This window comes from Blastococcus sp. LR1 (genome assembly GCF_020166105.1).
Taxonomy (GTDB): Bacteria; Actinomycetota; Actinomycetes; order Mycobacteriales; family Geodermatophilaceae; genus Blastococcus.
On record NZ_JAIUJY010000006.1, the window covers coordinates 1 to 113,159 of the forward strand.

The 113,159-nt window shown below is 72.1% G+C and carries 108 protein-coding genes and 1 rRNA gene (1 of these 109 running past the window's edge); 62 read left to right on the forward strand and 47 right to left on the reverse strand.

Annotated elements, in window-relative coordinates:
- Positions 1–108 (forward strand): 5S ribosomal RNA (rrf, locus tag LBW97_RS16870); the annotation flags it as partial.
- 149 nt (positions 109–257) lie between these two features.
- Here rrf and LBW97_RS16875 read toward each other — a convergent pair.
- Both LBW97_RS16875 and LBW97_RS16880 read right to left on the reverse strand, forming a co-directional pair.
- The gene (locus LBW97_RS16875; protein ID WP_224500520.1) at positions 258–920 is read right to left on the reverse strand and encodes a DUF2461 domain-containing protein; all 663 of its coding nucleotides are present in this window, start codon (positions 918–920) and stop codon (positions 258–260) included.
- Positions 917–1,486, reverse strand: a complete 570-nt coding sequence (locus tag LBW97_RS16880) for a GNAT family N-acetyltransferase (RefSeq protein WP_224500521.1) — start codon at positions 1,484–1,486, stop codon at positions 917–919. Before LBW97_RS16880 ends, LBW97_RS16875 begins: the two co-directional genes overlap by 4 nt.
- Before the next feature lie 65 nt (positions 1,487–1,551).
- On the opposite strand from LBW97_RS16880, the gene LBW97_RS16885 reads away from it, so the two are divergent.
- Complete coding sequence (locus LBW97_RS16885; protein ID WP_224500522.1) at positions 1,552–2,775, forward strand: winged helix-turn-helix domain-containing protein; 1,224 nt, start codon at positions 1,552–1,554, stop codon at positions 2,773–2,775.
- Here LBW97_RS16885 and LBW97_RS16890 read toward each other — a convergent pair.
- Positions 2,738–3,163, reverse strand: coding sequence for a YkvA family protein (locus LBW97_RS16890; RefSeq protein ID WP_224500523.1), 426 nt, complete (start codon positions 3,161–3,163; stop codon positions 2,738–2,740). The two genes, LBW97_RS16885 and LBW97_RS16890, sit on opposite strands and share 38 nt — an antisense overlap.
- Before the next feature lie 40 nt (positions 3,164–3,203).
- On the opposite strand from LBW97_RS16890, the gene thyX reads away from it, so the two are divergent.
- From thyX to LBW97_RS16915, 5 genes are all read left to right on the forward strand, one after another.
- Positions 3,204–3,956 (forward strand): FAD-dependent thymidylate synthase, encoded by a 753-nt coding sequence (gene thyX / locus LBW97_RS16895; protein ID WP_224500524.1) that lies wholly within the window; start codon positions 3,204–3,206, stop codon positions 3,954–3,956.
- A 76-nt stretch (positions 3,957–4,032) separates the two neighbouring features.
- Positions 4,033–4,839 carry a thymidylate synthase gene (locus LBW97_RS16900; protein ID WP_308010500.1) on the forward strand — a complete coding sequence of 269 codons (807 nt, stop codon included), beginning with the start codon at positions 4,033–4,035 and terminating at the stop codon, positions 4,837–4,839.
- A gap of 41 nt (positions 4,840–4,880) precedes the next feature.
- Positions 4,881–5,378 carry a dihydrofolate reductase gene (locus tag LBW97_RS16905; RefSeq protein ID WP_224500525.1) on the forward strand — a complete coding sequence of 166 codons (498 nt, stop codon included), beginning with the start codon at positions 4,881–4,883 and terminating at the stop codon, positions 5,376–5,378.
- A gap of 9 nt (positions 5,379–5,387) precedes the next feature.
- Positions 5,388–6,284, forward strand: a complete 897-nt coding sequence (gene dapA, locus LBW97_RS16910) for a 4-hydroxy-tetrahydrodipicolinate synthase (RefSeq protein ID WP_224500526.1) — start codon at positions 5,388–5,390, stop codon at positions 6,282–6,284.
- A complete protein-coding gene (locus tag LBW97_RS16915; protein WP_308010501.1) occupies positions 6,281–7,981 on the forward strand; it encodes a ribonuclease J in 1,701 nt (566 codons plus the stop codon). The genes dapA and LBW97_RS16915 overlap by 4 nt, the downstream gene beginning before the upstream one ends.
- A 192-nt stretch (positions 7,982–8,173) precedes the next feature.
- Here LBW97_RS16915 and LBW97_RS16920 read toward each other — a convergent pair whose 3' ends face one another.
- Positions 8,174–10,114 (reverse strand): prolyl oligopeptidase family serine peptidase, encoded by a 1,941-nt coding sequence (locus tag LBW97_RS16920; protein WP_224500527.1) that lies wholly within the window; start codon positions 10,112–10,114, stop codon positions 8,174–8,176.
- Positions 10,115–10,193: 79 nt separating this feature from the next.
- On the opposite strand from LBW97_RS16920, the gene LBW97_RS16925 reads away from it, so the two are divergent.
- The 6 genes from LBW97_RS16925 (at position 10,194) to LBW97_RS16950 (ending at position 16,475) form a co-directional block, all read left to right on the forward strand.
- Positions 10,194–12,701, forward strand: a complete 2,508-nt coding sequence (locus LBW97_RS16925) for a DNA translocase FtsK (RefSeq protein ID WP_224500528.1) — start codon at positions 10,194–10,196, stop codon at positions 12,699–12,701.
- Positions 12,702–12,837: 136 nt separating this feature from the next.
- Complete coding sequence (gene rimO, locus LBW97_RS16930; protein WP_224500529.1) at positions 12,838–14,235, forward strand: 30S ribosomal protein S12 methylthiotransferase RimO; 1,398 nt, start codon at positions 12,838–12,840, stop codon at positions 14,233–14,235.
- A gap of 5 nt (positions 14,236–14,240) precedes the next feature.
- A complete protein-coding gene (gene pgsA / locus LBW97_RS16935; protein ID WP_224500530.1) occupies positions 14,241–14,906 on the forward strand; it encodes a CDP-diacylglycerol--glycerol-3-phosphate 3-phosphatidyltransferase in 666 nt (221 codons plus the stop codon).
- Positions 14,906–15,373: a CinA family protein gene (locus LBW97_RS16940; protein WP_224500531.1), complete on the forward strand. Its 468-nt coding sequence runs from the start codon at positions 14,906–14,908 to the stop codon at positions 15,371–15,373. Before pgsA ends, LBW97_RS16940 begins: the two co-directional genes overlap by 1 nt.
- A gap of 153 nt (positions 15,374–15,526) precedes the next feature.
- Positions 15,527–15,931 (forward strand): helix-turn-helix domain-containing protein, encoded by a 405-nt coding sequence (locus LBW97_RS16945; RefSeq protein ID WP_224500532.1) that lies wholly within the window; start codon positions 15,527–15,529, stop codon positions 15,929–15,931.
- Positions 15,932–15,959: 28 nt separating this feature from the next.
- Positions 15,960–16,475 carry a TetR/AcrR family transcriptional regulator gene (locus LBW97_RS16950; protein ID WP_224500533.1) on the forward strand — a complete coding sequence of 172 codons (516 nt, stop codon included), beginning with the start codon at positions 15,960–15,962 and terminating at the stop codon, positions 16,473–16,475.
- On the opposite strand, the gene LBW97_RS16955 is transcribed toward LBW97_RS16950, so the two are convergent.
- Positions 16,450–16,935, reverse strand: coding sequence for a GNAT family N-acetyltransferase (locus tag LBW97_RS16955; protein ID WP_224500534.1), 486 nt, complete (start codon positions 16,933–16,935; stop codon positions 16,450–16,452). The two genes, LBW97_RS16950 and LBW97_RS16955, sit on opposite strands and share 26 nt — an antisense overlap.
- On the reverse strand, positions 16,932–17,936 hold the full coding sequence (locus tag LBW97_RS16960) for a PfkB family carbohydrate kinase (RefSeq protein ID WP_224500535.1): 1,005 nt from the start codon (positions 17,934–17,936) through the stop codon (positions 16,932–16,934). The genes LBW97_RS16955 and LBW97_RS16960 overlap by 4 nt, the downstream gene beginning before the upstream one ends.
- 125 nt (positions 17,937–18,061) lie before the next feature.
- Between LBW97_RS16960 and LBW97_RS16965 the strand changes: the two genes are divergently transcribed.
- Entirely contained in the window at positions 18,062–18,898 is an 837-nt protein-coding gene (locus tag LBW97_RS16965) for a PspA/IM30 family protein (protein WP_224500536.1), read from the forward strand.
- Positions 18,899–18,983: 85 nt separating this feature from the next.
- On the opposite strand, the gene LBW97_RS16970 is transcribed toward LBW97_RS16965, so the two are convergent.
- Positions 18,984–19,841 (reverse strand): DNA-formamidopyrimidine glycosylase family protein, encoded by an 858-nt coding sequence (locus LBW97_RS16970; protein ID WP_224500537.1) that lies wholly within the window; start codon positions 19,839–19,841, stop codon positions 18,984–18,986.
- A gap of 219 nt (positions 19,842–20,060) precedes the next feature.
- Between LBW97_RS16970 and LBW97_RS16975 the strand changes: the two genes are divergently transcribed.
- Positions 20,061–20,555, forward strand: coding sequence for a MarR family winged helix-turn-helix transcriptional regulator (locus LBW97_RS16975; protein WP_224500538.1), 495 nt, complete (start codon positions 20,061–20,063; stop codon positions 20,553–20,555).
- A gap of 10 nt (positions 20,556–20,565) precedes the next feature.
- On the opposite strand, the gene LBW97_RS16980 is transcribed toward LBW97_RS16975, so the two are convergent.
- A complete protein-coding gene (locus LBW97_RS16980; RefSeq protein WP_224500539.1) occupies positions 20,566–25,161 on the reverse strand; it encodes an ATP-dependent helicase in 4,596 nt (1,531 codons plus the stop codon).
- Between LBW97_RS16980 and LBW97_RS16985 the strand changes: the two genes are divergently transcribed.
- From LBW97_RS16985 to LBW97_RS17000, 4 genes are all read left to right on the forward strand, one after another.
- Complete coding sequence (locus LBW97_RS16985; RefSeq protein ID WP_224500540.1) at positions 25,162–26,523, forward strand: MFS transporter; 1,362 nt, start codon at positions 25,162–25,164, stop codon at positions 26,521–26,523.
- 142 nt (positions 26,524–26,665) lie between these two features.
- Complete coding sequence (locus LBW97_RS16990; protein WP_224500541.1) at positions 26,666–26,860, forward strand: DUF3046 domain-containing protein; 195 nt, start codon at positions 26,666–26,668, stop codon at positions 26,858–26,860.
- A 197-nt stretch (positions 26,861–27,057) separates the two neighbouring features.
- Complete coding sequence (gene recA, locus LBW97_RS16995) at positions 27,058–28,095, forward strand: recombinase RecA (RefSeq protein ID WP_224500542.1); 1,038 nt, start codon at positions 27,058–27,060, stop codon at positions 28,093–28,095.
- 139 nt (positions 28,096–28,234) lie between these two features.
- A complete protein-coding gene (locus LBW97_RS17000; RefSeq protein WP_224500543.1) occupies positions 28,235–28,789 on the forward strand; it encodes a regulatory protein RecX in 555 nt (184 codons plus the stop codon).
- Between the two features lie 54 nt (positions 28,790–28,843).
- On the opposite strand, the gene LBW97_RS17005 is transcribed toward LBW97_RS17000, so the two are convergent.
- The 5 genes from LBW97_RS17005 to LBW97_RS17025 all read right to left on the reverse strand — a co-directional run bounded on the left by LBW97_RS17005 (position 28,844) and on the right by LBW97_RS17025 (position 32,730).
- Entirely contained in the window at positions 28,844–29,335 is a 492-nt protein-coding gene (locus LBW97_RS17005; RefSeq protein WP_224500544.1) for a hypothetical protein, read from the reverse strand.
- A 107-nt stretch (positions 29,336–29,442) separates the two neighbouring features.
- Positions 29,443–30,339, reverse strand: coding sequence for an amino acid ABC transporter permease (locus tag LBW97_RS17010; protein WP_224500545.1), 897 nt, complete (start codon positions 30,337–30,339; stop codon positions 29,443–29,445).
- Entirely contained in the window at positions 30,336–30,989 is a 654-nt protein-coding gene (locus LBW97_RS17015; protein WP_224500546.1) for an amino acid ABC transporter permease, read from the reverse strand. Before LBW97_RS17015 ends, LBW97_RS17010 begins: the two co-directional genes overlap by 4 nt.
- A 101-nt stretch (positions 30,990–31,090) precedes the next feature.
- Positions 31,091–31,978, reverse strand: a complete 888-nt coding sequence (locus LBW97_RS17020) for a glutamate ABC transporter substrate-binding protein (protein ID WP_224500547.1) — start codon at positions 31,976–31,978, stop codon at positions 31,091–31,093.
- Positions 31,979–32,010: 32 nt separating this feature from the next.
- Positions 32,011–32,730 (reverse strand): amino acid ABC transporter ATP-binding protein, encoded by a 720-nt coding sequence (locus tag LBW97_RS17025; RefSeq protein WP_224500844.1) that lies wholly within the window; start codon positions 32,728–32,730, stop codon positions 32,011–32,013.
- A gap of 159 nt (positions 32,731–32,889) precedes the next feature.
- On the opposite strand from LBW97_RS17025, the gene miaB reads away from it, so the two are divergent.
- Positions 32,890–34,365, forward strand: a complete 1,476-nt coding sequence (gene miaB / locus LBW97_RS17030; protein WP_224500548.1) for a tRNA (N6-isopentenyl adenosine(37)-C2)-methylthiotransferase MiaB — start codon at positions 32,890–32,892, stop codon at positions 34,363–34,365.
- A gap of 52 nt (positions 34,366–34,417) precedes the next feature.
- Here miaB and LBW97_RS20270 read toward each other — a convergent pair whose 3' ends face one another.
- A complete protein-coding gene (locus tag LBW97_RS20270; RefSeq protein ID WP_224500549.1) occupies positions 34,418–35,959 on the reverse strand; it encodes a DUF349 domain-containing protein in 1,542 nt (513 codons plus the stop codon).
- 40 nt (positions 35,960–35,999) lie between these two features.
- Here LBW97_RS20270 and LBW97_RS17040 point away from each other — a divergent pair, with 40 nt between their 5' ends.
- The 3 genes from LBW97_RS17040 to dapF are packed head-to-tail and all read left to right on the forward strand — an operon-like array spanning position 36,000 to position 38,526.
- Entirely contained in the window at positions 36,000–36,725 is a 726-nt protein-coding gene (locus LBW97_RS17040) for a hypothetical protein (protein WP_224500550.1), read from the forward strand.
- Positions 36,722–37,657 carry a tRNA (adenosine(37)-N6)-dimethylallyltransferase MiaA gene (gene miaA, locus LBW97_RS17045; protein WP_224500551.1) on the forward strand — a complete coding sequence of 312 codons (936 nt, stop codon included), beginning with the start codon at positions 36,722–36,724 and terminating at the stop codon, positions 37,655–37,657. Before LBW97_RS17040 ends, miaA begins: the two co-directional genes overlap by 4 nt.
- A complete protein-coding gene (gene dapF, locus LBW97_RS17050) occupies positions 37,654–38,526 on the forward strand; it encodes a diaminopimelate epimerase (RefSeq protein ID WP_224500552.1) in 873 nt (290 codons plus the stop codon). The genes miaA and dapF overlap by 4 nt, the downstream gene beginning before the upstream one ends.
- A gap of 18 nt (positions 38,527–38,544) precedes the next feature.
- Here dapF and LBW97_RS17055 read toward each other — a convergent pair whose 3' ends face one another.
- Entirely contained in the window at positions 38,545–39,807 is a 1,263-nt protein-coding gene (locus LBW97_RS17055) for an MFS transporter (protein WP_224500553.1), read from the reverse strand.
- A gap of 164 nt (positions 39,808–39,971) precedes the next feature.
- Between LBW97_RS17055 and hflX the strand changes: the two genes are divergently transcribed.
- Genes hflX through LBW97_RS17070 form a run of 3 tightly spaced genes read left to right on the forward strand, consistent with a single transcriptional unit; the run spans position 39,972 to position 43,237 of the window.
- Positions 39,972–41,444 carry a GTPase HflX gene (gene hflX / locus LBW97_RS17060; RefSeq protein ID WP_304505469.1) on the forward strand — a complete coding sequence of 491 codons (1,473 nt, stop codon included), beginning with the start codon at positions 39,972–39,974 and terminating at the stop codon, positions 41,442–41,444.
- 58 nt (positions 41,445–41,502) lie between these two features.
- Positions 41,503–42,225, forward strand: coding sequence for a phosphatase PAP2 family protein (locus LBW97_RS17065; protein ID WP_224500554.1), 723 nt, complete (start codon positions 41,503–41,505; stop codon positions 42,223–42,225).
- Positions 42,197–43,237 carry a hypothetical protein gene (locus LBW97_RS17070; RefSeq protein ID WP_224500555.1) on the forward strand — a complete coding sequence of 347 codons (1,041 nt, stop codon included), beginning with the start codon at positions 42,197–42,199 and terminating at the stop codon, positions 43,235–43,237. The genes LBW97_RS17065 and LBW97_RS17070 overlap by 29 nt, the downstream gene beginning before the upstream one ends.
- A 24-nt stretch (positions 43,238–43,261) precedes the next feature.
- Here LBW97_RS17070 and lexA read toward each other — a convergent pair whose 3' ends face one another.
- Positions 43,262–44,008 (reverse strand): transcriptional repressor LexA, encoded by a 747-nt coding sequence (gene lexA / locus LBW97_RS17075; protein WP_224500556.1) that lies wholly within the window; start codon positions 44,006–44,008, stop codon positions 43,262–43,264.
- A 197-nt stretch (positions 44,009–44,205) separates the two neighbouring features.
- Between lexA and LBW97_RS20505 the strand changes: the two genes are divergently transcribed.
- From LBW97_RS20505 to LBW97_RS17100, 5 genes are all read left to right on the forward strand, one after another.
- Positions 44,206–44,727 (forward strand): LysM peptidoglycan-binding domain-containing protein, encoded by a 522-nt coding sequence (locus tag LBW97_RS20505; protein WP_224500557.1) that lies wholly within the window; start codon positions 44,206–44,208, stop codon positions 44,725–44,727.
- 142 nt (positions 44,728–44,869) lie between these two features.
- The gene (locus LBW97_RS17085; protein WP_224500558.1) at positions 44,870–45,595 is read left to right on the forward strand and encodes a hypothetical protein; all 726 of its coding nucleotides are present in this window, start codon (positions 44,870–44,872) and stop codon (positions 45,593–45,595) included.
- A gap of 401 nt (positions 45,596–45,996) precedes the next feature.
- Positions 45,997–46,497, forward strand: a complete 501-nt coding sequence (gene nrdR, locus LBW97_RS17090; protein WP_224500559.1) for a transcriptional regulator NrdR — start codon at positions 45,997–45,999, stop codon at positions 46,495–46,497.
- Between the two features lie 144 nt (positions 46,498–46,641).
- Positions 46,642–49,521: a vitamin B12-dependent ribonucleotide reductase gene (locus tag LBW97_RS17095; protein WP_224500560.1), complete on the forward strand. Its 2,880-nt coding sequence runs from the start codon at positions 46,642–46,644 to the stop codon at positions 49,519–49,521.
- 208 nt (positions 49,522–49,729) lie between these two features.
- Positions 49,730–51,688 carry a hypothetical protein gene (locus LBW97_RS17100; RefSeq protein WP_224500561.1) on the forward strand — a complete coding sequence of 653 codons (1,959 nt, stop codon included), beginning with the start codon at positions 49,730–49,732 and terminating at the stop codon, positions 51,686–51,688.
- Positions 51,689–51,820: 132 nt separating this feature from the next.
- Here the strand turns inward: LBW97_RS17100 and LBW97_RS17105 are convergent, their stop codons facing one another.
- From LBW97_RS17105 to LBW97_RS17115, 3 genes are read right to left on the reverse strand one after another with little or no spacing between them, the layout of a single operon-like run.
- Positions 51,821–52,504 (reverse strand): hypothetical protein, encoded by a 684-nt coding sequence (locus LBW97_RS17105; RefSeq protein WP_224500562.1) that lies wholly within the window; start codon positions 52,502–52,504, stop codon positions 51,821–51,823.
- Positions 52,501–53,733, reverse strand: coding sequence for a hypothetical protein (locus LBW97_RS17110; protein WP_224500563.1), 1,233 nt, complete (start codon positions 53,731–53,733; stop codon positions 52,501–52,503). The genes LBW97_RS17105 and LBW97_RS17110 overlap by 4 nt, the downstream gene beginning before the upstream one ends.
- Positions 53,734–53,769: 36 nt before the next feature.
- Positions 53,770–54,216 carry an ATP-binding protein gene (locus tag LBW97_RS17115; protein ID WP_224500564.1) on the reverse strand — a complete coding sequence of 149 codons (447 nt, stop codon included), beginning with the start codon at positions 54,214–54,216 and terminating at the stop codon, positions 53,770–53,772.
- On the opposite strand from LBW97_RS17115, the gene LBW97_RS17120 reads away from it, so the two are divergent.
- A complete protein-coding gene (locus LBW97_RS17120) occupies positions 54,215–55,096 on the forward strand; it encodes an AAA family ATPase (RefSeq protein WP_224500565.1) in 882 nt (293 codons plus the stop codon). The genes LBW97_RS17115 and LBW97_RS17120 overlap by 2 nt on opposite strands.
- Positions 55,097–55,948: an HNH endonuclease gene (locus tag LBW97_RS17125; protein WP_224500566.1), complete on the forward strand. Its 852-nt coding sequence runs from the start codon at positions 55,097–55,099 to the stop codon at positions 55,946–55,948.
- Positions 55,949–56,416: 468 nt separating this feature from the next.
- Here LBW97_RS17125 and LBW97_RS17130 read toward each other — a convergent pair whose 3' ends face one another.
- Positions 56,417–57,397 carry a hypothetical protein gene (locus tag LBW97_RS17130; RefSeq protein ID WP_224500567.1) on the reverse strand — a complete coding sequence of 327 codons (981 nt, stop codon included), beginning with the start codon at positions 57,395–57,397 and terminating at the stop codon, positions 56,417–56,419.
- A 525-nt stretch (positions 57,398–57,922) separates the two neighbouring features.
- A complete protein-coding gene (locus LBW97_RS17135) occupies positions 57,923–58,621 on the reverse strand; it encodes a potassium channel family protein (protein WP_224500568.1) in 699 nt (232 codons plus the stop codon).
- A gap of 589 nt (positions 58,622–59,210) precedes the next feature.
- On the opposite strand from LBW97_RS17135, the gene LBW97_RS17140 reads away from it, so the two are divergent.
- Positions 59,211–60,620: a hypothetical protein gene (locus tag LBW97_RS17140; RefSeq protein ID WP_224500569.1), complete on the forward strand. Its 1,410-nt coding sequence runs from the start codon at positions 59,211–59,213 to the stop codon at positions 60,618–60,620.
- A gap of 64 nt (positions 60,621–60,684) precedes the next feature.
- Here the strand turns inward: LBW97_RS17140 and LBW97_RS17145 are convergent, their stop codons facing one another.
- Entirely contained in the window at positions 60,685–61,527 is an 843-nt protein-coding gene (locus tag LBW97_RS17145; RefSeq protein ID WP_224500570.1) for a hypothetical protein, read from the reverse strand.
- A 137-nt stretch (positions 61,528–61,664) separates the two neighbouring features.
- Entirely contained in the window at positions 61,665–62,762 is a 1,098-nt protein-coding gene (locus tag LBW97_RS17150) for a hypothetical protein (RefSeq protein ID WP_224500571.1), read from the reverse strand.
- Positions 62,763–63,032: 270 nt separating this feature from the next.
- On the opposite strand from LBW97_RS17150, the gene LBW97_RS17155 reads away from it, so the two are divergent.
- The 5 genes from LBW97_RS17155 to LBW97_RS17175 all read left to right on the forward strand — a co-directional run bounded on the left by LBW97_RS17155 (position 63,033) and on the right by LBW97_RS17175 (position 69,201).
- On the forward strand, positions 63,033–63,755 hold the full coding sequence (locus LBW97_RS17155; RefSeq protein WP_224500572.1) for a hypothetical protein: 723 nt from the start codon (positions 63,033–63,035) through the stop codon (positions 63,753–63,755).
- A gap of 845 nt (positions 63,756–64,600) precedes the next feature.
- On the forward strand, positions 64,601–65,182 hold the full coding sequence (locus LBW97_RS17160; RefSeq protein WP_224500573.1) for a hypothetical protein: 582 nt from the start codon (positions 64,601–64,603) through the stop codon (positions 65,180–65,182).
- A gap of 65 nt (positions 65,183–65,247) precedes the next feature.
- On the forward strand, positions 65,248–66,081 hold the full coding sequence (locus LBW97_RS17165) for a DUF817 domain-containing protein (RefSeq protein ID WP_224500574.1): 834 nt from the start codon (positions 65,248–65,250) through the stop codon (positions 66,079–66,081).
- A gap of 57 nt (positions 66,082–66,138) precedes the next feature.
- Positions 66,139–67,233, forward strand: coding sequence for an aromatic acid exporter family protein (locus tag LBW97_RS17170; protein ID WP_224500575.1), 1,095 nt, complete (start codon positions 66,139–66,141; stop codon positions 67,231–67,233).
- A gap of 177 nt (positions 67,234–67,410) precedes the next feature.
- The gene (locus LBW97_RS17175) at positions 67,411–69,201 is read left to right on the forward strand and encodes a BCCT family transporter (protein WP_224500576.1); all 1,791 of its coding nucleotides are present in this window, start codon (positions 67,411–67,413) and stop codon (positions 69,199–69,201) included.
- Between the two features lie 51 nt (positions 69,202–69,252).
- Here LBW97_RS17175 and LBW97_RS17180 read toward each other — a convergent pair whose 3' ends face one another.
- The gene (locus tag LBW97_RS17180) at positions 69,253–69,717 is read right to left on the reverse strand and encodes a YdeI/OmpD-associated family protein (protein ID WP_224500577.1); all 465 of its coding nucleotides are present in this window, start codon (positions 69,715–69,717) and stop codon (positions 69,253–69,255) included.
- A gap of 222 nt (positions 69,718–69,939) precedes the next feature.
- Between LBW97_RS17180 and LBW97_RS17185 the strand changes: the two genes are divergently transcribed.
- The 4 genes from LBW97_RS17185 (at position 69,940) to LBW97_RS17200 (ending at position 72,469) form a co-directional block, all read left to right on the forward strand.
- On the forward strand, positions 69,940–70,623 hold the full coding sequence (locus tag LBW97_RS17185) for a SemiSWEET transporter (RefSeq protein WP_224500578.1): 684 nt from the start codon (positions 69,940–69,942) through the stop codon (positions 70,621–70,623).
- Positions 70,624–70,811: 188 nt separating this feature from the next.
- Positions 70,812–71,363 carry a hypothetical protein gene (locus LBW97_RS17190; RefSeq protein WP_224500579.1) on the forward strand — a complete coding sequence of 184 codons (552 nt, stop codon included), beginning with the start codon at positions 70,812–70,814 and terminating at the stop codon, positions 71,361–71,363.
- 66 nt (positions 71,364–71,429) lie between these two features.
- Positions 71,430–72,308, forward strand: coding sequence for an alpha/beta fold hydrolase (locus LBW97_RS17195; protein ID WP_224500580.1), 879 nt, complete (start codon positions 71,430–71,432; stop codon positions 72,306–72,308).
- Entirely contained in the window at positions 72,305–72,469 is a 165-nt protein-coding gene (locus LBW97_RS17200; RefSeq protein WP_224500581.1) for a hypothetical protein, read from the forward strand. Before LBW97_RS17195 ends, LBW97_RS17200 begins: the two co-directional genes overlap by 4 nt.
- Here the strand turns inward: LBW97_RS17200 and LBW97_RS17205 are convergent.
- The 3 genes from LBW97_RS17205 to LBW97_RS17215 are packed head-to-tail and all read right to left on the reverse strand — an operon-like array spanning position 72,430 to position 75,609.
- Positions 72,430–73,890 (reverse strand): serine hydrolase, encoded by a 1,461-nt coding sequence (locus LBW97_RS17205; protein WP_224500582.1) that lies wholly within the window; start codon positions 73,888–73,890, stop codon positions 72,430–72,432. The genes LBW97_RS17200 and LBW97_RS17205 overlap by 40 nt on opposite strands.
- Positions 73,887–74,057, reverse strand: coding sequence for a hypothetical protein (locus LBW97_RS17210; RefSeq protein ID WP_224500583.1), 171 nt, complete (start codon positions 74,055–74,057; stop codon positions 73,887–73,889). Before LBW97_RS17210 ends, LBW97_RS17205 begins: the two co-directional genes overlap by 4 nt.
- Positions 74,058–74,079: 22 nt before the next feature.
- Positions 74,080–75,609, reverse strand: coding sequence for a hypothetical protein (locus tag LBW97_RS17215; RefSeq protein ID WP_224500584.1), 1,530 nt, complete (start codon positions 75,607–75,609; stop codon positions 74,080–74,082).
- A 115-nt stretch (positions 75,610–75,724) separates the two neighbouring features.
- Here LBW97_RS17215 and mgrA point away from each other — a divergent pair, with 115 nt between their 5' ends.
- The 4 genes from mgrA to LBW97_RS17235 all read left to right on the forward strand — a co-directional run bounded on the left by mgrA (position 75,725) and on the right by LBW97_RS17235 (position 78,593).
- Positions 75,725–76,756: an L-glyceraldehyde 3-phosphate reductase gene (gene mgrA / locus LBW97_RS17220; RefSeq protein WP_224500585.1), complete on the forward strand. Its 1,032-nt coding sequence runs from the start codon at positions 75,725–75,727 to the stop codon at positions 76,754–76,756.
- A gap of 189 nt (positions 76,757–76,945) precedes the next feature.
- Complete coding sequence (locus LBW97_RS17225; protein ID WP_224500586.1) at positions 76,946–77,821, forward strand: lysophospholipid acyltransferase family protein; 876 nt, start codon at positions 76,946–76,948, stop codon at positions 77,819–77,821.
- A 14-nt stretch (positions 77,822–77,835) separates the two neighbouring features.
- Positions 77,836–78,045, forward strand: a complete 210-nt coding sequence (locus LBW97_RS17230) for a DUF4177 domain-containing protein (RefSeq protein ID WP_224500587.1) — start codon at positions 77,836–77,838, stop codon at positions 78,043–78,045.
- A complete protein-coding gene (locus tag LBW97_RS17235) occupies positions 78,042–78,593 on the forward strand; it encodes a DUF4334 domain-containing protein (protein WP_224500588.1) in 552 nt (183 codons plus the stop codon). The genes LBW97_RS17230 and LBW97_RS17235 overlap by 4 nt, the downstream gene beginning before the upstream one ends.
- Here LBW97_RS17235 and LBW97_RS17240 read toward each other — a convergent pair.
- From LBW97_RS17240 to LBW97_RS17255, 4 genes are read right to left on the reverse strand one after another with little or no spacing between them, the layout of a single operon-like run.
- Complete coding sequence (locus tag LBW97_RS17240; protein ID WP_224500589.1) at positions 78,577–78,990, reverse strand: arsenate reductase ArsC; 414 nt, start codon at positions 78,988–78,990, stop codon at positions 78,577–78,579. The genes LBW97_RS17235 and LBW97_RS17240 overlap by 17 nt on opposite strands.
- 20 nt (positions 78,991–79,010) lie before the next feature.
- On the reverse strand, positions 79,011–79,661 hold the full coding sequence (locus LBW97_RS17245; protein WP_224500590.1) for a three-helix bundle dimerization domain-containing protein: 651 nt from the start codon (positions 79,659–79,661) through the stop codon (positions 79,011–79,013).
- Positions 79,658–80,782 carry an ACR3 family arsenite efflux transporter gene (gene arsB / locus LBW97_RS17250; RefSeq protein ID WP_304505470.1) on the reverse strand — a complete coding sequence of 375 codons (1,125 nt, stop codon included), beginning with the start codon at positions 80,780–80,782 and terminating at the stop codon, positions 79,658–79,660. The genes LBW97_RS17245 and arsB overlap by 4 nt, the downstream gene beginning before the upstream one ends.
- Positions 80,779–81,117: a metalloregulator ArsR/SmtB family transcription factor gene (locus tag LBW97_RS17255; protein WP_224500591.1), complete on the reverse strand. Its 339-nt coding sequence runs from the start codon at positions 81,115–81,117 to the stop codon at positions 80,779–80,781. The genes arsB and LBW97_RS17255 overlap by 4 nt, the downstream gene beginning before the upstream one ends.
- A 133-nt stretch (positions 81,118–81,250) precedes the next feature.
- On the opposite strand from LBW97_RS17255, the gene LBW97_RS17260 reads away from it, so the two are divergent.
- The gene (locus LBW97_RS17260; RefSeq protein ID WP_224500592.1) at positions 81,251–81,670 is read left to right on the forward strand and encodes an ArsI/CadI family heavy metal resistance metalloenzyme; all 420 of its coding nucleotides are present in this window, start codon (positions 81,251–81,253) and stop codon (positions 81,668–81,670) included.
- Positions 81,671–81,683: 13 nt separating this feature from the next.
- Here LBW97_RS17260 and LBW97_RS17265 read toward each other — a convergent pair whose 3' ends face one another.
- Positions 81,684–84,182 carry a DUF4132 domain-containing protein gene (locus LBW97_RS17265; RefSeq protein ID WP_224500593.1) on the reverse strand — a complete coding sequence of 833 codons (2,499 nt, stop codon included), beginning with the start codon at positions 84,180–84,182 and terminating at the stop codon, positions 81,684–81,686.
- A gap of 49 nt (positions 84,183–84,231) precedes the next feature.
- Positions 84,232–84,624, reverse strand: a complete 393-nt coding sequence (locus tag LBW97_RS17270) for a hypothetical protein (protein WP_224500594.1) — start codon at positions 84,622–84,624, stop codon at positions 84,232–84,234.
- Positions 84,625–84,691: 67 nt separating this feature from the next.
- On the opposite strand from LBW97_RS17270, the gene LBW97_RS17275 reads away from it, so the two are divergent.
- Complete coding sequence (locus LBW97_RS17275; RefSeq protein ID WP_224500595.1) at positions 84,692–85,654, forward strand: hypothetical protein; 963 nt, start codon at positions 84,692–84,694, stop codon at positions 85,652–85,654.
- Positions 85,655–85,715: 61 nt separating this feature from the next.
- On the opposite strand, the gene LBW97_RS17280 is transcribed toward LBW97_RS17275, so the two are convergent.
- A complete protein-coding gene (locus LBW97_RS17280) occupies positions 85,716–86,681 on the reverse strand; it encodes a GGDEF domain-containing protein (protein WP_224500596.1) in 966 nt (321 codons plus the stop codon).
- Positions 86,682–86,829: 148 nt separating this feature from the next.
- Between LBW97_RS17280 and LBW97_RS17285 the strand changes: the two genes are divergently transcribed.
- Positions 86,830–87,960 (forward strand): glutamate--cysteine ligase, encoded by a 1,131-nt coding sequence (locus LBW97_RS17285; protein ID WP_224500597.1) that lies wholly within the window; start codon positions 86,830–86,832, stop codon positions 87,958–87,960.
- A 48-nt stretch (positions 87,961–88,008) separates the two neighbouring features.
- Here the strand turns inward: LBW97_RS17285 and LBW97_RS17290 are convergent, their stop codons facing one another.
- A complete protein-coding gene (locus tag LBW97_RS17290) occupies positions 88,009–89,439 on the reverse strand; it encodes an NAD(P)/FAD-dependent oxidoreductase (RefSeq protein WP_224500598.1) in 1,431 nt (476 codons plus the stop codon).
- Positions 89,440–89,554: 115 nt separating this feature from the next.
- Between LBW97_RS17290 and LBW97_RS17295 the strand changes: the two genes are divergently transcribed.
- Positions 89,555–90,217 (forward strand): alpha/beta fold hydrolase, encoded by a 663-nt coding sequence (locus LBW97_RS17295; protein WP_224500599.1) that lies wholly within the window; start codon positions 89,555–89,557, stop codon positions 90,215–90,217.
- On the opposite strand, the gene LBW97_RS17300 is transcribed toward LBW97_RS17295, so the two are convergent.
- The gene (locus LBW97_RS17300) at positions 90,181–91,599 is read right to left on the reverse strand and encodes a xylulokinase (protein ID WP_224500600.1); all 1,419 of its coding nucleotides are present in this window, start codon (positions 91,597–91,599) and stop codon (positions 90,181–90,183) included. The genes LBW97_RS17295 and LBW97_RS17300 overlap by 37 nt on opposite strands.
- A 156-nt stretch (positions 91,600–91,755) precedes the next feature.
- Between LBW97_RS17300 and LBW97_RS17305 the strand changes: the two genes are divergently transcribed.
- Entirely contained in the window at positions 91,756–93,054 is a 1,299-nt protein-coding gene (locus LBW97_RS17305; RefSeq protein ID WP_224500601.1) for an ROK family transcriptional regulator, read from the forward strand.
- Positions 93,051–94,214 carry a xylose isomerase gene (gene xylA, locus LBW97_RS17310; RefSeq protein ID WP_224500602.1) on the forward strand — a complete coding sequence of 388 codons (1,164 nt, stop codon included), beginning with the start codon at positions 93,051–93,053 and terminating at the stop codon, positions 94,212–94,214. Before LBW97_RS17305 ends, xylA begins: the two co-directional genes overlap by 4 nt.
- A 45-nt stretch (positions 94,215–94,259) precedes the next feature.
- Here xylA and LBW97_RS17315 read toward each other — a convergent pair whose 3' ends face one another.
- The 5 genes from LBW97_RS17315 to LBW97_RS17335 all read right to left on the reverse strand — a co-directional run bounded on the left by LBW97_RS17315 (position 94,260) and on the right by LBW97_RS17335 (position 96,602).
- Positions 94,260–94,640 carry a hypothetical protein gene (locus LBW97_RS17315; protein ID WP_224500603.1) on the reverse strand — a complete coding sequence of 127 codons (381 nt, stop codon included), beginning with the start codon at positions 94,638–94,640 and terminating at the stop codon, positions 94,260–94,262.
- Positions 94,640–95,113 carry a plastocyanin/azurin family copper-binding protein gene (locus LBW97_RS17320; RefSeq protein ID WP_224500604.1) on the reverse strand — a complete coding sequence of 158 codons (474 nt, stop codon included), beginning with the start codon at positions 95,111–95,113 and terminating at the stop codon, positions 94,640–94,642. Before LBW97_RS17320 ends, LBW97_RS17315 begins: the two co-directional genes overlap by 1 nt.
- Before the next feature lie 219 nt (positions 95,114–95,332).
- A complete protein-coding gene (locus LBW97_RS17325) occupies positions 95,333–95,716 on the reverse strand; it encodes a hypothetical protein (protein WP_224500605.1) in 384 nt (127 codons plus the stop codon).
- Positions 95,717–95,722: 6 nt separating this feature from the next.
- Positions 95,723–96,064, reverse strand: a complete 342-nt coding sequence (locus LBW97_RS17330; RefSeq protein ID WP_224500606.1) for a hypothetical protein — start codon at positions 96,062–96,064, stop codon at positions 95,723–95,725.
- Positions 96,065–96,101: 37 nt separating this feature from the next.
- Complete coding sequence (locus tag LBW97_RS17335) at positions 96,102–96,602, reverse strand: hypothetical protein (RefSeq protein ID WP_224500607.1); 501 nt, start codon at positions 96,600–96,602, stop codon at positions 96,102–96,104.
- A gap of 151 nt (positions 96,603–96,753) precedes the next feature.
- Here LBW97_RS17335 and LBW97_RS17340 point away from each other — a divergent pair, with 151 nt between their 5' ends.
- The 6 genes from LBW97_RS17340 (at position 96,754) to LBW97_RS17365 (ending at position 104,369) form a co-directional block, all read left to right on the forward strand.
- Positions 96,754–97,917, forward strand: coding sequence for an ROK family protein (locus tag LBW97_RS17340; RefSeq protein WP_224500608.1), 1,164 nt, complete (start codon positions 96,754–96,756; stop codon positions 97,915–97,917).
- A gap of 245 nt (positions 97,918–98,162) precedes the next feature.
- Positions 98,163–99,719: a sugar ABC transporter ATP-binding protein gene (locus LBW97_RS17345; RefSeq protein ID WP_224500609.1), complete on the forward strand. Its 1,557-nt coding sequence runs from the start codon at positions 98,163–98,165 to the stop codon at positions 99,717–99,719.
- A complete protein-coding gene (locus LBW97_RS17350; protein WP_224500610.1) occupies positions 99,716–100,858 on the forward strand; it encodes an ABC transporter permease in 1,143 nt (380 codons plus the stop codon). The genes LBW97_RS17345 and LBW97_RS17350 overlap by 4 nt, the downstream gene beginning before the upstream one ends.
- A 112-nt stretch (positions 100,859–100,970) precedes the next feature.
- A complete protein-coding gene (locus LBW97_RS17355; RefSeq protein WP_224500611.1) occupies positions 100,971–102,023 on the forward strand; it encodes a substrate-binding domain-containing protein in 1,053 nt (350 codons plus the stop codon).
- Positions 102,024–102,090: 67 nt separating this feature from the next.
- Positions 102,091–103,284, forward strand: a complete 1,194-nt coding sequence (locus tag LBW97_RS17360) for a Gfo/Idh/MocA family protein (protein ID WP_224500612.1) — start codon at positions 102,091–102,093, stop codon at positions 103,282–103,284.
- A complete protein-coding gene (locus LBW97_RS17365; RefSeq protein WP_224500613.1) occupies positions 103,284–104,369 on the forward strand; it encodes a sugar phosphate isomerase/epimerase in 1,086 nt (361 codons plus the stop codon). The genes LBW97_RS17360 and LBW97_RS17365 overlap by 1 nt, the downstream gene beginning before the upstream one ends.
- Before the next feature lie 10 nt (positions 104,370–104,379).
- Here LBW97_RS17365 and LBW97_RS17370 read toward each other — a convergent pair whose 3' ends face one another.
- Positions 104,380–105,993 (reverse strand): DEAD/DEAH box helicase, encoded by a 1,614-nt coding sequence (locus tag LBW97_RS17370; protein ID WP_224500614.1) that lies wholly within the window; start codon positions 105,991–105,993, stop codon positions 104,380–104,382.
- A 325-nt stretch (positions 105,994–106,318) separates the two neighbouring features.
- Here LBW97_RS17370 and LBW97_RS17375 point away from each other — a divergent pair, with 325 nt between their 5' ends.
- Positions 106,319–107,653 carry an MFS transporter gene (locus tag LBW97_RS17375; RefSeq protein WP_224500615.1) on the forward strand — a complete coding sequence of 445 codons (1,335 nt, stop codon included), beginning with the start codon at positions 106,319–106,321 and terminating at the stop codon, positions 107,651–107,653.
- Between the two features lie 20 nt (positions 107,654–107,673).
- On the opposite strand, the gene LBW97_RS17380 is transcribed toward LBW97_RS17375, so the two are convergent.
- The 5 genes from LBW97_RS17380 to LBW97_RS17400 form a co-directional block, all read right to left on the reverse strand.
- On the reverse strand, positions 107,674–109,308 hold the full coding sequence (locus LBW97_RS17380; protein WP_224500616.1) for a GMC family oxidoreductase: 1,635 nt from the start codon (positions 109,306–109,308) through the stop codon (positions 107,674–107,676).
- Entirely contained in the window at positions 109,305–110,858 is a 1,554-nt protein-coding gene (locus LBW97_RS17385) for an aldehyde dehydrogenase family protein (RefSeq protein ID WP_224500617.1), read from the reverse strand. The genes LBW97_RS17380 and LBW97_RS17385 overlap by 4 nt, the downstream gene beginning before the upstream one ends.
- A 57-nt stretch (positions 110,859–110,915) precedes the next feature.
- Complete coding sequence (locus LBW97_RS17390) at positions 110,916–111,356, reverse strand: ATP-binding protein (protein ID WP_224500618.1); 441 nt, start codon at positions 111,354–111,356, stop codon at positions 110,916–110,918.
- Between the two features lie 126 nt (positions 111,357–111,482).
- Positions 111,483–111,854 carry a hypothetical protein gene (locus LBW97_RS17395; RefSeq protein WP_224500619.1) on the reverse strand — a complete coding sequence of 124 codons (372 nt, stop codon included), beginning with the start codon at positions 111,852–111,854 and terminating at the stop codon, positions 111,483–111,485.
- 212 nt (positions 111,855–112,066) lie between these two features.
- A complete protein-coding gene (locus LBW97_RS17400) occupies positions 112,067–112,390 on the reverse strand; it encodes a hypothetical protein (protein ID WP_224500620.1) in 324 nt (107 codons plus the stop codon).
- A gap of 260 nt (positions 112,391–112,650) precedes the next feature.
- Here LBW97_RS17400 and LBW97_RS17405 point away from each other — a divergent pair, with 260 nt between their 5' ends.
- Positions 112,651–113,019 (forward strand): STAS domain-containing protein, encoded by a 369-nt coding sequence (locus LBW97_RS17405; protein WP_224500621.1) that lies wholly within the window; start codon positions 112,651–112,653, stop codon positions 113,017–113,019.
- A gap of 133 nt (positions 113,020–113,152) precedes the next feature.
- Positions 113,153–113,159, forward strand: the start of a protein-coding gene (locus tag LBW97_RS17410; protein ID WP_224500622.1) for an acetyl-CoA C-acetyltransferase. Its footprint extends 1,211 nt past the window's final position; only the first 7 of its 1,218 coding nucleotides appear in the window; its start codon is at positions 113,153–113,155; its stop codon lies off the right edge, out of view.

Below are 113,159 nucleotides of genomic sequence, written 5' to 3' on the forward strand. Positions count from 1 at the left end.
CATGGCGAGAGGGAAACGCCCGGCAACATTCCGAACCCGGAAGCTAAGCCTCTCAGCGCCGATGGTACTGCCCTGGAGACGGGGTGGGAGAGTAGGACGCCGCCGGACAACTATTCACGAAAGGCCCCCAGCCGCCAGGCTGGGGGCCTTTCGTCGTTTCCGGAACATTCGACCTTTGCCGCTACCGGCCGCCCCAGCGCGACGGCCATGATGGCCGTGAAGGCCCCCGGTATCCGAGCGGGACAGTCGGTCATGCGTCAGCGGCGGCGGACCTCTTTGGTGGTCGCGCCGACGTTGTCGGCGAACCAGGTGTTCAGCTGCACCAATTCTCGCCAGCCGTCGCGAACGCGGTCGAGCGCCGCGGCCGTGTGCAGCCACTCCTCGGGCGTCCAGTGCCTGGTGGCGTAGAGCGACCTGTGCTTCAGCAGATCGATGCGGGCGTCGTCCGCCGAGAAGCCGGCCGGCACCCGCACGAGCCGGTCGCCCTCGATCTCCCAGCCGGCTGCGCGCAGGCGCGCCACTTCGGCCTCGAGGCGGGGTCCCTGCACGTCGTCGGCCACTGCCCGGCGGTACCGCGCGACCTGGTCGGACTCCAGCCGCCAGCACCCGCCCGAGACGGTCAGGCCGTCGGCGGAGAGCTGCACGTACCAGGAACCGGTGCCGAGGCCGGCCTTCGTGACGACGGCGCCCTGGTGCGTCTTGTACGGCGTCTTGTCGTGACTGAAGCGCACGTCCCGGTACGGGCGGAAGACCTTGGCGTCGCCGAACTCCGGCGCCACCGCTTCGACCAGAGCTGTCATGGGGGCCCGCACGTGTGCGTCGTAGTCGGCCTTGTTCGCGGCCCAGTACGTCTTGCTGTTGTCGGCCTCGAGGCCCTCGTAGAACACGAGCCCCTGATCGGGGAAACCGTCGAAGCTCATCGGGGGGAGTCCTCCTGGTCCAGTTCGGCGTGCCAGCGCAGCTCTCGGATCGGCTCGCCCCCCGTCTCCAGGGTGCGGGCCCAGCCGTCGGCTGCCCAGCCGGCTGATTCGAAGAAGCCCGCCGAGGCCTCGTCCGATTCCAGCAGCCAGGTGCGCATGCGGGTGATCCCGTCGGTGGCCGCGAGGTCGGTGGCCGCAGCCAGCAGGCGGCTGCCGTGCCCCCGTCGTCCCCACCGGGGTTCCACCAGCAGCGGACCGAGTTCCGCCGCGTCCCGATCGTCGTCCGTGGGGGCCACCGCAGCGAACCCGACGACGTCGTTGCGCTCCAGGGCCACCAGCACCCGATGAGCCGGCGACGGGGGCGTGGCCACGGCCGCCTCCCACGACGCGGTCACCGCGGCGTCGTCCCATTCGTCGAGCACGGCGGCCGGCAGGACGGCGCGGTAGGCGGTCCGCCAGGTGACCGCCTGGACCCGGGCGATGGCGGCGGCGTCGCCGGGTCGGGCCGGGCGGACGGAGACGTCCGCCGACCCCGTGAGGCGGGGAAAGGGCGGGGTCGGGTTCACCCGGGCAGCGTATGTCTGCAGGTCTCCGGCGCGGAGGTCGTACCCGGCGGGCAGGATCGGGCGGCGTGACGACTGTCGAACGGCTGCCCGCCGCGCTGGCCCGCCGCATCGCGCTCGGAGCCCAGGGCTTCGCCGAGCCGAGGCCGGCGGTCCCGGTCGGCACGCGACAGCTCCGTCGGCTCACCGACCGGCTCGGGATCCTGCAGATCGACTCGGTGAACGTGCTCTCGCGCTCGCACTACCTGCCTGCCTTCAGCCGCCTGGGTCCGTATCCGCGGGAGGCGCTGGACGCCCTGTCGAACCAGCGGCACACGCTCTTCGAGTACTGGGCGCACGAGGCGTCTTTCCTGCCCGTCCGCCTGCACCCGTTCCTGCGCTGGCGCATGGCCGCTGTGCAGCAGGAGGCCTGGGGCAGCATGACCCGCGTCCAGCGCGAACGTCCCGAGTACGTCGCGGCGCTGCTCGAGCGGGTGCGGTCCGAGGGTCCGCTCAGGGCCAGTCAGCTCCAGGAGGAGCGGCCGAACCGGCCGGGCAGCATGTGGAACTGGCACGCGGGCAAGGCGGCTCTGGAGTACCTCTTCTTCACCGGCGAGCTCACCGCGTCCCGGCGCACTGCCGGCTTCGAACGCGTCTACGACCTGCCCGAGCGGGTGCTGCCGGCGGAGATCCTCGACGCGCCCACGCCGGGCCGGCCGGAGGCGGTGCGCGAGCTGGTCCGCACCGCCTCCCGTGCCCTGGGTGTGGCTACCGAGACCGATCTGCGCGACTACTTCCGGCTCGCTCCGGCCGATGCCCGCACCGCGATCGCCGAGCTGGCGGACGCCGGCGAGCTGCAGCCGGTCGAGGTGGCCGGCTGGGGACGCCCCGCGTGGCTGGACCCCGCGGCCCGCCGTCCCCGGTGGATCCGGACGCGGACGCTGCTGAGCCCGTTCGACTCCCTCGTCTGGGAGCGCCCGCGGGTGGAGCGCATCTTCTCGTTCCGCTACCGGCTGGAGATCTACACGCCGGCGGAGAAGCGGGTGCACGGCTACTACGTGCTGCCGTTCCTGCTCGACGACCGGCTCGTGGGTCGGGTGGACCTCAAGGCCGACCGCAAGGCCGGCGTGCTCCGGGTGCAGGCGGCGCACGCGGAGGAGGGCGTGGACCGGCCGGTGGTCGCCGCCGCGCTCGCCGACGAGCTCCGGCTGATGGCAGGGTGGATGGGGCTGCCGGACGTCGCCGTCGTCGAGCGGGGCGACCTGTGGCCCGAGCTCAGCCGCGCCGTGGGGGTTCCGCCGGACCCGGCGTGAGCCCGGCCAGCCGGCGCACGACGTCCAGGCCCGCGGTCTCGCCCGGCCAGTGCCGCACGAGCGCATCGTCGCCGGCGATCCGCACGACCGAGCGCAGCGTCCACGCGACGACCACGACGTCGTCGGCGTACCCGAGCACCGGGACGACGTCGGGCACCAGGTCGATCGGGGAGAGCAGATAGACCAGCAGCAGCCAGAGGCGCACGCGGAGGCCGCGGGGGAGCGTGCCGTCGGCGGCCAGCCGGCGCACCAGCCGGACGACGTCGGGCAGCAACCGCAGTGCCTCGCGGGCAGCCAGCCCGCGCGAGCGCCACAGCAGCGCGAGCATGAGCAGCCACAGCACGACGAGGCCGCCCGCGCCGGCGAGCAACGGCTGCCACCACTCCACGGTCCCAGTCTGCCGCGCCGGTCGCCGTAGGCTCGCGGCCGTGCCAGAGATCGCGCCGCTCCGGGTCCAGGTGATCGCGCAGACGCAGTTCATCCCGCCGCCCGACGTCCCGTGGGAGACCGACGCCGACGGTGGTCAGGCGCTCGCCGAGTTCGCCGGCCGGGCCTGCTACGAGACGTGGGACAAGCCGATCCCGGCGACCGCCACCAACGCCGGCTACCTGCGGCACATCCTCGAGGTGGGCCACCTCGCCGTCCTCGAGCACGGGTCGGTGACCATGTACCTGACCGGGATCTCCCGGTCACTGGCCCACGAGCTGGTGCGGCACCGGCACTTCTCCTTCAGCGAGCTCTCCCAGCGCTACGTGCCCGAGCCGCACGCCGCCGTCGTCGAGCCGGCGGTCATCGCCGAGGACCCGGAGCTGCACGAGAGGTTCCTGGCGGCGTCCGACGCTGCCTCCGCGGCCTACGCGCAGCTGCTGGACGCACTGGAGCAGCGCTTCGCCGACGTCCCGAACGCGACGCTGCGGCACAAGCAGGCCCGGCAGGCCGCGCGGGCGGTGCTCCCGAACGCCACGGAGACCCGCGTCGTCGTCACCGGCAACTACCGGGCGTGGCGGCACTTCGTCGCGATGCGGGCCAGCGAGCACGCCGACGTCGAGATCCGCGAGCTGGCCATCGCCTGCCTGCGCGAGCTCCAGCGGGTCGCCGGGAACGTGTTCGGGGACTTCCGGATCAGCACGCTGGCCGACGGGACGCAGGTGGCCGCCAGCCCCCTGGTCACCGAGGGCTGAGCGCCTCCGTCGCCCCTCTGGCCACGACAGCCGCGCGCCTCACGGAACGTCGGTGGGCGGTCGTAGGCTCGGGCCCGTGGCAGCCCCGATCGACACCCAGTACGAGGACCTCCTGCGGCGCATCCTGGAGCAGGGCTCGCCCAAGGAGGACCGGACCGGCACGGGCACGGTCAGCCTGTTCGGGGAGAAGCTCCGGTACGACCTCTCCGAGACCTTCCCGCTGGTGACGACGAAGAAGGTGCACTTCAAGTCGATCGCCGTGGAGCTGCTGTGGTTCCTCCGCGGGGACAGCAACGTGGCGTGGCTGCGGGAGAACGGCGTCACCATCTGGGACGAGTGGGCCGCCGACGACGGCGAGCTGGGTCCGGTCTACGGCGTGCAGTGGCGGTCGTGGCCCACGCCGGACGGCCAGCAGATCGACCAGATCGCCCAGCTGCTGGACACCCTGCGGTCGGACCCGAACTCCCGCCGGATGATCGTCTCGGCCTGGAACGTCGCCGCGCTGCCGGACATGGCGCTGGCGCCCTGCCACGCGTTCTTCCAGTTCTACGTCGCCGACGGCAAGCTCTCCTGCCAGCTCTACCAGCGCAGCGCGGACATGTTCCTCGGTGTGCCGTTCAACATCGCCAGCTACGCGTTGCTGACCAAGATGATCGCCGCGCAGGTCGGTCTGGAGCCCGGCGACTTCGTCTGGGTCGGCGGGGACTGCCACATCTACAGCAACCACGTCGCCCAGGTGACCGAGCAGCTCTCCCGGGAGGCGCGGCCGTTCCCGGCGCTGGAGCTGGCCCCCGCACCCTCGCTGTTCGACTACACCTACGAGCACTTCACCGTGCGCGACTACGACCCCCACCCGGCGATCCGGGCGGCCGTGGCGGTGTGAGTGCCCCGGGAAGCTCGCGAGCCGGGCGGAAAGGCGTCGCGATGATCTGGGCGCAGGCCCGGGGCGGGGTGATCGGCGCGGGCGGCGGGCTGCCGTGGCACCTGCCCGAGGACCTGAAGCTCTTCCGCACGAGAACGACCGGCTCGACCGTCGTCATGGGCCGTCGCACCTGGGAGTCGCTGCCCGAGCGGTTCCGCCCGCTGCCGGGACGGCTCAACGTGGTGCTCACCTCCGACCCGGAGTGGTCGGCCGAGGGTGCCCTGCGCGCCGCCTCGGTGGAGCAGGTGCTGGCCGAGCACGACTCGTTCTGGGTGATCGGCGGGGGAGCGGTCTACCGGGCCTTCCTGCCGCATGCGGACCGGCTGGTGGTCACCGACGTCGACGTCGACGTCGAGGGGGACACCTGGGCGCCGGACCTGGGCGCCGGGTGGGTGCGGACCTCGCGGGAGCCGGCCGAGGAGTGGTCGGTGTCGTCCTCGGAGGGGCTGCGCTTCGCCGTGTCGGAGTACGCGCGGGGATCCGTCCCCGCCGCTGGGTAGATTCACCTCATGACCACCGACCCCGCCCGTCCGTTCGGGCGCGTCCTGACGGCGATGGTCACCCCCTTCGCCGAGGACGGCTCGATCGACCTCGCCGGGGCGCAGCAGCTCGCTGCCCACCTCGTCGACCGGTGCGCCAACGACGGGCTGGTCGTCTTCGGCACGACGGGGGAGTCGCCGACGGTCAGCGACGCCGAGCAGCACGCGGTGCTCGAGGCCGTGCTGGACGCCGTCGGCGACCGGGCGACCGTCGTCGCGGGCGTCGGCACGAACGACACCGCGCACTCCGCGGACCTGGCCCGCTCCGCCGAGCGCCTCGGCGTGCACGGCCTGCTGGTCGTCACGCCGTACTACAACCGGCCGCCGCAGGCGGGGCTGCTCCGGCACTTCACGACCATCGCCGACAGCACCGGCCTGCCGGTGATGCTCTACGACATCCCGATCCGCACCGGCATGCCGATCGAGGTGGAGACCCTCGTCCGGGCTGCCGAGCACCCGCAAATCGTGGCCGTCAAGGACGCCAAAGGCGACCTCGGCGCCATCGCCTGGACCCTGGCCCGCACCGACCTCGCCTACTACAGCGGCGAGGACATGCTGAACCTGCCGATCCTGGCGCTGGGCGGCGTCGGCGTGGTCAGCGTCGTCAGCCACCTCGTCGGCCCGCGCATCGCGGAGCTGGTCGCGGCCGTCGAGGCCGGCGACCTCACCGCCGCCCGCTCGGTCAACGAGAGCCTGCTGCCGGTCTACACCGGCGTGTTCCGCACCCAGGGCGTCATCACGGTGAAGGCCGCGCTGAACGCGCTCGGCCTGCCGGCCGGACCGGTCCGGCCCCCGCTGGTGGACGCCACCCCCGAACAGCTCGCGCAGCTGCGCGACGACCTCGCCGCTGGAGGCGTAACCCTGTGAGTGGCAAGGTCACCCAACCGCACCTCGATCTCAAGGCGCCCCCGCCGCTGCCCGAGGGTGGCCTCCGGGTCATGGCCCTCGGCGGTCTCGGCGAGATCGGCCGCAACATGGCCGTCCTGGAGTTCGACGGCAAGCTGCTGATCATCGACTGCGGCGTCCTCTTCCCGGAGGCGGAACAGCCCGGCGTCGACCTGATCCTCCCCGACTTCGGGGTCATCGAGCACCGCCTCGACGACGTCGTCGCCGTCGTCCTCACCCACGGGCACGAGGACCACATCGGGGCGCTGCCCTACCTGCTGCGGTTGCGTGCCGACATCCCGCTGGTCGGCTCCCGGTTCACCCTGGCGCTGGTCTCGGCCAAGCTGCGCGAGCACCGGATCGTGCCGGAACTGGTCGAGGTCGCCGCCGGCGACGACCACCTCGCCGGCCCGTTCCACTGCGAGTTCATCGCGGTGAACCACTCGATCCCCGACGCGCTCGCCGTCGCCGTGCAGACGCCCGCCGGCGTCCTCGTGCACACCGGTGACTTCAAGATGGACCAGCTGCCGCTCGACGGCGTCCTCACCGACCTGGGCGCCTTCGCGCGGCTCGGCGTCGAGGGCATCGACCTGCTGCTGGCCGACTCGACCAACGCCGAGGTCCCCGGGTTCGTCACCCCGGAGCGGTCCATCGGTCCGGTGCTCGAGGACGTCTTCGCCCGCGCCACCCAGCGGCTGATCGTCTCCAGCTTCGCCAGCCATGTGCACCGCATCCAGCAGGTGCTGAACGCCGCCGACAAGCACGGCCGCAAGGTCGCCTTCGTGGGCCGGTCGATGGTGCGGAACATGGGCGTGGCCCGCGACCTGGGCCTGCTGCACGTGGCGCCGGGCCTCATGGTCTCCCTCGACGACGCGGCGAAGATGCCGCCGGAGCAGGTCGTGCTGGTGAGCACCGGCTCGCAGGGCGAGCCGCTGTCGGCGCTGGGTCGCATGGCCCGCGGCGACCACCACCAGGTGACCATCGAGGCCGGCGACACCGTCGTCCTCGCCTCGTCGCTGGTGCCGGGGAACGAGACGGCCGTCTACAAGGTCATCAACGGGCTGGCCCGTCGCGGTGCGACCGTGGTGCACAAGGAGACGGCGAAGGTGCACGTCTCCGGCCACGCCCCGGCCGGCGAGCTCCGCACGCTGCTGAACGTCGCCAAGCCGAAGTACCTCATGCCGGTGCACGGGGAGTGGCGGCACCTGCGGGCGCACGCCAAGCTCGCCGAGGAGACCGGCATGTCCCGCGACCGGATCCTGCTCGCCGAGGACGGCGTGGTCGTGGACCTGGTCGACGGCAAGGCCAGGATCGTCGGTTCCGTCCCGGTGGGCGACGTCTACGTCGACGGGCTCAACGTCGGAGACGTGGGCGAGGAGTCGCTGCAGGCCCGCCGCATCCTCGGCGACGAGGGCTTCGTGGCGTTGACAGTGGTGATCGAGCCCTCGACGAAGACCATCGTGCGGCCGGTGCACCTGTCGACCCGCGGCTTCTCGGACGACCCGTCGGCGTTCGACGAGGTGCTCGCGCTGGTCGAGGACAACCTCAAGCGCGCGCTCACCGACGACGACGCGGACGCCCACCGGCTCTCCCAGATCATCCGCCGCACGGTGGGCAAGTGGGTGTCGGACAAGCACCGCCGTCGCCCGATGATCATCCCGACGGTTCTCGAGGTCTGAACCGCGGGCGGCCCCTCCGGCCACATCGCTGCCGTCGCATCGGGGCGGCGGGTCAGGGCAGCCGCTCGGCGGTCACGACCAGGTTGTCGGTGTAGCTGCGGGCGTCGCCGTGCCATGGGCCCCCTCGCGCACGCGTCCTGCACTGCGTACGGCGCCCGGACCCCGACGGTTTCCGGCCGGGACATCCTTCGGCTACCCGCGGACCACCGGGATCGGCTCGATGCCCTCGGCGGCGGGGAGGTCGAAGCCCCAGACCTGGGCGTAGAAGGACAGCTCGCCGTCGAGAGCCGCCCGGATGTTCGCCGCCTGGCGGAAGCCGTGCTGCTCACCGGGGAACAGCAGGTAGGCGTGCGGCACGCCCTTCGCGCGGAGCGCGGAGACGATCGCCTCCGCCTGAGAGGGCGGGACGACGGCGTCCTCCCCGCCTTGGAACACCGCCAGCGGGGTGTCCAGGGTGTCGACGTGGTTGATGGGGGAGCGCTCGGCGTAGACGGGGTTGCCCGAGGGCCCTGCATCCGGGTCGTAGGGCGCGATCAGCCCGTCGAGGTACCGCGACTCGAACTTGTGCGTCTCCGCGGCCAGCGCGGCCAGGTCGGCGACGCCGTAGTGGCTGGCGCCGGCGGTGAAGACCCCCGGGCGCATCGAGAGCGCGGCCAGGACGGTGTAGCCGCCCGCCGAGCCGCCGCGGATCGCCATGCGGGCGGGGTCGACCCGACCCGCGTCGGCGAGGTGCTGCGCGCAGGCGACGACGTCGTCCAGGTCGACGACGCCCCACCGGCCCTGCAGCGCGTCGCGGTAGCGGCGGCCGTAGTCGGTCGAGCCGCGGTAGTCGACGTGGGCGACGCAGAACCCGCGCGAGGTGAAGTACTGGATCTCCAGGCTGAGCACGCGATCGTGGCTGGAGGTCGGCCCGCCGTGCACCATCACGACCAGCGGCGGCAGTCCGTCCGTCGCGGTCACGTCCGGATTGGTCGGCGGGTAGACGACCGCGTGCGCGACCTCGATGCCCGTGCCGTCGTCCGGGGCCGGGAAGGTGAGGAACTCCGGGGGCGAGAACCAGGCCGGGTCCAGCCCGAGGTCGCGGGCCGGACGGAGCACCTCCGCGTCGCCGCTGTCGACGTCGACCGCCAGCACCACCCGCTCCGCCGCGGGGCCACCGGCCGCGCAGACGATCCGGCCGCCCTGCGCGCGGAGGGAGGTGAAGGAGGCGTAGGGCAGGTCGAACTCGCGCAGGTCGCCGCCCGGGGAGAGGACGGCGAGCCGGTCGGCGCCGTCGCGCCCGTACGCCAGTGCGATGCGGCCGTCGTCGAGCAGCGCGAACCGGCTGGCTCCGAACTGCCACTGCGGGCGGGCGATGTCGCTGCCCACGTCGAGGACCAGCTCCGTGTCGCCGCCGGGCGCCTTTCGGTACAGCGACCAGACGTCGGTGCGGTCGCAGAGGAACCACAGCGTGCCGTCGGGTGCCCAGGTGGGCTGCACGACGGACTCGCCCGGGCCGCCGGCGACCACCGTCTCGATGCCGTCCGGGGTCCGGACGACGAGCTGCGCGGCATCCCAGGGCATGTGCGGGTGGTTCCACTGCAGCCAGGCGAGCGTGGCGCCGTCGGGTGCCAGCGCCGGGTCGGAGACGAAGTCGGGGCCGCTCACGATCGCCACCTCCTCGCCGTCCGTGCCGATCCACACCAGCTCGTTCACCACGTCGGCGGCGGCGCCGGAGGCCGGATGCGTCTCCCGCACGGCCAGCAGCCCGTCCGCGGTTCCCCGCAGGTCGGCGTGCCGCACGCCGGACGGCACCGCAGGCTCGCCCGTCACAGCGGCCGGACCTGCGCCTTGGTCGATCCGGTACAGCGACTGGTCCGAGAAATTCGTGAACCAGACCGCGCCCTCGGCAACGGTCCAGGCGCCGCCGCCGTACTCGTGCACCCGGGTGCGGGCGTTCCACGGCGCGGGCAGGACGTCGGTGACGGTGCCGTCGGGGGAGCGGCGCACCAGTACCGAGCGGCCGCCCTCGTCCGGCCGCGACTCCGACCACCAGACGTCGGCGCCGTCGACCACGACCTCCTCGAGCCGTGCGGCGGTGCGGATGACGAGCTCGGAGGTGATCGGGGTGGGCCAGCTGCCGGGGCTGCTCATGGGTGTGACGTTATGGGAGAGAGGGGACACGAGGCCCGGCCTGCCCGATCCCGGCCCCCAGCGGGCTTACCGTCGACACATGCCTGCCCGCACCACGTCGACGCGTCGGCCGGCCGCCACTCGCAGCCGGTCCGGATCGACGGCGGCGAGCAAGAAGCGGCCTGCCGCCAAGCGCGCGCCCAACCGCCGTCCGGCGGCCAAGAAGAACCAGCAGTCGGGTCCCGGCTTCTGGCGGATCGCCAGCGGCGGGTGGAACCTGCTCGCCCGTGGCGCCGGGGGCCTCGCCCGGTCGGTCGCCCGGCCGGAGGAGGCCGAGCCGCTCGCACCCGAGCACCGCCGCGACGGCGTCGGGCTCGCGGTGCTGGGCCTGGCGATCGTGCTGGGCGCCGCCGCGTGGAGCAACGGCATCGGCCCGGTCGGCGCCGCGCTGACCGATGCGGTGCGCTGGGTCATCGGCTCGCTGGTCATGGTGCTGCCGGTCGTCCTCTTCTTCGCCGCGCTCCGGCTGCTGCGCCGCGGCCCCCGGCCCGAGGCCCGCGGCCGGCTGGCGATCGGCTGGCTCTGCATGCTGGCCTCGGTCCTCGGCATCGCGCAGGTGCTGGGCACCCCCGCCGACCCGCAGGGTGGCCGGCACGGCTCCGGCGGGCTCATCGGCTGGGCCGTGGGCACCCCGCTGGTGGCCGGGCTGGGGCCCATCGTCAGCGTCGCCCTGCTGTTCCTCCTCGCCTTCTTCGGGCTGCTCGTCATCACCGCGACGCCGGTGCACCAGATCCCCGAGCGGCTGCGCGAGGCCACCGACCGGCTGCTGGGCCGCGAGGACTACGACGAGGACTACGACGAGTACGACGACGACGAGGAGGAGGAGCCGGCGCCCAAGGGTCGCCGTCGCCGCTCGTTGTCGGAGGACCTGCTCACCACCGGCCCGATCGACCACGGCGCCTACGCCGAGGCGCCGGAGGCCACCCGCACCACCGACCCCGAGCACACGGTCCTCGCGGCCCCGCCGCCGGTTCCGGCAGCCCGCCCGCCGATCGTGGACCGCACCTCCCCGCCCGAGGAACTGCCGCCGATCACCGAGCCGGAGCAGCTCTCCATCCAGCCGGTCGAGGGCGACTACGTCCTTCCTGCGCTGTCGATGCTGCGGCCCGGTGACCCGCCGCGCGCCCGGTCGAAGGCCAACGACGTCGCCATCGAGGCGATCAGCGGCGTCCTCGACCAGTTCAACATCGACGCCGCCGTCACCGGCTTCACCCGTGGGCCGACGGTCACCCGCTACGAGGTCGAGCTCGGCCAGGGCGTGAAGGTCGAGAAGATCACCGCGCTCACCCGCAACATGGCCTACGCGGTGGCCAACGACAACATCCGCATCCTGGCCCCGATCCCCGGCAAGTCCGCGGTCGGCATCGAGGTGCCCAACACCGACCGCGAGAAGGTCAGCCTGGGCGACGTCCTGCGCTCGCAGGCCGCGAAGCAGGATCCGCACCCGATGCTGGTCGGCCTCGGCAAGGACATCGAAGGCGGCTTCGTCTGCGCCAACCTGGCGAAGATGCCGCACCTCCTGGTCGCCGGTGCCACCGGTGCCGGTAAGTCCAGCTGCGTCAACTCGATCCTGACCTCGCTGCTGCTGCGGGCGACGCCGGATCAGCTGCGGATGATCCTGGTCGACCCGAAGATGGTCGAGCTCACGCCCTACGACGGCATCCCGCACCTGATCACGCCGATCATCACCGACCCCAAGAAGGCCGCCACCGCGCTGGCCTGGCTGGTCGAGGAGATGGAGCAGCGCTACCAGGACATGAAGTCCACCGGGGTGCGGCACATCGACGACTTCAACCGCAAGGTGGACAAGGGCGAGATCACCGTTCCGCCCGGCAGCGAGCGGGTCTACCGCCGCTATCCCTACATCCTCGCGATCGTCGACGAGCTCGCGGACCTGATGATGGTCGCCCCCCGCGACGTCGAGGAGCACATCGTCCGGATCACGCAGAAGGCGCGTGCCGCCGGCATCCACCTGATCCTCGCGACGCAGCGCCCGTCGGTCGACGTCGTCACCGGTCTGATCAAGGCCAACGTGCCCTCGCGCCTGGCCTTCTCCACCTCGAGCCTCACCGACAGCCGGGTCATCCTCGACCAGCCCGGCGCGGAGAAGCTCATCGGCATGGGTGACGCGCTCTTCATGCCCATCGGCGCCGGCAAGCCGATGCGCGTCCAGGGCGCCTTCGTCTCCGACGCCGAGATCGAGGCGGTCGTCGAGTTCAGCAAGCGCCAGGCCGAGCCGGAGTACCGCGAGGAGGTCTTCTCCGCCGGCTCCGCTGCCGGTGAGCAGAAGGAGATCGACGAGGACATCGGTGGCGACCTCGACCTGCTGCTGCAGGCCGTGGAGCTGATCGTCACCAGCCAGTTCGGGTCGACGTCGATGCTGCAGCGCAAGCTCCGCGTCGGCTTCGCCAAGGCCGGCCGGCTCATGGACCTGATGGAGAGCCGTGGCATCGTCGGCCCCTCCGAGGGTTCCAAGGCCCGCGACGTGCTGATCAAGCCCGACGAGCTGGAGTCGGTGCTCTTCACCCTGCGCGGTGGCGCTGCGTGACCGACCCCACCGGATAGCGGAACCTCCCCGGCGAGACCTGTCGGGGATCACTCCGCCGAGCGGTGGGATCGGCGACTTCGGCGACTACGATGACACGGTGACAGCCGCGCCTTCCCCTGCCCGAACCGTGGCGGTGGTGACGCTCGGATGTGCCCGCAACGAGGTCGACTCCGAGGAGCTGGCCGGTCGGCTGGCCGCCGAGGGGTACGAGCTCGTCGAGGACGCCGACGGCGCCGACGCCGTCCTGGTGAACACCTGTGGCTTCATCGAGTCGGCCAAGAAGGACTCCGTCGACGCGATCCTCGCCGCCACCGACTCCGGCGCGTCCGTCGTCGCCGTCGGGTGCATGGCCGAGCGCTACGGGTCGGAGCTGGCCGGTGCGCTGCCGGAGGCCACGGTCCTCGGCTTCGACGACTACGCCCAGATCGGTGGCCGGCTGGACGACGTCCTCTCCGGCCGCCCCCTCGTGCCGCACACCCCGCGTGACCGCCGCACCCTCCTGCCGATCAGCCCCGTCCAGCGGACGGCGGCCACCGTGGCACCGGATGCTCCTGCCATCCCCGGGCACGACTGGCTGCGCCGCAAGCGCCTGGCCTCCGGGCCCATCGCCGCGGTGAAGCTGGCGTCGGGCTGCGACCGCCGCTGCGCCTTCTGCGCCATCCCGACGTTCCGCGGCGCGTTCGTCTCCCGCCCCCCGGCCGAGGTGCTCGGCGAGGCACAGTGGCTGGCCTCCCAGGGCGTCACCGAGCTCGTGCTGGTCAGCGAGAACTCCACGTCCTACGGCAAGGACCTCGGCGACCTGCGGTCGCTGGAGAAGCTGCTGCCGGAGCTGGCGGCGGTCGAGGGCATCGTGCGGGTCCGGGTGGCCTACCTGCAGCCGGCCGAGCTGCGTCCCGGCCTGCTCGACCTCATCGCGGGCACGCCCGGGATCGCCCCTTACTTCGACCTCTCCTTCCAGCACTCCTCGCCGACCCTGCTGCGCAAGATGCGGCGCTTCGGCGGCACGGAGGACTTCCTGCGGACGATCGAGCGGGCCCGTAGCCTGGCCCCGGGCGCGGGCTTCCGCACCAACGTCATCCTCGGGTTCCCGGGGGAGACGGAGGAGGACGTCGCCGAGCTCGAGCGCTTCCTCACCGAGGGCCGCCTGGACGCGGTCGGTGTCTTCGGCTACTCCGACGAGGAGGGCACCGAGGCCATGCGGCTGCCCGGCAAGCTCGACCAGCCCGAGATCGACGCCCGCGTCCGGCGGATCACCGACCTGGTCGAGGAGCTCACCGCCCAGCGCGCGGAGGACCGCATCGGCGAGCGGGTCGAGGTGCTGCTCACCGAGGACCTCGGGAACTCCGACGGTCCGGGCACCTGGCTCGGTCACGCCGCGCACCAGGACCCCGACGCCGACGGGACCACCACGGTCACCGGCGTGCCCGAGAGCGCGGTCGCCGGCCAGCTGGTCGCGGCCGAGGTCGTCGACACCGAGGGGATCGACCTGGTCGCGCGGGTGCTCGTGCCGGCCGTGACCCCGGCCGGGCGGTGAGGCCGATGACCGACGTCGCCCCTGACCCGGCCGCGACACCGCCGCAGTCGGCGAAGCTGGTCAACCTGCCCAACTCGCTCACCATGCTGCGGCTGCTCGTGGTCCCGGTGTTCGCCGTCCTGCTGCTGCAGGACGACGGGCTGGACGACGCCGACCGGTACTGGGCGACGCTGGTCTTCGGACTGGCCATCATCACCGATCGCTACGACGGGATGATCGCGCGGCGGACCGGTCAGGTGACGGAGTTCGGCAAGCTCGCCGACCCGATCGCGGACAAGGCGCTCACCGGTACCGCGCTCATCGGGCTCTCGGTCCTGGGCCTGCTGCCCTGGTGGGTGACGCTGGTGATCCTGGTCCGCGAGGTCGGGGTCACGCTGCTGCGCTTCTGGGTCATCCGGCACGGCGTCATCGCCGCCAGCCGCGGGGGCAAGGCGAAGACGGTCGTCCAGTCGCTGGCCATCGCCCTCTACATCCTGCCGCTGACCGGCCTGCTGGCGACCGCGCGCTGGTGGGTGATGGCGGCGGCGGTGCTGCTGACAGTGCTCAGCGGCCTGGACTACGTGTACCGCGCGATCACCCTGCGGCAGACCAGCGCCCGCGCCATGCGTGCGGCCACCGCCCGCCGGGCCGCCGGTCCGAGCGCCGGCACCAGGACCGACACCGCCGCCTGATGGCCACGCCGGCCGCCGAGGTGCACCGCGCGCTGCTCGCCCGGGGCGAGACGGTGGCGGCCGCCGAGTCGCTGACCGCCGGCCTCTTCTGCGCGACCCTGGCCTCGGTGCCCGGCGCGAGCGCCACGCTGCGCGGCGGCGCCGTCGTCTACGCGACCGACCTCAAGGCCACCCTGGCCGGCGTTCCCGAGGATCTGCTGGCCGCGCACGGCCCGGTGAGCCCGGAGACCGCGGCGGCGCTCGCGGAAGGCATCCGGGTGCGGTGCGGCGCCACCTGGGGCGTCGGGCTGACCGGGGTGGCCGGTCCGGACCCCGTGGACGGGCACGGTCCTGGGCGGGTCTACCTCGGGCTGAGCGACGGCGGGCGCACCGACGTGGTCGAGCTGCAGCTCCCCGGAGACCGGCAGGCGGTGCGCGACGGCGCCGTCACCTCGGCGTTCCAGGCGCTCCTCGACCGGCTCGGCTGAGCCGTCGCCCGGGAAGGCGACCGGGTGCGCAGGCGTTACGCCATCAGCGGACTCGGGCCCGTCGGCGGGCTCTCGGCGCGCAGGCCGCGTACCGTGAGCGCACGGTGCCTCACGGCACCGCCGCTTCCCCGCAAGGCAGGACAGGAGACGGCCATGACGCTGCTGCGCACCCAGCTCGGGAGCACCCTGCGCGGCCACCGGCTGCGTCAGCACCGCACTCTGCGTGACGTCTCCGGCGCCGCACGGGTGAGCCTCGGATACCTCTCCGAGGTCGAGCGCGGCCAGAAGGAAGCCTCTTCGGAGCTCCTGGCCTCGATCTGCGACGCCCTCGAGGTCGAGCTCGCCGACCTCCTCGCCGAGGTCAGCCTCGAGTTGCGGGTCGCCGCGGCCGGCGCCGACGTGCGGCCGCTGGCCTCCAGCGGTGCGGCCGGCGCGGAGAGCGCCCCGGCTGCCGAGCAGGCCGCCCCTGCCGCCGAGCCGGCCCTCGCGCTGGTCGGCGCCGGCGCCCAGGGCCGGACGGCCCGCCGCCGCGGCGACGCGGTGTCGCTCGCCGCCTGACCCGGTCCGCGGTGCGTCGGTCCGCGTCGTGAACCGCACCCGGGCCGGGCTGCTCGACGGCGCGGCCCGGGCTTTCGCGGAGCACGGGGTCCGGCGCAGCACCATGCAGTCGGTCGCGGCGTCGGCCGGCGTCGCCAAGGGCACGCTCTACAACTACTTCCGCACCAAGGACGACGTCGTCCGGGCGCTGCTCTCGGCCGAGTTCGACCGGCTGACCGCTGCTGCCGGCGGTCTGCCGCTGGACGCGGCGCTGACGGCGCTTGCCGACGAACTGGGCACGCATCCGGTCCTGCGCCGGCTCGCCGCGACCGAGCCCGAGCACCTGACCGCGCTCCTCCTGGCGGACTCGGAACGGTGGGCGGAGCTCACCGGGTGGCTGGCAGCCGTGCTGGCGGTGGACGCCGACGGCGCCGAGCTCGCCGGGCGCTGGCTGCTCGGGGTGGTGCTGCAGCCGGGCCTCACCACGCAGCGGCGCCGGCAGGCTGCGGTGCTGGCCGGGGTGCTGCGGCCGGCGGAGCTCAGGCCAGGGGCAGACCGCGGGTGAGGACGACGCGGTCCTGCCCGGGCCCCGCGTGGCCCGGGGAGGCAGCGGGATGCGCACCGAACCTGGCGGCCAGCGCTCGTGCGGCGGCGTCGTCGGGCAGCGCGACGGCCTGCACCACCCGCGCCCCGACTCCCGCCGCCAGACCGGCGAACCGCTCCACGAGCCGCGTCGCGAGGCCCTGCCCGCGCCAGGCGGGGGAGACGGCGACGGCGTGCACCACCGCGAGCCGGTCCGCGCTGACGACGCCCAGCAGGTAGCCCGTGTCCTCGCCGTCCGGTGTCAGCGCCACGGCCCCGAATCCGCCCAGCTGGTGGAAGAACACCGGGTCGTGCAGCGCCCGCACGGCGTCGTCGGCCAGGACGGACCCGGACCAGAACTCCTGCCGGCGTTCCAGCAGCCGGCCCAGCAGGGCACCGGCCGAGAGCTCCTCGAAACCGACCAGCCGCAAGGCGTCGCTCACCGCGCCGCGTCCAGCTCGGCGCGGGTCGGCGGGTCGGCCCCCACCCGGGTGCAGTTGAGGGCCGCGACCAGCGCCGCGTCGTCCACGAGGGCCAGCAGCTGCTCGTCCGACGCCGCCTCCAGCGCCGCGCGGCCGGTGATCCCGGCAGCGAGCAGGCCGGTGAGCAGGCCGGCGGCGAGCGAGTCGCCGGCGCCCACCGTGTCGACGACGTCGACGCGGGGGATCTCCCGGCGCAGCACCGGGCCGCCCGGGCGGGCGATCCGCAGGGGCGCGCCTCCGTCGGTGAGCACCACCAGAGCGGGTCCCCGCGTGGCCCACCGCCGGGCCGCCTCGTCGAGGTCGCCGGCGTCGGGCTCCAGCCAGGCGAGGTCCTCCGCGCTGACCTTGACGAGGTCCGCCCGGGCGATGAGGGCGTCGAGGCGGCGGGTGACGGCGGCGCGGTCGTTGCCCAGCGTGGCGCCCACCGGCCCGTCGGCCAGCATCGGCCGAAGATTGGGGTCGACGCTGATCAGCGCGTCGCCGGAGAGCCGGTCGACCAGGGCGGCGATGGCGGTGCTGCCGGGCTCGGTCCAGCTGGAGATCGAGCCGACGTGCAGCGCGCCGACGTCGGCCGGCAGCACCCGGACCAGTTCCTGGTCGGTCCACTGCCAGTCGGCGGCGCCCAGGACGTGGAAGCCGTAGTCGGGGGAGCCGTCCGGGCCGACGCCGACGACGGCGAGGCTGACCGGCTCGGCGGCGTCGACGAAGCCCGCCGTGTCCACGCCGGAGAGCTCGGCGTGCCGGCGCAGGGCGGCTGCGAGCGGGCCGGTGCCGAGCCGGGCGAGCAGTCGCACCGGCGCGCCCAGCCGACCGGCGGCCACGGCGACGTTCAGGGCGTTCCCGCCGGGCCGGGCGACGTACTGGGGCGCGGTCCCCTCGGGTCCGGCACCCGCCTCGGGAACGGGGAGCAGGTCGACGACGAGCTCCCCGAGGACGCACAGGAGGGGACCGGCGGGCTGCACGCCGAGAACCCTAACCGCGCGGGATCGGTGCTCGCGTTGGCTGCCGACCGTGATCACCTGGGACGATGGCGGATGACGCGCATCGCCGGGCCGGCCACCGTGCCGGAGCAGGAGGACCCATCCCCATGCCCAACCCGTTCGTAAAGCTCTGGAAGTACCTCACGGCATCGGCCAACGCCCAGATCGACCAGCGGGCCGACCCCAAGATCCAGATCCAGCAGGCCATCGAGGCCGAGCAGCAGCGGCACCAGTCGCTGGCCAATCAGGCGGCGGCCGTGCTGGGCAACCAGCGCCAGCTGGAGATGCGGCTGAACCGCAACCTCGGCGAGGTCGAGAAGCTGCAGGCCTCGGCCCGTCAGGCGCTCGTGCTGGCCGACCAGACCCGGGCCAAGGGCGACGCCGCCAAGGCCGGCGAGTACGAGCAGGCCGCGCAGGCGTTCGCCACGCAGCTGGTCGCCGCCGAGCAGGCGATGGAGGACCTCAAGCGCAGCCACGACGAGGCCTTGCAGGCCGCCGAGCAGGCGCGTGGCGCGGTGGAGCAGTCGCGCATGCGGCTGCAGACGACGCTGGCCGAGCGGACGAAGCTCATGAGCCAGCTCGAGCAGGCCAAGATGCAGGAGCACGTCGCCGACTCGCTGCGGCAGGTCAACGAGCTCTCGGCGCCGGGCAACACGCCGTCGCTGGGCGAGGTGCGGGACAAGATCGAGGCCCGCTACGCCAACGCCCTCGGCCAGGCCGAGCTCGCCCAGACCTCGGTCGAGGGCCGGATGCTCGAGGTGCAGAAGGCGACGCTCGACGTCGCCGGGGCCTCGCGGCTGGACCAGATCCGCGCCTCGATGGGCGGCGGGACGCCGGCGGTGGAGGGCACCTCGGCCGCCGGGGCGATCGAGCAGGGGACGCCCGCCGCCGACCCGCTCGCGAAGCCCCAGGCCCAGTCGCTGGAGAAGCCCGACCCGGCCTGAGCACGCGCCCGTCCCGGGCACTCCTGATCCGTCTCGCGGCGGCCTCCGATCGTCCGGAGGCCGCCGCGAGTCCGTTCCGGAGGGGTCAGCCCGGCGTGGCCAGCGGCCTGGGATGGCCCGGCTCGCCGGTGCGGGCGAGCGGGTCGATGGGGGAGCGGGCGGCCTGGCAGCGCGGGCACCAGTAGGTGACCCGCTCCTGCAGCTCGGGGCCCTGGTCGCCCAGAAGGATCGGCGTCCGGCACCGCCGGCAGGGCTTGCCCTTGCGGCCGTAGACCCAGTGGTCGTAGCCCTTGCGCAGGTCCCCGGTGGTGCTCTGCTCGGGGCGGTCGCGGTTGGCAAGCATCAGGGTGCGTGCGCGGGTCACGAGAGGCTCGAGGCGGTCGTCGACGTCGCCCACCCGGGCCCAGGGGTGCAGGCCGGTGAGGAACAGCGCCTCGACCTTGTAGAGGTTGCCGGGACCGCACAGGTTGCGCTGGTCCAGGACCGCCACCCCCACCTGCTCGTCGGGGCCGGCCCGCAGCCGGCGGAGCGCCTCGTCGAGGTCCCAGTCGGGGCCGAGGACGTCGGGGCCGAGATGTCCGACGAGCTGGTCCTCGTCCTCGGTGGCGACGATCGCGACGTCGTGCAGCCGGTAGCCGACGCACTCCCACTCGTCGGTGGACAGGACGACGCGGACGTCGTAGCCCGGACCGCCCCGCCAGCGGGTTCCCGGCCGGTAGATGTGCCAGCTGCCGTCCATCCGGTAGTGCGTCCGGAGGGTGCGGTCGTCGGCCAGCCGGATCAGCATGTGCTTGCCGCGGGGGACGACCTCCCGGACGGTGGCGCCGGTGAGGTCCAGTGCCGCCAGCTGCGGCAGGCGGAACTCGCCCCGGCGCAGGGTGGCGCCGGCGAGCGCCTGGTTCATGCGCTTGGCGGCGAGCCAGACGGTGTCTCCTTCGGGCACGGGCCCATGATCCCCTCCGCCGGGCAGGGTGCGCTCGCTCTGGGGTGGCGCTCGCGCTCTGCGGGCGCTGCAGGACCCGGATCACGCGAGGACCGCTCGCAGAGCGGGGCCGGCCCACGACGGGCTCGGAACCCGACCACGACCTGCGCATGTGACACGTCAACCTCGCCGGTCCGGCCTCGACTTGACGTGTCAATTGCTTCGCTGGAGCATCGTGCGGTGCCGCAGGGAGCCCGATGGCTGGACGACGACGAGCAGGCAGCCTGGCAGACGTATCGGCGGATGGCCCGCCAGGTGGAGGCATCCCTCGCCCGCGCACTGGTGCGGGATGCCGGCCTGTCGATGCAGGACTACGACGTGCTGTCGAGCCTCACCGACAGCGCGCCCACTGACGTAGCGCTCACCGGTACCGCGGAGCACCGGGTCTGCCTCAAGGACCTCGCGGCCGACCTGACCTGGTCGCCGTCCCGGCTCTCTCACCATCTGGACCGCATGCAGGCGCGGGGGCTGGTCCGGCGGGTCGTGTGTCGCGAGGGCCGCGGCACCGACGTCGAGGCGACCGAGCAGGGGCTGGCCGCCGTCGCGGAGGCCGCGCCCGGCCACGTCGCCGCTGTGCGGGCGGTCTTCGTCGACGTGATCTCGCGCAAGGACCTGGCCACGCTCGGCCGGATCGGCGACGCGGTGCTGGAGAACCTGGCCGAGACCGAGGGCTGACGAGCCGGCGTCAGCCACGCAGGCGCAGGCCGCGCGGCGTCGCGGCGAACCCGGCCGTCTGCAGGGCCTGGGACAGCGGTGTGGACTCGTGCACGGAGGCTCCGTCGGCCTTCTGCACCACCATCCGGCCGAGTGCACCCGCAGACACCGCACCGGACAGCGCCGTGGCCGCCTCCTTGAGCGTCTGCTCGTCCTCGGTCCACGACAGCAGCGTCTTGCCGCCGCGCTCGACGTAGAGCACCAGCTCGCCGTCGACCAGGACGACGAGCGCACCTGCCTTGCGGCCGGCCCGGTGGCCCGACTTCCTCGTGGCGCTCGTGCCCTCGCCGAGGTCCACGGCCTCTCCGTCGGCCGCGAGCGTGCGCTCGGGCCAGGGGAGCGCGGCCCCGTAGACGTTCGCCGGGTCGGTGGCGGCCAGTACCACCGCGCCGGCCGGGACGCGGTCGGGGGAGGCGAAGCTGCGCAGCCGGTCGACCGAACCCGGGGTTCCGAACTGGGCCGCCCCGAGGGTCTCGACGAAGTAGCCGCGGCGGGCCCGGCCGTTCTCCTCGAAAGCCCGCAGTACCGGATAGACGGCGGAGAACCCACCGGTCACCTGCTCGGCCATGACCGCGCCCCGGGTGAGGACGCCGTGCCGCTCGAGCAGCGCCTCGGCCCGGGCGGTGGAGCGCCGGGTGCTGTTGGCCTCGCGGTCGGGAAGGCGGGACCAGCGCCCCGCCACGGTCGGCGGACCGCCCCGGGTGGGCAGAGCCGCCCGGTTCAGCCGCGGTCTGCCGTAGCGGCTGCGGGTGACCCGCGGCGGCGCGGCGGCGCGCTTGTGGGTGCCGCCACCGCCGAGCCGGGTGCGCAGCGGCGCCAGGGTGTCGTTGGTGAGCGCGCCGGCCCAGACGAGGTCCCAGACCTGATCGGCGAGCGCGGCGTCGTCCGTGGCGCCGAGCGCGTCGGAGAGGCCGCGGAAGAACATCGCCTGGCCACCGGCGAGCAGGTCCAGCAGTGGCTGCGCCTCGCCGTCGACCTCGAGCTGCTCGGGCAGGAGGAGTGGGGCGAGGTCGGCCGGAACGAGGCTGACCCAGCCGTCACCGCCGGGGAGGCCGCCCGCACCGGCCCACAGCACCTCGCCGGCGCTGGTCAGCTCGTCCAGCATCGCAGGGGAGTAGTCGCGCACCCGGGTCGGGAGCACCAACGACTCCAGCGCGCTCGCGGGCACCAGGGCGCCGGCGAGCTGCTCCACGACCGCCAGCACGCCGTCGGCGCCACGCAGCTTGCTGCCCACCGACTGCCAGGACGGGGTGAACCGGGCCAGGGTGTCGATCGGCACCGGCTCCACCTCTTGGCGGAGTTTGGCCAGGCTGCGCCGGCGGACCGAGCGCAGCACGTCGGCGTCGCACCACTCCTGGCCGGCGCCCCCGGGGCGGAACTCGCCCGAGACGAGCCGGCCGGTGCCGGTGAGCCGCTGGACCGTCGCGGTGACGACGGCGACGCCGAGGCCGAGCCGGGTGGCGACCTCCGGCGGCTGGAACGGGCCGTGGGTGCGTGCGTATCGACCGATCAGGTCACCGAGGGGATCGTCGACAGGCTCGGTGAAGACCTCGGGCACGCCGACGGGCAGGGCGGTGCCGAGCGCGTCGCGGAGCCGGCCGGCGTCCTCGATGGCGACGTACCGCTCCTCGCCGGCGATCCGCACCACCAGCGCCCGGCGGGCGGCGACCAGCTCGTCGAGCCATGCCTGGGGCACGCCGCGGCGGGCCGCCTCCGCGGCGGTCAGGTCGCCGACGATCCGGAGCAGGTCGCCTGCGCCGTCCATGTCTCGGGGATGCCGTTGCTCGGGCAGCCGTTGCAGCTCGGACTCGATCTCGGCCATGGCCTCGGCGTCGAGCAGCTCGCGCAGCTCGGAGCGGCCGAGCAGTTCGGCGAGCAGGCCGGTGTCCAGCGCCAGGGCCTGCGCGCGGCGCTCGGCCAGCGGGGCGTCGCCCTCGTACAGGAACTGGCCGACGTACCCGAAGAGCAGCGACTGGGCGAACGGCGACGCCGTCTCCGTCTGCACGTCGACCACCCGCACCCGGCGGGCCCGGACGTCGCGCATCAGCTCGACCAGGCCGGGCACGTCGTAGACGTCCTGCAGCACCTCGCGCGCGGCCTCGAGCGTGATCGGGAACGAGGAGAACTCGCTGGCCACGCTCAGCAGCTGCGCGGCCCGCTGGCGCTGCTGCCACAGCGGCGTGCGGCGGCGGGGGTCGCGACGGGGGAGGAGCAGCGCGCGGGCGGCGCACTCGCGGAACCGGCTGGCGAACAGCGCCGAGGTGCCGACCTCCGCGGTCACCTCGCGCTCGACGTCGTCGGGGTCGAGGACGGCGAGGTCGCCCTCCGGAGGCTCCCCGGTGGTGTCGGGCAGCCGCAGCACGATGCCGTCGTCGGAGTGCATGGAGGAGACGTCGACGCCGTACCGCTCGCGCAGCCGGGCGGCGAGCACCAGCGCCCACGGTGCGTTGACCTGCGCCCCGAAGGGGGAGTGGACGACGATCCGCCAGTCGCCCAGCTCGTCGCGGAAGCGCTCCACGAGCAGAGTGCGGTCGTCGGGCAGGTGGCCGGTCGCCGCCTTCTGCTCGGCGAGGTAGGCGGCGAGGTTGGCCGCGCCCCACTCGTCGAGACCGGCGGCACGCGCCCGCTCGAGTCCGGCCTCCGGCGTCGCCGATCCGACCTCGCGGAGGAAGGCGCCCAGCGCGCGCCCGAGCTCGAGCGGCCGGCCGGGTGCGTCGCCGTGCCAGAACGGCATCTTCCCGGGCTGACCGGGTGCGGGGGTGACCAGCACGCGGTCGTGGGTGATCTCCTGGATCCGCCAGGACGAGGACCCGAGGAGGAACACGTCGCCGGTCCGCGACTCGTAGACCATCTCCTCGTCGAGCTCGCCCACCCGGCGTCCGCCGGTGCCCTCGGCGCCGACGAGGAAGACGCCGAAGAGGCCGCGGTCGGGGATGGTGCCGCCGCTGGTGACCGCGAGCCGCTGGGCGCCGGCGCGGGCGGTGAGGGTGTCGGTGACGCGGTCCCAGGTGAGCCGGGGGCGCAGCTCGGCGAAGGCGTCGGAGGGGTAGCGCCCGGCGAGCATGTCCAGGACCGCCTGCAGTGCGGACTCCGGCAGCGAGGAGAAGGCCGCCGAGCGGCGGACCAGCGCGCCGACCTCGTCGACGGTGCGCGGGCGCTCGGAGACGATCGCCACGATCTGCTGGGCCAGCACGTCCAGCGGGTTGCGGAGGTAGCGGATCGACTCGATCGCGCCGGCCTTCATGCGCTCGGCGACCAGCGCGCACTGCACCAGGTCGCCGCGGTACTTGGGGAAGAGCACGCCGCGGCTGACCGCGCCGACCTGGTGACCGGCGCGACCGACCCGCTGCAGGCCGCTGGCCACGGTGGGCGGCGCCTCGACCTGGACGACGAGGTCGACCGCGCCCATGTCGATGCCGAGCTCCAGGCTGGAGGTCGCGACGACCGCGGGCAGCCGCCCGGACTTCAGCGCCTCCTCGACGATCGCGCGCTGCTCGCGGGAGACCGAGCCGTGGTGCGCGGCCGCGACCGGCTGGAACGCGTCGGGCAGCCCGCCACCGGAGCCGGCCTGCGCCATCAGCGCTGCCGCGTTGGTGCCCGGAGGGACCGGCTCGCCGGTCTGCCGCTCGTAGGCCAGCTCGTTGAGCCGGCTGGTGAGCCGCTCCGCGAGCCGCCGGGAGTTGGCGAACACGATGGTGCTGCGGTGGCCCTCGACCAGGTCGAGCACCCGCTCCTCGACCGCGGGCCAGATCGAGTTGCGCGGCTGGTTGCCCGCCGCGGATCCCTCCAGTTCGCCGGTCGGCTGGCCGAGCTCGCTCATGTCCTCGACCGGGACGACGACCGAGAGGTCCCACTCCTTGGTCGAGGGCGGGGAGACGATCTGCACCGGCCGCCCGCCGGCGAGGTAGGTGGCGACCTCCTCGATCGGGCGGACGGTGGCCGAGAGGCCGATCCGCTGCGCCGGTCGCTCCAGCAGCTCGTCGAGCCGGTCGAGGGAGACCGCGAGGTGGGCGCCGCGCTTGGAGTCGGTGACCGCGTGGACCTCGTCGATGATCACCGTCTCGACGCTGCGGAGCGCCTCGCGCGCCTGGCTGGTGAGCAGCAGGAACAGCGACTCGGGCGTGGTGATCACGATGTCCGGCGGCTTGCGGGTGAACGTGCGCCGCTCGTCGGCGGGGGTGTCGCCGGAGCGGATGCCGACCTTGATCTCCGGCCGGGCGAGCCCGAGCCGGGCGGCGGCCTGACCGATGCCGGTGAGCGGCGCACGCAGGTTGCGCTCGACGTCGACCGCGAGCGCCTTGAGCGGCGAGACGTAGAGGACCCGGCAGCGCGACTGCTCGTCGACAGGCGGGGCGGCCGCGAGCCGGTCGAGCGACCAGAGGAACGCCGCGAGCGTCTTGCCCGAGCCGGTGGGGGCGACGACGAGGGCGTGCTCGCCACTGCTGATCGCCTGCCAGGCGCCGTCCTGCGCTGCGGTCGGGCGCTCGAAGGCGCCGGTGAACCAGGCCCGGGTGGGCTCGGAGAACCGGGCCAGGGCACCGGGCTCTGCGACAGGACGGTCGGGCACGTGACCAGTGTCCCCGGCGTGTACGACACTTCGCTGGCCGGCGAGTGCGCCGGCGGCCGGGAACCACCCGGTCGGGAGACGGAGGCACTCGTGGCGGCGCTGGAGCAGGCACCGGTCGTCGACGTCGTCCGGGTGCAGCGGCGCACGGTCGGCGTCCTCGGTGGAGGGGTGGCCCTGGCCGGGCTGGGCGTCACGGTCGGGATCACGGCGGGCGGACTGCTGGCCCGCGACGTCGCGGGCACGGACAGCGCATCCGGGCTGGGGCAGACCGCGGGTGTCCTCGGTGCGGCGGTGCTCGCCGTGCCCCTGGCACGGATCAGCGACTCCGCCGGACGGCGCGCGGGGCTGGCGGTCGGCTACGGGATCAGCGTTCTCGGGGCCGTGGTCACCGTGCTGGCCGCTGCCGTGTCCTCGTTGCCGCTGCTGCTCGCCGGGCTGTTCCTCTTCGGGGCCTCCACGGCCTGCGGGCTGCAGTCCCGGTACGCCGCGGCGGACCTGGCCGCGCCGGAGCGCCGCGGACGGGACCTCTCGCTCGTCGTCTGGGCCACCACCCTGGGGTCGGTCGTGGGGCCGAACCTCGCGGCGCCGGGCGCGGTGGTGGGGGAGGTGCTCGGACTACCTGCCCTCGGCGGGGTGTTCGTGGTCTCCGCCGTCGTCTTCGCGGTCGTGGCCGTCGGCTTCCTCCTGCTGCTGCGCCCCGATCCGCTGCTGCTGGCCCGCCGGCTCGGAGGAAGTTCCACCGGGCCGCGACCGCGCCGCGCGACAGGCCCCGCACTGCGAGCGGTGTGGTCCTCGTCCGGCGGCCGGCTGGGGCTGGCGGCCGTGGTGGTGGCCCACTCGGTGATGGTGGGCGTGATGGTCATGACGCCGGTGCACATGGGGCACGCGGGCGGGCCGGCCGACGGCGTCCTGCGGCTCGTCGGCATCGTCATCAGCGTGCACGTCGCCGGCATGTACCTCTTCTCGCCGCTGGTGGGGATGCTCGCCGACCGGGTCGGCGCTCCGGCCGTCGTGGCGCTGGGCGGGCTCCTGCTCCTCGCCGCGGCGGGCGTGGCCGGTACCGCGGGGCCGGCGGACTCCGTCCAGCTCGCCATCGGCCTCCTGCTGCTGGGCCTGGGCTGGTCGTGCGGCCTCGTGGCCGGTTCGGCGCTCGTGACCGCTTCGGTGGACGCCGACATCCGGCCCACGGCGCAGGGCGGCACCGACCTGCTGATGGGGCTGGGCGCGGCGCTGGCCGGAGTGGTCGGCGGACCGCTGCTGGCCTGGGGCGGGTTCGGCCTGGTGTCCGCGGTCTCGGCGGCGCTCGTGCTGCCGCTGGCCGTCGTCCTGCTGATGACCCTGCGGGCTCAGCGTCCGCGGTAGTTGCGGATCAGCACGACGAGCGTGATGACCAGCGCCAGGACGATGCCGATCTCCAGCACGCGGTCGAGGGACTCGGAACCGGTGCCGGGGATCATGTCCGCAGCCTAGGACCGGCGGGCCCGCCACGGGTTAGCGTCGGTGCGTGCGCCTGCAGGAGTTCTGGTCCCGTCTCGACGAGCAGTTCGGCTCGATGCGCGCGCAGACAGTCGCCCGGGACCACGTGTTCTCCGATCTCGGCGGGGTGAGCGCGGTCGATGCGATCAACACCGGCACCCCCGTGCGCAAGGTCTGGCTGGCCATCTGCGAGGCGTACGACGTGCCGCCCAAGGAGCGCTGAGCCCACCGTCCCGGCTCCTCGTGGGGCACCTGTGACGGATGGGCGTGTCCCCTGGCGATCGAACAGGTGTTCGGCCTACTGTGGGGCGTCCACAGGGCGACCGTTGCTCCACAGGCTGCCCCGGAATCCGAAAACTGTCGGTGCCTCGCCCTAGCGTCGGACCCGACCCGCTTCCCGTGAACCGAAGGTGACGCACCATGGCAGCAACGCTCGACCGCGACAAGGCCCTCGACATGGCCCTCGCCCAGATCGACAAGCAGTTCGGCAAGGGCTCGGTCATGCGCCTGGGCGACAGCCCCGAGGTGGCCATGAAGGTCATCCCGACCGGCTCCATCGCCCTCGACATCGCGCTGGGCATCGGCGGCCTGCCGCGTGGCCGCGTCGTCGAGGTCTACGGCCCGGAGTCCTCCGGTAAGACGACGGTCGCGCTGCACGCTGTGGCCCAGGCCCAGGCAGCCGGCGGCATCGCCGCCTTCATCGACGCCGAGCACGCGCTCGACCCCGAGTACGCCCGCGCCATCGGCGTGGACACCGACGCCCTGCTGGTCAGCCAGCCGGACACCGGCGAGCAGGCCCTCGAGATCGCCGACATGCTGATCCGCTCGGGCGCGCTCGACATCCTCGTCATCGACTCGGTCGCCGCCCTGGTGCCCCGCGCCGAGATCGAGGGCGAGATGGGTGACAGCCACGTCGGTCTGCAGGCCCGTCTCATGAGCCAGGCGCTCCGCAAGATCACCGGTGCCCTGAGCAACTCCGGTACGACGGCGATCTTCATCAACCAGCTGCGCGAGAAGGTGGGTGTCGTCTACGGCTCGCCCGAGGTGACCACCGGTGGTCGCGCACTGAAGTTCTACTCGTCGGTCCGTCTCGACGTCCGTCGCATCGAGACCCTGAAGCAGGGCACCGACGCGGTCGGCAGCCGCACCCGGATCAAGGTCGTGAAGAACAAGGTCGCGGCCCCGTTCAAGCAGGCCGAGCTCGACATCCTCTGGGGTCAGGGCTTCAGCCGCGAGGGCGGGATCATCGACGCCGGCGTCGAGCAGGGCTTCGTCAAGAAGTCCGGTGCCTGGTACACGTACGAGGGCGACCAGCTCGGCCAGGGCAAGGAGAACGCCCGCAACTTCCTGAAGGACAACCCCGACCTCGCCGACGAGATCGAGAAGAAGGTCAAGGAGAAGCTGGGCATCGGCCCGACGCTGGACTCTCCTGCGCCGGTCGACGCTCCCGACTTCTGAGTCGCTGGTGGACGACCGTCCCTCGAACCGTCGGCGCGCCTCCGGAAGCTTCGGGGGCGGCCGGCGGAAGCGGCCATCCGGTAGCGACGATTCCCTGACCCCGGACGTCGCTACCGGACCCATCGAGGACCCCGAGTCGGTGGCCCGCGGGCTGTGCCTGCGGGCCCTGACCGGGACGCCGAAGACGCGCCAGCAGCTCGCCGACCTGCTGGAGAGCCGCGACATCCCCGAGGACGCCGCCACCACCGTCCTCGACCGCTTCACCGAGGTCGGCCTCATCGACGACGCGGCCTTTGCCCGGGCCTGGGTGAACAGCCGCCAGGCCGGCCGGGGGCTGGCCCGCAGGGCGCTCTCCCAGGAGCTGAGGGCGAAGGGGGTCGACCCGGACGTCGCCGCCGAGGCGGTGGAGCTCGTCGACGACGAGGACGAGCGGGCAGCGGCCCGCCGGCTCGTCGAGCGCCGCGCCGGGTCCATGAGCCGGCTGGACCGCGCGACCGCCACACGGCGCCTGATGGGCATGCTCGCGCGCAAGGGCTACAACGGCGGTCTCGCGGCAGCCGTCATCCGCGAGGTGCTCGACGGTGCCCTGCACGAGATGGACACGCACGAGATGGACACGCACGAGATGGACACGCACGAGATGGACACGCACGAGATGGACACGGAGTTCGACGAGGAGAACGCGCTTTCCTGAATCGGGCAGGTCAGCTTCGCTCACCACCTCCCGGCGACTGGCTCGGGGATGCGGTCAGGCGTCGGCGGCCCAGGCCGCGACGTCCACGGCCAGTCCGTCCGGGGCGTCCGGGTCGGGAATGACCCACGCGGTGTCGCGGGGCTGTCCGGCCCGGAGCCAGGCGCAGATCTGCGTCTCGAAAGCCCGGGGGTCCTGCGTGCCCGGCTGCCGGGGCTCGCCGACGAAGGTCAGGTCGGTCTCGGCTGCGTCGACGTGGCGGAGCACCACGCGGCACCGGGAACGGCGGTGGCGGGCCGGGGGGACCGCCTCGCGCACGACGGCGTTCCGGGCACCCGCGGCCGTGGCGAAGGCCGGGGCGGCGGCGCGGAGCCGGGCCACGAACGCCTGCCCGGCGTCGTTGGTGGCATTGGCGCGCGGCGGGGTGCTGGGGCTCGTCGGCTCCCGTGCGATGCGCACGGAGACCTGCGCAGCTGCGCGCCGGGGGACCGGCGGCAGGATGCGGCGCCCGGCCGTGTGCGTCGTCTCCATCGTGAGGAGCAGTCTCACCAGCGTCGTTGCGCTTGCCCGACCGGCGCGCCCGGATGGGACGACTGAGTCGGAGGGGGCCGAGCACCGAGCCAGGCCGGGGTTCCGGCCTGGCGCGGTCGGGAAGATCAGGCGCCGGCGGTCGGGGCCGCTTCTTGCTCGACGGTGGCCGCCGCCGAACGTCCCCGTCCGGACTGCCGCTTCTCGATGTACTGCGCGAGGCGACCGAGCAGGTAGTTGATCGCGATGTAGAGCAATGCGATGACGACGAAGGTCTGGATCGGGTTGTCCAGGTTCCTGCGGATGCTCTCGCCCTGGCTCAGCAGCTCGTCGTAGTTGGCGATGAAGGTGACCAGCGAGGTGTCCTTGAGGACGACGATGAGCTGGCTGATGATCGCCGGGAGCATCGTGCGGAACGCCTGCGGCAGCAGCACGAGGCGCATCGTCTGTCCCGAGGTCAGCCCGGTAGCGAGCGCGGCCTCCCGCTGGCCCTTCGGCAGCGAGGCCACGCCGGCGCGCACGATCTCGGCGAAGATCACCATGTTGTAGGCGGTCAGGCCGATGACCAGGCCCCACAGCACCTGCCCGCCGGGCAGCCCGCGCAGGTCGACGCCGACATCGGGCAGCACGCGCACGGCGATGAAGACGAGCACGACCACGGGCAGCCCGCGGAGGATCTCGATGAGGCCGATCAGCGGGATGCGACCGATCCGGCCGACGGAGAGCCGGGCCACCGCGATGAGCGTGCCGAGGACGATCGACAGCACCATGGCCAGGATCGCGGCGCGGACCGTGTTGACCACGCCTTCGCCGATCAGCCGCCAGACGGCGTCGAAGGTCTCGTTGCCCGGGTCGATGAGCGGGCCCCACTTCTCCATGGAGAACTGGTCGCGCTCGGCCAGCCGCTGCACGACCACGTAGGCCAGGCCGAGGAGGAGCAGGACCGCGACGGCGGTGCCGATGCGGGTGCGGCGCCGGGCGCGAGGGCCCTGGGCGTCGTAGAGGACTGTCTCCTGCTGGCTCATCGGGCGATCGCCACCCTTCGCTCGAGAACCTGCAACAGCGCTCCGGCGGGGAGGGTGATGCAGAGGAAGCCGACGGCGACGCCGATTCCGAAGATGGTGAGGGCCGGGTAGCCCTGCGCGCTGGTCAGCCCCAGGCCGGTGCTCCACAGATCGCCGCCCACGCCGAACGCGCCCACGACGGCGGAGTTCTTGAACATGGCGATCAGCACGCTGCCCAGCGGCGGCACCACGGTGCGCAGCGCCTGCGGCAGCACGACGAACCGCAGCCCCTGGCTGAAGTCGAGCCCGATCGAGCGGGCCGCTTCCGCCTGGCCGGCGGGCACGGAGTTGATGCCCGATCGCACCGCCTCGCAGACGAACGCCGACGTGTAGAGGACCAGGCCGAGGACGCCGAAGAAGAAGAACGAGTTGTTGATGCCGAGCTCGGGCAGCCCGAAGGCGCAGAAGAAGAGCACGACGGTCAGCGGCGTGTTCCGGAAGGTCGTCACCCAGAACGTGCCGAACGCCCGCAGCGGCGGGATGGGGGAGACCCGGCAGGCCGCGATGAGCACGCCCAGCGGAAGAGAGCCCGCGAGCGCCCAGAGGATGATCTTCAACGAGGTCAGGTAGCCGTCGACGAAGAGGTCGATGTTCTCGAGAACGTCACTCATGGGCCCTCCTTCGGCGCCGGAGTTCGGGAATGCAGGACGAGACCCCGCGACCGGCCGGCGCGCAGGCCGGCCGGTCGCGGAGTGCTCAGACGATCAGGTGATCAGGCGCAGGCGGCGAACTCGGGGAGCTCGGGGGTCTCGGTGCCCTCGACCTCGCCCGCGGTGGACTCCCAGGCCTCGATGTAGGCGTCCTCGTTCTCCTGCAGCGTCTCGTGGATGAACTCGCAGAAGGCGACGTCGCCCTTCGTGATGCCGATGCCGTAGGGCTCCTCGGTGAACTGCTCGCCGACGAGCTTGAAGTCGCCGTCGGACTCGGCCACGAAGCCGAGCAGGATGACGTTGTCGGTGGTGACGGCGTCGACCTGGCCGTTGCGCAGCGAGTCCGCGCACTGCGAGTACTCGTCGAACAGGGTCAGCTGGTCGGGGCTGGCCAGGTACGACTTGATCTGCTCGGCCGGGGTGGAGCCGGTCACGGAGCAGACCTTGGCGTCGGGGTTGGACTTGAGCGCGTCCGGACCGTCGATCGCGTCGTTGTCCGAGGAGACCATGATCTGCTGGCCGGCCACGTAGTACGGGCCGGCGAAGGAGATCCGCTCCTTGCGCTTGTCGTTGATCGTGTAGGTCGCGACGACCATGTCGACCTCGCCGCCCTCGATGTAGTCCTCGCGCACGGCGGACGGGGTCTCGACCCACTCGATGTCCTCGGGCGCGATACCCATCGCGCCGGCGATGATCTTCGCGACCTCGACGTCGAAGCCCTCGACGTCGCCCTCGAGGTTCTCCAGGCCGAAGCCGGGCTGGTCGAACTTGGTGCCGATCTTCATGGTGCCGGCCTCGGAGATCTCGGCCATCGTCGTGCCGGCCTCGAACTCGGGGGCCTCGGCGACGGAGGGCTCCGCGGCGGTGTCGTCGGACCCGCCACCGCACGCGGCGGCGGTCAGGGCGACGACGGACAGGGTGGCCACCAGGGCAGTGCGCCGGAAGTTCATGGGTCGGTCCTCTCGCAGGGTGGTTCGGGCGATCAGTGGGTCAGGATCTTGGACAGGAAGTCCTTGGCCCGAGCGGACTCGGGCCGGGTGAAGAAGGTCTCGGGATCGGCGGACTCGACGATCCGGCCGCCGTCCATGAACACGACCCGGTTGGCCGCCTTGCGGGCGAAGCCCATCTCGTGGGTGACGACGACCATGGTCATGCCGTCACGGGCCAGCGAGGTCATCACGTCGAGGACCTCGTTGATCATCTCGGGGTCCAGGGCCGAGGTGGGCTCGTTGAAGAGCATCACCTTGGGGTCCATCGCCAGGGCGCGGGCGATGGCCACGCGCTGCTGCTGACCGCCGGAGAGCTGGGCCGGGTACTTGTCGGCCTGCTCGCCGACGCCGACCCGGTCGAGCAGCTCGCGGGCCCGCTTCTCGGCGTCGCCCTTCGAGAGCTTGCGGACCTTGATCGGCCCGAGCGTGACGTTCTCGAGGATCGTCTTGTGCGCGAAGAGGTTGAAGCTCTGGAAGACCATGCCGACGTCGCTGCGCAGGCGGGCGAGCTGCTTGCCCTCCTCGGGCAGTCGCTGCCCGTCGAGGGTGATCTCGCCCGAGTCGATCGGCTCGAGGCGGTTGATGGTGCGGCACAGCGTCGACTTGCCGGAGCCCGAGGGCCCGATGACGACGACGACCTCGCCGCGGGCGATCGACAGGTCGACGTCCTGCAGCACGTGGAGCTCGCCGAACCACTTGTTGACGCCCGCCATGCGGACGAGCGGCTCTCCGTTGGAAGGGCTGGTCACTCCGAGGACACTAAAGGCGAGGTGTGCCGTATCCCGAACCGTGGGATCACGAAGGCGTAACGAACCCCCCATTATCCGATCGATCGGGTGCACCTCAGGGCGCGCCGTACCCTCGGGGGCGTCATGGGAACCGAGCTGGAGGCACCCCCGCGCACCTACCGCGTGCGCACGTACGGGTGCCAGATGAACGTGCACGACTCCGAGCGCCTGTCCGGCCTGCTGGAGGCCGCCGGCTACACGGCGGCCGCCGAGGACGACGACGCCGATGTCGTCGTCCTCAACACCTGCGCGGTGCGGGAGAACGCCGACAACCGGCTCTACGGCAACCTCGGCCACCTGCGGCCGGTGAAGGACGCCCGTCCCGGGATGCAGGTGGCGGTCGGCGGCTGCCTGGCGCAGAAGGACCGCGGCGAGATCGTGCGGCGCGCGCCCTGGGTCGACGTCGTCTTCGGCACCCACAACGTGGGGTCGCTGCCGGCGCTGCTCGAGCGCGCGCGGCACAACGCCGAGGCGCAGGTGGAGATCGTCGAGGCGCTCGAGGTCTTCCCGTCCACGCTGCCGGCCAAGCGGGACTCCGCCTACTCCGGCTGGGTGTCGATCAGCGTCGGCTGCAACAACACCTGCACGTTCTGCATCGTCCCGGCGCTGCGCGGCAAGGAGAAGGACCGCCGTCCCGGCGACATCCTGGCCGAGGTGCAGGCGCTGGTCGACCAGGGCGTCCTCGAGGTGACCCTGCTCGGGCAGAACGTGAACGCCTACGGCGTCGAGTTCCGGGACCGCGGCGCCTTCGCGGACCTCCTCCGGGCGACGGGCCGGATCGAGGGCCTGGAGCGCGTCCGGTTCACCAGCCCGCACCCCCGCGAGTTCACCGACGACGTCATCGAGGCGATGGCCGAGACCCCCGCCGTCTGCCACCAGCTGCACATGCCGCTGCAGAGCGGGTCCGACGACGTGCTGCGCCGCATGCGCCGTGGCTACCGGCAGGACCGCTACCTCGGGATCATCGAGCGCGTCCGGGCCGCGATGCCCGACGCCGCGATCACCACCGACATCATCGTGGGCTTTCCCGGAGAGACCGAGGCGGACTTCGAGCAGACCCTCGAGGTCGTGCGGCAGGCCCGGTTCGCCAGCGCCTTCACCTTCCAGTACTCCAAGCGTCCCGGGACCCCGGCCGCCGAGATGGAGGACCAGCTGCCCAAGGAGGTCGTGCAGGAGCGCTACCTCCGGCTGACCGCGCTGCAGGAGCAGATCAGCTGGGAGGAGAACCGCGCGCAGGTCGGCCGCAGGGTCGAGCTGCTGGTCGCCGCGGGCGAGGGCAGCAAGGACGCCGCCACCGGTCGGCTCTCGGGCCGCGCCCGGGACGGGCGCCTGGTCCACTTCACTGCTGCCGAGGGCGTTCGTCCCGGTGACGTCGTCGAGACGATCGTGACCGATGCGAAGCCGCACTTCCTCGTGGCCGACGGAGCCCTGCTGTCGCATCGCCGCACGCGCGCCGGCGACGCCGCCGAGGCCGGCCTGAGGCCGACCACCCCCGGCGTCTCGCTGGGCATGCCGCGGATCGGGATCCCCGAACCACTTCCGGCGGTCACCGGCTGCTGAACGCGAGAAGGGCCCCCGTCCGGTCGGACGGGGGCCCTTCTGCTGTCGCCGATTACCGGCGGGCGGACTTCTCCGCCTCGGCGAGCCACTCCTGGCGGGTGGCCAGGTTGGCCTTGGCCTCGCCGATCCGCCGCTCGTCGCCGGAGGCCTCGGCCTTGGCCAGCTGCTCCTCGGCCTTGGTGACCGCGGCGCGCATGGAGGTGACCATCGGGTTCTCCGGAGCGGTGCGGACCCGGCCGACGTCGGCGGCCCCGCGGACCTTCTCCTCGACGGCCTGCATGCGGTCCTCGAGCTGGCGCATCACGCCGCGCGGCACATGGCCGATGGCGTCGTAGCGCTCCTGGATCTTGCGCAGGGCGTTCTGGGCGCCGCGGAGGTCCTTCGACGGGTCCAGCTTCTCGGCCTCGGCGAGGAGCTCCTCCTTGGCCTGCTGGTTGGCGCTCTCCTCGGCGTTGCGCGCCTTGTCCTGCTCGGAGCGGGCGCTGAAGAAGACGTCCTGGGCGGCCCGGAACTCCTTCCACAGGTCGTCGTCGGTGTCCCGGCCGGTGCGGGGGACCGCCTTCCAGCGGTCCATGAGCGAGCGCATCGCCGCGCTGGTGGCGCCCCAGTCGGTCGAGGTGGCGAGCCGCTGCGCCTCCTTGATGAGCTCCTGCTTGGCGGCGCGGGTCTCACCGCGCTGGGCGTCCAGCTGCGCGAAGTGGGTGCCACGGCGGCGGCCGAAGGCGTCGCGGGCGGCGGCGAACCGGGTCCACAGCGCCTCGTCGGTCTTCCGGTCGATGCCGCGGATCGTCTTCCACTCCTCGACGATCGCCTTGAGCCGTTCGCCGGCGGCCTTCCAGGCCGTCGACTCCGCGGCGATCTGCTCCGCCTCGGCGGCCAGCGCCTCCTTGCGCGCGATCTGCGCGGCACGGGCGGCGGCCTTCTCGGCCCGGAACTCCGCGGTGGCCGACTCGGCGGTGTCGACCATGGCGCGGGCCCGGGCGGCGAGGCCGTCGAGGTCGCCGACGGCGGCGGCGGTCGGGATCGACTCGGCCAGCTGCTGCGCCTTGTTCTTGATCTCGCCCGGGTTGCCGGTGTGCGCCTTGAGCCGGGCCTCCAGCAGCGACACCTCGGTGGCGATGTCGTCGTAGCGGCGGCCGTAGTGGGCCAGGCCCGCCTCGGCGTCGCCGGCCTGCCACGAGCCCACGGCGCGCTCGCCCTCGGCGGTGCGCACGTAGACGGTGCCCTCGTCGTCGACCCGGCCCCAGAGCGAGGGGTCGGTGACGACGGCCTCGACCGGCGGCGCCGCCGGAGCGGGCGTCGCAGCCGCGGCCGGTGCGGGCGCCTTCGGGCGGGGACCCGGTCCGGGCCCCGGCGTGGGGACCGGGCGGGCCGGTGCCGGGGTCGGCTCCGGAGTGCTCTCCGGAGCGCTGTCCGTGGGGTCGGCGAGGGCGGCGTCCGCGGGGGTCGGCGCCTCCGGGGTCCCGGCCGCGGGGGTCACCGCGTCCGAGCTTCCGGTCTCGTGCGCCGCCTCGGGGGCGGTCGTCTCGGGGGTCTCCGCAATCGGCGGAGCGTCCTGCTGCACCTCGTCACCGAGGTTGTCCGTGCTCGACACGTTCGGCAGTGTCCCACGTCGCATCGGCGACACTGCTGCGGTGACCTCTACTCCCGGCGACCGGGCCGCCCGGAAAGTCGTGCCGTCGGCCGTCGTCGCCTTCTGCCCGTGCCCTCCGCTGCTGCTCCCGGCGGTGGAGGGGCGCGCGGCGAGCGAGACGGTGGCGCTGCGGTCGGCCTGCGCCGACGCCGTGACCGGCCTGCTCGAGGCCGCGCCGGAGGTGGTGGTCGTCGTCGGCGACGGTCCGGCTCCTGGGGAGCGGTTCGGTGCCGGCGATATGGGCGACCTGCGGGGCTTCGGCGTCGACGTCGAGCTGCCGTTCGACGGCCGGGTGCGGCCGGGCGGTTCCCGGCTGCCGATGGCGCACACCGTCGGGGCCTGGCTGCTGGACCAGGCCTCGTTCCCCGGCATCCGCGTGGGCGTGGGGCCCGACGACCTGGCGCAGCTCCTGCGCGACCTGCCCGCGCCGGTGGGGGTCCTGGCCATGGGGGACGGGTCGGCGCGGCGGACCCTGAAGGCGCCGGGCTACCTCGACGAGGCGGCGGGCCCGTTCGACGCCGCGGTCGCCACCGCCCTGGCCGACGGGAACGCGGCAGCCCTGGCGGCGCTGGACCCCGCCGAGGGGGAGCGGCTGCTCGCGGCGGGGGTGCCCACCTGGCGGGCGGTCGGCGCGGCGTTCACCGGCCGGCACGTGACCGCGCGGATGCACCACGACGCGGCTCCGTTCGGGGTCGGCTACCTGGTGGCCGACTGGGTGGTGTCGTGAGCGTCCTCAAGCCGGGGATGCCGCCGGTCGTCGCCGTCGTCGGCCCGACCGCCACGGGGAAGACGGCGCTGGCCGTCGCGCTCGCCCAGCAGCTCGGCGGCGAGGTGGTCAACGCCGACTCGATGCAGCTCTACCGCGGGATGGACATCGGCACCGCGAAGCCCGACGAGGCCGAACGCGGTGGGGTGCCGCACCACCTGCTCGACCTGTGGGACGTCCGCGAGCCGGCGTCGGTCGCCGAGTACCGGCTGCGCGCCCGGGCCGAGATCGACCGGCTGCGCGCGTCCGGGCGGATCCCGTTCCTGGTCGGGGGCTCCGGGTTGTACGTGCGGGCGGTGCTCGACGAGCTCGATTTCCCCGGCACCGATCCGGCGGTCCGGGCGCGGCTGGAGACCGAGCTGGCCGACGTCGGCTCCGCGGAGCTGCACGCCCGGCTGGCCCGCCTGGACCCGGCGGCCGGTGCGGCCGTGCTGCCCGCCAACGGACGGCGGATCGTGCGCGCGCTGGAGGTCATCGAGCTGACGGGTGGGCCGTTCCTCGCCGAGCTGCCGGAGCCGCGCCCGCACTACCCGGCGGTGACCATTGGCCTGGACCGTGAGCCGGCGGAGCTCGACGACCGGGTGGCGCTGCGCGTCGACCGGATGTGGGCGGCCGGCTTCGTGGACGAGGTGACGGCGCTGGACGTTCGAGGACTGCGCGAGGGTCCGACGGCGTCCCGCGCCATCGGGTACGCGCAGGTGCTCGCCCAGTTCGACGGCACGCTGACCGCCGAGGAGGCGCGCGAGCGCACCGTCATCGCCACCCGCAGGTTCGTCCGCCGCCAGCGGTCCTGGTTCCGCCGGGACGCCGCGACGACGTGGCTGGACGCCGGGCGCACCGACCTGGTCGCCGCGGCCGCCGCGGTGATCGCCGGCCGTACGATCGAGCAGTGAGCTCCTCGCCCCGAGTGCTGATCGGGCACGGCACCGAGAACGACTTCGTGCTGCTGCCCGACCCCGACGGGACCGTCTGGCCGGAGGACCGGCTGGACGAGGCGCTGGTGCAGCGGCTGTGCGAGCGCCGCGCCGGCCTCGGAGGCGACGGCGTCCTGCGCCTGGTGCGCAGCGCGCACGTCCCGGACGCGCCGGCGGTGCTGGGGGCTGACCTGGACCGCTGCGAGTGGTTCATGGACCACCGCAACGCCGACGGCTCCTACGCCGAGATGTGCGGCAACGGCATCCGGCTGTTCCTGCACACGCTGATCAGCGAGGGCCTGGTCCCGCGCGACGGCTGCGACGACGGTCTGCTCGTGGGCACCCGGGGCGGCCCACGCCGGGTCGGGACCGCGCCGGACGGCGGCTACTGGGTGGACATGGGCCCGGCCCGCGAGTTCGGCCGGGGGAGCGCCGAGCTCGACGGGCGGACCTTCGACGGCCTCGCCGTCTCGATGGGCAACCCGCACCTCGCGGCGATCACCGACGTCGACGTCGACACCCTGGACCTGACCGCAGCTCCGCGGTTCGACGCGCAGCTCTTCCCCGAGGGCGTCAACGTCGAGCTGGTCAACGTGCTGGAGCCCGGAGCCCACGTGCGACTGCGGGTCTTCGAGCGCGGGGTGGGGGAGACCCGCTCCTGCGGAACCGGCGCCTGCGCGGTGGCCTACGCCGCCCTGGTCGACGCCGGGCGGTCCGAGGGCACCGTCGTCGTCGACGTGCCCGGGGGCCGGCTGTCGGTGCGGGTCGAACCGGGGACGACGGTGCTCACGGGCCCCGCCGTCCTGGTGTCGACCGGTCAGCTCTGCCCGGAGTGGCTCGCCGCCTGAGTTCGGCGCGGGCTGGGCTCAGGGGCGGGCTGGGCTCAGCGCGTCGTCGTCGGGCAGCTCCCGCATGCCGATCAGCGGGCTGCTGACCACCCAGACCGCCGCCAGCGCCTGACCGGCGACCGCGATCCAGAGCGTGGGCACGAGCCCGATCCAGGTGCCCAGCCCGCCGCCGAGCAGGGCCCCGAGCGGCATGGTGCCGTAGACGAGGAACCGCACGGAGGCGTTCATCCGCCCGAGCAGGGCCGGTGGGCAGAGCCGCTGGCGGAAGCTGACCTGCACGACGTTGTAGACGACGACGGCCCAGCTGAAGCCGAAGACCCCGACGACGAGGAGCACCTCGGGTGGGCCTGCGGCCGCCAGCGGCGTGAGCGCGGCGAACGGCGCGAGCAGGAGCGCCGAGAGCGGGATCGCCCGCCCCTCGCCGACGAGGCGGGCGAACGGGGCTGCGGTCACCGCGCCCAGGAGGCCGCCGACGGCTCCGGAGGAGAGGACGAAGCCCAGCGTGCTCTCCGACATCCCGAGGGTCCGCAGCGCGAACAGGACCAGCAGCGTGCCCGAGATCGAGGAGAAGAGGTTCGCCGTGCCCGTGCAGGCGACGATCCGGCGGAGCAGCGGATGCCGCAGCACGAAGCTCAGCCCCTCGGCGATCTCGCTGCGCAGCCGCCGCCTGGCCGACCGGTCCGGCAGCACCTCCACGTGCCGGATCCGGCCGAGAAAGGCGGCGGAGAGGAGGAACGACAGCGCGTCCACCGCGATCAGCAGCGGCGCTCCCAGGAAGCGCAGCAGGATGCCCGCCAGGCCCGGGCCCGCCACCTGGGCGACGGCGCGGCTGGCCTCCAGCTTGCCGTTCCCGTCGACGATCTGGTCGCGGGCGACGAGCGAGGGCAGATAGCTCTGGTAGGCGACGTCGAAGAAGACCGTCGCCGTGCCCGTGACGGCCGCGACGACGAACAGCTGCGGCAGCGCCAGTACGTCGAGGACGTAGGCGACCGGCAACGAGCCCAGCGCGAGAGCCCGAACCAGGTCGCTGACCACCAGGACCCGTTTCCGGCGCCACCGGTCCACCCACGCTCCGGCGGGCAGGCCGATCACCAGGAAGGCGGCGGTCTCCAGCGCGGTGAGGACGCCCATCTCCAGCGCAGTGGCGTCCAGCACCGCCACCGCGAGCACCGGGAGCGCCAGCAGGGTGATCTGGGTGCCCACCTGGCTGACCGTCTCGGCCGCCCAGAGCTGCCGGAAGTCGTGGGAGCGCCAGAGGCCCGGCGGAGCCGCGGTGGTCACCCCGGCAGCGTCGGCCGAGCCCCCTCGGGGTGTCAATTCCCGATCCGGTGGCGGCCCGACGGGATCGCCCCGCCAGGTCGGGATGCACCCGGAGGGCTGATGCGTTGTACCCGGCGATGACAACTCAGGTGCTTCGCACGCAGGACCGTGCCACGCTGGACACGATGACGACCGCCCCGCAGCCCCCCGCCGAGGAGCCGATCGAGTCCTCGGCCACGGCCTCGACCCGCCCCGTGCCCGCCGATCGCTGGGACGAGCCCGACGACACCACCGGCTCCTACGCGCTCGAGGCGCGTGGCGCGCTGCGCCGGGTGGCCGGCCTCTCCACCGAGCTCGCCGACGTCACCGAGGTCGAGTACCGGCAGCTGCGCCTGGAGCGCGTCGTGCTCGTCGGCGTTTGGACCGAGGGCACCCAGGTCGACGCCGACCGCTCCCTGGCCGAACTCGCCGCGCTGGCGGAGACCGCCGGTTCCGAGGTGCTCGAGGCCGTCAGCCAGCGCCGCGACAAGCCCGACGCCGCTACCTACGTCGGCTCCGGCAAGGCGAACGAGATCCGCGACATCGTCGCCGCCACCGGCGCGGACACCGTGGTCTGCGACGGCGAGCTCACCCCCGGCCAGCTCAACCAGCTGGAGAAGGTGCTCAAGGTGAAGGTCGTCGACCGGACCGCGCTGATCCTCGACATCTTCGCCCAGCACGCCACCAGCCGGGAGGGCAAGGCGCAGGTCGAGCTCGCCCAGATGCAGTACATGCTGCCGCGCCTGCGTGGTTGGGGTGAGTCCATGTCCCGGCAGGCCGGTGGCCGGGTCGCCGGTGGTGGCGGTATCGGTACCCGTGGTCCCGGTGAGACGAAGATCGAGACCGACCGTCGGCGCATCCGGTCGCGGGTGAGCAAGCTGCGGCGCGAGATCGCCGGCATGGCGACCGCGCGCGCCACGCAGCGCTCGAGCCGGGACCGCAACGCCACGCCCAGCGTGGCGATCGCCGGCTACACCAACGCCGGCAAGTCCAGCCTGCTCAACCAGCTGACCGGTGCCGGCGTGCTGGTCGAGAACGCGCTGTTCGCCACCCTGGACCCGACCGTGCGGCGCGCGCAGGGCCCCGACGGTCGGGAGTACACGCTCACCGACACCGTCGGCTTCGTGCGGCACCTGCCGCACCAGTTGGTCGACGCCTTCCGCTCCACGCTGGAGGAGGTCGCCGCGGCGGATCTGCTGCTGCACGTGGTCGACGGCTCCGACCCCGACCCGCTCGGGCAGATCAACGCGGTGCACATCGTGCTCCAGGAGATCGACGCCTCGTCGGTGCCCGAGGTCATCGTGGTCAACAAGGTCGACGCGATGGACGAGGAGGACATCCTCACGCTCCGCCAGGCACTCCCCGGCGCCGTCTGGGTCTCCGCCCGCACCGGCCTGGGCATGGACGAGCTCCGGGCCCTGATCGCGGATCGTCTCCCGCACCCGGACGTCGACGTCGAGGTGCTGGTGCCCTACGAGCGGGGCGACCTCGTCTCGCGCGTGCACCGGGACGGCGAGGTGCTCAGCGAGCAGCACGAGGGAGGTGGCACCCGGCTCAGCGCGCGCGTCGACGGCAGCCTCGCCGCGGCGCTCGAAGAGTTCGCGGTACCGGTCGCCTGACCGGGGGAGTGCCGGTCGACCGGATCACGGTGCGGTCACGGGCCGGTACGGTGACGACGTGACCAAAGGCGCGGTTCGGGACGCCGGTGTCACCGGTTCCCCGGCCGTGGTCTCGATCGGCCGGCCGCCCTGGTGGCTGGCGGTCCTCTCGCTGCTGGTCGCCGGGCTGATCACCGCCGACCTGCTCGCCGACGGGCGCATGCTCCGGCTGGACCTGCGGGTGTCGGAGATCGTGAGCGACTGGGGTCTCCGTGATTCGGCGGCCTATCCGCTGGTCTGGGTCGTGACCCAGCTGGGCGGACGGGTGACGATCCTGGTCGTCCTCGCCGGTCTCGTGGGTTACCTCGCCTGGCGGCGCGGAGTCTGGCTGCCGCTGCTCCGGCTGGTGCTCGCGGTCGGGGTGCTCACCGCCGGCGTCTACGCGATGAAGCACGGCACCGGGCGGACCGCGCCGGCCTTCCCCGGCTCCTACTTCTTCCACGACGACGGCGCCTCGTTCCCCTCCGGGCACGTCGCCAACGCGGTGGTCATGTGGGGCGTGGCCCGCTGGCAGGCGGTGCGCTACGGGCTGCCGGCCACCGTGCAGCGCACCTTCTGGTGGCTGAGCATCGTCGGACCGGTCGCCACGGGCGTCTCCATGGTCTCGCTGGACTACCACTGGGTGACCGATGCCGTCGTGGGCGCGGCCGTCGGCATCGTGCTGTTGGGCGTGGTTCACGCACTGGATGCATTCGTCCTGTCACGCTGGGTGCGTGAACCTGCCCGCCGATCGGCTGCGTAGCCGCGCCTGGGGGCGACGGTTCCTCCTCGCGACCGTGCTGGCCGGCGGGTTCACGGTGGTTCCTGTGGCGGCGGCCGAGGAGCCCGCAGCGGTCGCGCCGACGGTCCGCTGCACGATCACCGACGAGCGGCTCGCCGAACTGTCCGGCCTGGTCGTCGTGGGCGACCAGATGCTGGCCCTCAACGACGGGGGAGACCAGGTCGCCGTGTACGGCCTGGACGGCGCGTGCCAGGTGATCGACGTGCAGACGGCACCGGTGGACCCGTTCGATCCCGAGGACCTCGGGATCGGGCCCGGGGGCGAGGTCTGGGTCGCCGACATCGGCGACAACAACTCCGAGCGCGCGACAGTCGCCCTGCACGTGCTGCGGCCCGGCGGCGCCTCCCTCTACCGGCTGACCTATCCCGACGGCGCCCACGATGCCGAGGCGCTGCTCATGGCGCCGGACGGCACGCCCTACCTGGTGACCAAGGAGGTGCTCGGCTCCAGCGGGGTCTACCGGCCGGCGGCGCCGCTCGCGGACGGGGCGACAGTTCCGCTGGAGCGGGTCGCCACGGTGAACGTCACCCTCACCGGGACGCCGGGAGGCCCGGTCGGGCGCGCCGGTCAGCTCATGATCACCGGCGGCGCGGTGGCGAGCGACGGCAGTGCGCTCGCGCTGCGCACCTACACCGATGCCTACGTGTGGCCGCTGAGCGGCTCGGATGTGGTGGGCGCGCTCGCCGGCAGCCCCGTCCGGGTGGCGCTGCCGGAGTCGCCGCAGGGTGAGGCGATCAGCTTCGCCGCCGGTGCGAGGAGTCTCGTCGTCGCCAGCGAGCGGCTGCCCAGCCCGGTGACCGAGGTCGCTGTGCCGGAGGTGGCCGCTCCCACTCCGTCGGCGGCAGCGGAATCAGCGGTGCCGAGCTTCGACGATCTCGCGGGCGACGGATCCCCGCTGCCGGCAGCCCTGCTGGCGGCTCTCGGCGCGACGATCGTCGTGTGGCTCGGTAGCCGGCTGCTCCGGCGTTCCTGACCCTCCGGCGCTGCGACCCCGAGTTCAGACCCGGCGGAGGACCGAGACGACCCGGCCGAGGATGGTCGCGTCGTCGCCGGGGATCGGCTCGTAAGCCGGGTTGTGGGGCATGAGCCACACGTGCCCGTCGCGGCGCTTGTAGGTCTTCACCGTCGCCTCGCCGTCGATCATCGCCGCGACGATCTCGCCGTTCTCGGCCGTCGGCTGCTGGCGCACGACCACCCAGTCGCCATCGCAGATCGCCGCCTCCACCATGGAGTCACCGGTGACCTTGAGCATGAAGACGGTGCCCTCGCCGACCAGCTCGCGGGGGAGCGGGAACACGTCCTCGACCGCCTGCTCGGCGAGCACGGGCCCACCGGCGGCGATGCGGCCGACCAGCGGCACGTAGGTCGGCGCCGATGCCCGCTCGCCGTCACCGATGAGCGGCGGCTCGGTGCTCGCCGCGGCGCTTCGGCCGGCCTCTCCGGGCAGGCGCACGTCCAGGGCGCGGGGACGGTTGGGGTCGCGACGCAGCCACCCCTTCTTCTGCAGCACGGAGAGCTGGTGGGCCACCGACGACGCGGAGGAGAGGCCGACGGCCTCACCGATCTCCCGCACCGAGGGCGGATATCCGCGGCGGTCGATGGAGTCGCGGATGACCTCGAGCACCCGGCGCTGGCGCTGGGTGAGTCCGTCGCCGTCCGCACCGCGGTCGGGGAAGGTCCGCACGGAAGCCGAGGTGGGGTCCGTCTCCTGCGTGCCGCTGGGCGTCCCGCTCGAGTCCGTCACGTGTCCTCCTCGTGGCTGCGGTGCAGCTCATAGGCAGTGGCAGCACATAGGTGTCCGCCCGTCGGAGTCACCGTAGCGCCGAACGCCGTCCAGTTCAAACACCTGTTCGAAAATTGTCCGCGTCCTCTCGCTTCTGTCGGTGGCATCCGGTAGACATCGCTCAGACGATCGATTCGAACAGGTGTTCGGTGCCGGTGGTGAACCGGCAGGTGGAAGGCGAGGCGGCGATGACGAGCAACACGGCTCTGGTGGTGCCCGAGGTGCCGGTCGGCATGGACGCGGCACCCGGCGGCCGCCCGGCGGCTCCGGTGCGGGCCGAGCGGCACCTCCGGGTGCTGCCGCCGCCGGTCTCCTACGTCGTCGCAGCGGGGGCGGCGCCGCGGCAGCCCGCGCCGGACCGGGCCCGACCGGGCGTCCGGCACGTGCCGGCCCCGCGGCTGCGGTTGACCTCGCGCGGCCGTCGCCTCGTGGTGGTGCTGGCGCTGGCTCTCGGGGTGGGCGGGGTCGCCCTCGGCGACGCGCTCATGGGTGGCGATGGGAAGGGGCTGGAGCTCATGGGGTCCAGCAGCGTGGTCGTCGAGCGCGGCGACACGCTGTGGGCGATCGCCGGCTCCGTGGCCGGCGACGGGGACGTCCGCGAGGTCGTCGCCGAGATCGTCGAGCTGAATTCCCTGGAGGGCGGGGCGATCGAGCCCGGCCAGGTGCTGCAGCTGCCCTGAGTCGTCTCTCCGCCCGAGCGGGCACGCTCCGATGGGACGCTCCGCCACGGCAAGAGATGCACAACCCGCGGGCAGCGACTTCGTCAACCCTCCGTGCGGGCACGTTCACGGTCCGTGCTGGTCAGCGACATACGGTCGCCTGGTGTCGAGCGTCATGGAGAACCGAGCAGCGGTGTTCACCAACCAGTCCCAGGCCGTCGAGGTGTACCGGTCCGGCCGCTGGTCGGCCGGGGAGATCCTCGGCTGGCGTCACGACGAGAGCGGCGCCTGCCAGGTGTGGGTCCGCGTCGTCGAGGGGGGTGTCGAGGAGACGGGGTGGACCGATCTGACGGCCCTCCGACTGCCCGAGGCTCCGGCCGTCGAGGCCCGGCCCGTCGTCGCCGACGCGGAGACCACCGCGAGCCTTCCGCTGGCGCGGGACCACATCGCCGCGGCGGCTCCCGCCCGCGCCGGTGGGCGTCGTCGCGCGCCGGAGGGGGTCGACGTCGCAGCCGCCCGCCCGGCTGGTCGCCGCCGGGCCCCCGAGGACGCCGCCGTGCGCCGCGCTCCCGCGTCGTCGGTTCCTGTCCCCGTGCCGGGTCGCCACCGCGCGCCGTCCGGGGATCCGGATGCCGGTCGGCACCGCGATGCCGACACCGAGCTCTTCGCGGCGATCGTCGACGAGCCGGCGCCGTCGTCCCGCCAGCGCCGCGACGACCTCCTCGCCACCGCGACCTGGTCCATGCCTGCCGCCCGCCCGGTGCCGGCCGCGGAGAAGATCGCCGACCGGCCCGCGCGGCCGACCGCGGCCGACGAGCTGCTGACGCGTCCGATGCGGCTGAGCGACCAGGTTCCCCAGTCGCGCCGCTCGCGCTCGATGGCTCACTGAGCGGCACGCGCCCACCCGCTGCGCCTCCAGGCGGCGCCGGACCCCACACGGGGTCCGGCGCCGTTCTCGTGTCCGACGTCACGGGGCCTCGGAGCGCGTCGTCCCGACCCGGTCGGCGGGTCGTCCCGGCGTGTCGTGTGACTCCTGGGGCCCGGTGTTCCGGCTGCACACGTACGGGTCAGGGCGGAACACGCCGAGGAAACGATCACTTGCACATCTTGTGGAGCCCGGCCTAGGGTTCCCCTACATCTAGTAGTTACAGAGCTGTAAGCCTGTCCACAGGCTGTTCCTCAGGTTCTCCCCGCCGCATCCACCGGATGTCCCCAGGGGCGTCCACAGGACATCGGTGGCGGGTCGCCCGGAACGACTCGGGCGGACGACCGGGAAGGAGGTGAACCACCATGCGCTGCCCGTTCTGCCACAACCCCGACAGTCGGGTCATCGACTCCCGCGAGGCCGACGAGGGCGCCACCACCCGGCGTCGCCGGAACTGCCCGAAGTGCGGACGGCGGTTCACCACCGTCGAGGAGGCGGTGCTCGCCGTCGTCAAGCGCAACGGCGTCAGCGAGCCCTTCAACCGCAGCAAGGTGGTCGCCGGCGTCCGGCGGGCCTGTCAGGGCCGTCCGGTCGACGAGGACCAGCTCAAGCTGCTCGCCCAGCAGGTGGAGGACGCCATCCGCGCCACCGGAGCGGCGGAGGTCCCGAGCAACGAGGTGGGCCTGGCCATCCTGGGCCCGCTCCGCGAGCTCGACGAGGTGGCCTACCTCCGCTTCGCCAGCGTCTACCGCTCCTTCACCTCGGTGGCGGACTTCGAGCGGGAGATCGCCGAGCTCAAGGCCCGGGAGGCCGCTCCACCAGCGGCCGGGCCGCCGCCCCGGGACCCCGTCCCGTCCGGCGGCTGAGAACTGTCAGTGCCGACCGATAGACAGCAGTTCGAGCAGTTACCGATCGCGGCTCTTCCCCAGCCCCGGATCCAGCACCGCGCAGCCCGGCTGCGCAGCCCCGCGAAGCACCACGCGACACACGACCAGGGAGAGCTCCACACCATGACCGAGACCGACGACCGCTTGGCCGGCACCCGCGCACGGCGTTCCAGCAAGGCGCCCAGCCGCAAGGGCCTGAAGATCAAGCGCGTCTTCACCACCGCCGGTGTGCACCCGTACGACGAGGTGACCTGGGAGCGCCGCGACGTCGTCATGACCAACTGGCGTGACGGCTCGATCAACTTCGAGCAGCGCGGCGTCGAGTTCCCCTCCGAGTGGAGCATCAACGCCACCAACATCGTCACCACGAAGTACTTCCGTGGCGCGGTGGGCCAGCCGCAGCGCGAGACGAGCCTGCGTCAGCTCATCGACCGCGTGGTGCTCACCTACACGGAGGCCGGCCGCGAGCACGGCTACTTCGCCACCGAGGGCGACGCCGAGATCTTCGAGCACGAGCTGACCTGGATGCTGCTGCACCAGTACTTCAGCTTCAACAGCCCCGTGTGGTTCAACGTCGGCACGAGCGCCCCGCAGCAGGTCAGCGCCTGCTTCATCCTCGCCGTCGACGACGAGATGGACTCGATCCTCAACTGGTACCGCGAGGAGGGCCTGATCTTCAAGGGCGGCTCCGGTGCCGGCCTGAACCTCTCCCGCATTCGCTCCTCCAAGGAGCTGCTCTCCTCCGGTGGCACCGCCTCCGGCCCGGTCTCCTTCATGCGCGGTGCCGACGCCTCCGCCGGGACCATCAAGTCCGGTGGCGCCACCCGCCGCGCGGCGAAGATGGTCGTCCTCGACATCGACCACCCGGACATCGAGGAGTTCATCGAGACCAAGGCGCGCGAGGAGAACAAGATCCGCGCGCTGCGCGACGCCGGCTACGACATGGACCTCGGTGGCAAGGACATCACCAGCGTCCAGTACCAGAACGCCAACAACTCCGTCCGCGTCTCCGACGAGTTCATGCGCGCCGTCGAGGAGGGCACCGACTTCGGTCTGCGCGCCCGCATGGACGGTTCGGTGCTCGAGACCGTCGACGCCAAGGGCCTGTTCCGCAAGGTGACCCAGGCGGCGTGGGAGTGCGCCGACCCGGGTATCCAGTACGACGACACGATCAACGACTGGCACACCAACCCCGAGACCGGCCGCATCAACGCGTCCAACCCGTGCTCGGAGTACATGAGCCTGGACAACAGCTCGTGCAACCTGGCGTCCCTGAACCTCATGAAGTTCCTCAAGGCCGACGGCACGTTCGACTCGAAGAACTTCGTCAAGGCCGTCGAGCTGGTCATCACCGCGATGGACATCTCGATCTGCTTCGCCGACTTCCCGACCGCCCCCATTGGTGAGACCACCCGCGCCTACCGCCAGCTGGGCATCGGCTACGCCAACCTCGGCGCGCTGCTCATGGCGACCGGCCACGCCTACGACTCGCGTGGTGGCCAGACCCTGGCCGCGGCCATCACCTCCCTGATGACCGGCACCGCCTACCGCCGCTCGGCCGAGCTCGCCGGCATCGTGGGCGCCTACGAGGGCTTCGCCCGCAACGCCGACGCCCACGCCCGGGTCATGCGCAAGCACGCCGCCGCGAACGACGCCATCCGCCCGGTCGGCGCGGACGACGCCGACGTGCTCAAGGCCGCCACCCAGCAGTGGCAGGAGTGCCTGGAGATCGGCGCCGACAACGGCTGGCGCAACGCGCAGGCCTCGGTGCTGGCCCCCACCGGCACCATCGGCTTCATGATGGACTGCGACACGACCGGCATCGAGCCGGACTTCTCGTTGGTCAAGTTCAAGAAGCTGGTCGGCGGCGGCTCCATGCAGATCGTCAACCAGACGGTGCCCCGCGCGCTCCGCAGCCTGGGCTACCAGGAGGAGCAGATCGAGGCGATCGTCGAGTACATCGCCGAGCACGGCCACGTCGTGGACGCCCCGACCCTGCGTCCCGAGCACTACGAGGTCTTCGACTGCGCGATGGGCGAGCGGGCCATCTCCCCGATGGGCCACGTCCGCATGATGGCCGCGGTCCAGCCCTTCATCTCCGGCGCGATCAGCAAGACGGTCAACATGCCGGAGACGGCGACCGTCGAGGACGTCGAGACCATCTACTTCCAGGGCTGGAAGATGGGCCTCAAGGCGCTGGCCATCTACCGCGACAACTGCAAGGTGGGCCAGCCGCTGTCCGGCGGCAAGGGCAAGAACGACGGCACCACCGCCGAGGTCAAGATGGAGGCCCCCGCCTCCAACGAGCTCTCCCACCCGGTGCGCAAGCGGCTGCCGAAGAAGCGGACGAGCGTCACCACCTCGTTCAGCGTCGCCGGTGCCGAGGGCTACATGACCGCCGGTATGTACGAGGACGGCAGCCTCGGTGAGGTCTTCCTGAAGCTCGGCAAGCAGGGCTCGACCCTGGCCGGTGTCATGGACGCCTTCTCGATCGGCATCTCGCTGGCGCTGCAGCACGGTGTGCCGCTGGAGACCTACATCTCCAAGTTCACCAACATGCGCTTCGAGCCGGCCGGCATGACCGACGACCCGGACATCCGGATCGCCCAGTCGGTGATGGACTACATCTTCCGTCGCCTGGCGCTGGACCACCTGCCCGTCGACAAGCGGGCCGGCCTCGGCATCTTCACCGCCGAGGAGCGCGCCGCGCAGGTCGCGGGCAGCTACGGCTCGTCGGCCTCGACCGCCACCGTGCAGGAGGAGGAGGTCGACCTGGAGCAGCTGCGTGGCTCCGCGCCGATCGAGACCGCCAAGGTGGAGGAGAAGGTCACCCCCGCGGGCCCGAAGTCGGTCAAGGAGGCCCACTCCTCGGCCGAGCTGCTCGAGCTGGTCACCGGGACCGCCACCGACGCGCCGCTGTGCATGACCTGCGGCACGAAGATGCGCCCGGCCGGCAGCTGCTACGTCTGCGAGGGCTGCGGCTCCACCAGCGGCTGCAGCTGATGACCGCAGTCACGAATAGTGCACAGCGTTGTCGCGAATAGTGCACACATTGTCAGTGATAGTGCACTCCGCTGTCAGGAGTAGTGCACGGCAATCGCTGGCAGCGTGACAAGGCTGAGGGGCGAGGTCCGCACAGGATCTCGCCCCTCAGTCCATTCAGAGGGATGCGCGGTTGGCGTGTAGGGCGACCTGGCCCCATGCGGTCGCCGTGGACGACGTCAGCAGGGAAGGACTCGGAGACGGGACCGCAGAGACGGTGTTTGAGGATTCGCACGCGAGCATGGGTACGGAAGACCTACTGCGCGGTTTGGCCTTCGCCTTGCAGGAGTGCGCGGAAGGGGCACCCGCGGCACTACCTCTCGCGCCTCTCGTCGGGGAGGTCGAGGTTTGGCTCACGTCGGCCCGGGACGAATCCTGGCGCAGAAGCGATAACCGTGAATCTCTGAAGCAGGAGGTTCTTGCTAGCCAGAAATCCGTGGCACCGGCGCTTGGTGCGCATCTTGGGGCGGACCTGACCACCTACGTTGCCGACATCCTGGCAGCGCTCGCTCGCACGGATCGAGCCGTCGCCGAGAAGGCGAGGCTCGTGACTGCCACGAACACGTTGAGGACTCGGCTGGCTCAGCCCGCTGCACTCGCGGCCTCGTGGGTGGACCTGGGATCCGCGGTCAAGGCTCTCGACTTCTTCGCTGCTGCCGCCACGGTGATGCAACTGGAGGCGCAACTGAACTTGACCCACCGCGACGGCAAGCACGTGCTGGACGAGGTGCGGAACATCCTCCGGCGAGACTCTTGGACCGTCGAGTTCGCTAGACAGCGACTCGGCGATGTGCCGCAACGACCGCCCATCGAGTTCGACAAGGACGAGCCGCTGGACATTGCTCCGGCCGAGGTCCTGGACCTGGCCTCCCGTTCTCTTGTGGAACCGGGCAAGGACGGTCACGCAGTGGTCTGGGGCATGTATGACAGGGCAGCAGTAGAGGGCACGGCCGAAGTTGGCCCCATCACGGCGTACTTCGCCCCATGGGTGATCGCCCGAGCCTTCGACACAGAGGAGCAGTCACCACTCCTCGCCGAAGTGCGCAACCTCTGGCACGCCAGGCGCGACCACGAGTCCAATGAGGACCTCCGTGGACATGTGCTTGTTCGAGTCGACCTAGGAGTTCGGACTCCCGTGGGAGCACTCGACGACGGAATCGACCTCGTAGAAGCCTTGATGGACGCCGTCCTGAGCCTTGGCTCGAACAACCGATGGGGCAAACCGAAGTGGTGGACGCTTCTCGTGGACGGGGAGGAGATGCGGAGCATCCTCAGCCGTGGGAGCAAGCGGCCGGAGTTTGAGGACTCCCTAGGCATGGAGAACGCAGCGCGCGTACTGGCGCGCGAATCGCAGACGCTTGGCCGGGCCTTTCTACACCCGCTGCCTTGGCATCTCCGGGAGGCCCTCCGGAGTTGTGCCGAGGCATCGCACGCGGAGTCGCGAGCGGTCTCCTTGTATCGAGAGTGGCACAACGATGAGCGCACGGTGCTACTACTACTCGACGCGGCGCTCGAACACATGGCCGCGCTGGGCGACACAAGTGCCAATCAACTTGTCGAGAGGATCGCAGAACTGTGGCCAAGTTCCGGCCGCACCCGTCTGATCCTCTGGGCGATCGACCTTTGCCTCCACCGAAGGGACGGCCTGTCGCGGCCCTCCGATGCGGCGAAGGACCTCAAACGACGGATCGTGGCCAATCGGGACGGCCTAACGGAGACGTCGCTCCTCCGGGCGTACTACCTCCTCAATGACCTGATAGGGGTCTGCTCCTCGCCGCTGCAAGCGGCGGTCGTCCGACGGCTGATTGGCCAACTCGGTGACCTGACGGTCTACGAGCACGAGGAGTCAAGGCTCCAGGATGAGGCTCGACTCACCCGTACGAGGCAACGGCGAGTCCGGAATGCACTTACGCATGGGAACCCCGTCACGCGACCCGTCCTTGTGTCTGTGCTCCCGTTCACCAGGTTCCGCACGGTCATGGCGATCCGCGCCGGACTCGACTCAATCAACGAGGGGGTCACCTTCTTGGACTACCTGGACGCCAAGGCAGCAGAGCGCATGGAAGACGCGAGCCTCAAGGCGCAAGGTCAGTCGCTCATCTCGATCTGGGAGTCGCGGGAGCCCTAAGTTCCCCTAGGGCTTCCGGGTCAGCGACCGAAGATCGGCGTTGCCGCCGCGGGCGCTTGACATGCGCCCGTAGGGGAGGCGCTGAGGCTGCCGTGCCTCCGTCCGGACGTCTTCCAACGTCTATGTCGAGCGCTAGATGTCGAAGGCGTAAGCGGCGTCGTCCGTGAGTCGGACCCGTTCGCCGACGCCGCTGCCGACAGTGATGGCGCCGCGGTTGGAGAGGGCGCCGAGTCGGGACATGTGGCCCTTTGGGAGGTCAGTGCTGGACAGGGTGCCCCGGTAGGTGGCGTAGAGGATCCGGGCTGTGGCGTGGTCTATGCCGTCGTCGGCTTCCTTGTAGGTCGTGAGCCGGTCGAGTGCGAGTGCGGCGCGTTGGTCGGCGGGTCGGATGGTCACGCCCATGGCGTTGCGGTGGATGCCCAGGCCGAGTGGGAGCAGGTGCGCGTCCAGTGCGGTGATGGCGTCACGGAGCCGGTCAAGATCCCAGCCGAGCGCCAGCGCGAGGCGGTCCTCAGGATGCATCTGCTTCTGGGCCTGGAGGACCTGTGCGAGGACAGTGACGTCGTCCGCGGGGGTGTCATCGGGCTCGTCGAGAAGTTGAGGATCGAAGAGCGCGCCCATGGTCATGCCCGCTTCGAGGGCGGCGCGGCGCAGGTCGGCGATGCTCACGCTGCCGTTGATCTCGTTCCTCAGGAGCATGCCCCGGACCGCGGCGTCGCCGAGCCCGGACCTGTCGGCGTAGGCCCGGTCGCTCAGCCTTGAGGAAAGAAGCCGCTCGCGAAGGGCGGCGCCGTTGACGGGGACGGTGGCGGTCATGCGGCAACCTCCGGGGTCTGCTGGTCCGGCTCGCTGGTTGGGAGGGCGCTGCCAACCAGGGGAAGGAGTGCCACGCCGAGCCTGTTTTGCCAACGGTCGGCCTTCTTTGCTTCGGCCGGAACGTGATTGGTAGGGGCGGGCAGGTTCAGTTCAGCGCCAATCCGACGCAAGGCGTAGGTCACGTGGGCTCGGGACTCGGCGATCAGTGGGTCGGCAGGGTCGGAGCCCGTGTGGAGCCGGTAGGCCCGCTGTGCGTTGAGGTAGAGGAGCGCGTCGGGGAGCATCGGGGAATGCGGCACGGTAGGGGTGCCGTCGTCGCTGATCTGGTCGATTCGGAGGGCGTGAAGGTCCTCCTTGCTGAGGTTGGCGTCGTAGAGGACTGCGGCGGCTGATCGCCAGCATGTGCGGTAGGCGCGTAGTGACCGAACCTCGGCGGGAGTCATGCGGCGGTGTTCGGCGGCGGCCACGCCGTGCAAGAGCGTGTCGACGTTGACCTTGAGAAGCATGCCCCGCGTGAAGAGGGCGGCTTGTGCTGCCCGGGCGATGGTGAGGGCTTCGCCGGGGGTGCGGTGTTGCGCGATGAGCGTCGTGAGTGCGGTTGCTGCCTGTTCCTCTGACTCCGGTGGATCGTCGGCGATGGCCGTGAAGGTGTTGCGGTAGAGGCGGTCGACGAGGGTGAACTGCTCGGGCCGGAGGACGTCGCGGACACGGGAGCGGAACGCGTAAAACTCGACCCGAGGTAGGTACCGCGGATAGTCGGGCGCGGCGTCCGACGGCATGGCCGGAAGCGAGCGGGCCGCTTCGGCGATCAGTGTCTTCAGCGCTGCGTGCTCGCTGATGGTGCCGTCGCGGGCGGTAACCCAGTCAGCGAGGTGCTCGCCGCCGGTGTCGTCACAGGTGAGGACGAGTCCGGCACCGACGCTCGCGCAGAGGTGGCTGAGGTCGTCGAGGATGTCAGGGCTCGTGATGGTGTCGGCGTGGCGGATAACGAGGAGGCGGGTCTCGTAGGCGGTCAGCCAGGCACGGGCGTATTCGAGGTCTTCGCCGTGGCGGCGGCCGGATCCATTGAGGTCGTGGTCGATGCCGAGCGCGGCGAGCAAGTCCTGGCCGATCGCCCACGCGTGGCGGGTCGGCCGGGCGGTGAAGGTGACGATCCCGCTGGCGGGGTCGGTCGGCGGCAGTAGCGTGCGGCTGGGCTGTCCGGCAGGAAGTGGGACTAGAACGGGCATTGCGAAACGGTCCTTTCGCGGCGATGTGCCGGTCGGTTAGCGCGGCATCGTGCGGCGGATCTGAGCAAGGTCATCCGATGTGACCGCGCTGGTGATCTCGAAGCGGTTCAACCAGCGGACGGTCTGAACCCAGCGGCGCAGGAGCCCGGCGCAGGCGGCTTCGTTGTGCTGAGCGAGCACCCGCTTCGGCGTAGCGGCGAACCGGTCATCGAGGTGCTGGACGGCGGTGATGAGTTCTTCGCCGTGCAGGGGCGCGAAGGTGACCGCGCCCATGATCCGGCTGTGCAACTGGGGGCGCTTCTTGGCGGCGTCCAGGACGCCCGTGCCGACGACTGCGAGGCCGAATGCGTGGTCGGTCTCTTCGTAGAGCCAGACGAGTTCCTGGAGGGCGTTCTCCTGGGTGTTCTGCAACTCGTCGATGATCAGGACGCCACCCCAGGTGGAGAAGAGCGCACTTGTGGACGAAAAAGCGTCGGCAGCCATGGTGGGGGATTACCACTTTCAAGCGGCTGACGAGCACGGAACTTTCGCCAACCTTGTCTCGGTGTCCTTTAGTGCCTTCGATGATGCGGAACCCCTGCCCGCCTCTCGCAGCAGGATGAAGTCCGGCGTCCGCTACACCTACGTCGGCTTGAAGGTGCAGCGGCACCCGGATGACGACCGACGTACGACCACCACGAAGCCGCCGTCGACCCTTTCGCGAGAGTTCGGCGAAAGTGTCGACGAGTGCACCACCGGCGTCCGGCTCCGGCGATGGCAGCAGGCCCTTCGCGCCCTCGAAGGCGACCCGATCTTCGCCGAGGCCAACGTCTCGCGCCTCGCCGAACGCCGAGGCGATGACATCCGGAAGGACGCGCAGCGGCTGTTCAACAACCTCAGTTCCGGTCACAAGATCGTTCTTCTGAGCATCACTCGTCTCGTCGAGAGCGTGGAAGAGCGCACCTTGGTCCTGCTCGACGAGCCCGAAGCCCACCTTCACCCCCCGCTGCTCTCGGCGTTCATCAGGGCGCTCTCCGACCTGCTCATCGATCGGAACGGAGTGGCCCTGATCGCCACTCACTCTCCTGTGGTTCTCCAGGAAGTGCCGCGAAGTGCAGTCTGGAAGTTGAGGCGCGCGGGACGCATCGTGAACGCCGAGCGGCCGGAGATCGAGACCTTCGGCGAGAACGTCGGCATCCTCACCAGAGAAGTTTTTGGCCTGGAAGTTTCACAGTCCGGCTTCCATCGAATGCTCCAGGATGCAGCCGAAGAGGGATTGTCGTACGACGAGATCGTCGACCGCTTCGGCGGAGCCCTTGGAGGCGAAGCCCGATCGCTGGCTCAGGCGTTGGTAGCGGTTCGTGACGCAAGGGCCGCTCGCTAGGTGTGGAGCGTCCAGAGGCCCGCAATCAGTACGAGCGACGCCTACCTGACCGTTGCTAGGGCGACGAAGAAGGTTGAACTTCGAGGTCGTTACGTCGCGGCCGAGCCAGCGGTGGTGTCTGCCGCCACTGTCTTCGAGGCGGCGGTAGCCAGCGGCGCGACGCACGGCCTGGATCCCGCTGACTTCAAGGTTCCTCGGGTCACTGACGGCGAGATGGTCGACCTCTACGACCTGCGCCTAGTGGACACCGAGCGCGGCCGCGCCATTTACGAGGCGATCAAGGCCGCCCCGGAGTACGGCCGGTGTCCCCTCTGCGGTCAGCAGCCTGTCACCACGCTGGACCACCACTTGCCGAAGGCCGTCTTTGCCGCGCTGACCGTGGTGCCGACGAATCTCGTTCCTGCCTGCAAGGACTGCAACCATGCCAAGGGTCACGCAGTCGGCGGTTCCCCGGCTGACGAGCCCATCCACCCATACTTCGACATCCCCGACGACGACCCCTGGCTCACAGCGGTAGTGCTTGAGCGGACCCCACCTGCACTTCTCTTCAGCGTCACGCCGCCGTCTGAATGGCCAAGCAGTCTGGTCAGCCGAGTGGAGAAGCACTTCGAGCGGTTCGGGCTGGACGCGATGTACGGCGCTCTCGCTGCCACAGAGTTGTCCAACATCAAGGGCGACCTCCGCCGTGTCCTTCAGTCCGGGGGGCCCTCCGAAGGACCGGCGATGGTTCGCCTGCGACTCGAAGAGGCCGCCGAAAGTCGGCGCGAGGCCCGGGTCAACAGTTGGCAGACGGCCATGTACACGGCGGTGGCCGCCAACCCTTGGTACTACTCGGGCGGCTTCCTCAACTAGCGACCGCGCCGTAGACGGCGGCGTCAGCCCACCGCGATTCCGAGCCTCCTGGCCTGTCGTAGGTACCGGCTAGCCTCCACGGTCACCCCGCTCCGGCCCTGATGACAGCAGGGCTGGAGCGGGGCCTCGACCACGAACAAGGGGAGGCGGTGAAGGCCCCTCCGGGGTGGAATCGCTAGGACCCCGGCGGTTCGTCGAACCACCTATGGGCCTGTCGACGGACGACTCGGTCTACGGCCTGGTCCCTGAGCCTCGCCCGCTCCGAGGCAGCGAGAGCCGCCCGCTCCTCCGGAGTCGTACGTGCGTCCACCAGCGCATCCGAGCGGTCGACGCGCAGCGCGAACGAGAGGTGCAGACCCGGCTCGCACGCTTCAACCAAGCGGATCAGGACGCCGACCGGCACATCCCGCTCGCCACCGACGCACGCCTCTGAGCCCGGCGGCGTACGTCGTCTCTGACCTGCGACCGTCAGCCGGACGGCCAGTTCGGCAGGACCGCATGGACATGGCCGCCCCAGGCTGCTGGCTCCTCGTCGGGTCCCCTCTCCGGGGGCAAGGGACCGTCGTAGAACCACTCGGACGGCGGCGCACCTACCGCCCCGATCCCAAGGCACCAACCGCTCACTGTCCGGCGCCAGGCCCACCAAGACTGGCCGTCGGAGCCGACATCCATCTCAATCCCGTGTTCGGCAGGCAGTCCGTCTTTGATGAACTGCTGCTGAACCAGGGGCAGGATGTCGCTTCGGTAGTGGCCATAGCGGCGATGCGACATCGTTTGGCTGAGCCACAGCGACTTGAGGGCCAGTTTCGTGGCCACGAACTCGCGCCGGTCCCGACGGCGGCCCTGCTCGTCGACCTCGTCAGAGCCTGCCCACTTGGCCTCCCGTGCGGCCTGCCGTTTGTCTACTTCCGTGCGGACGAGGGGTTGCGCCCACTCGACCAAGGCTTGGAGCAGCACGAAAGCCTTCACGGAGTTGATCCGTGTGTCGTAGCCGAGTTCTCGGCCGTGCAGGGTGGCGTGCCTGCTTAGGGAGCCTTCGCTGGCTGTGTAGTCCATCCCGGCCGAGTAGAGGTCGCGGACAACTGGGAGAGACTCGTTCAGCGTGGCGATGGTCCGCTCGTCGACTACGTCAGCCTTTCGATCGTCCCTTCCTGAGAAGAACAATTTTCCGCCGGTCACGTCGGCTACCAGGCCCTCGATCTGAGCGAGCAAGATAGGTATGGACGCCTCGTATGCCCCGGCGCGATGGTGCTCGAATGCCTTGGTGAGCAGGCGGGATCGGCGGAAAAACAAGTCGTTGTAGTCGGTTTCCGGCCGCCCGAGCACGCTGATCTGCTGGATGGGTCGCCGCAGGCGGTGCTCGTTGTCCCATGCTTCGACAAGGACTTGCTCGGCTGCCTCTGGCCCATCGGAAGCAAGCACCTGGACGGCGCGGGCGTAGTCGCGCATGGGCATTGAGCCTGACGGCGCCCATCCGAGGGGGGCAAACACGCGTATGGCCTCTGCTCCCCCTCGGTGAAGGGCGGCGATCTGGGATCGCACCTTCGTAGCGTCGTCAAGGTTCACGCCGAGCGATCGCAGCACCCGCACCAGCCCGGGAATGCTGGTGACGGCATCGAACGCCTCAACCGACTCGCTAGTCCGCCCGCTGGGGTCGAGCGCTGCGGCAAGGCGCTGCTCCAGCGGTTTGGAGGGACCAGTTGATGCGTTGGATTCGGCGTTGCGCTTCTGCCGCCTCCGTTGTCTGCGACTGGGTTCTGGCTTGTTAGGACCGTGTCGATCGGTCACTTGCCTAGCGCCCCCATCCCATGCGTTCTCGGGCCATGGTTTGCCGCACGGTTCCTCGCCCGATCCTCGACTGGCGATGAGCGTTCGCTCGGCATCGCGTCACCGCTCCAGCGTTGCATCGGGATCGCCCGGGTCTGACTCCCGCGACGACGGGTGAGAACCTCAACGGCATGGTCAAACTCGGGCTCAATGGTCGAGTCGGCCTCCGGGTTCCAAGGGTGTAGCCCAGGCGCCCTGATCGCGGATTTCCTGGCGCAGAGCACGCACCTCGGCCATCAGCGCGTCCACGTGGGCGACCGTCGCCGCACGCTCGGTGGCGTTCTCGTCCCTGACCCGGTCCACCAACCAGGAGGCGAGGGTGGCGGTGACGATGCCGAGTAGTGCGATGCCCGCCACCATCAGGCCGACGGCGATGAAGCGGCCCCCGGTCGTTGTGGGGTATCGGTCTCCGTAGCCAACGGTCGTGATGGTGGTTACTGCCCACCACACGGCATCGCCGAGCGTCGTGATGTTGGCGTCCGGCGCGTTCCGCTCGGCGTCGAGCATGGCCAGGGCCGCGACCCCGGAGAGCAACGCCGTGGCCCCCACCACGTAGACAGCCACCCGCCCCCGGAGGGAGGCCCCCGCCCGGCGGTTCAGCGCCGTGATGACGGTGACGAGGCGCAGCAGCCGCAGGGGACGCAAGAGGGGCAGTGCGATGACCGCGAGGTCGTGCAGATGCCGGATGACGTAGCGCCGCCGGTCTTCTACCAAGGCCACCCGGGCGACGTAGTCGATAGCGAAGATCACCCAGGCGGCCCATGCGACCGCGACGCAGCCACTCCGGACGGTTGCCGGTAGGTCGGGTTCCAAGATGGGCCAGGCATAGGCGACCAGGAATGCCACAGCGGCCACCATGAGGGGCCATTCGGCGGCAGCATTCCACCGCTCCACCTGTGATGTCGTGGCCGTACCCTGAGCAGTCACAGTGCAGGAGTGTCGCAGGAACTGGGCCCGGCTCGCTGAGCGTGCGCCTCGTGGGGGGGCTGGCCCCGTGTGAACGCCTCCTGGACGTTCTGCTGGCTCACCTCCTTGGGGACGAAGGAATCCGGCCCGAAGCCGCCCCGTCGGCGGAACGAGCACTTGCGCGGCAGCCCGACCCGAACCTGGTTGCGCGTCGTGTCGGCTCGCGACAGACACCCGAACCGCCCAGGACAGCGCTGTCACTAACGCAACTAGTCGGTTGTCGCGGTTACCGTCCCTACGTGCCGCAACCGGCACGGTAGTTAAGAGCGGCAGGGGAGCGGTGGTGTAGTGACGCAGGTAGCGGAGTTCGGGGACAGGGTCGCCTTCGTCTGGTCGGTCGCAGTCAAGACGACCTCAACAAAGCCGTGTGACAGTGATGCAATCCGCCCGACCTGGGCTTGAGGTCCGATACGAGGGCGATAAGCGGCTGGTCAGCCTGAGTCAGGTGCTACCAAGCGGCGAGGAGCGGGTGATCGAGCACGACTACCCCGACGCCCTCACTCACCACTACAAGCCCACCGCGTCCGGTCAAGCCATCCCTCTCTACGTCGGCGGCCTCCGCTTCAGTGACGACGAGGAAGGCCACGACTGGCACGGCCGAGCCGAGATGGCGTGGTACCCCAGCCCGCGGGTGATGGTTGAGGCGAGCAGGCCGAACAGGGGTATTGAGGACTTTGTGGGTCTGCGCGCCTCCGGGAAGCGCGAGTGGGTCGAAATGCCGTCCATCAAACTGCCGGGCGAGGAGGTGCCGCTGCCGCCTCAACCAGACTCACTGTCCGAAGACTCCCGTCCGTCGGGGGTGAGCCGGAATGACCGGCTCACCCCTCAGACCCTGGGCAGTGGGACGGCGCTGAGCCGTGTCACCTTTCTCATCCCGAACGGCTGGGATGTGCCCAATGGATCCGGAGTATGTGACCCCGAGGACCTCGTTCGGACGTGGAATGGACGCCTCGAAGCGTTTCCATCCGGGTGGCGAATCACCATCGACCGTCGCCCCGAAGTGAACAAGCAGTTCCTTCGGCGACTCCGCGATGAGAACACGAGTGCTGTAACCCACATCGGTCAGATCGCGCGCGCCGACGGCTCCCTGTTCGACGTGGCAGACATCCAACTTCTACTCCAAGCACTGCGCCTTGCCTTCAGCCTCGCGGTAGGGCGGACAATCAACTTGCTGCTCCCGGTCGGCTGGTGGGGGGACCAAGCGGTTTGGACGCGCTGGGTAAGCCCGCACATCGACGGTGTGCTCAACACCGGCACATTCCTTGACCGGCACAAGGGCAACGAGCAGATGCGTGAACTCATCGAGCGCGTCGTTGACTACTGCCGAACGCCCGAGCGACTGGAAGTCATTCAGTACGCAACTTCCTACTACGTGACCGCTACGTACGACGTAGACGTCGAACTTGGCGTCGCATTGCCTATCTCGGGCTTGCAGTTGCTTGCATACAACCGGTTCGTTGAGGAACGGGGCACGCACACCCAGCGTCAGTGGGAGAATCTCAAGCCGACAGAGGCCCAGATCCGTCTGCTCCTGGACGATTGCCGCATGCGCACCAGCGTCCCGGCCTCTTATCCTCACCTTGCCGAAGTGAGCCGCAGGGCGCAGATGTCCGAGGGAACGCGCACAGCCCGTGATGCTCTGGGTTGCGTCATGTTGCTCCGCAACAAGATCATTCACCCGACGAGTACGAAGCCGGGCGCCTGGACCGCATACCAATGGGCCGAGGGGAAGGACTACGCCGCCCACTGCTTGCTACTCGCCATCCTCAACACCGTCGGCTATCGAGGCCAGCACCGGTCGGCCTGGGCAGACGACATATGGGAAGGCGTTACGGACCCCGTGCCGTGGGCAACCGCGACTGAGGGGCCGGAGTTCTAATCATCCCCGCCGGGCTCGGTATCGGTGTCGGGCAACTCAGGGCGAAGCCGGTCCGCGGCGGCGGCTAGCCGGGACAAGACCCATTCGGCCGGACGAAATCGTTCTCTCGAAGGGTGGGGAAGAAACCACCCCGTCCCGGGCCCCCGGTGTACGCGACGGCGTCTTCTGAAGCGCCGTACGAGCGATAGGGGCCGATAGTCTTCGTCTGCTTCTCGGGGTCGCCAGCGATGGTGTACCTCACCTCCATCTCCCACTCGTAGTTGGCGTTGCAAGACGTGACGTGCACCTGAAGCAACGCGAAGCGGCCTGGCCGCACAGTGAATGCTGATCCTGGGTCCTCAGTGGGGGTCCCCGTAACCACCTCGGGGTTGTCCCCGTCCCCAATCAATCCGAGGTCCTCGAAGGTGCCGTCATCGAGGTTGTAGTGGTAGGTCCGGTAAGTGTCCCCTCCTCCGCAGCCGCTTTCTGTGTCATAGATCCAAGTGGGGTCGGCTACCTGGCTCGACAGCCTTCGGGGCTTGACGTCAAAGACTTGGATTGCTTCGCCGTCGGAGGCGACGGAGATCGTCACGTACAGGGTCCCGGACTCCCACGATCCGCCGCCGGACTCCACGATGGTCGATCGGATGTCTTCCCTCGGGTCATCGGTGCTGGGCAAGTCGTCGATGCTCCGGGATGTAGCCACGCGGGTGGCCCCGTCGCATCCCTGCACCAGGGGCCATGTGCCCTCAACGGTCGGCTCGTTGTCCTCGCCGAAGACCGCCGAGTAGGCGGACTGGATCTTCAGGGGAAGGTCCAGGAGGACCGACAGAGGGGTCGCAACGAGCGCAAGCACGAGAATGGCAGCGACTACCGGATGGCTTTGAACCTTCGCCAGCCACCCACGAGGATCGTCACCGACTGCCATCGCATCCCCTAGTTCACGATCGGTCGAGACGGAGCAGTCTAGGTGTGGAGATGACTCCTGTGTCCCCGGTTGGCCCGCGGCGGTCAGGGACTACAGGTCCGCCACCTCACAGGGCTGGCGGTTCTCGGTCGCCGTCTCTACGCGAGGGATCCGGGTGAGGCGAGGCTGGCGCCAGAGTCGAGCCATTCCGCCAGTTCTCCAGCCGTTCGAGGCATGAACGTCGCCGCCTGTCGGTCGACCTTGGTGCTGACGACGGCGTTCCGCGCCGCCTTGTCGGTCAGCACCGCATCGCAGTACGGGACCGCAACGGCCAACGCGTCGATGTCGTGGATGTCGTTGGCCGTCCAGTTGTGCTGGTCGTTGCGGTGGTAGGCCGTCTTGATTGAGATGACGACGCTGTTCGACGGCATGCCATCGGCGAACGCGCGGATCGCCTCTCGGTCCGTGCCGAACAGGTCGTCGAGCGACATGCCGCGCTGCGCCACTGCCTCGTTCAGCGCCTCGGCCCACTCAAGAGCAAGTTCTCGGGCGCTGATGACATCTCTCAGCCGGCCTCGCCGCCACCTGGGCGCCGCGTCCAGGCGCGCTGCCTGCTCGCGCTCCTGCCGGGCACGCTGCTCGGAGAACTGCTGCACGAACTCCGGCTGATAGTCGCTGTTCGTAAGTCGGAGCGAGGCATCCTCGGCATCAGAGAGACCTTCCAACATGCGTCGCTCGAATGCGCGCAGCATTTCCTGGTACCAAGGCTGTTGCTCGAACTCGGAGGTCACGTCTCGGCCGTCGTAGCCCATCCGAAGGCCACCTCGTCGCCCGTAGGCCCACCCGACGGACCGTCCCAGCAGCGCCAGCGTGTCCACGGGGGAGGACAGGCCCTGGATACGGTCCAGCGCTGCCTCGATCTCCAGTCTCATGATCGACGGGCGGCCGAGCAGCACCCGGAACCCGGACAGTTCCTCCATCACCGATGCAACGTCCCGCCGCTGAGCAGGGTCAGCGATGCCGCTCATCTCCATGTAGTGCGTCGCAGACAGCGGAAACAGCGCAGTGCCCCTCAGCACCGCTCGCCGTGCCGCAAGCAACAACTCGGGATAACCAGCGGGCGTTGACAGTCCCTTCGCCACCCGCGCCAGGTTGATCCAGTCCTTCAGGTCCAGGTACACCGCCCGACGGCCCTCGAAGTTCCGTTCGATCTGCGGCGGCAACACCATCACTGAGCCCGACTGCTCGGACGCCACGATTCTCTCGCTTTCCCCTGGGGCCGGTTCGCAGGGCCTGACGCACGCCCGCAAGTTAGACGTGGCGTCCGACAGTCGCCGTCATCCAGGGCTCCCATGTCTCGCTCCCACCCGGCTTTGTCGGTGCCTCGGTCTAGACTCCTGCCACTGGCTTTGGCATCAGGTCTGCCGTCCGGACGCCGACAGCCACGCGCCAAGTAGCCATCGAGAGGGTTCGCGTTGCCCGCTGCTGGTGGCCCGCCCGGGCATGTGGGAGCACGGCGTAGTGCCGTGCTTGAAGCGTGGCTGCGGCATGAGCATCTGCCACCTGCTGAACGCGCCGAGCGGCTCGCAGGCGACGTGCACCTGGTCCAGCACCTCCGCCAGCAGGGCTTCCAAGGCGAGGACTGGGATTTCTTCGTCAACGAACTGGCCAGGTACGGCCTCGCCGTTGTCAGCGGCTGGATGCGCAGTGGCCTCATGGCCAGCAAGTGCGCCGAGAAGCGAATCGTCGCACCTGCTCTCCCCGACGCCGTCCGACAAGACCCAGAGGCCATCGACGAGATCGCCACAGAGACCGTGGCCGAGGCCATCGTTCACTTCCGAGACGAAGTCCTCGTCCCAGGCGTCTGGGACCCCGCCAAGGGTGCTGCGCTGAAGACCTTTTTCATCGGACAGTGCATGAAGCGGTACGCCAACGTTGCCCGGCGCTGGCTCAACCACGACCTGCGGCCCAGCACCGAAGTCGTGACACACGAACGGGACGTGTTAGACCGCGGGCGGGTCACCGGGGTAGAGGATGACGTCCTGCGAAGCCTCACCGCTCAACGCATCCTCGAAGGAGTCGACAACCCACGAGCAGCCCGCGCGCTCGTCATGGACGCCCTCGGATACAGCAACGCGGAGATAGCCATAGACCTTGGAACCACGCCCGACGGCGCGAGCAGCCTCATCAAGAGGGCGCGAGCCGCGATCCGAAGACAACACAGCACCCCAGAAGGCGGAACCGCATGAACAAGATCCAACGGCAGGTGGCCAAGTCGTCCTTCGGGTCCAAGGCAGCCACCGCAGCGCGAGCCAGCGTGAGCAGCACCCAGGCAGCCCGCGTGGTGAACCGGGCTGCCCAGATCCGGACAGAAAAAAGTCAGGACAAGCGCGCCCCGAAATAGACCCACCGCGACATACAGCCAGTTGGCGACCCCAACGGGAAGCCGACGGGCGGGCCGCTACAACGACCCGACCCGGACCCGAGGTCTATGACCCGCTGGCTCAGGCGACTGGCCGTCCGTGTCGTAGGGGAGATCGTTGGCCACTCACCTGGAGTGGCCCTCCACCTCGGGAAGTGTTCCGAGGAGGAACTCATGGCAAGGTCTGTAAATCGCAGCGCCGGTACGGGGCGGTTCGTCAGCAAGGCTGCTGCTGCCAGGTGGCCCGGAAAGACGACGACCGAGCGGGTCGGGAGCGGAACCGGCAACAGCCGGACGGTGAACCGCTCCGCCTCGTCTGGGCGGTTCGTCACCGGCGCAACCGCCAAGCGCAACCCCGGCGGCACGATCCAGCAGCAGGTCTGACGCCCTGGCCTGACAGCAGCGGGTGGGAACGCCGCATGTTCCCACCCGCTGCTCAGGCCGAAACTACGGGCTCAACCGGTGTCGAGCACCGTCACCGAGTCGTGAGATTCGGAGTGACAGTCGGATGAGATTCGACAGCTGATCACCAGCTAGCCCGTACGACACCGGCGCCCCGGTCCCACCTCGTGTGGGGCCGGGGCGCCGTTCGTCATGTGGGCGCCGGGGAGCTCAAGTACGAGGTCCGAGCGGCCGATCATGCCTCTGACCTGCGAACTCGAGGAGCCGACCATGCCCTGTCCGCACGATGCCTGGCGTACCTGTCGCAACTGTCTGGCCGACCTGAACCACGCCGACTGGATCCATGACGACGCGGTGCGTCGGCAGAAGGCGGCTCGCCGGGACAGGGAGCGGGAGCAGGAGTACCGCGAGCGGTCCTGGGCCAAGGAGCGGGACAGGCGAGAGAGCCAGTTCCGGGCGCAGCAGGAGGAGCGTCGACTCGAGCGCGAGGACGCGGACTTCCGTCGCCAGAACGGCGGCAAGTCCTTGAGCGAGGTGGCGGGTGAGTACCGGGCAGCCGAGCGGACCCGACTGAACGCCCAGCGCGCCGCGCTCCCGTTCAACCTGTACTGGTACGAGCGGGTGGCGGCCGTCGGGGTAGGGGTGCTGGTCGTTCTGATCGTGCTCAGCGAGCTGCCGAACTGGTTGCTCTTGCTGGGCATCGTCGCCGGCGTCGTGGCGATCACTCGCTACCGGGCGCGGCCTTTCCGGTCGCTCGCGGGATGGGTTCGCGGGTTCGTCTCGGGAACGGCCGCAACAGGCCGGGCGAAGGCCCCGAACCCTTCCCGACCCGGAGCCGCACCGCGCCCGTGAATCCACAGGACTCGAGGTGCGGTCGGTCAGCCGGTTCGGCGGCTCCCTGACCTAGCCTTCCGGCGATGAAGCAACTGCTGCGGTTCGCCTGGATCGAGGCGCAGTGCTGCCTGTTCGCCGTCCTCTTCTTCGCCGGCCTGGCGCTGGTCCGGGTCGTGCCTCTGCCGGTCAACGCGGCTGACGCCCTGCTGATCTGGTCCCTCGGCGTCACGCTGGTGCTCTGGCTCGTCCGCTGGGAGACCGGCCGCGAGGTCGCCGTCATCTTCGGGTTCCACCTCGTCGGCCTGGCGCTGGAGCTCTACAAGGTCCAGCAGGGCTCGTGGTCCTACCCCGACATCGGCTGGGCGACGGTCGGTGGCGTTCCGCTGTACAGCGGCTTCATGTACGCAGCCGTCGGCAGCTACGTCTGCCAGGCCTGGCGCCGGTTCGACCTGCGGATCACCAACTTCCGCGCGCGCAGCACCGCGGCGGTGGCTGCGCTGATCTACCTGAACTTCTTCACCCACCACGTGACCTGGGACGTGCGGGTGCCGCTGGCGCTCGCGCTGCTCGCCGTCACCTGGCGCACCTGGGTGCACTTCACGGTGGGGGAGCGGCGCTACGCGATGCCACTGGCGCTCTCCTTCGTCCTCATCGGTTTCTTCCTCTGGATCGCCGAGAACGCCGCCACCCTGCTCCGCGCCTGGCAGTACCCCGACCAGGAGTCGGTCTGGACGCTCGTCCACGTCGCCAAGTTCGGCTCGTGGGCGCTCCTTGTCGTCGTGAGCATCGTGCTGGTCGCGGGGGTCAAGGCCTACGAGGGGCGCCTCTACGGCACCGTCGAGGACCGCACGGTGACCCGCGGCGGCCGCCAGGGGCGCCCCGTCCCCGCGGCGGAGGAGCCGATCACGGTCCGCTGATGTGAGATCACCCGGGGCGGTGGACGGCGGGTGGGGGGCCGTGCGCATCCTGGGGGGGTGATCCGCGCGCGTGAATGGCTGGCCGAACCCTGGATCCAGCGAGGGGTGCGCGCAGCGCTGGCCGCGGGGCTGGCCTGGCAGGCCGCCGTCTTCCTGCCGGCGCCCATGTCGAACTACGCCTACTACGCCGCCCTCGGCGCGGTCATCGCCGTGCACCCCACCGTCGCGGACTCCGCGTCGGCGGCCTGGCGCACGGTGCTGGCGATCCTGCTCGGGTTCACCCTCGCCGTGGTCATCCACGAGGCGACCATCGCCGTCCCGGCCGCGGTCACCATCGCCCTCGTCGTCGGCGCGGCCGTCGTCGTGGAGCAGTGGCGGGTGCTGCGCGAGCACGCCAGCTGGGTGAGCTTCGCGGCGGTGCTGATGTTCACCGTGGGCGCGGACGACCCGGCCGGCTACGCCGTCAACTACGCGGGGCTCACGCTGCTGGGCGCGGCCATCGGCGTCCTGGTGACCACAGTGCTCTTCCCCCCGCTGCAGCTCACCGTCGCCGTCCGGCGCATCGCGGCGGCCCGCGGGCTCCTGGCCCGGCACCTGCGGGGCATGGCCGACGGGCTGCGCAACGGCGAGGTGCCCTCACCAGGGGAGTGGGAGGGGCGGGGCCGGGAGCTGGGGGCCGCCCTGGACCGCATGCGCGCGGCGGAGAACGTCGTCGCGCGCGCCCGCCGGGCCAACCCGCGGGCCCGGAAGTGGGTGGGCACCGCCGACCGGATCCGCGAGCAGTCCCGCGCGCTGGACCGGGTCGCCGTCCTCGTCGACGACCTCACGACGCTCGTCGTCGAGTTCCAGCCGCACCGCCGCGGCATCGACCGGATCGACGGCGGCACCGGCTGGGTGCTCGCCGACGCCCTGGACTCGCTCGGCAGCGTGGTGTGCAACCCGTACCCGACGCGGCTCCAGGAGGGTGATCCCGACGACCGAGAGGCGGCCATCGAGGCAGCGGAGGCGGCCCTGCACCGGCTGACCACCCTGCTCCGGAGCTCCGACGTCGCCGATGACGAGGGGTTCTTCGCGCTCGGCGCCGTCACCGTCGGTATGCACCGCGCCCTGGACACGCTGAGGGACCGCGAACGCACACCGCTGCCCGCCTGAGCGGGAGAGTGTCATCCGGAGAGGTGACATCACGTTTTTCCAGCCCGAGGGAGGAGCACTCAGCACGTCGACCCATCCGCGCGGGTCCCCATCGGCCGTCCCGGACCGACCTCTCGTCGGCAGGACCAGCCCGCACCAACACGATCGGAGGGGCGCCCCCGGGCGCCGCACTCGCCTGTGACCATCACACAACCCGCACCTGCCGGCCGCGACGGCGCCGGGTCCACCGACGCCCTCGTCGGCACCGGACCGGGCACCGACGAGCACCCGGCCATCGCCGCCCCACCGGCACCCGCTGACGGCAAGGGTGCCCTCGACCGCGTGGTCTTCGCGATCGCCGCCGTCGTCGCCCTCGCCTTCGTCGCCTGGGGCTTCCTGTCGCCCACCGGCCTGGGCTCGGCGAGCGGCAGCGCCCTGGTCTGGGTCGAGAAGAACCTCGGCTGGCTGTTCGTGACCCTCGCCTCGGCGTTCGTCGTCTTCGTCCTGTGGCTGGCCGCGAGCAAGTACGGCCGCATCCCGCTCGGCCGCGACGACGAGGAGCCGGAGTTCCGGACGGTCTCCTGGATCGCGATGATGTTCAGCGCCGGCATGGGTATCGGCCTGATGTTCTACGGCGTGGCCGAGCCGCTGGCCCACTACGTCTCGCCGCCCCCGCGGTCCGTGGACGCCGAGACCCCCGAGGCCGTCCAGACGGCGATGGCGACGACGCTCTTCCACTGGACGCTGCACCCGTGGGCGATCTACGCCGTAGTGGGCCTCGCGATCGCCTACGGCACCTTCCGGCGCGGCCGCAAGCAGCTGATCAGCGCGGCCTTCGAGCCGCTGTTCGGCAAGCGTCGCACCGAGGGCCCGGCCGGCAAGCTGATCGACGTCCTCGCCATCTTCGCCACCCTGTTCGGCTCGGCGGCCTCGCTCGGCCTGGGTGCGCTGCAGATCGGCAGCGGGCTGGAGATCCTCGGCTGGGCCGGTGACGTCGGCAACGGGCTGCTGGTCGCGATCATCGCCATCCTGACCGCCGCCTTCGTCGCCTCCGCCGTGTCCGGCATCGCCAAGGGCATCCAGTGGCTGTCCAACATCAACATGGTGCTGGCCGTCGTCCTGGCCCTGTTCGTGTTCGTGGTCGGCCCGACGGTGCTGATCCTCAACCTGATCCCCGGCGCGGTCGGCGGCTACTTCTCCGACCTCGCCGCCATGGCCGCCCGCACCGAGGCCAGCGGCGGCGACGCCATGGCCGAGTGGCTGCGCGGCTGGACCGTCTTCTACTGGGCCTGGTGGGTGTCCTGGACGCCGTTCGTCGGCGTCTTCATCGCCCGGATCAGCCGCGGCCGCACCATCCGCCAGTTCGTCACCGGTGTCCTCCTCGTGCCGAGCGTCGTGACCCTCATGTGGTTCGCCATCTTCGGTGGGGCCGGCATCGCCGCCCAGCAGGACGGCGTCGACGTCGCCGGTCAGGCGACCTCGGAGGGGCAGCTGTTCGGCGTCCTCGAGCAGTTCCCGCTGTCCACCGTGATGACCGTGCTGGTCATGGTCCTGGTCGCGATCTTCTTCGTGTCCGGCGCCGACGCCGCCTCGATCGTCATGGGTTCGCTGTCGGAGCGGGGAACGCTCTCGCCGAGCCGCCCGACGGTGATCTTCTGGGGCATCGTCATGGGCGCCGTCGCGGCGGTGATGCTGCTGGTCGGCGGCGACGAGGCGCTCTCCGGCCTGCAGAACATCACGATCGTCGCGGCCCTGCCGTTCGCGCTGGTGATGGTGGGGCTGGCGATCGCGCTGGCCAAGGACGTGCGGTCGGACCCGATGGTCCTGCGCCGCACCTTCGCCACCGAGGCGGTCGAGCACGCCGTCGTGGAGGGCATCTCCAAGCACGGCGAGGACTTCGTGCTGGTGGTCGAGGCCGCCGGTGAGTCCGACGAGCACTCCGCGACGCGGGTGCGCACCGAGCCGGACGGCACGTCGCCCACCCGGTAGACCGCACGCACCGACGGCCCCCATGACCTGGTCATGGGGGCCGTCGTCGTGTCAGCGCTTCCTGCCCTCGCGGAACAGCGCCAGCGCCTTCTCGATCCGCCGCTGCCGCGTCTCCGGGGTCTTCGCGCCGGTGACGGAGTCGACGTGAAAGCGCTGCAGGCTGTTCGACAGTGCGGCGAAGAAGGTGCCGGCCTGCGGATCGGCGGCGAGGGCCGCGGCCAGGTCCTCGGGGACGTCGACCTCGCGCGGGGTGTCGGCGACGGTGAGGGTGACGCGGACCGGGTCTCCGCCGGCGAGCCCGGTGGCCTTCCGGACGGCGGCGCTGACGCTGAGCATCGACCGGCCGCCCATCACGCCCGGGGTGGTCCGGTACTCGTAGCCGGCCAGGTCGACCAGCACCGGCGGTCGCCTGCCCGCACCCAGCTGCTCGAGGATCTCCTCCGGCACCTCGATGCCGGTGTTGTTGCCGACGGCGGTCACCGTCGTCTCGAAGGTGGCGCTCCTGGGCTCGGTCATGGGTCCTCCCGTCCGGTCGGGGCAGTGTGCCTCAGCAGGAGGCGACAGACGTCACAGCCTCAGGTGCTCAGGTCACGGTGGCGTCACGCCGATGCTGTGTGCGGCCACCCGCTGCACCCACACCGTTCCGCTCAGTGACGAGCGTTCGAACTCCGGTATGTGGATCTCCCACCGGTGGCCGTGACCACCGCAGGCACCATCCGATCGGAATCCCGCTCCACCATGTCCGCCGCGCTCGGCGTTGTCGCGTCCACCCTCAGCATCGCTCTCGTCTGGCCCCAGGTCTGGCTCTCCTGCCGGCACGGCCGCACCCTCGGGATGTCGCCCACCAGCACCTGGCTGGCCGTCGCCCTCAACTTCTGCTGGCTCACCTTCGGGCTGCTCACCGGCGATCCCGCCCAGATCGTCACCAACACCGTCGTCGGCGCGGCCAACACCGCGCTGCTCCTCGCGCTGCTGCTCACCCAGCCGCAGCTGCGCTCGCGCCGCGCGCTGGCGCGTACGGCGTCCGGGGCGCTGTGCCTCGTCGCGTTCGCCGCGGGCAGCGCCGCGTTCGTCGTCCTCCTCGGCGCCGACCCGGCCGCGCTCGCCGGCCCGCTCGTCGCCACGGCCTCGCTGGTCGGTGCGGCGGCGTGCCTTCCGCAGCCGCTGAGCCTGCTGCGCGACCGCACGCAGGACGTCTCCGGTCTCTCGCCGGCACGCTGGATCCTGGGGGCGGGATCGTGCGCCGCGTGGATGGGCTACGGCCTCTCCCTCGGTCAGACGGAGGTGTGGCTGTCGGCCGCCGTCGGCCTGGTCTGCGCGCTCGTGGTGTGCGGTGTCCTCTTCCGGCCCGCCGGTCAGGTCGCCCAGGTGGTGGAGCTCGGACGCCGGGTCCCCGCACGCCTCTCCGCCGTCGCCGCCTGAGGTCCGTCCGGGGAGCTGTACCGCGCGGCGCATGGCGGCCAGTGCTGCGGTGAAGTCCTCCGGCTTGCCGGGCTGCGACGGCAGATCCACAGCAAGCCGACGGTGCAGGCACAGGCCGGCCACAGCCGCGCGACCGACTCTCGACCCCGACGGCTGGGGGAGATCCCGGCCCTGGAGAAGGAGTGCTCGTGCGCAGGAAGCTGATCATCGCCACCACGGCCGGAGTGCTCGGCCTGTCGGGTCTCGCCGTCGCCGTGCCCGCCCTGGCGGCTCCCGGCGACTCCGGCGGCGGGTCCGCGGTCGAGCGGATCACCGACGCCCTGTCCGGGCTGGTCGACGACGGGTCGCTCACCCAGGACCAGGCCGACGAGGTCGCGACCACGCTGAGCGAGGCGGGGGTCGGGCGCGGTGGGCCCCACGGCGGCGGGCCCGGGCTGGAGGCCGCCGCGACCGCGCTCGGCATGACCGAGGACGAGCTGCGCTCCGCCCTGGAGCCCGACGGCACCACGCTCGCCGACGTCGCCGAGGACGAGGGGGTGCCGGTCGACGATCTCGTCGCCGCGCTCGTGGCGGCCGAGCGGGAGCGGACGGCGCAGGCGGTCGAGGCCGGCCGGCTTCCCCAGGACGAGGCGGACGAGCGACTGGCCGACGTCGAGGAGCGGGTGACCGAGCGGGTGAACTCCGACGCGCCGGCGCGCGGGCACGGCGGGCACCCGGGCGGGCGCGGGCCGGGGAACTGACCGGATCGCGGGTGCCGCCGGCCGAGCAGGGCGGCGGCACCGCGCGAGGCGTCGTAGCCTGCCGCCATGCCGCCGCAGCTCCTCGAGATCCGTTCCGCCCACGACGTGCCGGTGACCGTCTACCGGTGGGATCCGGCCGGCCCGCCGCGCGGCATCGTGCAACTGGCCCACGGGATGGGGGAGCACCTGCTGCGCTACGAGGCGCTGGCGGCGAACCTCACCGACGCCGGGTTCGTCGTCGTCGGCCAGGACCACCGCGGGCACGGCGCGACCGCGCAGGACGGGCACCAGGGCGAGCTGGGCGAGGGCGGCTGGGACGAGCTGGTCCGCGATATCGGCCGGGTGAGCGAGCTGGTGCGCGCCGACCACCCCGACCTGCCGCTGGTGCTGCTCGGGCACAGCATGGGGTCCTTCGCCGCCCAGCAGTACGTGCTCGACGCCAGCCGCGAGCTCGCCGGGCTGGTCCTCAGCGGCACGACCACCCTGGACCTGCTGGAGCCCGCGCTCGACCTCGACGGGCCGACCGACCTGTCGGCGTTCAACGCGCCGTTCGCGCCGGCCCGCACCGACTACGACTGGCTCTCCCGCGACGAGGCGCAGGTCGACGCCTACGTCGCCGACCCCCGCTGCGGATTCGGGCTGTCCGCGCCCGACAACAAGCAGATGTTCGTCTCCGCCCGGCAGATGGCCGATCCGGAGCGGCTCCGCGGGCTCCGCACCGACCTGCCGGTCTACGTGGTCGTCGGCGACGCCGATCCGCTGAACGGACAGCTCACCCTGGTGCACGCCCTCGTCCAGCGGCTGCAGGAGAACGGACTGACCGATGTGACGCTCCAGTCCTACGAGGGGGCCCGGCACGAGGTCTTCAACGAGACCAACCGGGCCGAGGTCGTCGCCGACCTGATCGCGTGGCTGGACCGGGTCGTACCGGGGAGCCGGGCATGAGCGAGAGCCCGTACGCGATCCCGGCCGAGGAGCTGCTGACGCCGGTGGCCGCCGCCGACCAGGTGGAGGGCCAGGCGCTGCCGGAGGTTCCCGCGACCGGGTGGTCGGGGGACCCGCTGCGTCACGCCGACGGAGGGGCCGGCGACGCTGACGGCGACTGAGCCCATCCGTTCCGCGTCATCGCCGACCGGCGACGGCGGAACTCCTCGACCGGCACGCTGGTCACCCCGGCCAGTCGCAGCGAGACCACGCGCCCGGTCGCGTCCCGCCGCACCGGCACCGGCTCACCGGAGGCGCCGAAGCCGGGCTGCGGCGCGACGAGCAGGGTGTCGCCGTCGACGATCTGCAGCTCCTCGACCGTGGGCAGCGGATCGGGCGCGGTGGGCCGCAGGAGCACGAGCCGGCCGCCGAGCTCGGCGACGTCCAGCAGACCCCACAGGCTGGCGAACCGCCCCGTGAAGGATGCCGGGTCCGCACCGGGCGGCGGGGAGGGGAGCTCCGCGCGCGGGGTCAGGGCGACGTCGACCAGCTTCACCAGGCCGACGGCGAGGTCGTGCGCGGGACCGTCGATCGCGTTGGTCAGCACGGTGACCACGAGCTGCCTCACCGGGTCGACCAGCGTCAGGGTGATGTGCCCGGGGAAGCCGCCGCTGTGGCCGACCAGCTCCCGGTCGCCGACGGTCTGCAGGATCATGCCGAGGCCGTACCGGCCGACCTCGGTGCCGTAGGCGGTGACCACCGACTCCAGCCGCTGCATCAGCCGCTTCGAGTCGTCGGTCAGCAGCCGCTCGTCGCCGAGCACGTGCGCGGCGCCGTAGGCGGAGAGCTCCTCGGCGGTGGAGAAGAAGCCGGTGGCCGCGGCCATCGCGCGGGTGTCGACGTGCTCGATCGTCTCCCGGGAGTCCTCGCCCGTCAGCAGCCCGGTGTGCCCGGTCGCGTACTCGTCGGCGCGCGCGGGGTCGAACTCCGGTCCGGTCCGGGTCAGCCCCAGCGGCGCGAGGACCGCGGCGCGGCAGTGCTCGGCGAAGGAGGTGCCCGTCACCGCCTCGATCGCCAGACCGAGGAGCGCGTAGCCGACGTTGGAGTACTTGAAGTGCTCGTTGCGCGCGTGCACCGTGCCGGCCCGGCGCACGAGGTCGACCAGTCCGGCGCGGTCGGGGAACGGGATCCCGAGCTGCCAGAAGTCGGCGTCCTCGCCGTCGCGGATCACCCCGGCCTGATGGCCGAGCAGCTCGCGCAGCGTGGCCCGACCGGCGGGCGCGCCGGCCAGCTCCGGGACGTGCTGCGCGATCGGGTCGTCCAGTCGCAGCCCGCCGGCCTCGACCAGCTGGAGGACGGCGGTGGCGGTGAAGGTCTTGGAGTGCGAGGCGATGCGGAACAGGTGCTGGGTGGTCAGCGGCGCACCGGTGCCGACGTCGGCGACGCCGATCGCGGCCGACAGCACCAGCTCGCCGCCGGAGCGGATCGCCACCTGCACGCCCGGGACCCGGCGGTGCGCGGCCTGCGCCTCGACCCAGGAGCGGAGGTAGTCGGCCGCAGCGCGGACGGTCGCCGTCTGCGTCGCGAGTCGGTCGGTCGTCACCGGCCCGGAGGCAGGGCCTGGTCGTTGCGCTTGACCCAGCCGATCGCGGCGGTGCCCGCGAAGAACAGGACCCCGACCACGGCCAGCCAGAACAGCCCCTTCACCACCGCGCCGATCACGGTCACGACGAGCCACACGACGAGCAGGAGTCCGATCAGGCGCCACATGGCTCCACCGTAGGCCTGGCCGCTAGCAGCCCACGCCGGTGAGGTCGTCGTCGCGGACCGCGCCGTCGGCGGTGGTCACCGAGTACCCGGAGCAGAAGTAGAAGGACAGGTTCTCGTCCCGCTCCAGCACGATCGGCCGCCAGGTGCCGGTGGCGTCCGGCTCGAGGTACGAGAGCCGCGTGCCGAGCAGCACGTCGTCGGCGGTCGCGTCGTGCTGCAGGTACTTCGCCAGCCAGGCCTGGGTGTAGACGCTGGAGACCGCCTGTCCGTAGCGGGAGGCCGGGAGGACCAGGGGGATGTCGGTGTACTCGAGGTGGGTCGAGGCGCGCGGCACGACGACCATCGAGTCCACGCCCTCGGCGGTCCAGGCGTCGTAGCCGGTGGCGAGCTCCCGGCGCGGATCGGGCGCCTCCGTGGGCGAGCCGGCTCCGGCGTCGTCGAACAGCCCGGAGTTGGCGAAGTAGGGCGCCACGGTGAACCCGTACTCCGACTGCAGTCCGAGCGCCGGAACGACCGGACGGGACTCCCCGAGGGCGTCGAACTCGTCCTCGCCGCGGATCGACGCCGCCGCCTGCAGCTTGTCCAGCGCGACGACGGTCTGGATCCGCTCGTCGATGCCCTGGAGGTAGGAGACGGCGAGCGCGCCGAGCGAGTGCCCCACGACGGCCAGCCGGGTGGTGCGGCCCGGCGTCACCGACTCGGGGTCGGGGGAGCGGTCGAAGGCGGCGTGCAGCGGGTTGAAGGCGTCGACCGGCGCGCTGCCGGCCGACGGGTTCGCGTAGGGCTGATCTGGGGTGGAGAGGAAGAAGTCGATGGCGTCCTGGGTGCCGTAGACGAAGTTCGACGTCTGCTGGAACGGCACACCCGGGCAGCCGGTCTCCTCGCCGGCGAGGGGGGCCGCGCCGAACGAGCAGAACGGGAGGTCGGCGGGGTCGCCCTGGTGCGGAAAGGTCTCGCTCCGGCCCTGCCCCTGCACGTCGTAGGTGAGGACGACGTAGCCGCGCTCGGCGAGGTCCTGGGCCAGCCACCAGTACATCCGCTCGCTGCCCTGCACCGAGCCGGTGGTGAGGACGACGCCGGGGAAGGGGCCCTCCAGCGCCTCGCCGGTGTACGGGTCGGTGGCGCCCGGGAGCGGGGAGAAGACGTCGCCCTGGATGAGCGCGCCGTACCGGTTCGTGAACTGCACCGGGGTGATCTCGCCGCGGGTGCCGTCCCAGTCCGCGCGGTAGGGGTTTCCGCTGTTCCAGCCCGGCACGAGCAGGCCGGGGGTGAGCGCCGGCCTGTTGGGGCGGGCGGCCTGCGCCAGCAGATCGCCGGCGTGCTGCGGCGTCGTCGCCTCCACCAGGGCGGGCAGGTAACCGGGGGAGAGCTGCCCGTCGGGCGCTGTCTGCCGGCCGTAGGCGTCGGCGATGTTCTGCGCGTCCCGCGCCAGGGCCCCGGGCGACCCGGGAGCGGGGTCGCCGGGTGCGGCGGAGGCGCCGGAGGCGCTGCCGACGACGACGGCCACGGCGGCGCCGAGGGCGAGTGCGGCACGGGGGAGGGGGCGGCGCATGCGAACTCCTCGACGATGAGGGCGGGCTGTGCCGTGTTCCAACGAGCCGCCACGGATCCGGTTACCGGTCGACACAGGTACTGCGGCGAGTGCGGTCGGCGACGAGGATCGGCTCATGCCCTACGCAGCAGCCGACGACCGCTACGACTCGATGAGCTACCGGCGCACCGGGCGCAGCGGCCTGGACCTTCCCGTCATCAGCCTCGGGCTCTGGCACAACTTCGGCGACGACGTCCCCCTCGACCGGCAGCGGGCCATCCTGCGGCGGGCCTTCGACGTCGGGGTCACCCACTTCGACCTGGCCAACAACTACGGCCCGCCCCACGGCAGCGCCGAGACCAACTTCGGCCGGCACCTGGCCGACGACTTCCGCCCCTACCGGGACGAGCTGGTGATCAGCACCAAGGCCGGCTACGACATGTGGCCCGGCCCCTACGGCCAGGGTGGTGGCTCCCGGAAGTACCTGCTGTCCAGCCTGGACCAGTCGCTCACCCGGATGGGCCTGGAGTACGTCGACATCTTCTACTCCCACCGCCCCGACCCGACGACGCCGCTCGAGGAGACGATGGGGGCGCTGGACACCGCCGTCCGCTCGGGGAAGGCGCTCTACGCCGGCATCTCCTCCTACTCGCCGGAGGACACCGTCAAGGCCGCAGCGATCCTGGCCGGCCTCGGGACGCCGCTGCTGATCCACCAGCCGTCGTACTCGATGCTCAACCGCTGGATCGAGACCGAGGGGCTGCTCGACACGCTCGCCGACGTCGGTGCCGGGTGCATCGCGTTCTCCCCGCTGGCCCAGGGGATGCTCACCGACAAGTACCTCGGCGGCGTGCCGGAGGGGTCACGGGCCAGTCAGGGCAAGTCGCTGTCGACCGACTTCCTCAGCGAGGAGGCCCTCGGCCACGTGCGCGCGCTGGACGAGATCGCGACCGGCCGCGGGCAGAGCCTGGCGCAGATGGCGCTGGCCTGGGCGCTGCGCGACGAGCGGGTGACCACGGTGCTGGTGGGGGCGAGCAGCGTCGGCCAGCTGGAGCAGAACGTCGGCGCGCTGGCGAACCTCGACTTCTCCGCGGACGAGCTGGCCGCCATCGACCAGCACGCCGTCGACAGCGGGATCGACCTCTGGGAGGCGCCGCGGACCGCCTGACCAGCGGCCTCTCGACCGGTGCGCGCCCGTGATCCGTGTCACGATCACGGGCGCAGCAGCGTTCCCGCGCGTTTTCCGGGTTCGGAGACGAGAAAGTCCGGTCGTCGCCGTGACCGGGACGCGGCGGAGCCGTTGGTGCTACCGACGCGCCCTCCGGTGCGTCAGTCCTTCAGAGACGAGGGAGCACGCGTGGCCGACGACCAGGACCAGCCGAACATCCTCCAGCGCCTCATCCAGTGGCGCGTGGGTGCCGCGATGGAGCCGCACCCGCCGAACGAGACGGTGATGAAGCTCCAGCAGCCGCTCTGGGACCTGCTGGAGAAGTACTACTTCCGGGTCGAGGTCGACGGCTGGGAGCGGGTGCCCGACCGCACCTGCCTGGCGATCGGGGTGCACTCCGGTGGCGCGCTGACCATGGACGCCTGGACGCTGGTGAACGCCTGGCAGAAGCACTTCGAGGGCAAGCGGACCCTGCACGGCACCGCGCACGACGTGCTCCTGGCCGCGCCCGGCCTCGGCGACTACTTCCGGGCGGTCGGCGTGATCGCCGCGAACCGGAAGAGCGTGGGAGCAGCGCTGGAGCGGGGTGAGGACGTCGTCGTCTGGCCCGGCGGCGAGGTCGACGCGATGCGCAGCTGGTGGAAGCGCGACGTCGCCACCCTGGGCGGGCGCACCGGCTTCGTGAAGCAGGCCATCCGCTCCGGCGTCCCGATCCTGCCGGTGGCGACCGTCGGCGGGCACGACACCGTGTTCGTGCTGTCCGAGGGCAAGTGGCTGGCCAACGCCCTCGACAAGGTCACCGGGCTCAAGAAGACGCTGCGCGGCGCGAACCTGCCGATCATCGCGGGTTTCCCGTTCCCGATCGCCGTGGAGATCCTCCCGGCGCACGTGCCGCTGCCGGCCAAGATCCGCACCGAGATCCTGGACCCGATCGAGGTCGACACCGATCCCGAGCGCGCCGACGACAAGGCCTACGTGCAGAAGATCTACGACGAGGTGGAGTCGGTCATCCAGGCCGGCATGGACCGGCTGGCGGCCAAGCGGACCCTCCCGGTGCTCGGCTGAGGCAGGGTGGGGCCATGACAGCGCGCTACGAGTACAAGGTCGAGGAGCTCCGCGAGGGGCTCGTGGGCGGCAAGATGTCCGGGGGCAAGCTGGAGAAGGTGCTCAACCAGCACGCCCGCGAGGGCTGGCAGCTCAAGGCGATCACCTCGGTCGAGGTGAAGGGGCGCATCGGGCCCGGCGGGGTGGAGGGCGTGCTCGTCACCTTCGAGCGCCCGGTCGCGTGAGGGTGGAGGTTCTCGACGACGAGCGCTGGGTCGCCGAGCACCCGGAGGGCCTCCCCGTCGACCAGGCCTTCGCGCTCTTCGACGCCTTCCGGCCGCTGCCCGCAGGAGAGATGACCGGCCGGTGGCGGGGGAGCGGTCTGCCCACCGGCTCGCCGCTCGACGGCCTGCTGGAGTCCTACGGCTGGTACGGCAAGGAGTTCCTCGACGCCGAGACGGTGCACCCGCTGCTCTTTCAGACCCGTTCCGGTCCGAAGCCGGTGGATCCGGCGCTGATCCCGATGGGCGTGCTGCGGGACCGGCCGGGTCTGGCGCACTCGCGGGTGGCCCGCGCCGCGTTCGGCGCCGTCCGCCCGCTGCTGACGACGTCGCGCCCCCGCGCGCGGCTGCGCGAGATCGAGCACCGCGGCGTGGTGACCGCGGCGATGGTCTACGACGCGCTGCCGATCATCGACGTCTTCCGCAGGGTCAGCAGCCGGACCGTGCTGGGGCTGATGGATCTGCGCGGGCTGCCCGACCCGTTCTTCTTCGTGCTCAGGCGGGAGAGCTGACCCCGAGCTCGGCCAGCAGGCCCCGCACCCGGCGCTCGATCTCGTCGCGGATCGGCCGGACCGATGCCACGCCCTTGCCGGCCGGGTCCTCCAGGGCCCAGTCCAGGTAGCGCTTCCCCGGGAAGATCGGGCAGGCGTCGCCGCAGCCCATGGTGATGACGACGTCGGAGGCCTCGACCGCATCGGTGGTGAGCACCTTGGGCCGCTGGTCGGAGATGTCGATGCCCACCTCGGCCATCGCCTCGACCGCGGCCGGGTTGACCTGGTCACCGGGAACGGAGCCGGCCGAGCGCACCTCGACGGCGTCGCCGGCCAGGTGCCGCAGCCAGCCGGCGGCCATCTGCGAGCGGCCGGCGTTGTGCACGCAGACGAACAGGACGCTGGGGGTGTCGGACACTGGTTGCCTCTCGGTCGGGGTCACGCGGGGGTGGGCTGCAGCTCGGCGAGCAGCGCGCGGACCCGGGTGTCGATGTCGTCGCGGATGGCCCGCACCTCGCCGACGCTGAGTCCTGCGGGGTCGCGCACCTGCCAGTCGAGGTAGCGCTTGCCCGGGTACACCGGGCAGGCGTCGCCGCAGCCCATGGTCACCACGACGTCCGCGGCACGGACGACGTCGTCGGTCAGCGGCTTGGGGAACTCCACCGCCAGATCGATCCCGACCTCCGCCATGACCTGCGCGACGGCGTCGTCGATGGCGGGGGCGGGTTGCGACCCGGCCGAGCGCACGTGCACCCGGCCGGCACCGTGCAGCTGCAGGAGGCCGGCGGCCATCTGCGAGCGGCCGGCGTTCTGCACGCACACGAAGAGCACCTCGCAGACGTCGCTGCTCAGCGCACCCTTCGCCTGCGCCAGCGCGGTGAGCCTCTCGGTGGTGAAGTGGCCGGCGAGGACCGGCAGGTGGGCGGTGACCTTCGCCGTCCGGCCCAGCGCCGTGTAGGACTCGAAGACGTAGCGGTCGATCGTCTCGCGGGCGAAGACGCCGGCGAAGCGGGCCGCGAGGTCGTCGGCCAGGCGGTGCAGCGACGCCTCCGGGGTGAGCAGGCCGGGCAGCGGCTTCTCGGTGGTCATCGGGCGCTCCGGACGGTCGCGGGGACGGTCGGGTCGCCGGGGAACCAGCGGCGAGCCGCCCAGAGGGAGACGTAGACCAGTGCCACGAGCACCGGGACCTCGATCAGCGGACCGACGACGCCGGCCAGAGCTTGGCCGCTGGTGACGCCGAAGGTGCCGATGGCGACGGCGATGGCCAGCTCGAAGTTGTTGCCTGCGGCGGTGAAGGCCAGCGTGGCCGTCTTCGCGTAGCCGAGCCGCAGCCGCATGCCGAGCAGGAAGGAGCCGCCGAACATCAGCGCGAAGTAGGCCAGCAGCGGCAACGCGATGCGGGCGACGTCCCAGGGGTTCGAGGTGATGGCGTCACCCTGGAGGGCGAAGAGCATGACGATGGTGAACAGCAGGCCGTAGAGCGCGACCGGGCCGATGCGGGGGAGGAAGCGCTCCTCGTACCAGGCTCGGCCACGGCGGCGCTCGCCGAGGGTCCGGGTGAGGAAGCCCGCGACCAGCGGGATGCCGAGGAAGACCAGCACGGACACGACGATCGCCCAGAAGCTGAAGTCCGCCGACGTCGTCGACAGGCCGAGCCAGCCGGGCAGCACCTGCAGGTAGAACCAGCCGAGGGCGGCGAACGCGACGATCTGGAACACCGAGTTGATCGCGACCAGCACGGCACCCGCCTCGCGGTCGCCGCAGGACAGGTCGTTCCAGATCAGCACCATCGCGATGCAGCGCGCCAGGCCCACGATGATCAGGCCGGTCCGGTACTCGGGGAGGTCGGGCAGGAGCAGCCAGGCGAGGGCGAACATGAGCGCCGGTCCGAGCACCCAGTTGAGCACCAGGCTCGCGCCGAGGAGCTTCCGGTCGCCGGTGACCCGGTCGAGCTCGGAGTACCGGACCTTCGCCAGCACCGGGTACATCATCAGCAGCAACCCGATCGCGATCGGCAGGCTCACGTTGCCCACCTCGACCGCGGACAGGGCGTCGTCCAGACCCGGTACCCAGCGGCCCAGAGCAAGGCCGAGCGCCATCGCGGCGATGATCCAGACCGGCAGGAACCGGTCGAGCACGGAGAGCTTCTGCATGACCGGCGCGTCGGGAGCGACGTCGGTGCGTGCGGTCTCGCGGACGGCGTCGCTCATGCCGGCACCGCGGTGGTGAACAGGGTGGCGACGGCGTCGAGCGCGGCCGGACGGACGGAGTAGTGCACCCACACCCCGCGCTTCTCCCGGTCGAGCAGCCCGGCGGTGTGCAGCACCTTGAGGTGGTGGCTGATCGTGGCCTGCGTGAGGTCGAAGGCGTCGTTGAGGTCGCAGACGCAGGCCTCGCCGCCGGCGCTGGCAGCGATGAGGCTGACCAGCCGGAGGCGGACCGGGTCCGCGAGGGCCTTGAGGAGCGGGGCGACCTGCTCCGCCTGCTCGGCGGACATCGGCGTGCCGGTCAATGGGGTGCAACAGGCCAGAGAAGGCTCGCTCATGGGTCTCTCCTCGCGTGGGACATCGTCGTCCATCGTAACGACAGTCATCGTATTGACAACTATCGATGGCAGGTGTTCATTCTCCGTTAAGACATCGATGTCCGTCGATGTCTCCGCTCGAAGGAGGATGTCCATGTCCCGTGTGCAGCTCGCGCTCCGTGTCGCCGACCTCGAGGCCGCCGTCGGCTTCTACTCGCGGCTGTTCGACACCCAGCCCGCCAAGCGGCGTCCCGGATACGCCAACTTCGCCATCGCCGAGCCGCCGCTGAAGCTGGTGCTGCTCGAGGGCGAGGCCGGCGAGCCGACCCGCATGGACCACCTCGGCGTCGAGGTCGCGACGACCGACCAGGTCACCGCGGCCACCGGCCGGCTGGCTGACGCCGGCCTGGCGACCCGGCCCGAGGAGAACACCACCTGCTGCTACGCCGTCCAGGACAAGGTGTGGGTGACCGGCCCGGGTGGAGAGCCGTGGGAGGTCTACACCGTGACCGGAGATGCCCGGCCGGACATCGAGGGCGTGACGACGGCGGAGCGCGCGGCCGCCTGCTGCTGAGCGGCCAGGACGATCACCCGGCGGTGGACCGTTCCCGCCGGGTGATCTGGCCGGCGATGTCCGGATCGGTGATCGCCCTGTCGGCGGCCAGCAGGAACGCCTTGGAGAGGATCACCGAGAGCATGCCGCCGTCCTCCTCGAAGGGCAGGTAGACCCTCGGGTCCTGCCCCTTCCCGCGGCTCGGGACGATGCAGAGGTACTCGTCGTCCGGGTGCATGAGGATGTTGCCCGAGCCGAGGTGGATCTTGTACGTCCGCAGGTCGCCGCGGACCTCGAGGAACCGCTCGGTGAGCGTGCACCGGTCGGCGATCCGCAGCCGGGGGACCAGGCGCTCCAGCGCCTCCCGGCGGGTCGCCGCGGCCTCCGTGAGCGCGCCGAAGCTGGCCTGCTGCCAGTACGTCTCGTGCTCACGGGCGCCCCGGGTGATCCAGGCGGGGTCGGCTGCGATCGACGTGACGCCGACGAAGAGGTCCACGTCCCGCATCGCCTCCGAGAAGACGAGCGGGGGCACCTCGGTCAGCGGGCGGTGGGACCACGCTCGGCCGACCTGTCGGCTGAAGCGCACCTGGTCGGAGCTCGCCAGTGACGGCGTTCCGTAGTCGTCCGCCGCGTCCTCGATCAGGTCGAAGAAGAACTCGGCGCGCCACCCCCCGTCGAAGGGCTTGGTCACGTGCCCCTCGAAGCCGCCGTCCCAGTAGCCGAGCGAGGTGCCGGTCCAGCCCCGCGTGCGCATCAGGGCCTGCGCCTGGGGCGCCTTGAGGATGTGGGCGGCGAATCGGTTGGAGTGGTCGCCGGTCGCCACCTCGGCGTCGGTCAGCCGGTAGATCTCGCGGAACGCCTGCTTGAAGGGCTGCCTGAGCTCCGCGGCCAGCAGGTGCTCCCGCCAGGCCCGCACCTCCTCCGACGGCGAGAGCAGCGGGTGCCAGAGCCGGACCTCGCCTGGCTCCTCGGGGGTGCCGCCGGTCAGATCGACCAGCGCCCGGTCGGCCGTGAGCAGGCAGGTGTGCACGCGGTCCCCGTCGCGCACCTGCCACAGCAGGCCCCGGACCAGGGCGCCGACGACGGGATGGTCGCGGTAGTGCTCCCGCCACTCGGCGAAGGCCCAGGCCCGGTCCTCCGCGAGCAGCTCCTCGATGCGGAGTCGCTCGGCCGACAGGGTTCGCTTGATCTCCTTGACCTCGGCCCGGAGTCTGCTCAGCTCGGTCGCCGAGCCGGTGCGCACCGCCGTCGGCACGCCGGTCAGCACCCGACCGTGGGCGTTGCGGAAGGACAGCGCGACGACCCCGGGCGGGCGGACCGCGAGGACGGCGGTGTGTTCGCCGAGCTTCTCGGTCCGCTCGCCGGCGGGGTCGAGCCCGAAGCCGGGGACGGTGCGCTCCGCCAGCTGGCCGATCGTGACGCCGGCCCTGCCCGACGCGTCCTCGAGCGCGGCGAGGACGCCCTTCAGGAGGGCGCGATGCTTGATCCGGGTCCTGGCCTGGGCGAGGTACGGCACGGCGTCGTCCCGGTCGGACAGCACCGCGATGACCGCGTTGGCTACGACCAGATCGCGGGGCGTCGACGCGTGGCCCCCCAGTCCGCCCCCGGCGACCGCGAGCAGCTCGCCGAGCAGCGGGGTGACCCACTCCTCCTTCGACTCACCGGCCAGGACGAGCAGCCCGCGGATCAGCCGGGCGGTCGACTCGTGCAGCCAGACCCAGGCCTCACAGCCCGGGGTGCCGCAGCGGCACTCGCGCGCGTGCTCGCGATGCCGTGTGGTCCGTTCCAGGACCTCCCGGACGACGCCGAGCCCCTCCTCGGCCTCGGCGAGGAGGTCGAGGCCGGTAGCGCGCCACTTCGCCGAGGGCCGTGGGCCCGGCGCCTTGACCGCGTGGAGGAAGAGTGCCGGGATGCCAGGACCGTCGAGCCGGGAACCGAGCTCCGCACGCAGGGCCGGGCCCAAGGCGTCGCCGGCGTGCAGCACGGACGGCGGCAGCGCCCGGAGCGACGCGGCGGGCCCGTCGAGCATCGCGTCCAGGCGGCGGCACAGACGCCGCCGGTCCGCGGCGTAGAGCGAGGAGTTCGCCACCTGGTCGCGGAGCAGCCGCAGCACCGCCTCGATCGGAGGCAGGTCGCCGCGCGGAAGCGTCTCTGCAGCCGCGACGGGCAGGCCCAGCCTGGCCTGATGACTCCAGCTGTCGTCGCCACCGACGATGGCCAGGCGAGCGGCCAGGTCCACCTCCTCCGCGGTCCACGCAGATGTCGGAACCGTCGTGGACGTCAGGTCCTCGACCAGTTGCAGCGCCGGCCAGACCGAGTGGACGTCGGGCGCGGTGCACGCGACCTGCTGAGCCCACAGGAGCGCGGCCCGCCGCACGGGGTCGGTCGCGTCGTTCACCGTCCCGCGATAGGCCGACAGCACCCGGCGGGCCGCCAGCACGTCATCCGGGCGAGCCAGCTCCTGGACGGGATCTCCCACTGCCCTGAGCAGCCGGCCGGCCTCGTCGATCCGCGCGGCGAGTTCCGGAGACACCGCGCAACCGTCCTGCGCCCACGCGCGGACCTCGTCGAGCAGCGTCACCTCAGCCGCCGACCAGCGGGACGAGCTTGACGAAGGCGACGTCGGACGCGGCGGTCAGGTCGACGACGTCGTCCAGGCTCTCCACCTGTCGGTCGGCGACCAGCACGAAGAAGCCGTTGCGCTCGAACGCCCGGCAGGCGACGTCGGCCTGCGCCTCCCACTCCAGCCGGCGCACCGACCGCAGCCGATAGCCGGAGCCGTCGGGGTCGGCGTCCTCGGGGCGGACGAGGCCGGTGTAGTGCGTCGACGGCGCCGCGTTGTGCCGGGCGACCTCCTCACGGACGCGGAGCCGGACGAGGTCTCGCACGGTGATGCTGTCGGGCACGTCCGGAACGTCGAAGCTGCGAAGCGACTTGCCGGTCGCCGTCTCGTCACGGAAGGTCACAGTCGCCACGCGCCGGAGTGTGCAGGATGCTGCCGACGAACGGGAGGGGGCGCCGCCCGATGGAGGGGACCGCCTGATGGACCTGGACGACGTCGCCGACGAGCTCTACGAGGTCGTGCCCGAGGAGTTCGTCTCCGCGCGCACCGCCCGGCAGGACGAGGCGAAGGCCGCCGGTGACAAGGCCCTGGCCAAGGCGATCGGCGCGCTGCCCAAGCCCTCCACCCCCGCGTGGGTGTGCAACCTGCTGGTGCGGGCGCACCGCGACGAGATCGAGGGCCTGGTCGACCTGGGGAACCTGCTCCGCGAGGCGCAGCACAACCTGGCCGGCGCCGAGCTCAAGGCGCTCGACGTGCAGCGCCGGCAGCTGCTGACCGCGCTCACCCGGCAGGCCCGGGCGGTGGCCTACGAGCGGGGCCACTCGGTCAGCACCGCGGTCGCCACCCAGGTCGAGGAGACCCTGCGTGCGGCGATGGCCGATCCCGACGCGGGCGAGGCGTTGCTGTCGGGTCGGCTCACCTCCCCGATGTCCTACAGCGGCATGGGCGAGCTGACCGGCCGGCCGAAGCTGCGCCTGGTCCCGCCGCCGGAGAAGACCGAGCGCGCTCCCGCGAGGAAGCCCGGGACGAAGCCGGCGAAGGGCGAGGGGGACTCCGCCGCCGACCGGCGCCTCCGCGAGCAGGAGGAGCGCCGCCGGGCTGCCGAGGAGAAGCGCCGTCGTGAGCTGGCCGCAGCGCAGGAGGCGGCCGAGGCGGCGACGGCGACGGCCGAGGAGGCCGAGGCCGCGCTCGACGAGCACCGCCGCGCCGCCGAGGAGCTGGCCGCCCGGCGGGGGGAGCTGCAGGCCCGGGTGGAGGAGCTGGCCGACCAGCTGGCCGAGGCCGAGCGGGAGGTGGCCGAGGCGGCCACCGCGCTCAAGCGCGAGGAGCGACGCGTCGCGGCCGCCGAGCGCGAGGCGGCCGACGCCGCGGAGGCGCGCGACTCGGCCCTCGCCCGGGTCTCCCGGCTGGACGGGACCGACGACGGGGAGCCTGTGCGCTGACGTGCCGTTCGAGGTGCCGGAACGGCACATCCGTGCACGCTGCTCCCGCGTTGGCGAACCCTCAGGCGGTCCGGCCGCTGCGCTTCCGCTGGTAGAGCTGCGCGTCGGCCCGGGCCAGGACCGTGGTCAGCGTGTCGCCCGGTCGTGCCGTGGCGACCCCACCGGTCCAGGTGAACGGATGGGTCGCGGCCAGCTGGGTCAGCAGCTCGGTCGCCGCCTCCTCGTCGGTCGCGGGCAGGCAGAGCACGAACTCGTCGCCGCCGTAGCGGCCCAGCAGGTCTGCATGCCGCAGCCGCCGGCGCCAACCGGCGGTGAGCGTGCGCAGGAGGTCGTCCCCGGCCCCGTGGCCGTCCCGGTCGTTGACCTCCTTGAAGTGGTCGAGGTCCAGGAGCGCGAAGGTCAGCGGCTCGCCGCTGCGGGTGGCCCGGGCGAGGTGGCGGGAGGCCTGCTCCTCCCACGCCCGGCGGTTCGCCAGGCCGGTGAGCGGGTCGGTGCCGGCCGCGGTCCGCAGCTGCCCCGCCAGCCGGGCCTGCACCTCCACCAGGGCGAGGGTGGTCGCGATCAGGGTGATCCAGGGCGACAGGAAGCCCGACGGCGCGGCGGCCCAGGCGCCGGCGCTGCCGGCCAGCAGCGCGAAGGTCGCGTGTGCCCGTGCGGCAGGCGGCGGGAAGAAGTGCGCCGCGTACAGCCCCAGTGCGATCAGCGCGGGGCCGAGCCCGACGATGCCCACCGCCGTGGCGGAGCGCCACGCCAGCAGACCGACCAGGGCGGAGGCGAGTGCCACCGCCGCGTGCAGCACCCACGGCCGCACGCGGCGGGCCGCTCCCAGACCGGCGCCGACGCCCAGGCCGAGGAGGCCGAGGGGCAGCAGCAGGGCGACCGGGGTCCCGCGGTGCATCGGAAGAGCGGCGCCGATCAGGCAGAGCACTCCGCTGACGGCGTACAGCGTCGCCAGCAGCGTCGTGGCCGTTCCTCGCCCGGTGTGCACGCCGTTCTCCTCCCCGTCGGCGACCATCCTGCTGGACACGACCGGCGGCTGTTGTGCGCCCCCCGGCCCGTGCCCCTCCATGGGGGTGCGTCCGTCGCTGCGGCCTCGTACCGTTCCGGGGGCGGCAGCTCCCGCACCCGGGGCGCTGAGACGACGGAGGCGCGACCCTCCTCCAGGAGGTGCGCGCATGGAGTCCACCGCCCGTCGTCCTCCGGCCGAGACGGGGACCACCCTCGGGGTGGAGGAGGAATTCCACCTCGTCGATCCCGAGACCTTCGCGCTCGCTCCCAGCCCCGGGCTGGCGGCCGCGGCGGTGCGCTCCGAGCTCGGCGAGCGGGTGCACGCCGAGATCACCACCACCCAGCTGGAGACGGCGACCGGCGTCTGCCGCTCGCTCGGCGAGCTCCGGGCCGAGCTGACGACAGCGCGGGCGCAGGCCCGGTCGGCGGCGGCCGACGCCGGTGTGGCGTTGCTCGCGGCGTCGACCCACCCGTTCGCCGGCTGGCGCGAGCAGGTGATCACCCCGGACCCGCGCTACGAGGCGATGGTGGACCGGTGGGCCGGTCTCGCCCTGCGTCAGGACATCGCCGGCTGCCACGTGCACGTGGGCGTCCCCGACGTGGAGACGGCGGTCGCCGTGCTGGACCGGGCCCGGCCCTACCTGCCGCTGCTGCTGGCGATGACGGGCAGCTCGCCGTTCCACGACGGCGCCGACACCGGCTACGAGAGCTACCGGACGCTCTGGTGGGGCCGCTGGCCGCACACCGGCATCCCCGAGCCGCTGGGCACCGAGGCCGGCTACCGCGAGGTGGTCGACGGGCTGGTCGCGGCCGGCGTGGTCGGCGACGCGTCGCACCTCTACTGGGACGTGCGCCCCTCCTCCCACCTGCCCACGCTGGAGTTCCGGCTGGCCGACGTGTGCACCGACCTGGACGACGTCGTGCTGCACGCGGCCCTGGTGCGCTCGCTCGTGCGGGTGCTGGCTGCCCGCGCCGAGCGAGGGGAGCCGGTGCCGCAGCCCCGCCGCGAGCTGCTGCGGGCGGCGCGCTGGCGAGCCGCCCGCGACGGCATCAGCGGTCAGCTGTTCGATCCGCTGGCCGGGCACGTCGTCGACGCACGGACGGCGGTGGAGCGGCTGCTCGCCGAACTGGCCGACGACCTCGCCGAGCGCGGGGAGGAGGACGAGGTGCGCGCGCTGGTGGGGCAGCTGTTCGCCAGGGGCACCTCGGCGGTGCGGCAGCGGGCCACCTGGCGGCGGACGGGCGACCTGCGCGAGGTCGCCGCCGCGATCGTCCGCGAGGGGCAGGAGATCGGCTGAGCGGGTGCACCGGCGGAACGGGGCGGATTCCGTCCGCCGGTGCCGGGCTCAGGCGGATTCGCGGTTGGTGGCGTCCTCGTTCTCCGGGGAGGTGTTCTTCGGCCCCCCGGTCTTGGAGACCTCCCAGCCGGTGCCGAGCGTCTCGAGCGCGAGCCGCCCGTAGACCTGCTGCTGGGTGGCGACGCGCTCGGATCGGCCGCGGCCGAGGAAGCTGACCATCCAGTGCAGGACCGTGGTGACGCGGCTCTTGAAGCCGACGATGTACATGAGGTGGACCACCAGCCACAGCACCCAGGCGATGAACCCGCTGAACTTGAACCTGCCGATGTCGGCCACCGCGGAGAACCGCGAGATCGTCGCCATCGAACCCTTGTCGAAGTACTTGAAGGGCTTCTCCTGAGGTGCCTTGCCGGTCGCGCGACGCTTGATGGTGTCCGCGGCGTAGCGGCCGCCCTGGATGGCGACCTGGGCGACGCCGGGCAGCTTGTCCAGCGCCATCATGTCGCCGACGACGTGGATCTCGGGGTGGCCGGGCAGCGTCAGGTCCGGCTGCACGGAGATGCGGCCCGCGCGGTCGACCTCGGCGCCGGTCTGCTCGCCGAGCATCCGACCGAGGCCGCTGGCCTGCACACCCGCGGCCCAGATCTTGGTGGCCGCGGGGATGCGGCGCGTCTGGTCGTCGGTGTCCTTGACCGTGAGGCCGTCGGCGTCGACGTCGACGACCATGGCGCCCAGCTGCACCTCGACGCCGATGTCGTTGAGCTTGCGGCGGGCGGCGTTGCCGAGCTTCTCACCGAAGGGGGGCAGGACGGCCGGCGCGGCGTCGAGCAGGATCACCCGGGCGCTGCCGGGGTTGATCCGGCGGAAGTCGCGGCGGAGCGTGCGGCGGGCCAGCTCGGCGATCTGGCCGGCCATCTCCACGCCGGTCGGGCCGGCCCCGACGACGACGAAGGTGAGCAGCCGGTCGATCTCGGCGGGGTCGGTGGCGATCTCGGCGAGCTCGAAGGCGCCGAAGATGCGGCCGCGGATCTCCAAGGCGTCGTCGATGCTCTTCATGCCGGGCGCGAACTCGGCGAACTGGTCGTTGCCGAAGTAGGACTGGCCGGCGCCGGCGGCCACGATCAGCTCGTCGTAGGGGTGCACCGTCGCGCGCCCGAGGATCTCCGAGGTCACCGTCCGGTTCTCGACGTCGATGGTCGTGACCTCGCCGAGCACCACGCGGGCATTCGTCTGCCGGCGCAGGATCTCGCGGGTGGCCGGGGCGATCTCGCCCTCGGAGAGGATGCCCGTGGCCACCTGGTAGAGCAGCGGCTGGAACAGGTGCTGGGCGGTCTTGCCGATGAGGGTGATGTCCACCGGCGCCTTGTCCAGGGCGCGGGCGGCGAACAGGCCGCCGAAACCGGAGCCGACGATGACGACGCGCGGACGGCCGCCGGGGGTGGAGCTCGGGACGTCTGCGTGCGCTGGTGATGTCGTCATGATGTTTCCCATCCTCCCACTCGGGCGCGGAGCAGCCCGCGCACTCCGGCGAGATGCAGCTCACACCGTGTGCACTGGGCTCGCGAGCACGGCGCCGGGCCGGTAGACCCTCGGGGTGCCCACTCCGGTGTCCCTCGTGCTGGTGCCCGGTCTGGGCCTGGATGAACGTTCCTCGCGCCGGTTGCGCGAATTGATCCCCGGCGTCGTGGCGCGCCTGCCCGGGATGGGGAGGCCAGAGCCGGTCCCGTCGCTCCACGAGCTGGCCGCGGCGCTGCGGGCCGGGCTGCCCGACCGGCCGGTCGTGCTGGTCGGCCACTCGCAGAGCTGCCAAGTCGTCGCGCGGGCCGCGCACGACCCCCGGGTGACCGGCGTCGTCCTGTGCGGCCCCACGACCGATCCGCGGATGCGCCCGCTGCGGGTGCTGGCGTGGCGCTGGCTGCGGACCGCCGTCGCCGAGCCGTGGTGGCAGGTGCCGCTGGTGCTGGGCCAGTGGTGGCACACCGGGCCGCGGGCGATGACCGCGCTGTGGCGGACGGCTGCGCCCGAGCGGATCGAGGAGGACCTGGCCGGGCTGCCGGTACCCGTCGTCGTCGTGCGCGGCTCCCGGGACGCCCTCTGTCCGGCCGACTGGGCCCGGCAGGTGGCTGCCGCGGCGTCGCGCGGGCAGCTGGTCGAGCTGCCCGGCGCGGCGCACATGACCCCGCAGACCCACCCGGAGCAGCTGGCCCGGATGGTCGGCGACTACTGGCCGTCGGTGCGGCCGCGCACCTCCGCATAGCGCTCCCGGACGTGCGTCGCCGGCGCCGCGTCGAACTCCTGCAGCCCCGGCTGCGCCCACTCCGGCGCGGCGTCGGCGCCGGAGAGCACCCAGGCAGCCTGGCGCGCGGCGCCGTCGGCCACGTACTCGCCCGGCGGCGGCACGAGCACCGGCCGGCCGAAGATCCCGGGCGCCAGCTGCTGGACGGCGGGGGAGCGGGCCGCACCGCCGATGAGCAGCACCCGCTCCACGGTGACGCCCTGCGCGACGACCGCCTCGATGCCGTCGGCGAGGCCGCACAGCAGCCCCTCGACCGCGGCCCGCGCCCAGTGCGCGGGCGTGGACGACCGCAGCGTCAGCCCGTGCACCGAGCCGGTGGCATTCGGCAGGTTCGGCGTCCGCTCGCCCTCCAGGTAGGGCACGAGCACCAGCCCGTCGGCGCCCGAGGGGGCCGACAGCGCCAGGTCCGAGAGCGTGGCGTGGTCGACGCCGAGGAGCGCGGCCGCGGCGTCGAGCACCCGGGCGGCGTTCATCGTGGCGACCAGCGGGAGGTGGTTGCCGGTGGCGTCGGCGAACCCGGCGACGGTGCCGGTCACGTCCGCGACCGCGGTGGGCGTCACCGCCGACACGACGCCGGAGGTGCCGATCGAGACGACGACGTCGCCGGGCCGGGCGGCGAGACCGAGCGCGGCGGCGGCGTTGTCGCCGGTGCCGGGGCCGAGCACCGTGCGCCCGCCGGCCAGCGCCCCGACCCGCTCGGCCGGTCCGGCCACCCGTGGGACGGCGGGACGGCGACCGCGCATTGCGAGTTCCAGCAGGTCGAAGCGGTACTCGCCGGTGCGCGCCGACCAGTAGGCGGTGCCGCTGGCGTCGCCGCGGTCGGTGACCAGCGAGCCGAGGTCGCGGTCGGCCGAGAGCCGCCAGGTCAGCCAGTCGTGGGGGAGGCAGACGGCGGCGGTGCGGTCGGCGTTGGCGGGTTCGGCGTCGGCCAGCCAGCGCAGCTTCGTCGCGGTGAACGAGGCGACGGGAACCACGCCCACGGCGTCGGCCCAGGCCTGCCGGCCGGCCGCCTGGTCGCCGTCGCCGAGCTCGCGGATGAGGTCGGCGGCCGCCGGTGCGGAGCGGACGTCGTTCCACAGCAGGGCGTCGCGGACGACCTCGCCGCCGGCGTCCAGGCAGACCATGCCGTGCTGCTGGCCGCCGACGGACAGCGCCTCGACGTCGTCCAGCCCGCCGGCCTCGGCGGCAGCGGTGCGGAACGCCTCCTCCCAGGCGCGGGGCGACACCTCGGTCCCGGCCGGGTGGGACGCGCGGCCGGAGCGCACCAGCTCGCCGGTGTCGGCGTCGCGCACCACGACCTTGCAGGCCTGCGTGGACGTGTCGACGCCCGCGACGAGCGTCATCGGGCGGAGCCGGGGAGTGACAAGGAGGTCATGGGTTCGGCACCTTAGGCGGCTCCTCGGAGACCCGCGAGAGCGACTCGTCTTGACCGCCCGCACCGGCGGACCTAATTTGTTTGCGCAACGTACTAATTTCGGCGATCGTGACGAGGGGGTGGCATGACCGAGGAACCATCGCTCTACGACGGCTCGTCCGAGCGCCGCGCCCCGGCCGACCAGGCCACCGTCCGGCGCACCAACCTCGGGCTGGTCCTGCGCCACCTCCGCGACCACGGCCCGCGGTCCCGCGCACGCATCGCCCAGGAGACCGGCCTGAACAAGGCCACCGTGTCGAGCCTGGTGGCCGAGCTCGCCGAGCGACGGCTGGTCAGCGCCGGGGAGGTCGACCGGGCCGGATCGGTCGGACGGCCCGGGCTGCTCGTGCACCTGGACGGCCGGTGCGTCTGCGGGATCGGCGTCGAGCTCAACGTCGACTACGTCGCGGTGCTCGTGCTCGACCTGCGCGGCGAGGTGCTGTTCGAGCGGCGGCACGCCCTCGACATCCCCTCGCTCGGCGCGGAGGAGACCCTCGACGCGGTCGCCGGCGCGGTGTCCGAGGCCGTCGCCGCGACCGCCGAGCTGGGCGCGCGCCCGGCGGGTGCGACCGTCGCCGTCGCCGGCCTGGTCCGCAGCGTCGACGGCGTCGTCACCCTGGCGCCCAACATCGGCTGGAAGGACGTCGCGGTGCTCGACGGGCTCCGCGCCCGGCTCGGCGTCGACTTCCCGATCCGGGTCGAGAACGACGCCAACCTGTCGGCGATCGCCGAGTGGGCCATGGGTGCCGAGGCCCGCACGCCCGACCTCGTCTACCTCACCGGTGAGGTCGGTGTCGGTGGCGGCGTCATCGTCGCGGGCCGGCTGCTCCGCGGCGCCGGTGGCCTGTCCGGCGAGGTCGGCCACACGTCGCTCGGCGACCCCGACGTCGTCTGCGGCTGCGGACGGCGCGGGTGCTGGGAGACCGTCGTCGGCCTGGCCGCGCTGCTGCGCGCCGCCGCCGACCCCGGCGACCCGGTCCGCGACCCCGGCCGCGACCTGGAGACCCGGCTGGCCGAGGTGGCCCGCCGTGCGGAGGCCGGCGACCGGCGCACCCTCGACGCGCTCGCCCAGGTCGGGACGTCGCTCGGCACCGGCGCGGCCGTCCTGATCAACGTCTTCAATCCGCGGGTGGTGCTGCTCGGCGGTTACTTCGCCGTGCTGGGCCGGTTCCTCATGGAGCCTCTGCTCGCCGAGCTCGAGTCCCGCGTCCTGGGCCCGGGCATGGCCGGTGCCCGCGTCGTCCTCTCCACCCTCGGCTTCACCGCCGCCGTCCGGGGCGGCGCGCACGTCGCCCTCGAGTCGGTCTTCGACGACCCCACTCTCGTCCACCAGGTCGACGACGACCTGGTGTCCCCGTCCGATCCGGAAAGAGAACCCGCATGAGCGACCGCTACACCCCCACCAAGGACGACAAGTTCAGCTTCGGCCTCTGGACCGTGGGCTGGCAGGGCGTCGACGTCTTCGGTGGCGCGGTGCGCCCGGTCCTGGACCCGGTCGAGTCGGTGCACCGGCTCGCCGAGCTCGGTGCCGCCGCCGTGACCTTCCACGACGACGACCTCGTTCCCGACGACGCCACCCGCGACGCCACCCTCGAGCGCTTCAAGAAGGCGCTGGCCGAGACCGGCGTCGGCGTCGAGATGGCCACCACCAACCTGTTCGGCGCCCCGGTCTTCAAGGACGGCGGGTTCACCGCCAACGACCGTGCCGTCCGCCGGTACGCGATCGCCAAGGTGCTGCGCAACATCGACCTGGCCGCCGAGCTGGGCGCGAAGACCTACGTGCTGTGGGGCGGCCGCGAGGGTGCGGAGTCCGGTGGCAGCAAGGACGTCTCGGCCGCGCTCGACCGCTACAAGGAGGGCCTCGACGTCCTCTGCTCCTACGTGCGGGAGAAGGGCTACGACATGCGCTTCGCCCTCGAGCCCAAGCCGAACGAGCCGCGTGGCGACATCCTGCTGCCGACCATCGGGCACGCGATCGCGTTCATCAACGAGCTGGACGAGCCGACCCGCGTGGGCCTCAACCCCGAGGTCGGGCACGAGGAGATGGCCGGGCTGAACTTCGCCCAGGGCATCGCCCAGGCGCTGTGGCACGACAAGCTCTTCCACGTCGACCTCAACGGCCAGCACGGCCCGCGCTTCGACCAGGACCTGCGCTTCGGCGCCGGCAACCTGCGCGGCGCTTTCTGGACCGTCGACACCCTGCTGGGTGCCGGCTCCGGCAAGGCCTACGACGGCTACCTGCACTTCGACTACAAGCCCCCGCGCACCGAGGACATCGACGGTGTCTGGGAGACCGCCCGCGCCTGCATGCGCAACTACCTGATCCTCAAGGAGAAGGCGCAGGCGTTCCGCGCGGACCCGGAGGTCGCCGAGGCGCTGGAGGCCGCTCGGGTGGCCGAGCTCGCCGTCCCGACCCTGGCCGAGGGCGAGTCGCTGGACGCGCTGCGCAACGAGGCTCACGACCCGGAGACCCTGGGGGCGCGCGGCCTGCAGTTCGAGCGGCTCGACCAGCTGGCGATGGAGCACCTGCTCGGCGTCCGCTGACCCGTACCGGAGCGGGCGGGCGGGGTCACGGCCCGCCCGCTCCGGTCAGGCCCGTCGCCGGAAGGCGACGACGGCCAGCACGGCGAGGACGACCACTGCGGCGGCCTCGATCCAGAACGTCTCCGCCCACAGGGGCGCGGCCGTGGTCTCCACGAAGCCGAACAGCCCCACGGTGGTCGAGAGCACCAGCGCCGCCAGGCTCCCCGCGGCGACCAGGGCGCCGGCGACGGCCACCCAGCGGAGCAGCCCCCGGAGGGGGATCAGGAGCAGTGCCGCGAGCAGGAAGCCGGCGGCGGCGTTGGCCAGGAATCCCGGGCCGATGACGTCGATGCTCCGGTAGCCGTCCCGCCACAGGTCGATGTGGATCCAGGCCATCGCGCCCAGGACCACCGCGCCGGTCAGGCGCAGCGCCCACACGAGGGCCATCAGGTGACCTGGACGGTCAGTTCCATGCCCATCGAGCGGTGCGCGCCGATGGAGCAGTAGAAGACGTACTCGCCGGGCTCGAGGTCCACCGTGACGGTGGTGGACTCGCCGGGGCCGATCGTGTCGGAGGCCGCGATGTCCTCGCCGTCCAGTTCCACGACGAGGTCGTGGGTGGCGCTGCCGTCGTTGACGACCTCGATCTCGTAACTGCCGGCGGTGAGCTCCGACTCCTCCAGGGCGATGCTGAAGTCGTCCTCGGTCGCGGTGATGGTCTGGACGGCGCTCTCCGAGCCAGTGGACGACGAGGGCGCCGCCGACGACGAGGACGTCGACTCCTCGCTCGAGCTGGGGGCGGCGTCCGGGGTGTCCATGCCGCCGCTGCAGGCGGACACGGCGGCGAGGGCGCCGGCGAGCACTGCGGCCGCGGCGAGGCGGCGGGGGCGACCGACGATCCGGTGGGGGGTGCGGTACATGGAGCACTCCTCGGGTAGGCGGGCCCGCCGCCAGGGTGCACGCGGGCCCCGCGCATCCCGGGCGACCGGTCGGCTACCGGGGATGTCAGGTGTTCGCACGCCGGGGCCGGGTCGGATGGGTGGCCCCGGCCCACCCGTCGACGACGCCCACGGCCCATGCGGTTCGAACGGCTCGACCAGCTGGCGACGGAGCACCTGCTCGGCGGTGGATGCGGCGGTTCAGGCCTGCAGCGCGAGGGCCAGGCAGCTGACGGCGAGCGCCGCGCTCACCGGCGTCATCACGAGCCGCTCGGCCCGGCTGCGGGAGAAGGCGTTCGGCAGGATGCTGACGGCGAAGTAGGCGGTCAGCAGCCAGATGCCGAGGTTCGGGCCGCTCTGGAGCTCCGGGTCCGAGGCCAGGAGGGCCGTGTCCCAGACGACGAGGGCGAACAGCACGTAGAGCACGATCGCGGCGGCGCTGCCGAATCGCCGACGCCGGGGGAGGACCTGGTGCGCGCCGCCCCACGTCAGGTGCCCCAGAGGTGCTCCGGCGATGAGCGCGACCTGGAGGACGGCGAGGCCGGCCAGGAGCGCGACGGCGACGACCGCCGGAACGACGACCACGAGCGGTCAGACCGAGAGCGTGGCGGCCAGCTCGGCGGCGTCGTCGGTGCCGACCAGCAGGGTGTCGTAGGGCTGGCCGCTCAACCGCAGGCGGAGGGCGGGCTGGTTGCGGCGGACCGAGACGTAGGTCTTCTCGCCGCGCCGCCGCCAGGTGCCGATGGCGCGCAGGCCCGGCAGTCCGAGACCCGGCGCCCGCAGTCCGCGCAGCGCGCCGAGGCCGGAGGGCACGGCCTCCGCGGAGGTCACGGCCGACAGCGGAACCTCGAGGTCCCGCAGCAGGCCGAACACCTTCTCGGTGCCGGTGAGGGAGACCCGCAGGGCCCCGGGGCCGGTCTCGATCGTCGCCATGACGCCGACGCTCTCACACCGGGGCCGCTCCGCGAGGTCAGTCGAGCGTGCGCGCCGCCTTCACTGCCTTCTTGTTGGCCTTGGCGAGCACCTTCGCGGCCTTGCGCACCTGGCGGGGCTTGCGGTCCACCGTGCCCCGGACCAGGAGCCCGATACCGATGCCGAGCAGCCAGCTGTCCTTGGCGATGGCCAGGCCCTGCTCGGTGGGGGCGAGGCTGCCTTCCTTCCGCATGCCCGGCGTCTTCAGGTACAGGCCGAGCAGGCCGCCGGAGAAAGCGGTCAGCGTGGCACCGGCCAGGGCTGTGGGCACGAAGGGGGTCAGCAGCGCGGCGCCGACGGCGATCTCCGCCGCTGCCAGGCCCTTGGCGAACTGCTGCGGAGGCACGTTGGCCAGGAACGGGTAGGTGCCGGCGGCGAAGCCATGCATGCCGGCGGCGGCCTCTTCGTCGGCGCCGCGCTTGCCGAGGCCGCTGTTGAGGATGAAGGCGCCGGCGGAGATCCGGGGCGCGATCTCGGACAGGGTGATGGGCAGGCCCATGGGAGTACCTCGCTCGTGTCGGACGTGTGGTCGTGCAGGGCTCAACCACACCACGATCGCCGCCACGGTGCCCCTCCACACCATCCCTCGCGCAGGTGGAGGGCGGGCGCGAGGACCGGAGGGCGACTCCGTGGCGTGCCACTATGACCGCGTGGCGCACACCTCTGCCTCGGCCGGCGCGCTGCTCCGGCACGTGCGGACCGGTCGCGCCCGGAGCCGGGCGGACCTGGTGGCGCTCACCGGGGCCTCGCGAAACACGGTCAGCGCGAAGGTCGACCAGCTGATCGCGGCGAACCTCCTCGAGGAGGGTGGGCGCGGCTGGAGCACCGGCGGCCGGCCGCCGACGATCCTGCGCTTCAACAGCGGTGCCGGCTGCATCCTCGCCGTGGACCTCGGGGTCACCAGCGTCGACGTCGCCGTCACCGACCTCTCCGCCCACATCCTCGCCACGGTCGGCCACCCGATCGACATCGCCGACGGGCCGGGTCCGGTCCTGGCCGAGGTGGACCGGCTCGCCCAGAAGGTGCTCGCCGAGGCCGGGCTGACCCCCGCCGACGTGTGCGCCGTCGGGGTCGGCGTCCCTGGGCCGGTGGAGTTCTCGACCGGGCGGCCCTCGCACCCGCCGATCATGCCGGGCTGGCACGACTTCCCGATCCCGAGCGCGTTCGCCCGATACGAGTGCCCGGTCTACGTCGACAACGACGTCAACGTGATGGCGCTGGGCGAGATCGGCGTCGAGGGGTCGGTCCAGGACCTCCTCGTGGTGAAGGTCGGCACCGGCATCGGCTGCGGCGTCATCGTGGAGGGCCGCGTCTACCGCGGGGCGCAGGGCAGCGCCGGCGACATCGGGCACATCTACGTCCACCCGGCCGACGGGCGCACCGTGGTCTGCCGCTGCGGTAACGAGAACTGCCTCGAGGCGATCGCGGGTGGCGGCGCGCTCCTCCGGGACGCCGTCGCCGCGGGCCTGGCGGTCGAGTCGACCCGCGACGTCGTGGAGCTCGCCCTCCGCGGTGACGGCTCTGCCCTGGAGCTGGTCCGGGACGCCGGCCGGACCATCGGCACCGTGCTGGCTGCGTTGGTCAACTTCTTCAACCCGCACCGGATCGTCATGACCGGCGGGGTCGCGCAGGCCGGGGCGCCGCTGCTGGCCGGCATCCGCGAGGCCGTCTACGGCCGGTCGATGCCGCTCGCGGCCCGCGCCCTGGAGATCACCGTCAGCGACGCGCCGGACAGGTCCGGCCGCGTGGGTGCCGCCCTCATGGCGATCGAGGAGTTCCTCGACGAGGACTCCGTCCAGTCCCTCGCCAGGTAGACCGAGCAAGCCGGGCAGCACCTGCCAGGTCGTGCCGAGTGGGCCCGGAGGGTCCGCGCAGGCGCGACGCAACGGCTCAGAGCAAGCCGGATGCCCTTGACCGCGGTGCGACCCGGAGGGTCGCACTGTCACGACATCTCGGTTCGGTAACCCTGCCGCTCACCCTTGACCGCCTGTGGTCCGGGTCATATGTTGCCGCCTGAACAGACTAATAGTCAGAACTGAGCAAAAGTCCGGGTGATGGTGTGCAGGGTGATCCGCGGTCGACGAGCCCGCTGCTGGAGATGCGGGGCATCGTCAAGACGTTCCCCGGCGTCCGCGCACTCGGCGGTGTCGACCTCGACGTGCGCGCCGGTGAGGTGCACTGCCTGCTGGGCCAGAACGGCGCCGGCAAGTCGACGCTGATCAAGGTCCTCGCCGGGGCGCACCAGCCCGACGAGGGCACGATCGCCTGGTCCGGCGAGCAGGTGGCGCTGGCCGATCCGCAGGCCGCGCTCCGGCTGGGCATCGCCACCATCTACCAGGAGCTCGACCTGGTGGACGGCCTCACGGTCGCGGACAACATCTTCCTCGGCCGCGAGACCTCCCGGTTCGGCATCACCCGGCCCGCGGCCGCCAACCGGGCGGCGGGCGAGCTCCTGACCCGGCTCGGCCACCCGGAGATCCGGCCCACGGCCGAGGTCGGCGCGCTCTCGGCCGCCCAGAAGCAGATGGTCAGCATGGCCCGGGCGCTGTCCCAGGACGCGAAGCTGATCGTCATGGACGAGCCGTCGGCGGTCCTCGACAACGAGGAGGTCCAGCGCCTCTTCGGCGTCATCCGCGACCTCACCGCCCACGACGTCGCCGTCGTCTACATCTCCCACCGGCTCGAGGAGATCCGCGAGGTCGGCGACCGGATCACCGTGCTCAAGGACGGGCGCACCGTCGCCACCGGGCTCCCGGCCCGGGAGACCCCCACCCGCGAGGTCATCACGCTGATGACCGGCCGCACGCTCGAGTACGTCTTCCCCGAGCGCCGCGGCGTCGACGGCGGAGCCGCGCCGCTGCTCGAGGTCGAGGGCCTGGGGCTGCGCGGTCACTTCGAGGGCGTGCACCTCACCGTCCGTCCCGGCGAGGTCGTCGGGCTGGCCGGCCTGGTCGGGTCGGGGCGCTCGGAGATCCTGGAGACGATCTACGGGGCCCGCCGATCGACGTCGGGAACCGTGCGGCTGGCCGGCGGTCGGCTGCGCCCCGGCGACGTCGGCGCCGCGGTGGCAGCGGGCATCGGACTGGCGCCCGAGGAGCGCAAGAGCCAGGCGCTGCTGCTCGACGACTCGGTCTACCGCAACATCACCGTCTCCAGCCTGGACCGCTTCGCCCGGGGCGGGCTGCTGTCGGGCCGGGCCGAGCGGGCCGCCGCGCGGGAGCAGGTGCAGGCGCTCGACGTCCGGCCCACCGACGAGACCCGGATCGTCCGCACGCTGTCGGGCGGGAACCAGCAGAAGGTCGTGCTGGCCCGCTGGCTGCTGCGCGACTGCCGCGTCCTGCTCCTCGACGAGCCGACCCGCGGCGTCGATGTCGGCGCCCGGTCGGAGATCTACGCGCTGATCCGCGGCCTCGCCGACCGCGGGGTCGCCGTCGTCGTGGTCTCCAGCGAGATCCCGGAGGTCCTCGGGCTCGCCGACCGCGTCCTGGTCATCGCCGACGGCGCGGTCGTCGCCGAGGCACCGGCCGACTCGCTCGACGAGCACCGCGTGCTCGACCTGGTCATGGAAGGCACGCCGCACACCGGCACAGCACTGCACGAAGGGGATGTGGCATGAGCGAGACGGCGACGGCGACGAAGCGGGGGAGCATCTCTGCGCCGGCATCGAACGGCGGCCGGGCGGGGCTGATGGCCGGTCCGGTCGGGCGCAACCTCGGCCTGGTCGTTGCCCTGGCCATCCTGTGCGCGGTCGGCGTGATCACCGCCGGTGACCGGTTCGCCGACATCGACAACGTGCTCACGATCCTGCGGCTGGCCTCGGTCGTCGGCGTCGTCAGCATCGGCATGACGTTCGTCATCATCGGCGGCGGCATCGACCTGTCGGTGGGTGCGCTGGTGGCGCTCTCCTCCATCTGGGCCACGACGCTGGCGACCCAGACGATGGCCGAGGACTTCCACTGGATCGTCATGGTGGTCACCGCGATCCTGGTCGGCGCGATCGCCGGCCTGATCAACGGCGTCATCATCGCCTACGGGAAGCTCGTCGCGTTCATCGCGACCCTGGCCATGCTCGTCTCCGCCCGTGGGCTCGCCGAGATCATCGCCAACCGGCGCACCCAGATCGTCCAGGACCGCGACTTCCTCGACTTCTTCACCGGCGGCGTCCTCGGCATCCCGACCCTGGTGATCATGTTCGCCCTGGTCTCGGCGGCCGGCTGGGTGCTGCTCAACCGGACGACGTTCGGCCGCCGGACCTTCGCCGTCGGCGGCAACGCGGAGGCGGCGCGGCTGGCCGGCATCCGCGTGCAGCGGCACACCGTCAAGCTCTACGTGCTCTCGGGGATCACCTGCGGCATCGCCGCCGTGATGCTCATGGCGCGCACCACCACCGGCAGCTCGACCCACGGCACCCTCATGGAGCTCGAGGCCATCGCCGCGGTGGTCATCGGCGGCACCCTGCTCATCGGCGGCCGCGGCACCATCGTCGGCACCGTCCTCGGCGTCCTCATCTTCATCACGCTCGGCAACGTCTTCACCCTGAACGACCTGTCGAGCTCGGCCCAGGCCGTCGCCCGCGGCGTCATCATCGTGCTCGCGGTCCTGCTGCAGATGCGGCTGGCCGGCGGCGAGGGCCGAGGCCGGAGAGCGACGGCACCAGCGGCGGGCGGGCCGGGTGGCGTCACGAGCGGCGCGGGCAGCGTGCCCGGCTCACCCGCCGGCGGCCGCCAGGGCGGCGCGAGCGACCCCACGACCTGACCCTCCGCGGGTCAGCAGCACCCGGCGGGCCGCCCGGCCCCCGGCGCACCACCGCACGGCAGCACCGACGACCTGGCGACGACGCCAGGTGCGGAAGAGCGAGGAGAGACCCATGTCTGCAACGAGGCAGCGCGGCTACCGCCGCGTGACCACCACCGCGGTCGCGTTCATCGGCGCCGGCGCGCTTCTCGCCGGCTGCACCGGGAACACGCCGGAGAGCTCGGGCGGCGGTGGCGGCAACAACGCGGCCAGCGACAACGACGAGCAGGGCGACACCGTCGTCATCGGCTTCTCGGCCCCGGCCGCCGACCACGGCTGGATGGCCGGCATCACCGAGGCCGCCCGTGCGGTCGACGAGGAGTACGAGGACATCGAGCTGCGCGTCGCCGAGGGCACCAACGACGTCAGCACCCAGATCAGCCAGGTCGAGACGTTCATCAACGACGGCGTCGACGCCATCGTGCTGCTGCCCTTCGACGGTGCCGCCATGACGCCGGTCGCGCTGCAGGCGATGGAGGCCGGCATCCCGGTCATCAACGTCGACCGCGAGTTCGACAGCCCGTTCGCCGCCCGCGCCACGGTCCTGGGCGACAACTACGGGATGGGCGTCTCGGCCGGCACCTACGTCTGCGAGCAGCTGGGTGACCAGCCCGACGCCGTCGTCGCCGAGATCGCCGGCATCGACTCGCTGCCCCTGACCCAGGACCGCAGCCAGGGCTTCGCCGACGCGCTCGCCGACTGCGGGCTGGACGTCGACAACCGGGTCGCGGCCGAGTTCACCGTCGAGTCCGGTGAGGCCGAGGCGGCCAACCTGCTCCAGGCCGCGCCGAAGATCGACGCCATCTGGAACCACGACGACGACCAGGGCGTCGGCGTCCTGGCCGCCATCGAGAACGCCGGTCGCGACGAGTTCTTCATGGTCGGCGGCGCCGGCTCGGCGAACGCGATGCGGGCGATCCAGGAGGGCGACTCGGTCCTGAAGGCCACCGTCATCTACCCGCACACCCAGGCTGCTGACGGCGTCCGGCTGGCCCGGCTCGTGGCGCAGGGCAAGAGTGTGGCGGACCTGAACTCGCAGGGCGTGCCGCGCACGATCGTGCTCAACGCCCCGGTGGTCACCTCCGAGAACGTCGAGGACTTCATCGACGCCGCCTTCGAGTCCTGACCGATCTGCCCGGGAACGCCGGGTGCGCACGTCGCACCCGGCGTTCCCGCCCTCCCGAGGAGCCCGCATGACCTCCCCTCCGCTCGGCAAGCCTTCTCTCGGTGTCGGCCTGATCGGCTACGCGTTCATGGGTGCCGCGCACTCGCAGGCCTGGCGCACCGCCCCCCACTTCTTCGACCTCCCGCTGCATCCGCGCCTGTCGGTGCTCGCGGGCCGTGACCCCGCTCGCGTGGCCGACGCCGCGCAGCGGCTGGGCTGGGAGGCGACCGAGACCGACTGGCGCGCGCTGATCGGGCGCGAGGACGTCGACCTGGTCGACGTCTGCACGCCCGGTGACACCCACGCCGAGATCGCGATCGCCGCGCTGGAGGCCGGCAAGCACGTCCTGTGCGAGAAGCCGCTGGCCAACACCGTGGCCGAGGCCGAGGCGATGGCCGATGCCGCCGCTCGCGCCGCGCGCAACGGCGTCCGGTCGATGGTCGGCTTCACCTACCGCCGGGTGCCGGCCATCGGACTGGCCCGCCGGCTGGTCGCCGAAGGGCGGCTCGGCACCATCCGGCACGTGCGGGCCCAGTACCTGCAGGACTGGATCGCCGATCCGGCCGCGCCGATGTCGTGGCGGCTGGAGAAGGAGAAGGCCGGCTCGGGCGCGCTGGGCGACATCGGCGCGCACATCGTCGACCTCACCCAGCACATCACCGGACAGGCGCTCACCGGCGTCAGCGCGATGCTCGAGACGTTCGTGACCGAACGCCCGCTACCCGCCTCCGCCGGCTCGCTGGCCGGGGTCGGGGGAGCGGGGACCGGCACCGTCACGGTGGACGACGCCGCCGTCTTCCTGGGCCGCTTCACCGGCGGCGCGCTCGGCACCTTCGAGGCCACCCGCTTCGCCCTCGGCCGCAAGAACGCCATCCGGATCGAGATCAACGGGTCCGACGGCAGCCTGGCGTTCGACTTCGAGGACATGAACGTCCTGCACTTCTTCGACGGCGCCGAGCCCGACGAGACCGCGGGCTTCCGCCGCATCGTCGTCACCGAGCCGGGCCACCCCTACGTCGGCAACTGGTGGCCGGCCGGGCACGGGCTGGGCTACGAGCACGGCTTCACCCACCAGGTCGTGGACCTGGTGACCGCGATCGCCAAGGGGGAGGACCCCACGCCGTCGTTCGCCGACGGACTGCAGGTGCAGCGGGTCCTCGACGCGGTCGAGCGCAGCGCTGCGAACAACTCGTCGTTCACCCGCATCGAAGGAGTCTCCTGATGCCCCGACCCGTCACGCTGTTCACCGGCCAGTGGGCCGACCTGCCGTTCGAGGAGGTGTGCCGGCTGGCCTCCGGGTGGGGGTACGACGGCCTGGAGATCGCCTGCTGGGGCGACCACCTCGACGTCGAGCGCGCCGCGAACGACGACTCCTACGTCCAGGAGCGCCTCGATCTCCTGTCGCGGCACGGCCTGCAGGTCTTCGCGATCTCGAACCACCTCAACGGCCAGGCGGTCTGCGACGACCCGATCGACGAGCGGCACCGCGGAATGGTCAACCCGCGGGTGTGGGGCGACGGCGACCCCGAGGGGGTCCGGCAGCGGGCCGCGGAGGAGATGAAGCTGACCGCCCGCGCGGCGGCCCGGCTCGGCGTGAAGACCGTCGTCGGCTTCACCGGCTCCAAGATCTGGAAGACCGTGGCGATGTTCCCGCCGGTGCCCGACTCGATGATCGAGGACGGCTACCGCGACTTCGCCGACCGCTGGAATCCGATCCTCGACGTCTTCGACGAGGTGGGGGTGCGGTTCGCGCACGAGGTGCACCCGTCGGAGATCGCCTACGACTACTGGACGACGGTCCGCACCATGGAGGCGATCGGGCACCGCGAGGCGTTCGGCCTGAACTGGGACCCGTCGCACTTCGTCTGGCAGGACCTGGACCCGGTCAGCTTCATCTGGGACTTCAAGGACCGGATCTACCACGTCGACTGCAAGGACGCGAAGAAGCAGGTCGGCAACGGGCGCAACGGCCGGATGGGCTCGCACCTGCCCTGGGCCGACCCGCGGCGCGGGTGGGACTTCGTGTCCACCGGGCACGGCGACGTCCCGTGGGAGGCCTGCTTCCGGATGCTCAACACCATCGGCTACGACGGGCCGATCTCGGTGGAGTGGGAGGACGCCGGCATGGACCGGCTGGTGGGTGCGCCCGAGGCGCTGGAGTTCGTGCGCCGGCTGGCCTTCGACCCCCGGGCGGCCGCGTGCGACGGCGCCTTCTCCCGGGCCATCTGCGCGCGTTGTTTATCTGGTCTCCTGATCACGGGGGGTCCTGGCACACCTTCGCGGGTGCGCCAGGACCCCTCATGCTGAGCTAGGACGGTCAGCGGCTGCCGCGGCGCGAGCGCGAGCTGAACGACGCCGCGGACGACGAGCCCGCGCGGGCGGCGAGCTCGGCGCGGGTGCGCGCCGGACCCGAGGCCCGGGCGGAGCCGGAGCCGCCGCGGGAGCCACCGGAGGAGGAGGCGGCCTTCGGCGCGCCGCTCCCGGAGCGACCGCCGCCACCACCACCGCCACCACTGCGACGGCGACCGCCGCCACCCTGCTGCTGCGGCTGCTCGACCACCGGGGCCGGCTCCACGTAGGGCGCGGCCGGGCCGATCAGCGCGGTGATCTCCCGGGCGCCGGGCTTGATCGCCGAGACCTCGGGGGTGATGCCGGCCTGGCGGGCCAGCGTGCGGACCTCGCCGGCCTGGTCGGGCGTGGCGATGGTGACGACGGCGCCCTCGGCGCCGGCGCGGGCGGTGCGGCCCGAGCGGTGCAGGTAGGCCTTGTGCTCGGCCGGCGGGTCGACGTGCACGACGATGGCGACGTCGTCGACGTGGATGCCGCGGGCGGCGATGTCGGTCGCGCAGAGCACGCGGGTGTCGCCGGTGGTGAACGCCTCGAGGTTGCGCTCGCGGGCGTTCTGGCTGAGGTTGCCGTGCAGGTCGACGGCGGGGACGCCGGCCGCGGTCAGCTGCTTGGCCAGCTTCTTCGCCTGGTGCTTGGTGCGGGTGAACAGCACGCTGCGGCCGAGACCGGAGGCGAGCTCCTGCACGATGCGGGCCTTGTCGGTGGCGTCGACGCGGAAGACGTGGTGGGTCATGGTGCTGACCGGGGCCACGGCCGGGTCGACCGAGTGCGTGATCGGGTTGCTCAGGTAGCGCTTGACCAGCACGTCGACGCCGTTGTCCAGCGTGGCGGAGAAGAGCAGCCGCTGGCCGACCTTCGGGGTGCGGTCCATGAGGCGCTTCACGCCGGGCAGGAAGCCGAGGTCGGCCATGTGGTCGGCCTCGTCCAGGATCGTGATCTCGACGGCGCCGAGATCGCAGTGGCCCTGCTTGATGAGGTCCTCGAGCCGGCCGGGGCAGGCGATGACGACGTCGAGGCCACCGGCGAGCGCCTGCACCTGCGGGTTCTGGCCGACGCCACCGAAGATCGTCGTCGTCTTCATCCCGAGGGCGCGGGCCATCGGGTCGACGACGGCGGCGACCTGGTTGGCCAGCTCGCGGGTCGGCACCAGGATCAGCGCGCGCGGCCGCTTGGCCTGGCGCTTGCTGTCCGACGCGGCGAGGCGGGCGACCAGCGGGATGCTGAAGGCGAGGGTCTTGCCCGAGCCGGTGCGGCCGCGGCCGAGCACGTCACGCCCGGCGAGGCTGTCGGGCAGCGTCGCGACCTGGATCGGGAACGGCGCGTCGATGCCGCTGGCCGAGAGGACCTCGACCAGGGGCGCCGGGACGCCGAGCGCGGCGAACGTGGTGTCGGTCGGCAGCACGGTGGCGTCGGACCCGACGGGGACGACGGTGGCGGCCGGGGCGGCGGCCACGGGGGTCTGCTGGGTGTCCTGCTGCTCGCCCGCGGGGCGGGCGCCGGTGCCACGGCCACGGCCGCCGCGACGACGGCGGGGCCGCCCGTCAGCGGCGGGGGTGGACGGGGTGGTGTTCTGCGAAGTCATCGGTTCCTCGACACTCGAGTGGCCGCACGAGCACCTCGGCACGGGCGAGCGCAACGCTCCTGCGCATGCGCAGGGCGGGCTCACATCGTCGGCGAGACGTCGGTCAGCCTGGCGCGCCTCGGTGGCGCAGCCTAGGCCCGACGTCGATTCCTGCCGCTCCGGATGAGCGAGGGCGGCGCCGGTATCGACCACTCAACCAGACCGGGCCCGTCCGCGGTCCGATTGCGGGGGAGTGTCAGGTCACATCGGGTGAGGCCGGATCGCTGCGGAGCAGGGCAGCCGGGGCGCTGTCAGGGCGGCTGCGCCGTCGGCCATGCTGGGCTCCGTGACGAGCACCGCCGCGCCGCGCACCTCCCGCATCCACCCCGCCTGGTGGGTCGCGGCGGTGACCTTCCTGGCGCTGGTCGGTGCCGCCGCCTTCCGGGCGGTCCCGGGGGTGCTGATCGATCCGCTGCGCGACGAGTTCGGCTGGTCGGTGTCGACGATCTCGGCGGCGGTCGCGGTCAACATGGCGCTCTACGGGCTCACCGCGCCGTTCGCCGCCGCGCTGATGGAGAACTTCGGCATCCGCCGCGTGGTGATCTCCGCGCTGCTGCTCACCGCGCTGGGCAGCGGACTGACGGTCTTCATGACGACGAGCTGGCAGCTGATCCTGCTGTGGGGCTTCGCCGTCGGGCTGGGCACCGGCTCGATGGCGCTCTCCCTGGTCGCGACGGTGACCGGTCGCTGGTTCGTGGCCCGCCGGGGTCTCGTGTCCGGCGTCCTCACCGCCGGTGGCGCGACCGGGCAGTTGGTGTTCCTCCCGCTGGTGGCGTGGGCGGACCAGAACTGGGGCTGGCGGTCGGCCTCGCTGGGCACCACGGCCGCGGCGCTCGCCGTCGTCCCGCTGGTGGCCTGGTTGCTGCGCGACCGGCCGCGCGACCTCGGCGTCGTGCCCTACGGCGGCACGGCGGCGGACGACCGCATCTCGGAGGACACCGAGCCGGTGCGCGCCGGAGCCGCCCGGACCGCGGTCACCGGCTTGCTCGAGGCGGCCCGGCGCCGTCCGTTCTGGCTGCTGGCCGGCGGCTTCTTCATCTGCGGGCTGTCGACGAACGGGCTGGTGCAGCCGCACTTCATCCCGGCCGCGCACGACCACGGCATGCCGGTGACGACGGCCGCGGGGTTGCTCGCCGTCGTCGGGATCTTCGACATCGCCGGCACCGTGCTCTCGGGCTGGCTGACCGACCGGGTCGATCCGCGGGTGCTGCTGCTGGCCTACTACGGGCTGCGCGGGTTCTCGCTGTTCCTGCTGCCGCCGCTGTTCGGGCCGGACCTGCACGTCAGCATGATCGCGTTCATCGTCTTCTACGGCCTGGACTGGGTGGCCACGGTGCCGCCGACCCTCGCGCTGTGCCGGGAGCACTTCGGCGCCCGCGCGCCGATCGTGTTCGGGTGGGTGTTCGCCTCGCACCAGCTGGGCGCGGCGGTGGCGGCGTTCGGCGGGGGCGTCATCCGCGACGTCACCGGCTCCTACGACCTGGCCTGGTTCCTGGCCGGCGGCTTCTGCATGGCGGCGGCGGTCATGTCGATCTCGATCCGCCGCAACCGGCCGGCGCCGCCGAAGACCGCGCTGCCGACCGATCCGGTGACGGCCGCCGCCGACCAGGCCCACGGCTGACGGCCTGGTCGGCTACCGCGTCAGCGCGAGGCGGCCAGCTGCGCCGCAGGGATGCGACCCAGGATCAGGTCGGCGGCCCGCTCGGCGAGCATGATCGTCGGGGCGTTCGTGTTGCCCCGCACCAGCGTCGGCATGACCGAGGCGTCGACGACCCGCAGGCCCTCGATGCCGTGCACCCGCATCTGCGAGTCGACGACGGCCATGGGATCAGAACCGTCGCCCGCGCCCATCCGGCAGGACGACACCGGGTGGTACAGCGACTCGAGGGTGTCGCGCACCTTCTCCCGCAACGCCTCGCGACCCTGCGTGGCGCTGCCGGGCGACCACTCGTCGGCCAGCACCGACGACAGCGGGCCGGTGGCGCCGATCTGCCGCGCCTGCTCGACGCCGGAGACCAGCGCGTCGAGGTCGCGCTCGTCGGTGAGGTAACCGGCGTCGATCGCCGGCGCCCACGTCGGGTCGGCCGAACGCAGCCGCACCGAGCCGCGCGAGTGCACGTGCACCAGCACGACGGCGGCGGTGAAGGCCTCGGCGTCCGGGTCGATCTCCGCCTGCTTCCAGAACTTCACCGGAAGGAAGTGCATCTGCAGGTCCGGCTCGGTCACGTCCGGGTTCGACTTCGTGAACAGCCCCGCCTCGGCGAGGTTGGAGGTGAGCGGCCCGCGGCCGGTCAGCTTCCAGCGCGCCACGTTCAGCGGCGTCTCGGCCAGGCGCAGCGACGTGCCCGAGCGGGTGTTCCAGACCACCGGGACCAGCGGGTGGTCCTGCAGGCCGCCGCCCACGCCGGGCAGGTCGTGGACGACGTCGACGCCGACCTCGCGCAGGTGCTCGGCCGGGCCGATGCCCGAGAGCATGAGCAGCTGGGGGGAGTTGACCGCACCGCCGGAGAGGACGACCTCGCGGGTCGCCCGCACCGTGTGCAGCTGGCCGCCGCAGCGGTACTCCACGCCGGTCGCGCGGCCGCTCTCGACGAGCACGCGGGTGGTCAGGGCGCCGGTCTTCACGGTCAGGTTCGGCCGCCCGGCGGCGGGGTGCAGGTAGGCGTCGGCGGCCGACCAGCGGCGGCCGCGCTTCTGCGTCACCTGGTACGGCCCGACCCCCTCCTGCGAGGCGCCGTTGAAGTCGGGGTTGCGCTGGTAGCCGGCGGCCACCGCCGACTCGACCACGGCCTCGGTCCAGGGGTGCGGGCTGCGGAGGTCCTCTACCCGGAGCGGGCCGCCGACGCCGTGCCACTCGTCGGCTCCTCGGGAGTTGTCCTCCATCCGCTTGAACAGCGGGAGGACCTGGTCGTAGGACCAGGAGGGGTCGCCGGTGAGCTCGGCCCACTCGTCGTAGTCCGCCTTGGCGCCGCGGATGTAGATCATCGCGTTGATCGACGACGAGCCGCCGAGCAGCTTCCCGCGCGGCCAGAAGAGCTTGCGGCCACCGAGGCCGGGCTGCTCGTCGGTCGTGTAGTTCCAGTCGAGCCGCGTGCGCCAGACCTTGTAGAGGCCGGCCGGGGCCTGGACCTCGAGCACCTTGTCGTCGCCGCCGGCCTCGAGCAGGAGGACCCGCAGCGAGGGGTCCTCGGTGAGCCGCCCGGCCAGCGCGCTGCCGGCCGAACCCGCCCCGACGACGACGACGTCGTACTCCTCGTGTGCCATGGGGGCGTTCACCGGTGCTTTCCGTGGACCATGCCCATGACGCGGGCGAGGGCGTCGGCGGCCGATGCGGGCCGGCTGAAGCTCATGAGGTTGACCGGCAGGGCGTAGTTCTGCCGGGTGATGGCCTTGGCGCGGGTGAACTCCTTGAGCCCGTCCTCGCCGTGGATACGGCCGAATCCGGAGTCGCCGACGCCGCCGAAGGGCAGCGCCGGGACCGAGGCGAAGGTCAGCACGGAGTTCACCGACGTCATGCCGCTCTTCATCCGGCGGGCGAGGTCCAGGCCGCGCTCCTTGGACTTGGAGAAGACCGACCCGGCGAGGCCGTACGTGGTGGCGTTGGTCCGCGCGAGGGCCTCTTCGGCGTCGCGCACCCTGGTGATCGTGATCGTGGGGCCGAAGGTCTCCTCCTGCACCGCCGAGGAGTTCTCGGGGACGTCGAGCAGCACGGTCGGGGCGACGTAGCCCTCGGCCGGGTAGGCGTCGGCGTCGGTGCCGCCGGTGACCACGCGGGCGCCCGCGGCGGTCGCGTCGGCGACGTGCCGGTTCACGATGTCGATCTGCGACGGCATGGTCATCGGGCCGTAGGTCGCCTCGCCGTCGGAGCCGGGGCGCAGGTTGCGGACCTGGTTGGTGACCTCGGTGACGAAGCGGTCGTAGACGGCCTCGGTGGCGTAGACCCGCTCGATGCCGATGCAGGTCTGCCCGCCGTTGCTCATCGAGCCCCAGACGGCGGCGTCGGCGGCGGCGACCACGTCGGCGTCGTCGTCGACGATCATCGCGTCCTTGCCGCCGAGCTCCATGAGCACCGGGGTGAGGGTCTCGGCGCAGGTGGCCATGACCTTCTTGCCGGTCGCGGCCGAGCCGGTGAAGGCGATCTTGCCGACGTGCGCACGGCACAGCGCGGCGCCGGTCTCGCCGAAGCCGGTGACCAGCTGGAAGGCGTCGGGCACGTCCGGAACGGCGGCCCGCCAGGCAGCCGCCAGCCAGGCACCCACGGCGGGGGTGTACTCCGAGGGCTTGAAGACGACGGCGTTGCCGGCGGCCAGGGCGTAGGCGATCGAGCCCATCGGCGTGAACACCGGGTAGTTCCACGGGCCGATGACGCCGACGACGCCCAGCGGCTGGTACTCCAGGTACGCGGTGTGGTTCGCGGCCAGCAGACCGGTGGGCACCTTGCGGGGGCCGAGCGACTTGCGGGCGTGCCCGCCGGCCCAGGCGAGGTGGTCGACGGCCAGGGTGATCTCGAGGATCGCGTCGGCGTGCGGCTTGCCGTTCTCCCGGTGCACCAGGTCGGCCAGCTCGTGCATGCGCCGGGCGAGGTAGCCGCGGTAGGCCGAGAGGCGCTGCTTGCGCCCGTCCCAGCCCAGCGCTGCCCACTGCTCCGCGGCGGTGCGCGCCCGGGCGACGGTCTCCTCGACCGCGGCGGCGTCGTGCACCGGGAAGACGCCGACCACCGCACCGCTGGCGGGGGCGGTGGACTCGAAGGTCTCGGTCGTGCTGTGGCGGTCGACGGTCCCCGCGGTACCGGCGTCGACGGCGTCCAACTCTTCGGCGAGCGACATGGTGATGCACGTTACCCGCGGGGGACAGGCATCGCGGCGTGGGTCGCCCGGTCGGGGTCAGGCGCTCCGGTCGCTGCCGTCGACGACGGCCCAGGCGGTCTTCAGCCCGGGCTCGGAGTACCAGCCGTGTGCCGTGGAGAGGTCGGCGACGAGGTAGAGGCCGAACCCGCCGAGGCCCGGGTCGCGGCCCTGCGCAGGGGACGGCGGGACGTCGGCGGCGGAGTCGCGGACGGCGATCAGCCACTGGTCGTCACGGCGGCCGAGGACCGCCGCGACGGGTGCGCCACCGTGCCGGAGGGCGTTGGAGGTGAGCTCGTCGGCGATCAGGACGAGCTGCTCGGACCAGTGGTCCTGCTCGGGGTCGCGCACGGTGGGGCTGCCGGTCATGGATGCGCGCAGCCGTGCCCGGAGCGCCGCGAGCTCGCCCAGCCCGCCGAGCTCCTGGCACCAGACCTCGGGGAAGGCGTGCGGTGGGCGCGCGGACTGCCACAGCGCCACGCGACCTGCCTCTCTCCCGCCGGCGATCCCCGCCGGTCCTCGCCGCACCCCTGCCCGTTCGACGGCGCGCCGAACCCTCGCCTCACCCGAAGGTGACAGGTGAGACGAGGGAGCGGGGTCCTTCTACTACTGGCCCCAGCGCGGGATGCCGGAGGCGCCGGGGGCGTGGCCGTGGGTGGCCGGACGGCCACCCTTCTTCCGGACACCGGGGCTCCCGGAGCCCGGCGCGGGCGCCACCGCGGTCCAGCTGGAGAACAGCGACAGCCACTGATCGCTGGTCAGCGCCGTCGGCCGGGTGGTGGGGACGAGGTTCTCCTGGTGCAGCCAGCGGACGCCGGCCGTTCCGGGCAGCTGGGAGCGCAGCAGCGGACCGAGCGGAGCCGAGGGGGAGGCCAGCACGGCGTGCGCGAGGCGGTCGAAGGCGGCGGCCTCCGACTCCGGAAGTGCGGCGCGGGCATCGGCGGCGGGCGCGTGGCTGAGAGGGGCAGGGCGTGACAAGGGGTACCTCCGCGGGGGGAAGGGGCACAGGGCGTCCGCGGGCCACCGGGGCCCGCCGGGAACGCGAGGGAGCGAGCGCCCGGCAGGACCGGGCGCGGACGGCGGGCGGAAGAAGTCCGGCCCGCGGCAGCGTCAGCTCAGGAGGTGCGCATCCGCACGAAGTACCGCATGGCGAGCACCGTAGGCCCGCCTCCGCCGACGTGTCGAGCGGATTAGTCGGAGCCTTCCTGGGCCGCCTTGCGGGCCTGGTGGGCCTCCCAGCGCGCCCGGTCCTTGGCGCGCGCACCGGCGTTCCGGTCCCACTTCTCCTGGCGCTTGCGGGCCCGGACGAGCTCGCGCTCCTCGAAGGTCTCGTGGGAGTCCCAGTCGTGTGCGAGGACGGCCATGGCGACCCCGACCACCAGGACGATCGCCACGAACGCGGCGAGGTAGGGGTCCAGCACCAGGAACGAACCGCCCGCGACGGCGAGGCCCAGGACGACGGCCACCACCAGGAGGGGTGGGACGGTGCGGGACGACGGGCTGCCCTGGGTCACCCGCCCAGTATCCGCCGCCTCCGCCTGGGAACCGGGCCGCGGCGACGTAACGCTGGTCTCACCGGGGCTGTTCCCCGGGAGTGTCGTGACCTTGCCGGCCTTGCGCCTGGACCATCCGGTCCCTACGGTCGGGTGGACGGTTCAACAGCAGCCGTGTTTTGCCAGTGCTGGTCGTCGTGTTCGCGCCCGCAGGCTCACTGGTCCGGTACACGCCCGAGAGGGGCACATCCGTGACCGCTTCTTCGCTCGACCGTCATTCCATGTCTGACGACTTCCGTTCTACCGACGTCCTCGACCTGGGTCTTGTCACGCTCGTCGTGTCGGGCCCCGCCGCCCTGCCCCGCATCGCGGCCACGGGCGAGGTCGACTGCACCACCGCGCCGAAGTTCCGCGAGCGCGTCGAGCAGCTGCTCGACGCCGGAGCCCGCGAGGTCACCCTCGACCTCACCGCGGTGACCTTCCTCGACTCCGCCGGCCTCTGTGCGCTCGCGACCCTCCACCGCCACGCCACGGCCGCCTCCGTCGAGCTCCGCGTGCTCGCCGCCACCCGCGCGGTCATCCGCCCGATGGAGATCACCGGGCTGTGGAACCTGCTCGGTGGCCAGCGGGTTCAGTCGCTCGCTTCCTGACCTGCGCGTCACAGAGGCCCCTGCCGGTTCGCCGGTGGGGGCCTCTGCGCGCGGTGCTCCTGGGGGCGGGGCAGACTCGGACCCGTAGTCCGGCCCGTCCGGGGCCGAAGGCGGATCTACGAGGAGGACTCCCGTGCGGG

What these genes read in the sequence shown, in the direction of transcription:
- LBW97_RS17015 (WP_224500546.1), bottom strand. Translation starts at nt 30,989, where the DNA reads ATGAGTGACGTTCTCGAGAACATCGACCTCTTCGTCGACGGCTACCTG.
- LBW97_RS17130 (WP_224500567.1), bottom strand. Translation starts at nt 57,397, where the DNA reads ATGCGCGACTACGCCCGCGCCGTCCAGGTGCTTGCTTCCGATGGGCCA.
- LBW97_RS16875 (WP_224500520.1), bottom strand. Translation starts at nt 920, where the DNA reads ATGAGCTTCGACGGTTTCCCCGATCAGGGGCTCGTGTTCTACGAGGGC.
- LBW97_RS17115 (WP_224500564.1), bottom strand. Translation starts at nt 54,216, where the DNA reads ATGGCTGCCGACGCTTTTTCGTCCACAAGTGCGCTCTTCTCCACCTGG.
- LBW97_RS16940 (WP_224500531.1), top strand. Translation starts at nt 14,906, where the DNA reads ATGGCCACGCCGGCCGCCGAGGTGCACCGCGCGCTGCTCGCCCGGGGC.
- LBW97_RS17010 (WP_224500545.1), bottom strand. Translation starts at nt 30,339, where the DNA reads ATGAGCCAGCAGGAGACAGTCCTCTACGACGCCCAGGGCCCTCGCGCC.
- LBW97_RS17355 (WP_224500611.1), top strand. Translation starts at nt 100,971, where the DNA reads ATGTCTGCAACGAGGCAGCGCGGCTACCGCCGCGTGACCACCACCGCG.
- LBW97_RS17020 (WP_224500547.1), bottom strand. Translation starts at nt 31,978, where the DNA reads ATGAACTTCCGGCGCACTGCCCTGGTGGCCACCCTGTCCGTCGTCGCC.
- LBW97_RS16905 (WP_224500525.1), top strand. Translation starts at nt 4,881, where the DNA reads ATGATCTGGGCGCAGGCCCGGGGCGGGGTGATCGGCGCGGGCGGCGGG.
- LBW97_RS17230 (WP_224500587.1), top strand. Translation starts at nt 77,836, where the DNA reads ATGACAGCGCGCTACGAGTACAAGGTCGAGGAGCTCCGCGAGGGGCTC.
- LBW97_RS17200 (WP_224500581.1), top strand. Translation starts at nt 72,305, where the DNA reads ATGAGCGAGAGCCCGTACGCGATCCCGGCCGAGGAGCTGCTGACGCCG.
- LBW97_RS16920 (WP_224500527.1), bottom strand. Translation starts at nt 10,114, where the DNA reads ATGAGCAGCCCCGGCAGCTGGCCCACCCCGATCACCTCCGAGCTCGTC.
- pgsA (WP_224500530.1), top strand. Translation starts at nt 14,241, where the DNA reads ATGACCGACGTCGCCCCTGACCCGGCCGCGACACCGCCGCAGTCGGCG.
- LBW97_RS17370 (WP_224500614.1), bottom strand. Translation starts at nt 105,993, where the DNA reads ATGACTTCGCAGAACACCACCCCGTCCACCCCCGCCGCTGACGGGCGG.
- LBW97_RS17350 (WP_224500610.1), top strand. Translation starts at nt 99,716, where the DNA reads ATGAGCGAGACGGCGACGGCGACGAAGCGGGGGAGCATCTCTGCGCCG.
- mgrA (WP_224500585.1), top strand. Translation starts at nt 75,725, where the DNA reads ATGCCCTACGCAGCAGCCGACGACCGCTACGACTCGATGAGCTACCGG.
- LBW97_RS17160 (WP_224500573.1), top strand. Translation starts at nt 64,601, where the DNA reads ATGCCCTGTCCGCACGATGCCTGGCGTACCTGTCGCAACTGTCTGGCC.
- LBW97_RS17210 (WP_224500583.1), bottom strand. Translation starts at nt 74,057, where the DNA reads ATGTGGCGCCTGATCGGACTCCTGCTCGTCGTGTGGCTCGTCGTGACC.
- LBW97_RS17185 (WP_224500578.1), top strand. Translation starts at nt 69,940, where the DNA reads ATGTCCGCCGCGCTCGGCGTTGTCGCGTCCACCCTCAGCATCGCTCTC.
- LBW97_RS16945 (WP_224500532.1), top strand. Translation starts at nt 15,527, where the DNA reads ATGACGCTGCTGCGCACCCAGCTCGGGAGCACCCTGCGCGGCCACCGG.
- dapA (WP_224500526.1), top strand. Translation starts at nt 5,388, where the DNA reads ATGACCACCGACCCCGCCCGTCCGTTCGGGCGCGTCCTGACGGCGATG.
- arsB (WP_304505470.1), bottom strand. Translation starts at nt 80,782, where the DNA reads ATGAGCGACGCCGTCCGCGAGACCGCACGCACCGACGTCGCTCCCGAC.
- LBW97_RS17025 (WP_224500844.1), bottom strand. Translation starts at nt 32,730, where the DNA reads ATGGCGGGCGTCAACAAGTGGTTCGGCGAGCTCCACGTGCTGCAGGAC.
- LBW97_RS17320 (WP_224500604.1), bottom strand. Translation starts at nt 95,113, where the DNA reads ATGTACCGCACCCCCCACCGGATCGTCGGTCGCCCCCGCCGCCTCGCC.
- LBW97_RS17215 (WP_224500584.1), bottom strand. Translation starts at nt 75,609, where the DNA reads ATGCGCCGCCCCCTCCCCCGTGCCGCACTCGCCCTCGGCGCCGCCGTG.
- LBW97_RS17285 (WP_224500597.1), top strand. Translation starts at nt 86,830, where the DNA reads ATGGAGTCCACCGCCCGTCGTCCTCCGGCCGAGACGGGGACCACCCTC.
- LBW97_RS17385 (WP_224500617.1), bottom strand. Translation starts at nt 110,858, where the DNA reads ATGTCGCTCGCCGAAGAGTTGGACGCCGTCGACGCCGGTACCGCGGGG.
- LBW97_RS17145 (WP_224500570.1), bottom strand. Translation starts at nt 61,527, where the DNA reads ATGGCAGTCGGTGACGATCCTCGTGGGTGGCTGGCGAAGGTTCAAAGC.
- LBW97_RS17095 (WP_224500560.1), top strand. Translation starts at nt 46,642, where the DNA reads ATGACCGAGACCGACGACCGCTTGGCCGGCACCCGCGCACGGCGTTCC.
- hflX (WP_304505469.1), top strand. Translation starts at nt 39,972, where the DNA reads ATGACGACCGCCCCGCAGCCCCCCGCCGAGGAGCCGATCGAGTCCTCG.
- LBW97_RS17165 (WP_224500574.1), top strand. Translation starts at nt 65,248, where the DNA reads ATGAAGCAACTGCTGCGGTTCGCCTGGATCGAGGCGCAGTGCTGCCTG.
- LBW97_RS17365 (WP_224500613.1), top strand. Translation starts at nt 103,284, where the DNA reads ATGCCCCGACCCGTCACGCTGTTCACCGGCCAGTGGGCCGACCTGCCG.
- LBW97_RS17315 (WP_224500603.1), bottom strand. Translation starts at nt 94,640, where the DNA reads ATGGCCCTCGTGTGGGCGCTGCGCCTGACCGGCGCGGTGGTCCTGGGC.
- LBW97_RS16965 (WP_224500536.1), top strand. Translation starts at nt 18,062, where the DNA reads ATGCCCAACCCGTTCGTAAAGCTCTGGAAGTACCTCACGGCATCGGCC.
- LBW97_RS17275 (WP_224500595.1), top strand. Translation starts at nt 84,692, where the DNA reads ATGGACCTGGACGACGTCGCCGACGAGCTCTACGAGGTCGTGCCCGAG.
- LBW97_RS16925 (WP_224500528.1), top strand. Translation starts at nt 10,194, where the DNA reads ATGCCTGCCCGCACCACGTCGACGCGTCGGCCGGCCGCCACTCGCAGC.
- LBW97_RS17195 (WP_224500580.1), top strand. Translation starts at nt 71,430, where the DNA reads ATGCCGCCGCAGCTCCTCGAGATCCGTTCCGCCCACGACGTGCCGGTG.
- nrdR (WP_224500559.1), top strand. Translation starts at nt 45,997, where the DNA reads ATGCGCTGCCCGTTCTGCCACAACCCCGACAGTCGGGTCATCGACTCC.
- LBW97_RS17180 (WP_224500577.1), bottom strand. Translation starts at nt 69,717, where the DNA reads ATGACCGAGCCCAGGAGCGCCACCTTCGAGACGACGGTGACCGCCGTC.
- LBW97_RS17245 (WP_224500590.1), bottom strand. Translation starts at nt 79,661, where the DNA reads ATGACCACCGAGAAGCCGCTGCCCGGCCTGCTCACCCCGGAGGCGTCG.
- LBW97_RS17360 (WP_224500612.1), top strand. Translation starts at nt 102,091, where the DNA reads ATGACCTCCCCTCCGCTCGGCAAGCCTTCTCTCGGTGTCGGCCTGATC.
- LBW97_RS17255 (WP_224500591.1), bottom strand. Translation starts at nt 81,117, where the DNA reads ATGAGCGAGCCTTCTCTGGCCTGTTGCACCCCATTGACCGGCACGCCG.
- LBW97_RS17260 (WP_224500592.1), top strand. Translation starts at nt 81,251, where the DNA reads ATGTCCCGTGTGCAGCTCGCGCTCCGTGTCGCCGACCTCGAGGCCGCC.
- LBW97_RS17290 (WP_224500598.1), bottom strand. Translation starts at nt 89,439, where the DNA reads ATGACGACATCACCAGCGCACGCAGACGTCCCGAGCTCCACCCCCGGC.
- LBW97_RS17105 (WP_224500562.1), bottom strand. Translation starts at nt 52,504, where the DNA reads ATGACCGCCACCGTCCCCGTCAACGGCGCCGCCCTTCGCGAGCGGCTT.
- LBW97_RS17305 (WP_224500601.1), top strand. Translation starts at nt 91,756, where the DNA reads ATGACCGAGGAACCATCGCTCTACGACGGCTCGTCCGAGCGCCGCGCC.
- LBW97_RS17300 (WP_224500600.1), bottom strand. Translation starts at nt 91,599, where the DNA reads ATGACGCTCGTCGCGGGCGTCGACACGTCCACGCAGGCCTGCAAGGTC.
- miaB (WP_224500548.1), top strand. Translation starts at nt 32,890, where the DNA reads ATGGGAACCGAGCTGGAGGCACCCCCGCGCACCTACCGCGTGCGCACG.
- recA (WP_224500542.1), top strand. Translation starts at nt 27,058, where the DNA reads ATGGCAGCAACGCTCGACCGCGACAAGGCCCTCGACATGGCCCTCGCC.
- LBW97_RS17335 (WP_224500607.1), bottom strand. Translation starts at nt 96,602, where the DNA reads ATGGGCCTGCCCATCACCCTGTCCGAGATCGCGCCCCGGATCTCCGCC.
- LBW97_RS17110 (WP_224500563.1), bottom strand. Translation starts at nt 53,733, where the DNA reads ATGCCCGTTCTAGTCCCACTTCCTGCCGGACAGCCCAGCCGCACGCTA.
- xylA (WP_224500602.1), top strand. Translation starts at nt 93,051, where the DNA reads ATGAGCGACCGCTACACCCCCACCAAGGACGACAAGTTCAGCTTCGGC.
- LBW97_RS17330 (WP_224500606.1), bottom strand. Translation starts at nt 96,064, where the DNA reads ATGGCGACGATCGAGACCGGCCCCGGGGCCCTGCGGGTCTCCCTCACC.
- LBW97_RS17120 (WP_224500565.1), top strand. Translation starts at nt 54,215, where the DNA reads ATGGTGGGGGATTACCACTTTCAAGCGGCTGACGAGCACGGAACTTTC.
- LBW97_RS17405 (WP_224500621.1), top strand. Translation starts at nt 112,651, where the DNA reads ATGTCTGACGACTTCCGTTCTACCGACGTCCTCGACCTGGGTCTTGTC.